Raw genomic sequence first — 115,343 nt, forward strand, 5'->3', positions numbered from 1 at the left:
TGACGATCTGAGCCTTCTGAAAGAATTCGCCGACAAGTCCCATTCTATTACTTTTCAGACGAATGATGATGGGAGACTCCGGATACACATTTTCATCCTTTATTTTGAAGAGATTGCCGACAAGAACGAGATCTTTGAGTCAATTCTGCGCAACAGGCCAGATCTTACCGCTCTTTTGGAGCAGTACAGGGAAGAGAACCCATCCCTTTTTGAAAGCAATGATGAAGTCGATAATCTTGATGATTCCGAGCGGGTTGAGCTAATGACATGGTTTGTGGAAACATGGTCGGCAGCAACAGGTGAAAGCAAGGAGAGCGTCGCGTCTGCGGTCTTATATGTGATGCGGCATGACTACAGGAATATGCTCCAAAAAATCCTTGACTTTAAACACAAACTTGAAGGAGATACAGAATAACCGAACGGCCAGCCGATGCAGTATCGGTTGGCCGCTTGAATTAGGTTGCAGTATCTGTCATCTGCTATCATGGGGAGAAAGGCATTAAATGACTAACCGTGTTTCTGATTACTGCGAAATAATAAGGATTTCAATAGCGTCTTAAGTTGTGAAGATGAGTTCGTTTTGGGATTGGGGGGGTTCATCGCAGCATCTGCGTTGCCGCACTCGTTATCATCAGTTTCGCTCTGCGTGGCAGCAATCGAAATACCAATATCGACTGGGTCGATTTTTCCGTTTCCGTTCCAGTCTATCATGTTGCATCTCCTCAAATCTTCATGAAGGTCATTTGCTTGTTTAGGATTCCCTGTTGGACATTTACTGCTTTATATCCCGCTTGTACCCAGGATTGACACTGCGTATGTGAACCGCCGGGGTTCCACCACATAGTATAGGTTCCAGCGCTTTTTGGAAGCGCAAACCCAAGGATTTTCTCCAGCTCCGAGAATGAAAGCGTGACGGTGTCGCTTGATTGTGTGCAGAGGTAGCGGTAGAGAGGTTCATATTTTCCGAGCGACGATTGAGCTTTCTGAACAGGAGTGTGTGATCGTTCGGGCTCTGCTGTCACGGTTAGCCCGCAGAGTCTTTGAAGCAATGCGAATTCCGATTCCGTCAGGCCTTCCGCATCCAGTCCCTGCTTCAGCCATAGGCCGCTGGTGCAGATCTCTGTTTCGGGGCTGTATTTCCCCGGCCATTTTTCTCCGGGCCTGAAATCGCTCGTATGGTTCAGGGTTGAAATGATCGCTTCTTCTAACCGCAGACGCTGACCTTTATCCGGAACGGGGAACGCCGTAAAGGTCAGATGGCCGCGCATATAATCGCTGACGCGCTGCTCCGTGTCGGCGTTCTTTATGGGATCAATATATTTGTAGTTTTCCGGTTTCGAAGTGTCCAAAGTCCATACGGGCAAATATGGATCGTGATGCGCGTTCAGCACGGCCTTTCCAATGTTTTTGCGAAAAATGCTGCCGTTGTGGTTTTCCCGCACAAAGTGGTCTGTCAGCCGCCGTATGAGCCTGTTTGGGGAAGTATGCGTACCGACGCGAACGATTCTGTCCATGCCGTGGTAGAGTTCGCCCGCTTCGTAGACAATATAGATACCATTGTCAAACGGGAGCGACTGGATTTGTTCCCATGTATATCGCGGCAACTTTTGAAACAGCGCATGGAGACGCACGCATAGAGAAACCTCACCGCTGCTGGTGACCCAATTCGTCTGCACCCATTGGGAATCCGGTTGCCGGGCGGATTCCTTGGTATGTAGCTGCGATTTCAAAAAGGCCATCCGCTCACCCATACGCATTCCTGCCAACGGTAGACTGCAATGCGGCAGATGGTTCTGGATATCCCGGCAATAATGACTGCCAGCGAGAAGGATAAAGTCGTCATCTTCTATGCTACACTTATGTGCAAGCATCGTAAGAACCGCGTGCGCCCATTCGAGCTGCTGTTTGCGGGGCATATCATTCAGCGTTTGATCGTATGGCGCCATCACCTTGTTCTCCGACACGAGGCCATATTTTGCGGAAAGAATGAAAACCTTATCAGCGTTCGCCCTGGCATATTGATACGATAGGGAAAAGAGCGCGCTTGCGGAGTAAAGCTCACGCGCCGCGCATGGGTACGGCTTCTTTTCCTTGCTGCAGGATATCAGCGCAATTGTCATTGTCTTTGGTCTCCAGTCACAAGTGATTTACATATGTCAAAAATAAGCAGTAGTAAGGCCGGGTAAAACTTCTGATGGATCTCACTCATCTGATCCATGCAGTCCCTCATAAACGACACCGCCCGGCTCCCAGTCGCGCATTGTCAGTTCACGGGCGAATACCTTTGGCTCCTCATAGGGGAACCAGACATCGATGTAATCGCTCATCGCATCCTCATAGTCCTAAACCGCTCCTGCCACTCTGTCTTCATACAACCACTTCAAACGCCAAAAGCGCAGCCGAAACAAACGCCGCTTTGTCCCTCCATTCGGGGCGGCAGTTTATAACTACTTTTGCATCCCCATATGTGGCAGTTCCTTCTACATAAACCGCATTTTTGTTTGCTCCACGGAGAACATTGCGATTGCCTGAGTCCTTCACATTCTCAAACAGGTCAGCAAATGGAAAAAACCAGTCGAAGCCGGTAATCATGAGAATGTGTGAAGGCCTGTATATTTCCAACTCGTGCTTCAAAATCTCTTTGCAGGTGGCAAGCTGAATTTGTTGAATCTTTGGACTCGGATTCCCACTATTTTTAGGGGATACCTTGTAAAGATTTGACCATGCTATGCTTTCCATCCAAATATCATTACTCTGTACGTTCCCCGGTAACTGCGACCAAATTGCTTTTGCATAGTCCCAGTACGGCTTTTTGTCGATGCAATATCGTTTTGTCAAGTCTGATTTGTCCTGATCGTGGGTGCTGTACAGTGTTCCGCCTATCGACTCGACCCAATTCCAGCGCTTACGGTCGTCAAACTCCGCCTGCGCCGCTCCTCCAAACGCGGTTTCTGATGCCGTATTCAGTGTACCCCAACCGTTTGTCGAGCGACCAATCAGCATGAAGCGCCGTGTTCCTTTGCTATATAATTCACCGCACATGGATACAAAGTGAGCGCAGCTGTCAAACTCCGGGAATGTGTAAAAATCATTGTATAGTCGTCTGTATAACTCCTTCATGGATGCTCCTTCCTTCATTACAAGTCTACATTCCACATAGAGTTCGCAATGAAATGCAAAATCACTCTTTTTCGGACAATTACTTTTTGCGCCCGATGTAAATGAAGCCTGATTTACTTCTTGGTCGGATTGATTTTGCCTTTTGTAGCTATGGCCACCACGGTGCCGCCCACCATCACGGCAACGCTAAGCACAGCCTTCCCCGAGTTCTTTAGGACTTGAGCTCTTTTGCCAATACAGCTTTCACACAATTTGCTTCTATAACTATCCGGCAGCGGCTTGCCGCACTTTTTACACGTTTTCATGTTCCTCTCCTATCAAGGCTGCATCTGCCACACAGGGTAGCGCCATTATTTTTTCTTCGATTTCAGGGATCGCTTTTGACCAGTAGTTCTCCGGCGACTCGTCAAGCAGGTCAAGCCTCTCTACAAATCCGGGCTTGTCAAGATATACGTTGCGGATGAAGCCGGCATAGTATTGGAGACTTTGCCTTGCGGCATCCGTTTCTCCCAGTTCCTGAAAAGCCATGGCAGCAGAAAGAGAAACCATGTTCACGGCGCAGAGGCTCTCTCGGATTTCGTCCATTCGAGCGCTGATTTTTTCAGGCTTGGAGCCGGATACCAGCTTCCCCCAGAAGGTTTCCGGCTGCTCTTTGATAAAAGCGACATTGGCGTTTTGGCTTTGCATCAGCAGATTTCTGCTGTCTTCCGCATCAAAGACAAGCATGAGTAGTGCCTGTGAGCGAATCTGGGGGTTGTGGATCTGCATCGCCTGTAATAGTTTCTGCTGACAGCTGTATGCCGTAGCAAGGCGGTCGTATTCCTGCCCCTGCCGCACTTCCTCAACAGCCGCCTGCACAAGCTGAATCTGCTCTGCGATTTGCGCCATTTGCATCTGGGCTGCGTAACTTGTCATGGCCTGTGCGAGTTCCGGCGATAAATTGACTTTCTCCAGCGAAATAGTTGATACAACCTTCTTCGTTTTGGGATGGATAATATTTGCCGTCAAGGTGCCGTTTTTCTTGGTCATGAGCTTCAGTGCTCCGCTGGCGAGCTGCGATTTCTGCTCGCCCGTCAGAATGGCCTGAAGCGCCACATCCGGCACGCTTGCTTTTACCGCACTGATAAAGGCAGGAGCCGAATAGAGCATTTGCTCAATTTTTGAAAAACCCGCCTTTGCCATCTTCATTAACGGTTTAGCGATATCCGGAATATCAACAAAGTAAGTTCCGATATCACAGGAATATTCCTCGCCCATAACCTCATAATCCTTTGGCTCAATGATAATTGGATTATCCATGAGTACTCACCTCCATATAAAAGCATTGTAAATTGTGCGAACTAAGGATTGGTGGATAATGAAATGGCGCTTCTGACTATTGTTCCGTTTTCTTCATCCACCAGCCATGTCCGTCACGGTAGCCGTTGCGCTCCATAAACGGAGTAACCAGCTCTATGTATGGCGGTTTGAACTCGCATTGCAGCAGCTCCGCGACCTTTTTTACAAGCTCCTCCTGCAATGCCCACCATGCTTCAAAGCGGGCTTTCATTTCGGGAGAGCTGTCATCATCTTCACACTCGTGCATGATCCAGCCAGCCTTATTCCACGCGCCTGCAAGTGCCGCAGCCAAAGCAGATTCGGTATAGTCATCTCCAAGCATATCCCGATATTCTTCGATGGATATACCGGGAAGCGGCTCACAAGTCATCACGACAGCATCCTCTGGGATCTCACACGAGCTTTCCTCGTCATCTGCATCGTCATCATCGGCGACATATTCTCTGATGATTTTCTTGACTTTCTCCAGCGGATATGGCGCATTTTCCGCGCTGTGATACTCAATGCTCTCGATTCTGGCAATCGCTTCATGATTATCTGTTCCTGCGGGGACGACCACACGATCTCCCTCGCAGAGCTCGTCATTGTCGGTCAGATAGCAATAGGTTTTCCCGTATTCCTCAAACTGCACATTACAGAATATTAAATCCGACTGTCTGCGTCGCGGCTTATTGTATAGCCGTGTGTCGAACAGTTCGCCAACTCCATAAAAGGAAATGAACTCGTAGATGTCATTGATAAAATCTGCCCAATCACCGGGAAGGCCGTCCCTGTCAAATGTGCCGGTAACTACTCTGTAATTCCCGAGCTTTGTATGGATTTCAATTTCGTAGTCCCGTGTCTCCATCGGATTTACAATCACATCGGGAGGATTACCCTTTATGCACGAAAGGGCGGAAACGCTAATAGCGTCCAGAAATCCAGAGACACCTTCCTCCACATAGTATTGGTTGGTAATGACGCAGCCGGAACCAACGCACATGATATGCTCCAGCGTTTCCGTCTTGCGGTCGATGCTGAGCTGCTCGGTATAATCCCAAGTCGCATATTCCCATGTAACATCGGGTGGGATGACGCCGGGCTTGATTTTTGTGATTCGGTGATACCTTACGACGATGCTGTCCAGCCTGTCCGGGTTGCCGTCAAAGAGCCACAGCTCCTGATTATCCAAGTTGTCCCGTATCAGGTTGGAAAGTGACTCGTCCTCGGTGGCGTCTTCAATCAGAGCGCCGCTATAGCAGAAGCTTTCGCCATCCGTGTTGGTGATGGTAAGCTCCCACGATCCGGCATCACACACGATGGTTTCTTCCTGCCTGTCGCGGTAGTATTGAACCGTTCTTTCGAGGAGCCACTGGGCGGTTTTCGCGTCTATTTTGGCGACGCTTCTTTTTTGTGACTGTCTCAGCATATCGGCATCATCGAAAAAGAAACGGGAAACAAATACCCTGCCGTCGGCGTGGATGGAAACGCTCTGCCTTGCTTCCTCGCCCGTATCTGCCGGGCGGCTAAAAAAGCATTCCTCACAGCGGAGCAGCATTTTTGACGGTGTTCCAGTGAACCGGGGAACCATGGGATTCTCTTGCGTGGACATATATGCTGCTCCTTTCCTGCGCTTTCGCTTGCGGGCACTGGCCTGATTGCCATCACTTGTTCAGGTATTGCCTTGTTAGCAAATCCATCGACTGTTTTGTCGGTTCAAGCCCATGTTCAAATGCATCCGCATAGATGCGCGGAACTTTCTTCAGGCGGAAGTTCATATCATCAAGGTTGAATGTATCCAAATCCATGTCGTCGACCCCAAGCCACTGCCGGTAATGCTCGTATTTCTTCCCGGCCCTCTTTTTGAAAGCGCGGGTAAGCTCCTCTAACCCTCCAGTTCCGCCGCAATCTTCAATGATCCCATAACCCTCGCCGTCAAGAACGCGAGGCAATTCCTTTCCGGGTAGCTCCTTGTCCTCAATGATCTGTTCAAGAACGAGCTTAACTACCCAGCCGTCGCCGTAATCGTACTGGAGCGTCAGCTCATCGTCGACCCATGCAATAATGTGCGGCAACTTCTCGGTCGCGGCGTTCAGCGCATCTTCATTCTCAAACGCTGCCGTCATTTCATTCTGGACTTCAAAACGCTTCACTTCATTCTTGTTCCTGAAGGAAATGAAATCATTCAGCTCGGACTCTGAAAGCCGGTCTTTCATATGACGGTAATAGTTCTGACCCAACGGCACCTCAAAGCAAAACAGATGGCTTGCCTGCATCTCAAACATCGTCATAACGATATAGCCAAGGCGCGCCATCGAAATATTGTTCATCACCTGAAAGCGCCGCCAAATCTTTGGGGAATAGTCATCAAGCTCTGCATAAAACTGATAAATCGGCTGTGACGCCATGTTGAGGACTCCTCTCGACATTTTCTTTTGGTTAATTCGGAGAAATGTACCCTACGCTTTACTCTTGCGACACTGGGACAACCTCTCACACTCTCCGACAAGCCATGTGAAGTTTGTCCGCCATGACGCCTTGAAGTCCGTCCCTTTGTTTTTCCAGATTGCTTCCGGGCCTGACATGCGCGTGAGGTCTAATCCAAACATCCCGTCAATTGGTTTTAGTATCTGAGCTGTCTTATTCAATCCGGTTTGATAGCAGTTGTTCTCGTTATCGGATTCAAGAAGGACAGCACAGAAATTCTCCATAGCACGAACCTTCAAAATAAGGGAGAGCTTGTTTTCAAACACTTCCGGTGTCAGGTTATTAAACCTGCACACCAGAATGTATCTTTTCTCAGCGTAACTACGCAGTTTTGGAGAATACAGCATGGGCAGAAAAGCTTCCGCTCGGATAATATTGTCCCCGTCAATAACGCAGAACACGATGCTTTTGCCCTCGTATGGGTAGACATAGAGATTCGTATCTATTTCTGCTGCCTTGCAGAGAATGGAATCCACATTGCCCACTGGAATATAGAAATCCTGCTTTTTATTTTCAGTCTTGATTTGATGGATGCTTGTATCGCTGCCGGCTTTGTGATCGTCTCTCACCAAATCATAGAGATATAGTCCACCTGGTACATTTGTCTGCGCCGAGGCGCCATTTAGAAGCCTCGGATGTAGTTCTTTTCCATCTCGATTGAACCCGTACACATAGGAATTTGGCTTATCTTTGCCGCCCTCACCACCCATCGTGACAAGGCAGTAGCAGTGGTTTTCAATAGCGCGGCATTGATTATACTTGTACCACTTATCGTAGACGACATTACCGCCAGTGCAGTTGATCAGCATGTCAACGCCCTGCACGCCATACATCCTGCTAAAAAGGGCGTGGTTGCAGTCATAGCATATTGTGAGTCCAATGGAATATCCGCGAAATCGAATGGGCGTGAACAGCATTTTTGCGACAGTCTGATAGCCTTCAAACTCGAAGGGAGAGCAGGATGTCATAGTGTGTTTCATATAGATGGCGCACAGCGTTTCTTCTTCTGAGGCAGCCGCGTTTGCAAACACGCTATAAATCGTACCGAACCTATCCATGCTGCAAACGACAACTGCAAGACCCATTTTGCGGCTGAAGTCCACGCAGGCATCATAGACCTTGTTTATTTCCGCTTTGTCGGCTATGTCTGCCCGTTCAAGTTGAGCATGAAAAGGAACCCACCCAAATTCGGGGAAGACCAGCACATCAGGCTTGCTTCGCTTGATAACTGACATTGCCTCTGCAAAGGACGATTTGTTCTGAAACCGTTCTGTTTGAAGATACATCGCAATTTTCAGATTAACGCTCTCATCTGATTTCGCACTTTCAGCAGCAGAAACAGCAACTGGCAGATGGAGCAGCGACTCAAGCCTTGAAAGCGCATCGGGACGTTCAAAGTCAATCTGACCGTGCATGATACGTACAAGCCGGTAGCCGTGCTTTGCCGCTTCAATATCCCGCGTACTGTCGTAATAGGCGCGCACCTCGTCCCTGTTTGCGGGATTGCCGTCTTTTGCCTGAATGTCAGAACAGGCTTTGATCCACAAAGCGCGGTCATAGCAGAGTGAGACGTTTTTATATGCCTCCAACGCTATTTTCCTCGCTTCTGAAAAGTGTTGGCGCTCATCGTACTCAATGATAAGCTTTTGGCTCTCACAGACAAAGTCGCAGCGAAGAACGACATTCTTCTTCGCAAAGGTTGTATCCCCTCTATAGGCCGATAGTGCCTTGTATAGCGTTGAGTATATCCCCTCAATTATCTCGGGCGTTTTTAGCCAGTAGAACGTCTTTTCGCATACAATATCGCCGGCATATAGGCGATTGAGCATTAGTTGAAGGGCGTTCTTTTGCTCAACGACTCCCTTGAAAGGTATGACCGTTTTCGCGCAAGCTGTCGCTTTAGATGCTCTCTGCGTTGCAACCTCTTTATGGGCAATGCCTAAGTCGCCGTTCTCAGGCGGAACCGGTTTTTTCGCTTTTGTATGCTCAACGCTTCCGGTGTAAAACACTTCGAATCCCAATCGCTCAAAGAATCTGACGGTTTCCATCCCACCGGCGTAATTTTCCTTGGACAGTTCAATACCAGATGCAACTTTATAAGCCATCCCGCGGATATGCTTCGCGGGCAGTTTTTTTCCATCAATCACAAGAAATGTTGAGCGAGGAGCCGGATACTCTGGATTCTCCTCAAGAAAAAACCGCACGGCTCTCAACACGTCGTCCTTTGTTACTGATTTCCAATCTGCTTTTACCATGTGCTCATTCCTTATTCAAAATGATATTCTTTGCTCTCCGCCGCCAAACGCAACCTCTATCTGCTTATATTGCTTACAATTTTTGGAGTATCCTCTATCGACTGCGGCGCCATGACCTTCATGTGGCGTTCAACAGTCTTTACGACTCCGGCGGATGTAGTGCCGTCTGCTTTGGGAACAACTACTGAGTCACCCTTCTTTATGGTGCTGTCCTCCGTCCAATAATACCTTTCATCGTCTATCTCGACAACACGACAGAAAATAAAGACGTGAAGGTCATCATCCGGGTAAGACTCCGCGCTTGCTGCGGCGTTCGCTTTCTATTCCGGCGCTGTTTTGATTTCTACATCGGTAATGGTCGAAAAATCAGCCTCATCGTCCTCGTATTGATGATTTTTAATGAGTCAAGCGCTTTTTCATAATCAGATTCAAGCTCGAACCACTGCGGGTCAAGCCCGAATTCAGAGTCGTCTTCGCAATACTCTCTCCATTTATATTTCATACGATAGAGCGCCTCATGATACGCATCACGAGTCTTGTAGTCTTGGGGATCAACACCGTAATCGCTGCCTTCTTCACAGTTGAGGCGCCAAGCATATCGATTGTTCAGCGGCATATACGCGCCAACAGATGAGGAACTGTTTTCATTAAAGGTACCCATTGCAACTCCGGCTACAGCATACGGATCAATTTGTTTTTCTGGCAACGCTTATTTGCTATATAGTCAAAGATCGCAGCGGCCACAAGATTAATGAGTGTGGTTCAGGGCATTTTGTGCTCCTTTTTTTGCTGTGCTTTTTTGCCATGAGAACCACCTCCTTCTGCATCGATGAAGGATTGTTTACTCCACGCCAAGTGCCTTGTATACCGCATCTTCTGCGCTGCTATAAAAAATGAGACTAAAGCATCCGACAAGTTCTGCTGGTACTGCTCCCAGATCTCCGGCCGATGTGATCGGCAGAAGCACCCTTTTTGCTCCGCTGTCGAGACAAACCTGCAAAGAATTTGCCAATTCATCCACCTTGATCATTGTCCCTGCAATACTGATTTCTCCCAGCACAGCGAGACTGCTGAGTACCGGTTTCCCAAGCGAGATGGAACTAAACGCAATCAGCGTGGGCAGCGCAAGCCTGTCAGTCATGCCAATGCCCTGAAGGTCTTGATAGTTGATGATGTAATCCCTTGTCGTGGTGCTGATTGAACCGCTGATACGATTTCCGTTTGCTTTGAGATAGCTGAACGCCGTATTTGCCGCTTCCCGGCATTTGCTGTCAGACCCGAGGCCGGTACGTTCAAACTTGCCATTGCCGGGGAGCATCTGGCTCTCCAAGCGGAAGACACCAAGCATGCCGGATTTGCCCTGGCTGACGGTATAGACCTGACCGGGGTTGCACATTCCCTCCGGTATCAGCTTTCCGCCGCCCTGTTCCGGTACGGATACATAGCGCTCTTCAAAGCTCTCATTGTCAATATAAGAGAAGTTCACATCATAGAACTCCATGCCGCCCAATTTCTTGAGCTGTTCCTTGACGCGGCGGCGCATTTCCAACGCATAGCGGAGGATTTCCTCCATGTCATCCTTGCTGTACTCGCCGTCCGGGTACAACAGCTTAACCAGACCACCGACCATTTTGCGCACGGCAATCGTATCTCGCTGGTTGAGGTTCTTCCCAAGATGAAAGTATTTGTCCAATTCGTCGCCGTGCTGTTCCTTACGAAGCTCCCGGATAAACTCTGCAAGATAATCGGTTATAAAGCCGTAATCGTCGGTAAAATGCTCCGGCCGGAACTTGGGGATCTCCCAGCCAGGGATATAGCAATGCATGCGGTCAAGGAAAGCCGTGTCTTTACCCATTTCAGGTGGAAACGGATCGAATAGACTCGATGTTTTCAGCAGCACATCCACGCTCTGATTGATATTCCCGATAAAAACCATGGATGCGGATGCGGCTTTTTCCTCCTTGCCGCGGGCGAATGAACCGGAGGCCATGTAATCCTTCATGATTTGGATTCCGTCTTTGTCTTTGAAGTTGATCCCTGCGACTTCGTCAAACGCGACGCAGTCCCACAGTCCGACAAGTCCGACAGTTTTCCGGCCCATATTATAAAAGAGGTTGGCGACCGTGGTCTGTCCGCCAGAAATGAGAATGCTGTTCGGAGATATCTCCTTGTATATGTGAGACTTGCCCGTACTCCTCGGGCCGAGTTCACAGAGGTTGAAATTGTTTTCCACCAATGGTAGCATACGACCGAGCAACAGCCACTTTTCACGGTAACTGAGCTTGTCCGGTTCCATTCCGATGGAGCGCATCATTACGTCCAGCCACTCGTCCTTTGTGAATGCCTTGCGCCCCTGCTTCAGTTCTTCAATATCAACATGGGGCATCTGAATGGGCGTCAACTTGCGGATGTGGATAGGAGATGCTTTTTTATCCTCCTCGATAAACTCATAATCCAATTGGACGATGCTCCATATACCGCCGCAGAGCAGGCGGTCATATTTTGTGGGATATTCCTCGGAAATAGGAATATTCTTTATTCCAAGATTGGAGAACTCCGCTTCATAGCTGTCTGTTTTGATGTTCAGGTTGACTGTGATTTTGTCAATAACAGTGTATGCACCACGCTGCCGAAGCACAGACAGTATTTTCTGAGCCTCATCTGGGCGCACATAGTTATCGGACAGAATCTTTTTCACATTGGCAACACCGGATTCGATCACATCGGGATCGTCGGAACTGCAATACTGTCCCAACAGAAATTCAAGCACATAAACAGGGACGTTGGCACCCTCCTTAATGGACTTTGTCAGGTCTTTCCGGACAATGCGTCCATCAAAACACTGGCGGAGTTTATCCTTGATTACCTCACGGGTGCTGCTTACAGAATTAAACTCGTCCATGGTTCTGCCTCCATCCCTTAAAAACCAAAATCAAAATCGTCCACGGCAAAGGCAATGTCGATCTGGAACTCCTCTTTGATCGGCATCTGCAAACCGCTTTCGTCCGCGATAGTAAGATAGTAGCTGTCCTGATTGGAGTATTTCAGCGGTTTAAGCGTGAAGCTGCAGCGGAATGCGCGCTCCTGGGCGTTATCGCTGACCTTATCCGCAATGATCTTTGAAGTGTCACTAATCTGCTTTCCGCTGGCATCCACAAAGTACATCAGATAGGTCGCCGCCTCACGGTTGTCACCCACGGCCTCTCTCTGGTAGAAATTCAGAGAGAAAATCATATTTACAATCTTCCGATTGGCAGAGAGCAGGCTCACCGTCACCGGCTTGGTATCATACTTTGCTTTATTTTTTTGATATGTCTTATAGTCATTACGCAGGAAGTGATAATCAATAACCGGGACCACCAACTCCTGTAGGCTTGTTCCTCCATGCACATAGTTGAGCCCGCCGCCATTCATCTTGATACGGATGTTTTCACGGGGTGCAAACCCATCAAACTCTGTCGTGCAGTCAAGGAACTTCACCGGCATCAGGTAATCCGGGGTAGTACCGTGCTGCAAAATAGCATAGCGTCTGCCGTACTCTGCATCTTGCCCCTTGAAGCTGGTCTTGTCCACTTTGCTGTCCTCTTGGAGTGGGCTGTATGTATAGAGAAAACCATGATCGGCAGTTATGAAAATGTGAGTGCCACCAAAGTCGTTGACAATGATTCGTACGAGGTTCTTAATATCTGAAATGGCATCCTCGCAGGCGGGGAACACGCTGGTGTCAGAGGTATGTGCAGCCTCGTCTATCTTATCGTGATAGATGTAGACGACCTCCATGCCCTTGACCAAGGCGCTACGCTCGGCTCGTTTCATTCCGATGATATCTTTGAACTTCAGTGCCACGCTGTTGGGATTCGCGCCCTTGAGCAGTTTGTCACGATAACCGGCGTCGGTGGGCTGCCCATCCGCGAGAACAGCAACATTACCGTTGTCCTTTACTGTGATGCTGAGCTGATCATGCGGCAGCAGCGCCGCCATACCGAACTTGGTGATGGAAGGGAAAATGGAGCAGACGCTGGTGAGCTCGGCCTTGCATTGCGTCTCGCGACGCAGCTCGGTTGTCAGCGCCGCGCCCACCTCATAACGAAGCGCATCCGAAATAATGACAAATATACGGTTATCATCCGGATTTACCTTAGAGCGGTAGAAGTCCTCCTGTTTTGGAACCTCCAAAACAAAACCGAATTTTTCAAGGTTCTCTGCCGCGGCATTCGTCCAGTTCATGCCAAGATTTCCAAGGAACCATGTGTTATACAGCCCCTCCACCTTGTCCGCGACCTGTTTGATGAGGTCGTCCAGCCGGGTATCGGCGACGGACAGGCATTCGAGGAAGCTGGTGTGGAACAGCCGATACCATGTATCCATGCGGTAATAGTCCTTGCCATATTCCTCCCAGACTTTTTTTGCCTCGACAGTATGGAAGCCTGCGGCATGATCGAGGAAGAAGCCCTGCATACGTGCCACTTGAAGGATACAGTCAAAGTAGCATGCTGTCTTATCATACCAGACCATCGTGCGGCGCTTTTCCACAGCGGCGGTGATCACATCCACCTTGATGATATGGTCGCTGATTTCCGTCATGAGTTGAGAGAGGATGCACTTGTTGATACATGGGAAGCATTCCGTGTCGATCAGGTCTTCCGAGGACAGTTTGGAAAAGCGCTGATACAGGCGTGTTTCATCCTCGACTTGACGGGAGACGCGGTACAGATCGCTGTTATCCTCACTGTGCAGCCATTCGGAAATAAAGTCATAGCAATAGCTCTGGTGTGGTATGGAGATATAACTGTCCAACCCGGCCAGATAATCCGCTTTGATCGTACGTGTCGCCGCCGTCAGCAGGAGATGGCTGGCAAGTCTGCTCAGGCTTACATCGTCGCCCTCGTTATAGCCGGTGGCCTGTGCCACCATGACCCAGAAGGGATTCTGTGCGCCATAGGTCACGAAATTTTGATAGACCGTGTTTTCATCCTTGTTGAGTCCTGCTGCAATAACGGCGCGGATGATGCTGTTGGGCCTTAAATCCTTTGTCCCGCAGAGAATGGCCATGACCGCAAGCGAGAGCTGTCCGGCAGAGTTAATGTTTCCGGCCAGTGCCGCCACCTTTGCGCGGCGATCCTTTGCGCCCATGAACTTGCGATAAATCTTGACCTGTTTGCGGAGCGCCTGGGTCGCGGGCAGTCCCATTTCATCCATCCAGATGGAGTTGAGGTCGGCGCGGAACTCCTCTGCATACAGCTCGATGTTCAGGAGCCAGTTATCGTCCTGCCTGTCATAACTGATAGGATCATACACGAGATAGTTGCTGACTATGTCATCCATGGCAAGCAGCTTTTTTGTGTCAAAATTGTTCTTGCCGGTGAGAACCAGAAGTTTGGCATTGTTGAGCTCGATCTCATCCAGCTTATCCTCAAACTCCCGATCCTCATCATGCCAGAAGATAATGCGGCGGCTATAGAACTCCGGCAGCGGAGCCGCGAAGCGCCGGGTTAAGTCCTGTATAATTGTATCTAAATCCATACTTGGCATTTCGCAGCCTCCTTATCCAATCGGAAGAGTTCCTAAATATGCGAGAATCCCTGATGCTATTAAGCTTCCTGCCGCGCCCACGGCAAGGTCACGAAGCACACGGAGGGATTTTTTTATGAACCCTTCATCTTCTCTGTTTTCTACAGCCGCAATTGTCGCTTCAACTACCGCTTTGACATTTTCGGAATTATCTCCAAATGTCTTCTCAAACTGCGGAAAATCAAAATATTCTTTGATTTCATTCAGTATGAATCCCACTTGTTCATAGTCCAAGCGTTCGGAAACGGTCATTGTTTGTGTCGCTCCGGCTGAGTTGTTCAGGATCTGAACGCCCTTGGCGTTATCTCCCACAACAATTGTTGCGCCTTTTTCACCGGCTTCCTTAAGCGCAGCAAGCAATTCATTATGTCGGCGCAGTTCTTCTGCCTCACGTTCTTCTCGTGATTCTTCAATGGAACGCGCAATCTCAGCGTTTCTGCGTTCCATATCGTCAAATGCGGACTGTGCTAATCTGAACGATGTGTCAAGTTTTAGCCCTTGGAGCTTTGACATATCAAAATCTTCCATAATGCTACCTCACTTTATCGGTGCCAGAACATCCTTGAAGATCTCGTAATTGTGCTTTACGCCGTTGTCGAGGTCGATGGGGATCATCTGGTCGGCCAGATGATGGATCTTTTCCTCGTAGGTGCGAATCTCGGCATCCTGCGCCTGGAGCTTCTGGAGCTGCTTTGTTAGCTTCACCCGCTCTGATGTGGCGGCATTCGCCATGCGCTGCTCCAGATCGGCGATGGCCGTGCGGTAACGGGCCTGCTGCTCGAACACATAGTCCGTGCGGATACGGGCAATGGTGTCCGGCTGATAGCGGTGCATATAGATGAGCGCCTTGAAGCCGCCCTTTTTGCCGCTGTCGAACAGCCAATAGATGGGGCGCTTCTGATAGATCTTCAGGTGGTCGGCGTAGAAGTCGTTCAGGAAGTAATTGCGAATGACGTCCTTTGGCTGTCCGCTGCCGCCGAGGGCGTCGGCGATGAAGTGCAGGTTCTCGTCCAGCGTTTCCTTGCCGTAGACCACCTCGATGAAGCGCACAAACCTGGCGACGATATCGTCGTCAAAGTATTCGTCGTCGCAGATGGGGATGACATTGTCTCTATCAGGCAGGTACAGCGCGCTGGGATTCCACGGATGAACGCCAGAGGCTTTTGCATAATCGCTCAACAAATCAACTTTTGAGCCAAAATCCCAAGGTCCGCCTGCATAAAACAACCCTTCTTTATACAGCGAGTACCGTCCGAACATACAGCCCACGGCATAGGAAATGAGGGAGCGGATGTCGCGCTTCTTGTCGGCGAGGCGGACGGTCACATCTTTATCCTCCACTTCCGGAGTCAGCTCGTCTTGCAAGCCGTAGATGTCGATGAAGATGCGGTTGAGTTCTTCTTCGTTGGCTTTGAGTGTATCAAAACAAAGATTGCATTGATATTCCCACGCCTCATATGCATCTTTCAGATACCAGCTATCCGGTGCATTAACTTTGGAAACGCTATGTCTATACTCCACAAGCGGATGTTGTTTGAAATCCCATGAGGTCTCAAAGGAGTCCCAGTCACTTCTTGAAATATCAATACATTCTGCAACAGTTTTATCTATGGCTGCCTTGCGATTGTCGTCAATAATTACGGGGAGCTTTGTTATTACGCCATTATTATAGTGAATGCCTGGACAGCTGATATCTAAGAGCATCTGAAATACAACAGAATTCATGTTCCCAAGCAAATAGTTTAGATAAGTAGCATCTTTAAAGGGAATAGTAGGACCTGTTGCATCAAAAGTACTCCCGTTAGGATAGAACCGTGTAGAATACTTACCTGCCGTCAAATCTGACCAAGATATTCCTTGAATGAAAAATGAATCTATATTTTGCGGTCTCGAACGCAGTTTCCCTTTTGAATCTACAAACGTTCGAATATCCCGTCCGTTATTTTCCCAATTGATTACATATTCTCTATTACCGTACCATTTTCGATAGTTCCCGCCTTTGTTATGAGGATACCATTTATATCCGCGCTCGCCATTTAAGGCCATACGCTTCTTGTTGATTTCAAACCAATATCTAAGAAAATGTTCATTGTTACCAGTAATCGTCCCTTGCAACGCTTTTCCAAAAGAGCCAATAGTATTAGAACTCGAAAAAACTTTAAGAGTTTTTTTACTTATCCAATAGGCAAGGGGGAGTCCGGGAATAAGCTTAAACATAGAGCTATCCGCTGTGTAATAACCCATTCCGCCATTAAAGCGTGCCTCTTTTTCTTCAATGCTATCCACAAGTCCAAACCTGAAAAAGAGCTTTCGATAAACAGCAACATAACCACGGAAATAACCCTTGTTAATGACAAAAGCCGTCGTACCGAAATCTGCGCCAAATATCCCCCTCCCGAAGTGAACCATGTTAACAAAAGTATGTTCATCAATCAGTTTTTCTCGTAGCTTTTCAAAGCTCGACATGGTCATCCAAGCCGGAGTATTAATCATTGATGAGAAGCCATGTTCTGTGCACATTTCAATCGCACGTTCCATAAATATAGTGCACATATCGGATCTGCTGTCTGGATACACTTTTTTAGTAAAAACCATCAGTTTATCCGACACGCCGGTAGATCCCATATACGGCGGATTCGTTACCACCACATCATACTTCTGCACCAGCGTCCGAGCCTGCTCCACAAGCGGATACACGGTATTCGTAATCGTATCGCAGCGCTGCTGGGCGAACAGGTCGCCATAGCTGGACATCTCAAATATCTCATCAAGACGCTTTTCCAGTGCGTCCAGCTCCTCCAGTGTGATCTCCGGCTGCAAGATACTGCCGTATTCCTTGGCGTCCTTGAAGCACTCATACACCTTAAGTGCGATAGGCTTTTCCTCTCCGCAGAGGTCAAGAAAGCTCATGTCCGAGATGGGCTGTGATTCCATAATGGCGCTGACATGGGGCTGGATGCTGCGGGTGAAGAAGCGCCGGTCATACTGCCGCGCTTTCATCATCACAGCAAAATAGGCAAGCTGCGCCGCACGGTCGTCGATATCGAGACCGTAGAGGTTGTTTTCCACGATAGACTTGACTGCATCCCGTGCGCTATTGCCGTAGCTCTCATATATCTGCATCAGCACATCGAACATATATACAAGAATATGTCCGCTGCCCATACAGGGGTCCATGCAGCGAATGTCCTCGGGTTTCATATCCCTATATTTCTTTCGAATCTCCTTGAGCTGCACTTCGACTTCCGGTTCCTGTTCAGCCTCTGGCAGATAGTACTTCCATCCGAAAGCCTTTGCCATATCATCCTCGGACACCGGCCCCAAACGGCATTTTTCTAAATCGTTAAGGGTCATACCCTGCAATTCGCCGATAGTAGTATTGCTGAGTTGTGATGCGCGTTCGCGCTCCAGCCATAGCCGTCCCAGCGAGTTCTCCACCATGTATCGCACAATCCAGTCCGGGGTGAAAAGCTGGGTGGCGGCGGGGATGTTCTCCTTGCTGATCTTGATGTTCTTTTTAAGGTCAGCAAAGACCTTGTCCTTGGGCTCGGTGTTGTAATACTGATAGAGCCAGCCGATGATCTGCACGGCGTCTTTCCAGTCGTCCTCCGGGATGGTGGTCACCATCTGCTCCACGGCGCTGCCATCTCGCAGAAGGTTATCCGGGAACAGCATCTCGGTGTAGTCGTCAATGCGGGTGAACATACCAGGCAAAATGCTGATCAGTGCGTTGCATTGAGTGACGATGAGATACTTGAACAGCTCGTCGGTTTGATTTTTGTCTTTATAGGCATAGACCTTCTCCATGTCCAGTCCGGGCATGGTTTCCGGGTCGAGGTGGATCGCCTCGACCAGTATCTGGGGCTTGAAGCTGTTTTCCTCATTCGTAAAAACGCGGATATGGGTGGGGAGGTAGCCGTTGACCTCCATAAAGCGCAGGGCGATGAAGCGGTTGAACCATGTATAGGCCGCCTCCTCCATCGTCTGCTCATAGCCCATCCTTTTGACGCGGGCAACCAGCGCCTTGCGCTGTCGCTTCTCCGCGTCGGACAACAGATTCCCGTGAACGCTCTCTACGTCGGCATCAATGATCTCTTTTTCGGACACGCCGTATTGCAACGCCCTCTGGCTCACACGGGAGATCAGCTCCCGCCGCGCCCAGACCGCATATTTTTTGATCGCGTTTTTATCCATGATTGTCCTCCAAGTTGCTGTTAAACACTTATATATCCGTGCTTGCCCGCAGGGAAATCAGCGGAACCTCCAATTGTCCCTTAATGCATTTGCCGCTCAAGTTATAAGCTATTACTTTGCATTTATCAAAATGTGACTTTTTGCAGTGATAAAGCAGGGAATCCGCCTCCTGCCCCATAAGCGTATAGACTATGTTATGGTATGGCAGAATCACTCTGCTCTGCTCGTCGATATAGCAGTCTACTAAAAGCTTATTCCCGTCATAAAGAGCAAAGCTTTCTAAGACGAATGGCTTTTGACCTATATTGAATATCTCAATTCCACATTCTGACAAACTTGTCTTCGTGCGCAGTTCATTCTCCACAAGTTCAGCATCTGGAGTTCCAACCATTTGAAATGATAGCTTTGGCTTGGAACGAAGCACCGTGCTAAGTTCATTTAGGCCCCAGCCAATTATTACGCCGAGCAAAGTGAATAAGCCGCCAAATATTGTTGTGGTCATTTCTGACATAATCTTTTTCTCTCAGTTCAGGTTTATTCCGTCACAGTTCTTCATAAGCGATTTGAGTTGAGTGCGAATCTTTTCCACATATTCGTCGATGTCCGCCTCGCTCTCGAGCCGCTTGGCGGGGAATACCACCTGACGGTTGAAGGCTTTGATGAGCTTCTTTTTCGGAGGCTGCGGCGGAGTCTCGGTGTTGACCGGCTCCACAGGCGGCTTGGGCCTCGTCATGACCTCGATCTTCTCCACCATGGTGTCCTTGTACTGGATCATTGGTGGGATCAGGCCGTCGAGGAGCGCGAGGCTGGTCAGCGTCTGAATTTTTTGCTTTTGCTGGGTGTAGAAGGTGTCGGCGGTCGTGATGATGGTTTTCGTATCAACGCTGTCGGAACCGGCAGTATGAATCGCCGCAAGGCACTGACGAACGATCTCATTGAGCTCCTCGCGCTTTGCATCCAGAAGGCTGTTATGTCCCTCGCGGACGGTGGACATGAGCGTATTGAGCTCGGGGATCTTTTTATAATCGAACTGGCCGGCATTCATAAGCATCAGACGTATCTGATTGAGCGCCTTGTTTGCCGCTTCCTCTTTGGCGAGATAGTCCAGCTCATGGGCGAGGTCAGCTTCCAGCTTCACGGCAGCATCGAAGACCTGCACCTGATTTTTGAAGAAGCCCTCCACATTCTGCATGGCTTCCTTATTGCCGTCCAGCTTGTCTTCCAGCTTGACCACGCGGTCGATCAGCGCCACATTGTCCTTCTGCTGGGACAGCACATCCTCCACAAGAGAGGCTGCCTCCTGTACCAGCGCGAGATCCGGGTATTTGTGATCGACATAGCGCCCCAGCAGTTCGCTATAATGCTGCTTTTGCTCTCCGAATCGCTGCACGATGAACCCGACGAGTCCGTCCTCGTCGGCGGGGACATCCATCACATCGAAGTATTCGCGTAGGAACTCGCGCACCTCTTTCATTTTCGGCGCGGCGATGTTGATCCGCTTGGAGACGATGGTTTTGCCGACCTCGCTCTTTTTGCGGAGCATGTCGGGGAGCTTCTTGTCACCGGGCTGTATGGTGGTGCCGGCATATTTTACGGTGACCTTCTGGTTGTAGATGAGCTGCGCCATAACAGCGGCAATGTCGATTTCCTTCCACCCGTAGGGGATGCCCTGATAGCGGCTCTGCACATCGAACATGGAGGTGCTCAACTTCTTTTTATACTGCATCTCCAGATATTCTTCTATTTTCGCCGCAGCGTCCCGGTTTGGCTCCAGCCCGCCGATGGCCTGCTGCGCCGTGCCGTTCAGGATGGCATAAATGTCTTCATCCGTGTCGGCAAACTTCGTGATAAGGTCAAGGTCGCTGTAAACATGGGATACGAGGTACTCCAGCGCCTGATCGATGATATTTTTAGCCTTCGCCTTAAGAATCGCCGTTTCCCTTTTCTTCAGATCTTCTTCTGTGACGCTGACAGAACCCGCTTTTATTGGAATTCTTTCGCCATCTACATAAAATATAGCCTCACATATTGCGTTGCATAGTGCATCTGTTGCCACGTTTTCGTAATTTGTTGCTTCATCCTGCTGGTTACGAATAATATCCTGTACCGACTTCGGTAGCTGGGTAACATTTCGTTGCTTGACATATTTGCGAATTTTCATTGCACTTTCAAGTGAGTCGTAATATGGAGTGTCAGCTAACACGATAATCGCCTGTCCAGAAGATTCAGTCATGAGACGCAATTCAGCTTTCGCTGTGGGTTCAGTAGCTACAGTAAGAAATCGCAACCGCATACCGCCGGTAATCGCGCCGACGGTAAAGCCATCGACCATCTGGTCGAAAGCGAAATCGTACTTATTGTCAAAACGATATTTCTTTGTGGTGTATATATCTCCATAAATCATGTGAGCGATACGTTCCACTACAGAGGATGTATCAACGCTGGTTTCATTGTTGATGGCGCGCTGAATGTCCTGCTCTTCATCGGTGAGGAAGTTGTAAGCGTCGCCCGTCCTTCCGATATAGTTCTGGCTCATCAGACGATCCAGCGAGTTTCGCACCGACTCGCGGAGCGTGACCTTGTCCACCCGGATATCATCGGCCATCAGAATGACCAAATTGTCCAGCGTGGCTTTTATATCGTCGATATAACGCACAAGATACAGGAGCTTTAGCACGTCCACATCCTGTGTCTGTACGCCGTGACCGTTCTGCGCCGCAGTCGCGCAGCGCTCGATCACGCGGCGGATGGACCCGTCAAGGAAGGTATGCACGGTATCATAGAAGCGGAAGAAGGGTACAAGGGCATATTCGTCCTGCTCTTGCACTTTCTGTGCAGCTTCCTGAAAGCCGGAGAGCATGGAACGCTCGCCGCCCGAAAGGTGCTTGCCAGAGTTGCCGTGCTTGCGGATCTCGGCAAAAACCTTCTGCATGATAATAAACTGATAGGGCACGAACGGGAAGTTGGTCGCAAACTCATCCGGGCCGCCGAAGCCTTTGATGTCCAAGATAGAGTCGGTAAAAGTGAAAAGGTTACGCAGGATGGAATCGTTGTCGCCATAGACGGCTTCCAGCCGCGCTCTTGCTTCTGGCTTTTTCTCCAGAACGCGCTTCTGAATGACCTCATCGACGGAGGATGAGGATAGGCTCAGCCGGGTCTTAAAACGGGCCTGAATGCGTGAAAACTCATCGGCGCGAACCTTGATGATCTCGTCAATCGCTTCCTGCCCAGTAGACATGACCCAAACCTTGCCGTCGCACTCGCTGCCGATTTTTTCAGTAAGGGATTGCAGGTTGAGCAGCATGTCTGTATCCGTGCCGACATACTGGCCGACCTCGTCTATCATGAACAGGAGGCGGAAGTTCTTCGGCTTGGTGTTTATGTATTCCTTGATTTCATCTACGAGCTGTGCGATTGAAAACTCGGTGGAGGTCTTATCCTGGAACCAATACTTGGCGTCTTCTTCACTCAGATCAAGCACTTCCATCAGTGTTGGAATGATCGCCTTGCCCTTAAACGCAAATGCCTTGCGCTGGCTGACCCATGTTGAGCCGCTCTTTTCCTCGAACACGCGACGGAATTGATCGGTCTTACCGCATTGGTCGATATAGCTTTCCAGCCGGGCCACTTTCAAATTATCGCCATAGAAGCCCAGATGATTATAGAACATCTTCGCAAAGACACGCAGCACGGCGGTTTTGTCTTTGTTGATGGAACCTTCAATATCTATGTTGAATAGGATCGTTTCGGTCGGACCTTTTGTCACCTTATCTATGAGCATAAAGGTGGCAGGATCGTCCTCGAATTTCTTTCGGAATCGTTCAACGGTTTTTGTCCCGTTCACATCTTTGTTTTCAAGAAGATAGGACAGCATTTTCAGGAAGTGTGACTTACCACTTCCAAAAAAGCCGGAGATCCAAACACCGATGTCCGCTGTGCTGGCGTCGAATGCGTCACCATAATAATTAAAGAACGAAATGAAGTGCTTTTTCAATTCCTTGGTAATGACATATTCCCGGATTTCCTGCTCAATTACATCTGAGGCATCCTGGTCAACCTTAATTACACCATTGATGGGCCTGTTGATGTCTTCACGGAACATATTGCGAATCATCATAGTCGTATACCTCCTTATACTGCATCAAACGCACGATAGTATGAATTTGGCTCCAGTCTGCCAAAGAGCTTGAGCGAATGCTTATCAAACTCACCCGGATACATTACAAGGATTGGGATGTCAGAAAAATACGGCTGGAGGGCTTCGAGTATCATATGGACCCGCATAAAGGGGAAAACATCTCCGATGCCTGTTATCAGAAGCACATCACCGGGGATGTGAGGCGCATATTGCATCTTTTGCACAAACGCATCTTCGGTAGCTATGGAATGAAGCTGCTCTAATAGAAAGCTCTTTCCGGAATCAATCTCCATTTCACCGATGGCGTCTATGATGTCCATGTCCTCACATACGGAAATGAATATCTTGTATAGGTCGCATTCTACCAGATGGGCCGTGACGCTCTGATCCGCGACGATTTGACTGATAAAATGGCGAACGGCCATCTCATCCTCGGCGGCATAGCAAAAGATACGAATATTTACCTCGTTACTAAGTCCCTTCCCCTGAAGGAAATCCGGTTCCTCTATGAGAGTCCTGAGCTTATCTAAGCGTTCGTTTATATTACGCATACGCCCTCCTACGAAAAGCAGTTGAATGCCGGAAGCGCGGCATCTTCGTTATTTGAGCGAATCGCATTTTCCAGCGTTGGGTTCAGCCACACCGGATTAATATGGTCGGTCTTGGCATTGTCAAGATACTCATTTTCGACCAATATTCTTGTAAGCACTTGTTTCAGCTTCGTGATTGTGGTGTCGCTCCATGTTGCAACTGCGTCGTTCTGCTCCTGCAGCCGAATAAAATAGGTGTTCAAGTCTATCTTGCCAAATGAGGTGTCCATTAAACGGTACTTTTCCCCGATTACGGTAATCATAAAGTCCCAGACCAGACGGTTATACTTCATTAAAGCATAAAGGCACACTTGTTTCGCGGTTTCAACGGGTTGCGTGGCAATTGCCTCAACGAGAGAAGTGTCACCAAGCATATGCAGTCGCACTAAACAAGCCCGCGCCTGTCCGCGAACAGATTTCTCGGTTGGATATTGAAATGCGTTTCCGTTCACAATGTGATTCATGATATCCTCATCCGACAAACCTGCCATCATCAACTTTGCAGTTGTACGCATCTCATAAAAAAGGAATTGTTCTCTTGTGAGGGAAGCCTTGTAGGGACTGGAACTATCTACAGGCGTCCCGTTCTTGGGGTTATTCATAAAGTACCTCCGGCGCATTATTAAGGGTGATTCCTGGCAACACCGCATCGTCAATCACTTTAGCGGTAGCTTCTCGTTAGGCACCAATTCCATAATGTCGCCGAAGTCAACATTTAAGGTTTCACACACCTTGATGAGAACATCCATACTTACTTTTTCATGGTTCGACAACTTGGCAACCGTTGTGGAACTGAGGCCGGCGGCTTGCTGCAAGTCCTTCTTCTTCATGTCGCGGTCTATCAGGAGTTTCCAGAGCTTTTTGTAGCTTACAGTCATCTTCGCTCACCTCTCGACTTGATATAGATTACTATAGCAGAAAAACTTTATGTTTGCAATTAAGTCGGTCGCAAACATAAAGTTATTTTTTATGTGCATATAGCAGGCATCATACAAGACCATCTATTATCGAGTCGCCGGTAAAAGCGGTTGCGGCAATGCACAGAGCCATACTCATCCGCTAACCAGATCTCATATCCAAGCTGTCGTGATGCGCCGACCATCATTGTTCGCTCTGATTCTATTTGTTGTGTCTATGCCGCACATCATCGGCCACATATGCAATAAACTCCTCTGGTGTTGGGATGTCGCCCTCACAGGGTATGCTCTGCCAATATGCCTTGGTTTTCAGGTCTTCGCTGACAAGACCATTTATCATAGCAACTTTCATTTGTAGTCTGACCTCATCTACTGACGTGTGATTCTTAATGGCAATCTGCTCAACGGCTCTCTTTGCGGAATCTATCTTTCTTTTATCCACATCCGTATCTCCTTTAGCCCAAATTGAGTACCTTGAGTCCCTCTTTTCTTGCGTAGTTGACCGTGTACGCTGTTCCACCTTTATTTTCCGTTTGAAAACAGATACAGACGCTGCTGTTGTTTACAAGATGCCGGTTTCGCTTAAACATATAGCCGGGGCCATATTGCTCAGATGTATATACGAACTTATCACAGCGTTTTTTTATTTCTTCATAGATAGCGATGTCTTTTGCATCCCATCCATGTGTTTGGTTTTTGCATGGAAGGACGAGGATTAGCTTAATCTGCGGATAGCTTTCCCGCAGTTCCAGTACGGTCTGAGCCGCCAATGTATCAAATCCAAGCGCGCCTCCCGTACCGAAAAAGGCATATCCCTGCTCAATGAGTTTAACAATTTCACATCTCAACCGTCTGGCAATTTGTGTGTATTGCTCGGACGGTATTTTTCTATGTCCAGTGAAACAACAAGTTCTATCACGCACTCTGAACCCTCTCAATCGCTCACCATATACGACAAACGCCCATTAGCCGCGTCATATTATCTTGTTATTATACTTATGCTCAAAATATTAGTCAATAGCTCAATGGCGCATACAGAAAGGATGAGCACGTCAGACTATAATTTAGACATTAAAACAAGGAGGTGGGGCCGTTGAGTAAAGAAGTTGGATTTCAAAACCGTGACCGTTTTATCGAGCTCGGCCTTACCATCGCTGCACTCAGAAAAATGCAAGGTATGTCACAGGAGCAGTTGGCAGAGAAAGCAAAAATTAGCCGTTCCCATTTGAGTTCCATTGAGGCACCGAATATCGTTAGGCCATTCTCTCTCGAGGTCTTGTATAATATCGCCGATGCGTTGGATATCAATCCGGCCGACCTACTAAACGCTACGCTCCCATCAAGCAGGAAATAATCGACAGAGAAGGTTTGGGTACTGAGCACGGTCTTTCTCCCATAATGTGTACTTCTGTTTTTCCTCTGTTGTTATCGTTTTCTGTTAGAGTTGGTCCTTCAAGGAGGTTCACCATGAACCCACCCTCAGTCCAGTGGAAAAGCATAGAAGCCCCTTGGCGGAATGATATGCTTTTTCCCGGCGTTATGGATTCAAGTTTTTGACCACATATAAATTGGAGCTGTAGCTTCCGTTCTCACGGTAGCGCGGCTCCTTTTTTATGAAGCCACGCCTTGTGAGATCGTCCAGCGCCCGCTTGACGGTGCTGCTGGAGAGGTGCAGGTCTGCGGCGATAGTTTTTATCCCCGGCCAGCAAGTACCGGAGGCATTGGTGCGGTCACGCAGGTACATATACACAGCCTTTGCCCTGTGAGGAATGTCCTCGGCATAGATGGTTCCGAAGTAGCTCATACCTTGCCCTCCTGGTGCTGGATTCCTTTCTGGCCTCGCCGGATGGATTCGCACAAGCTGAAATCAGACTGCCGCTGGCTCATGCCGCCTTTGGCGCTCTTGTCGCTGATCGGAGCATCCTCGGCGACCTTCCCGGCGTAACAGCGGTTCAGTATCTTTTGTTCCAGCTCATCCTTATCCGCATAAGCGACCTTGCGCTCGACCTTCTCCGGCACCTCATAGACCGTGTCGAAGGTAATGCCCCAATCGAGGAACAGTCGCAGTCTGGTTTCCATCGGATGTGTGCCGGTCTTCATGACAATGAATTGTCCCTTTGGCAATGACTTCAGCTCGTCGGGCATCATCAAGGGACGCTCCATCATCTGCAGACTCTGGCTGGGATCGTTCTTTCCTCTGGAGATGCTGCCGGACATGACGGTACGACTGCCCAGCGCTTTCGAAAGCACCTCGGCCGTCTGACTGTTGGGCGCAAAACCGCCGAAGATGGTGCATTGGCAGTTATCGACGATGATCTCCGAGCCCTCCTTACCATAGTTCTTTTGGAGCTGCCCGAAGCTCTGGATGATAGGCACCATGAGCAACCGGCGAGATCGGGAGGCGGAGAAAATGAGCTGCAGCGACTCAATGGGCGGGATCGTGCCCAGCTCGTCGCAGTAGAACACCACGCGGTTGTTAAGCTTGCCTCCATTATCGTCCGCCACAGAGAGGATCTCTCTGTAGAGTTGCTGGATCATGAGGCTGACCATGAAGTATTTCGTCAGGTCTTCCTCCGGCAGCACGATAAAGATGGCGCTTTTCGTGTTACAGAACTTCTCGGCGTCGATGGCGGTATCGAAGCAGAGAATCTGTTCCATCTCCGAATCGAGAAACGCATTCAGCCGGGACAGCACCGTGGACATGACCGAAGCCATAGCCTGCTCCGCCGAATTGAGTGCGGCGCCCGCGAACCACTTTGCCTTATGGTCAGCCGGGAGCTTCGCCATCAGGAGCTGGAACTGGCTCTTGCCCTTGACTCTGGACGGCTCCAAAAGCTCCTGCACCATCTTGAACACGGAAATAATGTGCCGTCGTTCCTCCGGGTTGTCATCGTCGGGGGCAAGGAACTCAGCAAGCAGAAGGATAACCGAGGTCAGCAAGCCCTCGGCGGCGTCATAGAAGAAAGCGTTTTGACCATAGTTAGCGCTGTCGCCGGAGGAGTTGATGATGGTCTTGCTGATGATCTTGGCGTACTTTTCAGCCTTGGCCTTCGCCGCGAGGTTGTGTTCGTCGGCACGGTACTCATCCATGTATTTGTTGACCAGATGGAGGAGGTTGTTTCCGTCCGACCTGGTGGGATTTCGCAGATCAATGACAGCGATGTTGTATCCGTAGTAGTCACGGGCGACCGCTCCGTAGTTTCGGAAAAGGTCTCCCTTGGTGTCGGTGCAAAGAAAACTCATTCCGGTGGCGCAGGCGTACTCCAAATTTGGGTAGAGAAAAAATGCAGTTTTGCCCACGCCGGATGCTCCGATCATGAGGGTATGGACGTCATCCGTATCCACCAGCGCCGTGATCTCGTTTTTCTTTCCGGTGCTGCCGAGGATGATGCCCTGATCCTTCGGAAGTTCCTTAGCCTTCCTCCACGCTTTAGGGCGGAACGGGATGCGCTTGTAGGTGTTTTGGATTTCTTTCTTTGTAGCGAACCGGGCCGTGCCGTGCTGCCCGTCGCCCACGGTCCGGCTCTTGATACCGTTGAGGGTATAGTAATGCGCCAACAGCGACAGACCGCCGATGACGGCGAACATAATAGCTGCGGCGGCAATCAGCATATATACTTTTTCCTGCATGATTTCACTCCATTCTCATAGTTATTTTTGATTCCGATTCGCAGGCGCAGACCAGCTCATCGTTCCAATCCTTTTCCGCAGAGCGGTCGATCTGGATGCTGCTGTGTCCATGCTCCAGCAGGATGTTGGTCAGCCGCTCGGTCGCCTTGATACCGGCTTCGTCACTGTCGAGGCACAGCGCGATTTCATCAATCTGGGGATACTGCTCCAGCATCCAGAGCATAGCGTGTTCCGCCGTGCCGCAGAGGGAGACATAGCTGTGTTCCTGCCAGTCCTCCATGTGCAGAGAGATATACGAGAGCATATCTATCGGAGCCTCAAACACATAGAGCCTCTCAGATGTGCCGACCCAATGGAAGCTGTACCGGGGATCGCTGCTCTCGATGTTGCCACGGTAGCTCTTTCCCGCGGTATAGATGCTCCGCTTATGCCCGTGACGGGCAGCGCCATGTTCATCGTTTCCGACGAACACGGCGTTATGATAGGTTTTGGTTTTGTCGGCGGACGGTTCCGCGCTCTCGTAGACAAGTTTTTCTCTCACAAACGCAATCAGCACCTCACGGTCGATGCGGCGGTGCTGCAGCAGATAGGCATATACACGCCGCATATCCGTATGTGCCGGTGGCAGAGCGAAGGGCTTGCACTCCCGCACCGGCTCCGGCTGTACTCGCAAATAGCTCACGCCGGTTTCTCCGCCGAGGAGCATCGTCACGGCATCGGGAAAGCTAAGACCGTAGAACTGCTGAACGAAGTCGATGGCGAGCCCGCCTTTTTCAGAGGCATGGTCGAACCATCGGTTGCCGCGCACGGTGATGCTGTGATCCGAGGCGAGTCGTCTGTCCCGCCCGGACGGTATGAGCTTCTCGCCCTTGTGCCGGAGAAACTCCGGCAGGTCGACCGAGTTGGCGCGGAACTTCTGCTCATCGGTAAAATGAATGTACTGTGCGATGCCTCTCGCCTCCAATCGTTAATACATGATGTAGCTCTGCTCCTGTTCGTGATCGTCCTCCTTGTGACCCTGGGCGATCTTCTTCTGTTTGAGCTTACGCAGGAGCTTCTTGTCAAGCTGGATCTTGCCGTCTCGTCTTGGCGGGGTGTTCTCCTGAAATATGCGGCTCATGTGATGCAGAAGGCGCGTTGTCGCAATGAACGACGACGGGCTTCGCACCTCGTTCCAATGCTCCACAAAGAACCCAGCGTACTGGTTGCCCTGCTCGGCGGAGCAGGAGAACCATTGGAACGCCGCCTCCTTATCTCGCGGCACATCCTCACCGGCAAGATAAATCTTACCCAGCGCATACTGAGCGGCGGCGTTGCCTTGCTCTGCCGCTGCATGAAACCAACGAAGCGCCTCCGAAGTATTCTTGGGCATTTCCTCGTCAGTCATGTTGTACTTGCCGAGCTGATACATGGCGTAGCTGTTACCGGCTTCCGCTGCGGTGCGGAAATATTCGAGCGCTTTTGACACGCTCTTTTTTATGATGCCGCCATCCAAGACCATCTTACCCATGGCATAAGCGGCGTCGGGATTTCCATCCTCCGCCATGCGATGCAAAATCGCCGCTGTTTTCAAAACCTCCGGAGCATCTTTTTCATTTGTCTTGATCGTATGCAAGAGCGCCCGCACATCCTCCGGTGCTTTCGGCTCATCTCCGGTATCTTCCTCTAAAGAGAACACATGATCGACCAGCTTCGCAGCCTCCGAGACGACCATGTTCCGTACGGGCTTGAATTCCTTCTGCCGGGAGAGCGGCGGGATATCCTGCACATCGTCATGGTAGGTGCTGAGAATGTCTGTGCGGATGTCGAACCACAGGCGGTAGGCTTCCGCCACATCCTCATCCCGCGCCAACTCATCTACGATCTCATCGACGATGGCCTTGACCGGCGCTTGCAGATACCCATACTGCATCTTGCCCTTATGAGTCGCCAGCCTTTCGACGAGCTGCTCCGTCAGTTTTTCAATGCGCTCATTTTTGAGGACTCCGTTTGCCATACGGTCGATGAGCTCCTGATAGAGTCGCCGTGCGATTTCCTTGAGCGCATCACGCTGCCGGGTGTCTGCGGCATACAGTTCCTGAAGCTGTTCAGGGAATATGCTTCGGGCCAGCGCAAACTTGACCTGCGTGATACCCTGCTTGGTGAGAAAGCCCTCTGACGGATCTGTTGAGTACAGGATCATGTGTACATGCGGGTGGTGCGTCTGATCGTGGAAGGATGCATACCAGCGCAGATGCTCCGGCTTTATCTTGTAGCCTTTTGCGAGGTCGGCGGCGCAGGCGGAGAGCATCGTCTTCCAGCTCTCCGGAGATTCGTATCCCATAGCCTGTGCGTCCTCGCGGCGCAGAGATATAACCGGCGTCCAAATGATGCCGGGGTGTTCCGAGACCTCCTTCTGAACCTGTGACAACACCAGTTTGCAGTCGCTCCCATCGAACAGACCGTGAGCGCCGGTCTTGGATACGCCGGGTCGCGTGCCGATGTAGTCCACATAATTTTCTCGCTTTCCGATCTGGTCGAGGTTCTGCTCCAATGCGATCTCTATAAAATCCGAGGCGTTGGCTGCCGTTGGGCTTGCGATATAGTCTTCATACTCGAACCGCTTTTTGGTCAAAGGAAAATCCTGCACGATCTGACGGATGAACTGATCCTGTTTTTTCGTTGACAGTTTATGCTTATCCGCAGAGGGAGCGGGAGACGCTCCCTCGCGTGTCGCAATGTATCGCACAAGGTACGAGAGGTGTGCGGCATTACCGGCGCCGCTTTTGAAATGCGGTGAAATAAAAATAAGGCGAGGCATGATTACTCATCCTCATCCTCACCCTCGTCTTCATCTTTGATCAGCGCTTCGATATCCAGCTCATATTCAAGCGGTATCGGATCTATGTAGAGTTCCTCATATGTCAGCGTACCTTTGAGCCGCTTCACCTCGCCAATGGCCTTGCCGTGAATGTATTTGAGCTGCTCCGGATTTACTCGTATCAGTCCGGAGATGATGTTCCATGTCTTTGCTTCTTCGACTGCAAGCCGGAACATATTGCGACTCAGGTGCGAGGCGAATCCTTCGAGCAGACCGCGCAGCACTTGTGTCAGCACCGGCACGAGATATTCCGTGGCGTCCTTTGTCGAAATATATCCGGCGTAGAATCGAATTGCGTTCTCGACAAACTCAGACTGGCTCTGGCAGTTGTCCTTTTGATACATATCCTCGGCGAGCTTTTTGGTGTCCTGATTGAGCCAAAAGGCATATTTCTTCTTTTTCTGTTCTTCCATGCTGTCCTCCATTATTTCTTCGTATTATTTGTCCTTGTCACCCCTGAAAAGTGTGCAACGATGGGCGTTTCCGAGCCTCACAACCCCGCTCGGCTCAAAAATGGCGCTTTTCGACCCCTCTCCGAAAACTCCCCGACCCGCTCTGCGGGGCGGTGTTTTCCGCATCGGAGGGCGCTGTGCGACCCCGGTGCTTTATCCTGTACTAAAATCGCGAGCGCGAACACGCTCTCAAAGCTCTCGAACGTTGCCACAACAGGGCGGTCAAGCCCTGTCAGGCTTCCTTTCCCGCAGTCCTGTCCAAAAGCCGCACACAGGGTGACACAGGCAGCAACATGCGGTCACATGGCCGGTTCCGTTTTTGTTGGCGTATCATCTTTGCTGAACGGAACAGGCGAATGAATTGGTTTCGCCGCAGGCATTTTCGGAGCGGGTGCTTTCACCTGACGTTTGGACTTGGCAGCGGGAGCACTCTTGCTGTCGAGGTACTCACGCAGAGGCTCCGGTACCGATTTTTCGTACAGTTCGGCGAGATCTTTTTCCATGCGCTGCTGCGCTGTGGTGTTTTCCTTGTGCAACGAGAAATCCAGCGCCGACAGTTTTTCCTCATCAAAAGGAATTGTAATATTGGTTTTGCTCATACTCGTTTCCTCCAATCAAAATGTAATGAATCGCATAAATGGTTCTGCATCGGGTTCGTGTTCTGCAAACTGCTCGGGCTGTGCAAAGCGATTTTTGTAATATTCGATCTGTAAATTGGTTAGGGATGCGAAGTCACCTTCACCATTATCCCGGACAATGAAAAACGGCCCGCAGAGGATATCATCTCCGAGCCGTCTGTTCATTTCCATGCCGTTCAGTTTTCCTTCTTCGTTTACTACGATGATGGCACCGTCATCCATATAAACGCATTCTATGAGGCCGTCCACCTCTGCCTGCAGGCTGTTGAGATCCGAACCGATATCTTTTTCCTCGGGAGCCTTTCTTGGCTCGACGCGCAGGACGTGCAAGGTTTTGTTTTCTAATTCTTTCATGGTGTTGCCTCCGCTTCTGAAATGTAGTTGATGTATGGGATCTGCAGCCATGCCGTCCAGCTCCGTTCCGAGAGCTGCGTTTTGACCACACCGTACTTGGTACCCATTGCTTCGATGACCTCGCCGTTCCCGATGTAAACGCCGATATGGCCGCTGTGCCATACGGCGAGGCCCGGCGTATCCGGCATGGTGGACATATCTCCCTTGACTGTGGCGTTGTTGTACATTCCGTCCGCGCCAACATCCGGCATCCCGTTGATGCCATAGCTGATGCTCATGGTGGACGTGTCCAGCCATCCATAGCCCTTGATGAGTCCCACGCAGTCGGTTGTCCTGCGTCCCAGCCAGTTCTGCCGGATGAAATCCTCATAGTTGCCCACGCCGTCAGGATACTGTGCCAGTTTGGACGCGAAGAGCGAATCCGTAAGGACGGAACCATAGGTGCCCCAGACGTAGCCCCAGCCATTTTCCCATGCGTTCTCCGCATAGGTCACGAGGTCGAGATTGTTTTTCGTAGTGGGATCGGCGAAGGCGGAGACGTCCAGTTCGATGCTCACGCCGTCGCCTCGGGTATACCCACCGGAGAATGTATCTCCGCCGCTGTGCGTCCGGGAGTATACCTCATCCGCGTTCTTCCGCACCGCGTCGGTAATCTCTACGCCCATATTGGAATGGATGTTGGCGTATGCCGTTTCCAGCGAGACTGGCACGGCGACAGTATAGGTTTCCGAATGTTTCGTACCGTTATCATCGGTCCAGGTGCGGGTGCGTTCCTCATAGCTCACGAAGCAGTCCACGAACTGCTCAATACCAACGGCGCCGGGGTTTTCCTCGCCGAAATACAGAGAATAGAAAACGGCCTTGACCCGATTGGAGTCAAGGCCGCTTCCGCCTTCCGCCATGGCGTTGACTGACGCCACATTGCTGTCCACGATGGCGAGGCTGTTTTGCATATCCGTGATGTGCTGCCGGTATGTTTCCGGAACGGAGCCTGCGATCATGCCGCCGTAGTAGCAGAGGTCGAGCGCCGCCGCGTTATGATCCGCGCCGCCCGACATAAAGCTGCACACAACGACCAACAGGAGAATAAGCGGCGAGAGGATGGCGGCGATGATCCAGCCCACGGTTTTGCGGAGCTTTTTGCTGGTGAGGACGCTGGCTGCGATTTTCGCCGCCGCTGCCGCAGAGAGCGCCATCAGCGACCACCTGCCTTGCCGAACAGTTTTTCCTTATACGCCGGGGCGTGAACCACGAGGTTGTACCGCTCGTTGCCGCATTTGTAGAGGCAGACGCCCCGCTGGGGAAAGCGGATGAGATTGTACTCGGATTCTTCGAGCTGGAGCGTATCCATATAAAACTTCTTGTCGATGTTGCCGGCGTTGAACAGGAAGGCGTGGGTCGGGATGCTGAACAGCGGCTTTGTCAGCTCGGCTATGCCGGGGATGGCGAAGTCCTCGAGGTTCTGGCTGGCGAGAATGACGCTGGATTCTTTTTTGCGAACACGCTTCATGAAATTACGGATGTACTCGATTGCGGTCAGGTTTGTCAGGAACAGGTACAGCTCGTCGATGCTGGCAGCGGTGTTGCCCTCGGTCAGCAGCTTATCCGACATGAAGGACAGCACGTTGAACAGCAGGGCGTTCTTCACATTTTTACTGGCCTGCAGAAGTCCCTTTACGCCGAACACCACGAAACGGCTGGATGTCACATTGGTATGACCGTTGAAAAACTGGCTCTCCGCGCCCTGACACATGGAGTGGAGCCCCAGCAGGATGTCCTGAAGCAATTCCGCTGTGTAGAGCTGGAACTTCTGCGCGTCGTAGGTTTTGTATTCCGCCTCGATCAGCTCATAGAGATCGGAGAGGATGGGATAGTCCTCCGGCGTCAGCTTTGAGAAGTCGGTTCGATCGCTGATGCCCCATTTTTCATACACTTTTCCCAACATCAGTTCGATCACATCAATATGCTTATCATCAAAATCTTTGTAGCACCTGAAAAAATCTTTGAGGAAGGAAATGTGCTGCGAGAGCTTGGTAGTCTGCCGGAAGGTCTGCGGCGCATCCTTGTCGTCCGCGCCGCTGCCGTCGTCCCATGTCTTTGGCTCCAGCGGGTTGATCATGTACTGTCCGCTCATGAGATCGACAAAGCACCCGCCAAGATTTTCCACGAGGTCGACGTATTCATGCTCCGGGTCCAGGCACAGGACATTCTTGCCGCTTTCCAGGATGTTGCACAGGAGCAGCTTCAAGAGATAGCTCTTGCCCTGGCCGCTGTTGCCGAGAATGAGGCAACAGGGATTGGTCTTATCGTCGTCGCGCTTGTCAAGGTCGACGAGGATATTACTGCCAAACTTATCGCGCCCGATGTAGAAGCCATGGGCGTCGGTCTTGCCGGAGTAGTTGAAGGGATAGAGGTTGGCGACCGAGCTGGCGGGCAGCACGCGCTCGAACTGAGCCCCGAACACGTTCCATCCACTGGGGCCGACGCAGAGGAAGCCCTGCTGCTGACGGAGCAGGAGCCTGTCCACATTGAGCTTGCTCCGTACCAGTTCCGTCAGCACGTCGGTCTGGAGCAGCTTCAGTTCATCATACTCGTGGGCAATGAGTTCGATATACACCGCGCAGTGGAGTAGCGGCTCGCGGTTGCGGTGCATGGCAGATACCAGCGCGGTCACGTCCTGCAGATTGCTTTCCGCGGTGACCGTCTGCTGGAGGTCGTTGGTATTGGAGCCTGCCATGCGGTTTTTGTTGGCCGCGTTGTGGATGATCGTTTTTTCCTCACTCGGCGTGACCATCCGGGTGTAGATGCGGAGCGTCACCCCGTCCTTTTCGCCCAGATGCCGCAGGATCGCCTGCTCGTCCGTAGTGGTGGGATATTCCCGCAGCGCCCATACGCACCGATAGGTGTTGCCGCAGAGGAAGTGATCCACATTGAATTTGATGATGCCCGGCGAGATCATGTCGAGGAACTCCTTGATCTGTGTTTCCTGCGCCGGGGCCGCGCTTTTTTTACTGTGTTTACCCAATTGGGTTACCTCCTGATCCTTATTCGCCGAGGATGATCCAGCGATCTCCGTCGTTGTCCTCGTATTTTTCTGTCGTGACATTCTGCTCATAGTAAACGCCGAGGAGCCGTTTGATGTCCACGCTCTCGCACAGACGCACGGTGAATCCCTGATCTTTGAGAGATTTTTCTATCGTCGTCAGGTGAGCGCGCGCATCCGTTTCCTCTTCTCTTTTCAGGCGCACGATGATAAGAAACTCACGGGCGGTTGCCATCTGCAGCTGGAGGCGGTCGAGACTGACTGCCTCCAGCTCCAGCAGCTTCCGCACAGCGGGCAGGTTCTCCGCGTTCGTCCGCGCTTTCAGGAAGCTCTTGTTTTCCTCAAAGTTCTCCCGGCTGTTGATGCAGAGCATCTCCACCTCCGTCTGGCCTTTGAGGACGGTCATCAGAGCGTAGATCCGCGCTGCCACACTGGCGTCGGACAGAACGCTAATGTTAGTCGGCTTGATCGAAAAAAAGACCAGCTCTCCATGGCTGGTCAGAAGGCTGTATTCGGAGATCCCGTCGATGCCGATGAGCTGGCGTGTGGACTGCCGCTCACGCTCGGCGTTCTTCTTTTTTCTGCTCACGTTTTTATCCTCCAGTAGTAGATCTGCTGCTTCCCGAAAAAGAAAGCGAAGGCGTTCACGATAAAATCGCGGATGCTGGTCTCGTCAAAGCGAATGGTGAGAAAAGCATATACCGCCGTTGCCACAACGGGAAGGAAAAAGCGGAGTTGGGCCAGCGCAAAGACAGAAAGCAGAAGCCCCACGCCGATGATGCCCACATCCCGCAGTTCCCACAGGAACAGCGTTGCCTTGGCCTTCAGGTTGTCAGGGTATAGATACAAATATTTCACCTCCAAAAGTTTTGGGGCCGCCTCCCGGCAGCCCCGCGCGGTCATTCTTGATTATGCGATGTTCGCGTCGTCCAGCGCTTTTTGGATCAGTCCCAGCACGAACTCCCGCTGGCTTATCTTCTTTCCGGTACGCTCCGACTCGCTGTCGAGGTAACGCTTGATCCGCTGGAACAGTTCCTCCTGGATCTGAAACGCCATGGTTCTGGTGCCTTCCATTTTTCGACCTTCTTTCTGACTGTAGTATTCGGTGATAAGTGCGGTGACGTATTGGCTGAGCGTCTGGCCCGACTGCTCCTGTTCTGTCCGCACTCTGGCGTGCAGGGACTCGGGGATCTGAGCGCAGAGATTTTTTGTCGCTTCCATGGTGACAGCTCCTTTCCTGATTTGCAAGCCAAGTATAGCGGGAGCGCGGCGCAATAGCTATGACCAGAACCAACGAAGAATATGGGCTAAGTGAAGCATATTACCCACTGCCCGCCGCTCTCAGTACGGCGGCGATGCCGCGCAGGACGAAGGTCACGCATGGGATTGCCACGCTGTTGCCCAGCGCCTTGTAACGGGCGCTGTCTGACGCACCTGGGATCTCCGTCCAGCCGTCCGGGAAACCCTGGAGTCGTTCACACTCCAGAGGAGTCAGGCGGCGGATGAGCTGCCGCTGTTCGGTATCCGGCTGGCAGATGAGATCGGTGGCGTCCTTGTGCTGGCGCGCGCTTTCCGTGCTGGCGACGTCCTGCTCCACGAACTGATCCACGCGCTGCCGGTTGAAGACTGCGTGATGGTCTAATCCCGAAGATTGAGTTATCCCGATGCTGTCAGGTAAGGGTAGGGCTATTTGTTGAGAATCAAGTATTTTCTCTTCCGTTGTCATCATAAAACCTCCAGATAATAGATTAAAAGCGGACTGACAGTTCAATTCTGCCAGGACCGCTTTTTTCGTATTCATACTAATTGTTGATTTAATTTTCCTTTAGGCATATATTGCGTTTAGAATGGCTTTCCCACTCATTGTTTTAAACATTTTACTCCCGATACTGTGAACGGAGTCATTCGACATATTATCTTCATAAGCATTAACAAGAAAGTCCGCCTCAACCAGTATTTGATAATCGATTCCCTGAATGTCGGTATAGGTATGATGATGCGCGATAAGCCAGTATACGCGGTCAATAACACCTGATTCGATGCCTACCCCCTCCAGAAGCTTTTTTGCTTCAGGCGGACCTTCAATCTGCTGATAGTTCCCAGCGGAGCTGTTGTACTTTTTCTCACTGTTTTTAATCCCAATGTCATGAGTAAGCGCCGCGATTTCAATAATCTCCTGCGTGCTTTCGTCTAATCCTTCCATCTCTCCGATTGCCTTGGCAAAACCGAATACCTTCAGAAAATGGTTGATTCGCCGAACATCCCCGGCGTAATACGCGATCATAGCATTTATTACTTGCCCAATATGGTTCATTTTACACCCCTTGCCCTCTGAGAGTTCCAGTTAAAGTGCCCTTCTGAACGGCCAAAACCTTTCAGAAGGGCGCTGATTCTGGCTATTCTACTGTGATAACAGAGACGGGACAGTTATCACGCGCTTTTGCTGCCGAGTCTTCCGCAGATTCAGGAATAGGGTCCGCGCAAACCTCCGCGTGCCCGTCATCAGCCATCCGAAATACCTCCGGACAGGTTGATGCACATAGCCCGCAGGAAATACAGCCTTCTCTGTCGATCGTCGCTTTCATATGCTGATATTCCTTTCTCTATCAGGCGTTCATGAACAGTTTGATGTCATCATCAACTGTTCCGACACCCGCGATACCAAATTTTTCAACCAATACCTTGGCCACATTGGGAGACAGGAAACCCGGCAGCGTGGGGCCGAGGTGGATGTTCTTCACGCCCAGGTACAGCAGAGCCAAGAGAACGATAACGGCCTTTTGTTCGTACCAGGCGATATTGAAGGCAATCGGCAGTTTATTGATGTCATCGAGTCCAAACACCTCTTTTAACTTCAGCGCAATCACCGCCAGAGAATAAGAATCGTTGCACTGTCCGGCGTCGAGAACTCTCGGAATACCGCCGATATCGCCCAGCTTCAGCTTATTATAACGGTATTTCGCGCAGCCCGCCGTAAGAATCACCGTGTCCTTCGGGAGCTTCTCGGCAAACTCGGTGTAGTATTCTCTGGACTTCATGCGTCCGTCACAACCTGCCATGACAAAGAACTTTTTGATCGCGCCGGATTTGACGGCATCGACGACCTTGTCGGCCAGAGCCATTACTTGATTGTGTGCAAAGCCGCCGACGATGCTTCCAGTTTCGATCTCATCTGGCGCGGGAAGGGTCTTGGCAAGCGCGATGATTTCTGAAAAATCCTTTTTCCCGTTCTCGTCGGCTTCGATGTGCTTGCAGCCGGGATAGCCCGTGGAACCCGTGGTATAGATTCTGCCCCGGACCTCTTCGCTTCTTGGCGGGACGATGCAGTTAGTGGTAAAGAGAATGGGGCCACGGAAGGATACAAATTCATCGAGCTGCTTCCACCAGGCGTTGCCGTAGTTGCCCGCGAAATTATCGTATTTTTTGAAAGCCGGGTAATAATGGGCGGGCAGCATCTCGCTGTGGGTATATACATCCACGCCGGTGCCTTTGGTTTGCTCCAAAAGCTGTTCCAGATCGGTCAGGTCGTGGCCGGAAATCAGGATCGCGGGATTTTTTCTGACGCCGATATTGACCTCGGTGATTTCAGGATTGCCGAACCGTGATGTGTTGGCCTCATCCAGTAGCGCCATAACTTTGACGCCGTATTCTCCGGTCTTCAGCGTCAGTGCCACCAGATCATCGGCGGAGAGGGAATCGTCCAGCGTTGCCGCCAGCGCCTCATAGATGAAGGCGTTGATTGCCGAATCTTCTTTTCCGATGTTTTTCGCGTGCTCGGCGTAGGCCGCCATGCCCTTAAGACCGTATGTGATCATCTCGCGGAGAGACCGCACGTCCTCGTTTGCGGTTGACAGCACACCGACGGTAGTGGCTTTTTCCAGCATAGACGCTCTGGAGCTCACCATGAAGGTCGCCGCATCGTGTAAACCCGCAGAAGCATTAGAATTTCTGAGTTCGTCTCTTACGGCGATCATTTTCATGATCTGCTTTTCAATAGAGCCGTCGTCAAAATTCGCGTTGGTGATGGTCATAAACAGGCTGCTGAGCACCTCATAATTTGTTTCGCCAAGGGTTTTGACGTCCAGCTTTCTTTTGACTACAATTTCTGAAATGCCCTTGAGGGTGTAAATCAGAAGATCCTGAAGCTTTGCTACTTCTTCGGTTTTTCCGCAGACGCCGCGCACCGCGCAGCCCTTTCCTCCGGCGGTTTCCTGACATTGATAACAAAACATACTCATTTTTGTTTCCTCCTTTAAAATTTAGTCTTCAACAGGTTCAAATTCGTCCTTGCCGACAAAACAGATCGGGCACTGCCAATCATCGGGCAAATCTTCAAATACCGTGCCGGGCCCGATGCCGCTGTCGGGATCGCCAAGCGCTGGATCATAGATATACCCGCAGGGAATACACCTGTACTTTTTCATCCGGTTTCCTCCTTCGCTTTCTCAGCTTTTCGGAGCGGGCGCCTTTACGACAATCAGCTCCAGCGTTTCGTCATGCACATTTTTGACATTCATTTTAGTTTGAAACGGGATTTTCAGCAGAGTTCCGGCCTCATACTCATGGATTTCCTGATCATCAAGTCCGATGGAGAGCCTTCCGCGAATGACGGTCATATACACGTTTGAATTGGATAAGTGCTCCGGCAGTCCCTCGCCCTGGTTGAACACCATGTGGAGGTAATGCAGGTTTTCGTCAAATATGACTTTTTCTATCGCTTTTTCATTGGTTTTGGACAGCTTATACTCTTTTTCTATCATTATGATACCCTCCTGTCAATCAAGAATTTTTCCGTCGGTTGAAATCGTCACTACCTGCCAGGGAATCATTTTGCCGCTGTTTTGAAGCGCCCGTTTTACCGCGTTTTCGATCCCGCCGCAGCAGGGAACTTCCATTCTGACTACCGTGACGCTTTTAATGTTGTTACTCCTAATGATCTCCGTGAGTTTGTCGCTGTAATCCCCTTCGTCAAGCTTGGGACAGCCGATCAGGGTCACTTTGTTCCTGACAAACCTGTTGTGAAAATCGCCGTAAGCATAGGCCGTACAGTCGGCGGCCACCAGCAGATTGGCGTCCGCGAAATACGGAGCGTTGACCGGCGCAAGTTTGATTTGGACTGGCCACTGTGACAACTGGCTTTTATTTTCGCTGATATTGGGCTGGACGGCCTCACACTCATTTTCCCGATGGATTGCTTTAGACTGCGTCCCCGGGCAGCCGCAAGCCAGCGTTTCTCCCTGTTTGCTCAGCTTGCTTTTCTTCACGGCGGCTTCGTCGTATTCCTTCGCTTCGCGTTCCTCAAAGCTGATCGCGTCCGTCGGGCAGGCCGGCAGGCAGTCGCCGAGACCGTCGCAATAATCGTCGCGGAGGAGCTTGGCCTTTCCGTTTACCATGCCGATTGCCCCTTCGTGGCAGGCTTTTGCGCACAGACCGCAGCCATTACATTTTTCTTCATCAATTCTAATAATCTTTCGAATCATGTTCCGTTCACCTCTTTTTCCGAGTGCGTTATTTCAGGTTATTATTGACTTTCTGCCTTAAGTTTACTATTCTTAAGTCAATAAGTCCGTTGGATTTCCAACGAAAGAGGATATTATGAAAAATTATTTGGATGTGCTGAAAACAGTACGATTATTCAAGGGCATTGAAGAATCAGATTTACTGCCACTTTTGTCATGCCTGACTGCAAAATCGGTTCATTACGAAAAAGGGCAAACCGTGTTTTTCAGCGGCGAAAGCATCGAAAAATTCGGCATCGTTCTATCGGGACAGGTTCAGGTTGTGCAGGATGACTATTACGGAAATAGAAGCATCCTTGGAAAAATTGACATTGGGAATCTGTTCGGGGAATCCTTTGCCTGCGCGGAAATAAAAACGCTTCCGGTCAGTGTGATCACGATGAGCGAAAGTGAGCTTCTCTTTATCGACTGTCACAGGCTTGCAGTCCCGTGCGCGAAGGCGTGCGGTTTTCACAGCAAGCTTATTCAGAACATGTTAAACATCGTATCAATGAAAAATATATCACTGACGCAGAAAATTGAATTCACCTCGAAACGAACCACCCGTGAAAAACTCCTGGCCTACCTTTCGGCTGAGGCCAAGAAATCGGGAAGCAGTCACTTTTGCATTCCATTCAACCGACAGGAACTCGCGGACTACCTTTCCGTCGAGCGTAGCGCCATGTCGGCTGAGCTTTCCAAGCTCAGGGACGATGGCGTTCTAAGGTTTTACAAAAATCAGTTTGAGCTGTTATAGCTGAATCGTGCGGTTATCAATTTCAATGATTCCCTCGTCCTTCATTTTTTTCAGTTCCCTGAACAGCGACGGTCGTTGAACGCCCAAGTAGTCTGCCAGTTCTTTTTTGCTGAACGGAAGGACGATTTTCGAAGAGCCTTGAATAATAGATTGTTGCTTGAGATAGTCCATTAAGTTCTCACGCAGCGTTTTTTGGGTCAGCATTTTAATCTTCCGATTCATACCTTGGGAATTCAGAGACAAGGATTTTATAAACCGCATGACAAAGTGATAGTCATGCAGGAATTCCATAACCGCTTCTCTCGTTATATGAAGCACGTCCCCATCTGTTACGCCATAAATATTTAACGGATAGTTGGTATTTTCTCCAAACAGCAAATTAGCTCCGATAATACTGTTTTTTTGAAATTCGAACATTGTAATCGCGGAACCATTTTCTGATAAGGAATACGCAACCAGCTTTCCCGATAAAACAACGTCGAGCACAGAACAGACTTCATGCTGATGGTGTACCGTCGCGCCCTTTGAGTAATGCCTGACAAAAATTTGGTTTTTCGCAATACATCTATCCAAAACGGCGGTATCCATTTCCGAAAGCAAGGGTATGCGCCGTATTTTCTCAATTATCATATAGACCGCTCCTTTTTGAATATTATAACAAAAAGAAACATGGGTGTCTATTTCAATTGAATAATACCCTTTATAATCTGATCAAACAGATTATAGATTAACTATTAAAAGTCAAGCCTAAAAATGCGGATGGCGGTGAAAAAGCAGATGGTTCAAAAAAGGGTATAGCAAAGCAGAGGGCTAATAAGCCCCCGGCAGGCTATCAAGGAAAGGTTAGGCAGGTAAACGGTAAGGCTTTCTGGATTTCTCCAAGGCGAAGATGAGCCGTACCAGCTTCTTGGCAGCGTGGGAAATGGCAACATTGTAGTGCTTGCCCTCGGCACGCTTCTTGGAAAGATAGGCGGCAAAGGTCGGGTTCCAAAGGCAGACGAACTTGGCGGCGTTAAAGATGGCGTATCGCAGATATCTGGAGCCGCGCTTTTCCATGTGGGCATAGCAATTTTTGAGCTGCCCGGATTGGTAGGTAGATGGTGAAAGTCCGGCGTAGGCCAGCAGCTTGTCGGGAGAATCGAAGCGGGAGAAGTCTCCGGCCTCAGCCAGGATCATGGCGCCCATCCGATAACCAATGCCGGGAATCGTGGTGATGGGAGAATGAAGCTCGTCCATCAGCACCTGGATTTTGGATTCGATTTCGTCAATCTCGGCATCCAGCTCCCGGATGAGGCGGATGGTGTGGCGCAGCTCCAGCGACTTCGCCGGCATAACAGAGCCGATGGAATCTCTGGCAGCGTCGCGGATCACCACGGCCATATCCCGTCCGTAGCGGCCCTTGGACGCGTCGTGCAGGAGTGTTTTCAGCCGAGTCAGATGTGCCTCGGCAATCTGCTTGGCTTCGGAGAACTCGTTGAGCAGAGCGTAGACGGAGGCCATGTGAAGCGACGGCACCAGCGTTTCCAGCTCCGGGAACAGAATACAGACCAGGCGGGAAACAGACTGCTTGAGCTTGGCGCGCTCCTTCACCTTGTCGAAACGGTATCTCGTCAGTGACTTTAACTCCTCGTTATGGTAAGCTGTGTCTGTGTAGGGCTTGAGGCCCACATCAGACATGAGCATAGCGGCAATCGTTCGTGCATCAACACGGTCGGTCTTCGTCTTTCTAAGACTGAGGCTTTTCCGATACAGGTTGGTGTGTAAGGGGTTCAAGACATAGGTGACCAGACCGTTGTCAAGAAGAAACCCGAGGATGTTGTAGCTGTAGTGTCCGGTTGCCTCAAGCCCTACTTTTATTTTGTCCTGCGGCGAGGTGCAATCCCGAATCTTTTGCAGCAGATGGCGAAAGCCCTCCATGCTGTTTGGGATGGTAAACACATCTGCGAGGACTTCTCCCTCCAAACTGATGATGAAGCAGTCGTGCTTGTCCTTGGCCACGTCGATTCCAACAGAAATCATAGCAAACCCTCCGGCGGTAAAATTTGTGATGCTGCATCCACAGGACACTTTGCTCTTGTAACCTTGTTCCACATCAACCGTCTGGCGGTATTTAACTGATTAACAATTCTGCAAAGGGCTGTGGTTGGAACCTACATTAAACCATCTCGTGGTAGGAGGTAACGCACCAATCCACAGCATCCCTTACAGTGTAGCACAGCCCTTGGAGAGGGGCTTCATAAACTACCACTCTATAATACAAGGAGGTGCGCCATGGACGATAAGCATTATAAGAAATACATTCAGATTGGTCTGAACATCCTGCATTATCGGAAAGAACAGGGGCTTACGCAGCTCCAGTTGGCCGAGATGACCGGGTACAGCCGAAACCAGATACAGCGCGTCGAAACCGCCGCAGCCGCGCCCAGTATTGCAATTCTATATGATATTTCGGAAGCGTTGAATGTGCCAATCGAAAAGCTGTTGGAGATCAGATAAAAGAATGTCCGTTTCGACGGACGTTTTTTTATTCCATAGACATTTCTGAAAACCGCTGCGATTGTTCTTTGCAAATATAGCCGCTTCCGTTACGGGATAGGGAAAAGCCGCGTTCTTCCAGAAGTTCAACGGCGTATTCCTCAAAGCCGAAGGTGCTTTGTGCAAGTTCCGGGATGGAGATACCTTGACTTTTCAGGTCTTTCTCGGCATATTCCCAAAGTCCGGACATCGGTACCAGATCATAGCGGTTCAGGTTTTCGGCGATGTCAAGTGCCGCCGAAAGCCTGCTGCAGTCCTCATATTCCAGCGCAGCGGCGTACAGCTCCAAAAAATTGTGCATTCCCTGACCGCGCTCATCCAGCACAAATCCAAGGTTTTGTCCGTCGTAGACCAGATCGGAAATGCGGTCATACTGCTGTGTCAAATCCCCGATCTCGGGCAGGATACACTTTGCCTCCAGCAGTGTGCATTCGTCGATGTGCTCTACGCCCAGCGTATCCAGCGCAATACGTATCTCGTCGGGTTTGCCGTCGTTCAACTCCTCATAATCCGGCAGCCGCAGCCACACGCCATCGGGAGCATGCCGCGATGCCAGCTTCAGCTTGACGCTCCAGTCGTTATCCACACAGGATGCGAGGTTGGCACCGTTATAGCACAAGTCCGGTTCTTCTATCGGATAGCAAACATAAGCGTTGTCGACAAACAGGCCGGGGTGCGCATCCTCATAATTGCGGCCAAGTCGGTTCAGATCGGTGAACGGATAGAGGCTTTCCGAAATCGTTGTTTCGCTGCGCAAATAAAACCGGCCGAGCTCCTCATAATTCCCGGCCGGGCAGCACACCTCATAATCTCCAAGGCGGAGCAGGTGGTTGATGGCGTCGGCGGCGGATTCGGGCGGCGATCTGAGCATGGCGGCACCGAGCACCAGAGCTTCCTTTTCCGAAAGCGTCGCGAGTCGTTCCTCCAGCCATGCTTTTTCCTGCGCTGTGGCAGGGAGCGTGTTCAGCCGTTCAATATAATTCATTTACAGCATCTCCATTCCGCCCTGCGCAGGCTTCTGAAAGATCGCCGTCATAGGCTGAAAATCATCGCGATCCATACGCCCGTAGGGGGTAATAACGGCGTTGTCATGCTCCAGCAGATCCCTGCCGTAGGCGGGAAGGTTCATATATTGCTGCAGCCGCTCCACGTCATTGTCGCCTACGATGCAGTTCAATTCGGAAATTGCGGCATCCTCCGAGCTGGAGATTTTGGTGTCCAGCATGTAGTGGTCCAGATTGTCCAGCAGTGCGGCAGCGCTTTGCAGGCTGTCACACTCCGTCGCGGCCAGCGCCGCCTTATAGCGGAGCATCTTTCTGTCCGTCATGCCGGACAGCCGCCCGGCGAATTCATTAACGGCTGCAATGCTGCCGGACGCCTCGATTGACCCCATCAACTGTGGAATCCGGCAGTCCAGACAGTGTCGCAGCGTCGTATCAGGCAGATTTGCCTGCGGCAATTTAAATATACTGCCATCCTCCGATTCCACCAAAATCTGATAGTCCGGCTGGTGGGGCGTGAGGTTGAGAGAGGGAAACGCCTCGTTCAGCTCTGTGTGCTGCACCACATAGCCCTGTTTAGTGAACACACCGCATTCGCCGATTCGGGCCTCCCGTCCAATCTTTTCAAAATCCAGCAGCTCGAACACCTTGTCCGGGAGCTGCTCCACCTCCGGCACAAAGCCGTTCTCGGCATAGAATCTGCCGAGCTGGGCATCGTTCAGCGCATCCGCCACAAGACAGCAGTCCACGCTGTAAGCAAGGTCGATGAGCCGCGACGTGGAAATGAGACCCTGCTTTTTATTGACCTCCATCTGAATAAGACCCTTTAAGGATATTTGCTGCTGCTCGTCCAGCTCTGAGAGCTTCTGCGCCAGGGCGTTGAGCTCATAGAGACCGGCGTCACCGGAGAGCAGCGGTGCCAATTCCTCAAAATCATAGTAATCATTGATCTGCAGATAGGGCGCTTCGCCCTCGTCCAGCCGCAGCTTGTCCAGCGCGTCCAGCAGCTCATAGGGCGAAGCGGGCAGATCCAGATCCGCATACGCCTCGCTATACGGCGTGTTGGCTCTGGCAAGGTACACATTAAGAATCTTACGCAAGGGTCATTCCTCCCATCTTCGGTCCTTCCGGTTCGTAGGCTTTCGGGTCCGCGCCGGGGACGTTCCACCCGTGCATGCTGCCGCACTCCATAGCCTGCCGCTGGGCCGCCGTCACGCCGAGGCGTTCGTTGTTGTAGTCGGCCAGTTCCTGATTTTTCTCTCTGCTTTCAGTGCTCCAGTCGCTTTTGTAGTAGCCGTTCTCGCCGCGCTTGATGCAGATGAGATCGCCGGTACCGGGCAGCGTGGAGAAGCACCGCTCCGGCAGTCCCTCCGCCAGTTTTTGGACGAAGCATTCCTGCTCGGTTCGGATGCTCCAACTGTCCTCGCTGCTCCAGAGATGGGCGTAGAGCTCGCTGTCACCGACCTTTATTTTTCTTTGCTCAAAACCCTCGCCGAAGCCGTCGCTGGCCTGCCCGGAGATGTACTCCTTCAGCGTGTACAGCTCCTTCGGTGTTAGCTCGCCCGTCACCTGACATTCCGCCACGCCCCAGAGCCTGCCGTTCCGCACCTCGGCGGTGAAATCACAGGACTTGACCTTCTGCTCCACGCTGTCGTTTTTATCGTAATAGTGCATGAGGCCGCGTTCCGTTTCGGTGGACAGCCGCTCCCGCATCAGCGCGGCGACAATGTGGTCAGCATAGCCTGCCGCCGTGTGGTTGTCCAGCTCCGTGGGTTCGTCCTCGGTGTCGCCCCATTCATTTTTCTCGTAGCAATCCACGGTCATGGGCATATACAGCTTGAGGAGATGCGTTTCGGGCGGCAGGACGGTGAAGCTGTCCTCGCCGATGACCAGCCCAAGGCCGCTGCCGTTGTCCCACTTCACATGGAATGTGCCGATGTCGTCAATGCAGTCCAGCGTCCCCAGCGTCCCCGGCTCAATGGGGTGGTACGGGTCTTTCATTTCCCGAAGGCGGATGCGGCTGCCATGCGGGTACTGCTCCCGCAGAAAATTGATCCATTCCTTTTGAAGTTTCATGTTCACATTCCTCCCATTGTCATAGTCGGGCCGGACAGCTCCAGCCCCGCGATGCTGAGCTGCAATCGCGCGTCCGCTTCCTGTACGGTGCTGTCTGCGGCGAATCGGGGATTGTCCCGCCAACCCTCGTCCAGATGCGTTTCCCCGTCCTGGGCGATTGCCAGATAGACGGTGGCGACGTCATCCTTAGTGACGCACAGGCGCTTGCTGTCGCAGGCAAGACCGTTGAAGCGGTCGATTGCCCCAGTGAGGGAATCGGTGTCATGCCGAGTTTCACCCTCGCAGGCGAAGTTCTCCACCACGAACCAGCGGTAGCTGTGGGGCAGATTCGGATTCTCTGCGTTTTTAAGTGCCTCGCGGCCACGCTGCGTCAGGCCGTAATCCTCCAGCGGACGCGGGTTTTCCTCGCCGAACAGATCGTAGAGGATATCGTCCGCGCCTTTTCGGACGGTGGGATCATCCGTCAGCACCTGGTACTGAAAGCCGGAGGAGGGCTTGTACGGTAGCTCGTCGCGGATGACCTGCAAAAATATGGCCGGATCGGTGTAGGCCAGCGTTTCACCGCTGGCAAAGCTGACCTTGCCGATGACGGAAGGCTCCTGCAGTAGCTCCTGCCGGCGCTTATCAAAGCAGGTCAGGTACGCCTGATAGTCTCCTGGCTTGGGATTGCAGCGCAGGCAGTAGCGGTAGTTCTCGGTTTCAGCCACATAGCTGTACTGGCCGGAATCCTTGCTTAGCTCCCCGCCGTGATCGTAACAGTAGTTGGACATGGAGGACAGGTCCTTCAGAACAGTTTTTCGCAGTTCATTCACCACGCCATTCAGCTCTGCTTTGAACTCCGGTAAGTTTAACGTCTCGTCGCCGCGGGGCCACCAGGTGTGCCAAAATTCTTTTCCGCCGTGGCCGAAGTCCATGCGGACATGACCGATGCAGCCAAGTTCCGCGTCTTTCTCCGGCGTCATGGCATAAAAAAGGCCCGCCTCTGATACAGAAGCGGGTCGAAGCGCATATTTTCTTGGATCATTGGGATAGTTGAGGCCGCGCACCTCGCAGAACTCTTTGAGGGAATACCGCTCTCCGAGAAAGTCCAATCGACCTTTCAGGGAGCGATAGCCAGATTTCGGGATCGTCACCGGCTCGTGGGTCAAAATGGTTCCGGCGTGGTTGACCGCCACCAGCGGCTCCACGGTCACCGGCTCGCTGGGATTCGTGTCGCTGCCGCGGAGGTCGTAGCAGTACCAGCCTTCCGGTATCGTGTCGGTCTGAATGCGGTTTTTGGTGAGCAGCGCCGGCTTGCCGAACAGCTCGACATACTCGAAGTCTTCATCGTAGGCGTTTACGCGCATGGGTTTCATCTCCTTCGTTTTTTATAGCTACACAACATACCACAGTGTGGCGGCAATAGCTATTGATTCTTGCACGGGCAGGGTACAAATGTTAGACTGAAGTCACAGACAAATTGGAATTTGCCAAGGTAGTAGAAAAGAGTGCTTAGAAATGAAGCCATGGTTTACGATAGAAAAAATTGATGACAGCACACATATTATAAGTGAATATCGCCATTGGGAAGAAACGCATTGCTATCTCCTTGAAGGCGATGGCCGCGCATTACTGATTGACACAGGGCGCGATATTTCAGCGGAGGTCAAAAAGCTGACAGACAAGCCCGTAACGGCGGTTGCGACGCACATTCACTGGGATCATATCGGTGGGCATAAATACTTCCCTGATTTTTATGCGCATGAGGCAGAACTGAATTGGCTGAACGGCGGATTCCTATTAAATATGGAAACGATTCGCGGAATGGTCAGTGACCGCTGTGATTTGCCGGAGGGATACAATGTCAGCACCTATGAGTTTTTTCAGGGAAACCCGACACGCGTCCTTCACGATGGTGATACGATAGATGTTGGTGGAAGAACAGTAACGGTACTCCACACGCCTGGGCATTCACCCGGTCATATGTGCTTTTGGGAAGCTGAAACCGGTTATCTTTTTACCGGAGATATTGTTTACAAGGACACGCTTTTTGCGTATTATCCGTCAACCGACCCGCAAGCTTATCTGAAAAGCCTTGAAAAGATTGCCGCACTGCCGGCAAAACGAATTTTTCCGGCACATCATACTTTGGATATACAGCCTGAAATACTCATTCGTATGCGTGACGCCTTTCGTCAGCTTGACACTGAAGGGAAATTGCATCACGGGAGCGGCACTTTTGATTATGATGACTGGGCTGTGTGGCTGTAATCTACGCCATTACAAATTTCGTTTTGCGAGCAGATTACCAAGGGAGGAAATACGCCTTGAATCATGATCTGAAATTCATAAAACGAGCGCCGCTGACCAACGGGGACTTATACCGCCGTCAGATGGCCATGCTGAAGAGCTTTCTCGAACACGGAGCCATCTCGCCGGAGCAGTACCGCACCAGTGCCGATGGCTTAACCCGAAAAATGCATTTACAGCCGAAGGAATGATCCTTCGGCTGTTTCTTTGCCCGTATTACTCCATATTCATCTGCTGCCCCATATTCTCGGCAGGGTCGCCCTGCATCAGCTCGTCCAAACGGAGCGTGCCCTGATAGGCCACATAGCCCCGATCATTGAATTGTCCCTGCTCGTTTTCCACGTGCTCCTTGCCGTATTTGGCGAAGTCGATGTAACCGACGAGATTTTCATCGTACTCATAATGGCCGGAATCCATGATCATGTACTTGCCGTATTCCTCCGGCGTACGTACCTTGGGAACGTAGTCGAACTGCTCCAACTCTTTCGCCAGATTGGCGATCTGGCCGGCCTGTTCCGGCTTCGTGAACAGAATGACCGCGCCCAGCTTCTCACGCTCGGCCTGATTCAGCGGCTGGATGGTACGGCACATCTCATTGAGATCGGTCAGGTTTTCGTTCTCAAAATCCAGCGCTGCGTCAACTTCTTCCGGAAGCTCGCTTTCCAGAAAGCGCAGGCACAGGTCGCCGTAGTTGTTGATGCCGACGCGAAGCATGGTGCGCTCGATCTGCGTCTGCGATACAGGCAAGTAGAGATAGGCAGCAGGGCTGTCAGGAGGCGCATAGCGTGAACTCATCTCCACCTCCATCAGGCAGTCCTCATAGCGGTACTGCGGAAAACTGTGGCCGTCATAGAGCTGCGACATTTCAAAGCCATTGTCATAAACCACGCCGTAGGGGGTGACCCGCCCGACCTCGCCGTCGAGCAATTCCAGCGCTACCGAGCGGAAGTCCCTGCCCTGCATTTCCTCCATGGACGCCCCGCCGCCCAGCGTCAGGTAGTGCCTGCGCCCAAGAGATTCCAGATTGTTAAAGTCCGTGACCACGGTGACCTCCTGACAGCAGAAGGTCAGGTTGATGAACTCGTCCACGCCATGGAGATCCAGCCGGGACGCCATACCCTGAAACTCTGTTTTCTCATAATCGTCGAAGCTGTCCAGCCGCTTGGCGAGGTAATCCAGTTCGTCGAGGTTTACATTGATTCTTTCCAGTTGTTTCAGTACCGGAAAACCGCCGCTGACTTCATCAATGTGGCAGTCACGCCTGACCGCATCACCGATCTCCAGCGGTCCCAACAGCGCAATGGTGTTGTCGTATTCCGCTCTCGGAATCGGGAAGGGCACTGTGACCACACCGGATTCCGGGTGATGCTGATTTGACAGTACTGCTTGAAATTGCATATCGCGTCCTCCTTATATTCTCATTTCAGAGTCCATTTTCACCACCGATATAGTAGAGACGATCACTGCCGTTTAGACGGGTGATGGAGTCTTCTGCCCAACGCTGGGTGCTGTGTTCTGTGAGCGACTTCCAATACTCAAGTTCTCTCATATCCACTGTGCTTTCCCGCCTTTCTCTGAACGATTTTTTGCATATCCGTGCGAAGGTAGCTCTCATCACGATTCCAGCAGATAAAGCCATGCCGGGGATAGGGACAGCTTTTACATCGCTCGAACAAAGTACAAACAGGACGTTCCTCCCGCACGGGCAAATTTTCCGGTGCAGACAGGGGCTGACGCCTGCGTCGGTTATATACATGCTCCACTGTGATTTCCTTCCTGAATGCAAAAAAGCACCGGAGTCTTCATGATGAAAACTTCGGCGCTTTTTATGATAATTTATTTTACATAGTTGGCTCTGTGAATGCAGATTCCTCCTGCGGCTGTGCTTGTGCAATCCGCTGCTGCAAATCAGGCACGAGATTTGTGATTTGCTCCTGTATTTTGCCAAGGCATTTTTCCCGGTCATAGGTGAGATTATAAAGATGAACCAGCGTATCCTGAACGCATCGATATATTTCTGTGAGGTGCTCCGGTGAGAAGAGCTGTTGTTTCCAAACAAGGCCGCTGCGCACGGCGAAGTCCTTCTTCGCCGCTTCGTAATGGTTCGACATATAATGTCCCTGGGATACGCCGGTCCGCTCATAGTCCCAATCCCATGTCACGAACTGAACGCCAAGACGGCTGGAATGACCGGCAAGGACAACACCGTTGAAATCGGCCAGCAGCCTGTACGTCTCGTCCAGCCCCTGCGCCTTGAGAAGCGGAGCCGCATCCATGAGCTTCATATACTCCGACACAGTTTCCGCAGTCTGGGTTACTTCGTGCAAAGCATCTTCGCGCTCCAAGCTTCCAATATCCGCGTCCCGGTATCTGACGCTGCCGGTTTCGCTGATCCGGCAGAGGGGAAGCCCGTCTGCCAATATGGGCAACAGTCCATTGTCAGGAACGGAAGTATCATAGCCGTCTCGCCGCAGCACGATACCGATCTCTGAAAGAAAACCGGCGCTCTTTTCCAAATTGTTCTGTTCCATAGTGCTCGCTCCTTATGATTTGTTTTAGAAAAGGAAAAGGCCGGCATTCGCAATGAATGCCGGCCTCATTGAAAATATAGCGACTCTGTTTTGGTCTGTATCATTTTGTGATACAGACCTCCGCAGACACAAAAAATTAACAAAATATTTTTTCAAAGACGCGTCTGCGCCGCTGCTTTTTGCCTCAAAAAAGGGTCAAAACAGCCCGCGATTTAGTTCAAGTCCCTACCAACGGGGTGGAACCACCAGAGTTATCTTTTTTTTGCACTTAAAAAATAAGCGTGAAAAAGCCCAGAAACCGCTGCGGTTTCTGGGCTTTCCGGCAAGTTATCTTTTTTACTTGCACAATATGGTTGCGGGGGCAGGACTCGAACCTACGACCTCCGGGTTATGAGCCCGACGAGCTACCAACTGCTCTACCCCGCGATATCAACTTGTGCGCTCTGAATACCGATTGGTGCCGGTGACCGGACTCGAACCGGTACGGTATTTCTACCAGAGGATTTTAAGTCCGCCGTGTCTACCATTCCACCACACCGGCAGATATCGGCAGGTATTAGAATACCACACATCGCATCTATCTGTCAAGTCCATTTTCTAAAAAGATGAGGAAAAATATTTTTCAGGCCATGCACGAATCCGTGCAATTTTTCGCTACCTCCTGCGTATACTGGTCAGGATATGGCTTTGAGAGGAGGAGCAGTATGCGTATGGACACTTCCCAGACGGGTGATGTGGGCGATGTGGATGATCTGATTTTTCAGGACAGTTGGTTGACCAGCGACCGATAAGAGGCGAGGCGCAGGGTGCGCCCCGCCTTTTTTCTGTTTCAATGCTTATTTCGTGATGGTTCCCCCGCCCACCACCGTCTCTCCGTCATACAGCACGACGGCCTGTCCCGGCGTGACAGCCCGCTGCGGCTCGTCAAAGGTCAGGCGCAGAGCGCCGTCTTCCAGCGGTTCCGCGGTGGCGGCGGATTCCCGCTGGCTGTATCGAGTCTTGGCGGTAACACGCAGAGGCCCGCTCAACGCGGGGACAGAAATCCAATTTATCTTTTCCGCCGTCAAAGTCTGCGTCCACAAGGCCGCGTCCGGGCCAAGGCGGATGGCCCCAGTGGCGGGATCCTTGTCCAATACGTACAGCGGCGGCTCAATGGACAGGCCCAGCCCCTTGTGCTGACCTCGCGTATAGCGGACAAAGCCCTTGTGCTGACCCAGCACTCTGCCATTCTCGTCTACAAAATTACCGGCAGGGGAGGGGTGGCCCGCCGTCCGCTCAATAAATGCGGCATAATCCCCGTCGGGCGCGAAGCAGATATCCTGACTGTCCCGCTTTTTGGCGTTGACCAGCCCGTTTTGCTCCGCAATCTCCCGCACCTGTGTTTTATGAAGCCCGCCCAGCGGGAACAAGGTATGGCTCAACTGTTCCTGTGTCAGCATGTAGAGGAAATAGCTCTGGTCTTTGCTGCGGTCCATGCCGCGCTTTAAAAGCCAGCGGCCTGTGTCCCCGTCCTGCTCAACACGGGCGTAATGTCCTGTGGCGAGAAAGTCGCCGTGAAGCGCCAGAGCCCGCTGGAGCAGCGCCCCGAACTTCACGGAGCGGTTGCACACCACACAGGGATTTGGCGTTCGACCCGCCTCGTACTCCGATACGAAATCAGCAATTACCGTATCCCGAAAAATCTGAGAAAAATCAAAAACATAAAAGGGGAATCCAAGCTTCGCTGCCACCGCCCGCGCGTCCTCAGCGTCCGCCAGAGAGCAGCAGGTCTTCTCCCGCCCCTCGCCCAAATCCTCATTGTGGAACAAACGCAGGTTCACACCGGATACCTCGTAGCCCGCCTGCTGCAAAAGCAGGGCGGATACCGAGCTGTCCACGCCGCCGCTCATGCCAAGGAAAACGCTTTTGCCCATGTTGTAACGACCTCCTTCGGCCCGAATTTTCTAATCTAAATCGTAAAAGCAAAGGGGACTTTTCGGCCCCCTTCTGCGCAATGCCCAAACTGCCCATCATCGATTGCGGATGGCAAACGCCTGCACAGGCAGTGCATCCGCCAACCCCAGCAGCATCCGATTGAACCCGCCTGTATAGTCAAACTTCGTATCGGATAAACCGCTGCGCTTTGCATGTTGGATGGGAAAGAGCATTGTAAACCGGGACCCAATGCCGATCTTGGACTCTGCCATCAGTCTTCCGCCGTGATCCTCCGCAATCCGCAGACACAGCGGTAAACCCAGACCCAGACCGTGGGGAGGGGGGTCTCGCAGCTCCTTGTGTGTATAGCGGTCAAAGAGAACCTTCAACTGCAGATCATCCATCCCACAGCCGGTATCGGCTACCTCCAGCAGAGCCTGTTCGTCCTGCCGCCTCAGCGACACGGTCACCGAGCCGCCGGCAGGGGTAAATTTAAAGGCATTGGACAGCAACTGAAAGAGCAGTTGGCGAATGGATTCCGGGTCCACCGCACAGATCAACTGGGGCAGGGCACACTCAAACTTCAGCGTTAGATTCAAGAGCCGCGCCAGCTGCTCCGCCTCATCGCAGATTTCCTGAATCAACCCCGCCAGATCGCACTCCTGACGAGGGAGAGGCGTCCGGGCATCCAGACGGGCAGCCGCAGTTAAACCGTTTACCAGCCGCAGCATTTGGTAGTAGTTTTGATCCAGCTGCGCCGCCTTCCGATCAAGTTCCGCGTCTTTTTCCCGGGCTTCTGCGGGAGCAAGCGCCGTGGCCGCCAGATACAGCCCGCTAAGCATTCCCCTCAGCTGCACAGCAATAGACGGGAACAAGCTGGCCAGCAGCTCCGCTTCCTCACGCTCATAGTTTTCCAAAGCGATTTCTCCTCTCATCGGCATACGCATTGCCACATTGCGCTTTTATGATAATCCTTAGGATTTGCAGGCAATCTCGCCGCAACCCCCGGTAAACTTTGGATTTTTCAGGCATAAAATACGATTTTTCTCCACATTTTTTCAGAATAACAAAAAAATCGCATAAAAACAAGAGATTTGTTACTTTTCAATAAAATTTTCTGCCCTCGCTCAAGTTTTTTACGACGAGGGCTGTTTATATCTGGTGGAAATCACCAAGGGGTACGCGAAAATGTACTACGCAATTTTACGTAACAGATGGTACACATTTTCGGAAACTATGCTATAATGATTACAATACTTGCCGGGCGTGGGCATCGCCGCGGTAAAATACGGGGATCGGATGGTACGGGATATGGCAATTAAGGTTGGGATCAACGGCTTCGGGCGCATTGGACGCGTTGCGCTGCGGATTATGATTGAACGGGGATGCAGCAGTTACCAAATCTGCGGCATCAACCTGCGCAATGCGGATCTGGAATACATGGCCTATCAGGTGAAATACGACTCGGTGTTTCGCACCTTTCAGGGATCGGTGGAATATGACGACCGGAATCTGATTATCAACGGTAAAAAGATTCGGGTCTATTCTGAGAGCGACGCAAATCTCATTCCGTGGGATGACTGCGGCGCAGAATACATCATTGAATCCACCGGCGTTTACAACACGGTGGAAAAAGCCTCCGCCCACTTCAAGGGCGGGGCAAAGAAGGTCATTCTCAGCGCCCCCGCCAAGGACGAGGGAACCCCCACTTTTGTCATGGGCGTGAACCATAAGAAGTACACACCGGACATGGACGTTGTTTCCAATGCCTCCTGCACCACCAACTGCCTGGCGCCCATGAGCAAGGTCGTAAACGATACCTTTGGCATCGAGCAGGCGCTCATGAGCACCATCCACTCCGCCACCGCCAAGCAGAAGGCCGTGGATTCCCGGGCCGGGCGGGACTGGCGGACGGGGCGCAGCGTGATGGGCAACATCATTCCCTCCTCTACCGGCGCGGCGAAGGCTGTTGGCATGGTCATTCCCGAATTGAAAGGGAAAATGACCGGTATGAGCTTCCGCGTTCCCACCAACGATGTGTCCGTGGTGGATTTGACGGCCCGGCTGAAGCAGCCCGCCAGCTACCATGACGTGTGCGTCGCCATTGAAAACGCTTCCCGCAACAGCATGAAAGGTATTATTAATTACACCACCGATCAGGTGGTTTCCTCCGACCTGACCGGGTTCCCCGAAACCTGCATCTTTGACGAAACAGCCGGCATCATGCTGGACAACAACTTTGTCAAACTGATCGCGTGGTACGACAACGAATGGGGCTATTCCAACAAATTGCTGGATCTGATGGCTCATATGTACGAGGTGGATCACCAGTAAAAGATACACAAACTGGCGCGTCTGGCATGTGCATTCATAGACCAAATACATAACCGGGAAGTCACGGCAGACGATCTGCCGTGACTTCCATCTTTATAGCAAAGCGAAAACACCCCGGCGCGGCCATAAGCCGCGCCGGGTTTCTATAACAGCTGCTTTTTAATAGGACTTTATCCGCTTGCGCCGTACCTTCTGCCGCGATTCTTTATGATTCTTCCGTGGTTTTTTCCCCTGCGGGTTTTTTCTTCCGGCGGCCGCCCCGATGGGTGCGGGCGATCTTCACGGCGGGCTTTTCCTCCGCCGCAGCGGCTGGAAGTTTCGGTGCAGTCTGGACTGTCGCGGGCGCAGGCTGTGGCTTCGGCGCGGGCTGAACCGCCACGGGCTTCTCTGCTTTCTCCAACTTCACGTCGGCAGGTTTCTTCTCAGCAGGCTTCGCCTTGGAAGCGTTTTCTTCCGCGCTCTTGGAGGGCCGCCGCCGTCCGCCCCGACTCTTTTTCACCGGTTTTTCCGCAGCAATCTCCGCCGGTTTTTCCGCGGTCTTTGACGAAACGGATGTGAACAGCTCCCGCAAGTGGGCAAATGCCGCAGCACCCTGCGCTTCGCCAAACTCCTGCTTCAGCGAAGCGCACAGCTCCTCGGCGTTGGTGGCCCGCATCAAATAGGACGCCTTTAGGCACGCGGCAATGGAGGGACGCAGCGCCACCTCTCGAAACGCGCCGGTGTACCGGGCGCGCAAGGCGCTCATGGCGGCCTCATATCCCTTGTCTTGACTGATGACATAAGCGCAGTCCGCCTCGCCGCGGCCCACCAAAACACCCAGTTCCGTGATGATCTGAAAATCAATGGAGTTTTTTCCACCCTTCACGCTTTCCAGATACTGGACGCTGGCCTTGCTGCCCTTGCACAGCTCCTTGATCTTGCTGAGCGCAAGACCGGTCTTTTGGTAAAAGACCAGTATGGAGTCGTCCGCCGTCAGCTGATCGGCGCCCTGCAATCCGGTGCCGATATTGTTGTCGCCGTCCACCAAAAAAATCATATTCATGAAGTAAAAACCTTTCTATGGAATCCCAGTTATGGGAACACTTTAAAATGACACATTTAGTGTATACCGAAAAGGCAGAAAAATCAACCGGACCGCAAAGCGGCCCGGTTGAAAACAGATTATTTTTTGCAATTTTTAAACTTTTTACGCTTCTCCAGTCTCAATCAGACCGTATCCGCCGTTTTTACGCTTATAGACAATGGCGAGCGCATCGTCCTCCTCGCTGCGGAAGACAAAGAAGGCGTGATCCAGCAGATTCATCTGCAAAATGGCCTCCTCCGGACTCATGGGCTTGACGGCAAAGCGCTTTGTACGGACGATATTAAACTCTTTTTCCTCCCGAACCTCAAACTCATCGGGAATGGAGTCAGAGGGGAACCCCTCATCCCGCAGGCGCTTGGCAAGGCGGGTCTTGTTCTTCAGGATCTGCCGCTCAATGTAGTCCACAGCAGCGTCAATCGCACTGCGCATATCGCCATCCGTCTCCTGCTTCTGCGCGCGGAACAGCGTATTGCCGCCGCGAATGGTGATCTCCACCGTGCACAAGTGATCCTTCTCCACGGAAAACGTCACAAACGCAGCCGCTTCCTCCCGGAAATAGCGGTCCAACTTGGACAGTTTTTTCTCGGTGTAGTCCTTTACAGAGTTGTTCAGGGGAACCTTCTTACATGCAAACGTACACTTCATGGATACCGCTCCTTTCGTGTGGTGAAAAGAGAGAGATCCTCTCTTTGATTCAGTATAGCACAGCCCGTCGAATTTGAAAAGAGGATTTTATCGGAGAAATGAGAAAACCCGGCGCGTCCTGCGGACACGCCGGGTTTTAAAACAATCAGGGGAGATAGTTCACGGGGTTGCGGGGCACACCGTTGTACCGGACCTCAAAGTGGCAGTGGTTGCCGGTAGAGTTGCCGGTAGAGCCCATACGGGCGATCTGCTGGCCCTTGTAAACGTGCTGTCCGACCGACGCCACCAGACTGGAGTTGTGGCCGTAAAGCGTCTCATAACCGTTGCCATGGTTAATCTTCACCAGATAGCCGTAGCCGCTCATCCATCCGGCGTAAGTCACCGTGCCGCCGTCGGCGGCGTAGATCGCGGTGCCGTACCGGTTGGCGATGTCAATGCCCTTATGGTTGGTGGACGCATAGCTGTAACTCAAATTCCGATAGCCGAACCGGGAGGTGATATTGCCGGAACAGGGCCAGCGGAAGGTTCCGGTGGGCAGCCAAGTGGGCCGCACTTTCGTACCCTGAAGCCGCTGCTCCGTGACGGGGTTTTTCAGCGTAACGGAGGACAAAATCACCCGCTCCTGCTCCTCGCCGTTCACATAGGTGACGTTGGCCAGCACATCCGCAGAGCCATTGGACCCGGCGGAGATGACCTTGTAGTCGCCCTTATAGAGGTTGGCGCTGTCGGTATACTCGATGTCATAGGGAATTGCATCCAGATACCGCTCCTGTTCCACCACGGTCATTGTGAGATAGGGAACAGAGGCGGACAGCGTCAGCACTTCGCCGATGGACAGCTTGTTGATGTCGTAGCCGGGGTTCAGCGCCAGCAGCTCGGCGGAGGTAAGTCCATGGCTGTTGGCAATTTCAGACCAAGTGTCACCGCTCTTGACCTCGTAGGTTACCTCGGCGGTCTTGGTGCTGTACAGCGTCTCAGCCAGATACCCCAGATTCATAACCTGATCGGTGGAAACATAGCCGGGCTTGATCTCCACATTCTCCGCAAACTCGCAGGAAATGGTATTCTCGTCGCTGATGCCGTCTTTCAGCTGCTTTAAAAGTTCGTCCAGCGCACCCTCATAGGGGGTGGCGCCGATCAGTTCGCCGTCTACATAAAGGGAATAGCCGTAAGTGACAAGGCCAATTTCCTCGGACAAGTCCTCTTCCAGCGCGGCGGCATCCACTACCTCAGACCGGGGCAGAAGCCCGGAGGAATATTGCAACAGCTTTTCATCAATGGTGTACTTCGTCCCGATGGCCCGGGAGGTAATCTTCTCCAACTGTGTCCGGGCGCTGTCGGCGGCGGAGGCGGACTCTACCGCCGCAATCTGTTCGCCGTTGTAGGTCACCGTGGTGCCCACGGTATAGATGGAAAAGAACAGGATCACCAGCGCCACCGTGCTGGTGGCGGCAAGGAAGGGCAGGGGTCTGATCTTCTTCTGCTCAAATTTCCCGCGAATCAGGCCAAAGCGGCTCGCGAGCTGCTGCCTTTGGCCCCGCTTGTGCTCGGTGAACCGCGTACCCAGCAGGGGAACCATATTCCGGGCAAACAGCAGCAATTGAACCGGCGCCCGGTCGGATTCGGGGAAACGGCGGGCTTTTTCCTCCCGCACCACATGGCGCACCCGGCGGCGCACCCGGCGGAACTTTCTTATCAGCGCGGTTTTCTTTTCAAGAAGCGTATCACGGAAGATCGCCAGCAGCGTATCCGGCGCACTCTCCTCCGCCCGCTTCGGCATCTTCAGCGAACGCGGCGCTGCCTGCGCCGGCGATATCGACGCCACAGACGGGGCCGCCGGTCCCTCAGCCGGAGCGCCCACCGAAGCAAGCTCTCTTTCCTCCACCTGAGTCGGCGCAGCCTGCGCGTTGGAAACTCTCCGGAGGACCGGTGCGGCCTGCGGCTCCTCCACCTGACGGCGGGAATCGGCAGACGACAGTCCGGCGGCGCGGCGCGCGGTGCGGTTGTGGGTTTTTGTGGAACGTTTACTCATAAAGACCTCACAGTCAAGTTTGAAAAGCGACGGAACAAAATAGTAACAGCAAAGTAACAATTTGTAACCTGCAATATCATACCTTGTTTTTATTCATCCGTCAAGCACTTTTTTGTCAGTAAAAAGGCCGCAGGCCCTTGGGGGCCACACCTTTCGCAACCACAGCATCTCGCGGCGGGAAAACAGGGGTTTCTAAATTTGCGAAAAGAAACGTAAAATCGGGTAAAAATTTGTCGTCTTTTTTACGTTTTTTTTGAAATTTCTAGTTGACCCGGTTTTTGAGACGTGTATAATGGGAGAGGTATGAAAATCGCGCAAAATTCGCTGTTTCAGCAATTTATTGGAGGAAAAAACATGTTTGAGTTCTTAATCAGCAAGCTGAAGGCCCATCCCCGCAAAATTGTGTTTACAGAGGGTACCGACGCCCGCATTCTGGAAGCGTCTGCCCGTCTGCTGTCCGGAACGTTTCTGACGCCCGTGCTGGTTGGCAACCCCGACGCTGTTGCCGCCGCGGCCGAGGACGTCGGCTTTAACATCCGCGGCGCTGAGGTCATTGATCCGGAGAACTTTTCCGAGATGGAGAAAATGGTCGCCTCTCTGGTAGAGTTGCGCAAGGGCAAGGTGGATGAGGCTCAGGCCCGCACGCTGCTTCGTCAGGGCAACTATTTCGGCACCATGCTGGTGAAGATGGGCTATGCGGACGCTCTGCTGGGCGGCGCCACCTATTCCACTGCTGACACGGTCCGCCCCGCTCTGCAGATCATTAAGACCAAGCCGGGCAGCAAGATTGTCTCCTCCTGCTTCATTCTGGTCCGTCCCTCCGCCACCGGTGACCGCGAGGTTCTGGCCATGGGCGACTGCGCCATCAACATCAAGCCCAACGAGGACGAGCTGGTGGAAATCGGTCTGGAAACTGCCGCCACCGCCCGCTTGTTCGGCGTGGACCCGAAGATGGCGTTCTTGAGCTATTCCACGCTGGGCTCCGGCAAGGGCGAGGATGTGGACAAGATGCGAAATGCCTGCGCCAAGGTCAAGGCCGCCGCTCCCGAGCTGTCCGTGGATGGCGAGATGCAGTTCGACGCCGCCGTCTCTCCCCGCGTGGCGCACACCAAGTGCCCTGAGTCTCAGGTGGCCGGTCACGCCAACACCTTCATCTTCCCCGACATCAATGCAGGCAACATCGGCTATAAGATCGCTCAGCGTCTGGGCAGCTTTGACGCCTACGGCCCCATTTTGCAGGGTCTGAACGCTCCCATTAACGACCTTTCCCGCGGCTGCAACGCGCAGGAGGTCTATTCCATGGCCATCATCACTGCCGCTCTGGCCGGCGTGAGTGAAGAGCAGTAATTTTTAAAAGCAGCGCCCCCCGCAGACACCGGTGTCTGCGGGGGGCTTTTTGTCGTTTCTTTCATGTTGTTTGACTTGCTCTATTTCACTTACTCAAAGAATCAAAAGCTCCTTGGGCGCCTTGGTAATGTCCACGCAGCCGTCCTCTGTCAGAATAACCACATCCTCAATCCGCACACCCAGCCGCCCGGGCAGATAGATTCCCGGCTCGGCGGAAATCACTGCCCCGGCAGGAAGTGGTTCCTCGTTTCGTGCAGAGGCGTTTGGCGCTTCGTGAATCTCCACGCCCACACCATGGCCAAAGCTGTGGCCGAAATAGTCGCCGTAGCCCGCGTCCTCAATGACCTTGCGGGCCGCGCCGTCCACGGTCTTCCCCGTGACGCCCGCCGCGGCGGCGGCGATGCCCGCCCGCTGGGCGGCGAGAACCGTTTCATACACCCGGCGCATCTCCTCCGTTACAAAACCGACCGCCACGGTGCGGGTCATATCGGAACAGTACCCATGATAGATACAGCCGAAATCCATGGTGACAAACTCGCCGGATTCAATGGTCTTCTCGCTGGGAACTCCATGGGGCAGACTGCCGTTGGGTCCGGACACTACGATGGGATCGAACGACATATCCTCTGCACCATAGTGCAGCATCAGATACTGAAGCCGGGCGGCAATCTCTTTTTCCGTCACACCGGGACGGATTTCCTTTAAAATGTCTTCCAGCGCCCGTTCGGCGATGCGCTGGGCGGCAATCATCGTTTCCTGCTCTTCGGCGTCCTTCACCCGGCGCAGCTCCGTGAGCAGCTGGGCAGCGGGGAGCAGTTCACAGCGCAGATTTTTGCGGTACAGCTCATAGTCCGCCACAGTCATATACGCGTCCTCAAAGCCCACGCGTTTTGCGTCCTGTTCTTCAAGCGCCTCGTTGATGAGGGTCATGTAGCCCCGGCCGGGCTTTGCCTCGTCGATCTTTGCGTTTTCCACACGCCGCGCTGCGGCCTCCGTATAGCGGGAATCCGTAAAATAGTAGTTTTTTGACCGGGTGACCAGCGCCACGCCGTCGGTGCCGGAGGAATGGAAGCCGGATGCATAAAACCGGTTGAACTCCCCGGTCAGCAGCATCGCGTCCAGCTTCTGGGACTCCAGCTCTTGAGCAATCTGATGAAAATGATTCATGAAACTCTTCCTTTCCTGCCTGCGGCTCAAAACCGCCGTTCCGCCCGCCTGCGGGCGGAACGCGGATGCGGATGGTCAGCCCTGCTTTTCAACCGCCGCTCTCACAAAACCGAAGAACAGGGGATGAGGCCGGTTGGGCCGGCTCTTAAACTCCGGGTGAAACTGAACGCCCACAAACCATGGATGATCCGGCAGCTCCACGATCTCCACCAGATTTCCGCTGGGGCTGAGGCCCGCCAGTTTGAGGCCCTTGGCCTCCATCTCCGCCCGGCACTCGTTGTTAAACTCAAACCGGTGGCGATGGCGCTCCGTGATCTCGGGCACGCCATACAGCTCGCTGCTGCGGGTCCCGTCAATCAGCACGCAGGGATACTTGCCCAGACGCATGGTGCCGCCCTTATCCGTGATATTCACCTGATCGGGCATCAGCGCGATGACGGGATAAGAGGTCGTCTCGGAAAACTCGGCGGAGTTCGCGTCCGCCCTGCCCAAAACGTGGCGGGCAAACTCGATCACCGCCATCTGCATGCCAAGGCAGATACCGAAATAGGGAATCGAATTCTCCCGGGCATACCGCACGGCGGCAATCATACCCTCGATGCCCCGGTCGCCAAAGCCGCCGGGCACCAGAATGCCGGAACAGCCGCCCAGCGCCTCTTTCAGGTTTTTCTCGTTCAGCGTCTCAGAATCCACCCACCGGATATCCACCACCGCGTCGTTGGCGATGCCCGCGTGATTCAAAGACTCCACCACGGAGAGGTACGCATCGTGCAGCTGGGTATATTTGCCCACAAGGGCAATCTCCACATGCTTTTTCGCGTTCTTCTCCCGTCGGACCATGGCGGCCCACTCCCGCAGGTCGGGCTGCGGGGTGATGAGGCCCAGACGGCGGCACACTACCTCGTCCAGTCCCTCTTTTTGCAGCAGCAGGGGAACTTCATACAGCGTCTCAGCGGTGGTGTTCTGAATCACGCAGTCGGGCTGAACATTGCAAAACAGGGCGATTTTCCGGCGCACATCGTCGCTGATCGGCTCGTCGCACCGGCACACCAGCACATCCGGCTGGATGCCAAGGCTCAACAGCTCCTTGACAGAATGCTGGGTGGGCTTGCTTTTCAGCTCGCCGCTGCCGGGAATCTGAACAATCAGCGGCACATGGATAAACACCACATCGCCATGGGGCCGCTCCGCCGCCACCTGACGGATGGCCTCCAGGAACGGCTGGGACTCGATATCGCCCACGGTGCCGCCAATCTCGCAGATAACCACATCCACTTCATCACCGGCCATGGCGTATACCCGGCTTTTGATCTCGTTGGTGATGTGAGGAATGATCTGGACCGTGGCGCCCAGATAGTCGCCCCGGCGCTCCCGGTTCAAAACGCTCCAATAGATTTTTCCGGAAGAGACGGAGGAATTGCCGGTGAGGTTTTCGTCCACAAACCGCTCGTAGTGTCCAAGGTCCAGATCCGTTTCCGCGCCGTCGTCGGTGACAAAGACCTCGCCGTGCTGATAGGGACTCATCGTTCCGGGGTCCACATTAATATAGGGATCGAATTTTTGGTTGCGCACCCGCAGGCCCCGCTGCTTTAAAAGACGTCCCAGAGACGCCGCGCAGATTCCCTTGCCAAGGCCCGACACCACACCGCCGGTCACAAATACGAATTTTGTCGCCATAACCATCCACCTTATCCTTTACATTTTCTCCGCCATGTCTCATTGTTCCCACCTGAAAAAATAAAAACACCGTGGATATTTTGCGGTGAAAAGCCCCCGGGTACAGGAGCTTTCAGCGCGATCCACGGTTTGCGGTGTTCGATTTTCAGGGGCGGGTCAACCTGCGTCTTCCCGCCGCAGATCGCTGCCCGCGGCGGCAAAGCGCACAGGCGCTCCTCTGCCGTAGGCTACTGAAAAAATACCTTATATTTATATCGCATTCCAGCCGGATTGTCAACGATACTACCTCAATTTGTTGTATTTTTTTGGATATGTGCGAAAGCGCGGACGCGCTTTTTTTGTTTTTATGGAAAATGACGGTTGACTTTAGCTATTTAAAGCTATATACTGGCAAAGAACTCAAGGATCAGGTCGGTAAACGACGGAAAGGAGCGTCCTATCATGCGTAAAAATCTGATTGTGGCTGCTTCCTTTTATTACTTTACCGAGGTCCGCTTTGCGGGCCGTAATTACCGTGCGCAGAAGCTGAAAGCACGCCTGAAAGACTGAGTTTCGCTCATTTTGTATGGGAAGCGGCTCCGTCCTTTGGACGGGGCCGCTTTTTATAATTTGAAAGCCGCTTTGGCCTTCAACGAACTTGTCTCTTAATGAAGGAAAGGAAGTTTTGTTATGAAAAAGAAACTGCTCAGTCTCGCCTTAACCTGCACCATGGCCCTGAGTCTGGCCGCCTGCGGGCAGACCGCTCCCGCCGCATCCGGCTCCGCCGTCGGTTCCTCCGCTGCGTCCACCTCCGGCGAGACTTATCACGTGGGAATCATTCAGCTGGTGCAGCACCCCGCTCTGGACGCCGCCACGCAAGGCTTTCAGGATGCGCTGACGGAGGCGCTGGGCGATGCGGTCCACTTCGACGTGCAAAACGCCGCTGGCGACTCCGCCACCTGTTCCACCATGGCCACGCAGATGGTTTCCTCCGGCGTGGACCTGATTCTGGCCAACGCCACCCCCGCGCTGCAGGCCGCAGCGGCCGCCACCAGTGAGATTCCTATTTTGGGAACCGCTGTCACGGAATACGGCGTGGCGCTGAGTATCAAGGACTTTGGCGGCACCGTGGGCGGCAATATCTCCGGCACCTCCGATCTGGCGCCGCTGGATCAGCAGGCCGCCATGTTTGCCGAGCTGCTGCCCGACGCGAAGAACATCGGCATTTTGTACTGCTCCGGCGAGGCCAACTCCGTTTATCAGGCGGATGTGGTAAAGACCGCGCTGGAGGCCGCAGGCGCAACTGTGAGCATTTATACTTTTGCCGACTCCAACGACGTTGCCGCCGTCACCACCACCGCCTGCAATGAAAACGATGCGCTTTACATCCCCACCGACAACACCGCCGCCAGCTGTACCGAGGCCATCAACAACGTGGCCCAGCCCGCGGGCGTGCCCATCATCGCGGGCGAAGAGGGCATCTGCAAGGGCTGCGGCATTGCCACCCTCTCCATTGATTATTACGAGCTGGGCCGCACCACCGGCGAGATGGCCGCCAAGATCCTCACTGGCGAGGCCGACATCGCCACCATGCCCATCGAATACTATGCGAATCCCGTCAAGGAATACGACGCGGATCGCACGGACGCGCTGGGTATCACCATCCCCAGCGATTACACCGCTATCGCGGCCTAAGCTGTCCTTACTTGCGGATTCTCGTCCGGGCGCGGAGGCCTTCGCGCCCGGACAGGGAATCGACAATGGAGGAATGGGGTGTCGACGCCTCATTCCCCTGTTGCCGAACAAAACCATTGAAAAGAGGAAAGAACGATGCAAATCGCGGCATATTTTGCCTCGCTGGACCCGATCAATCTCTTCAAGAGCCTGCCCGGCGGCGTGGCGCAGGGCGTTGTCTGGGGTGTGATGGCTCTAGGCGTCTACATCACGTTTCGCCTGCTGGACATTGCCGATCTGACGGTGGACGGCTCCTTTACCACCGGCGGGGCGGTAACCGCCATGCTGATTTTAGGCGGCTGCCCCGCTTGGGCGGCGATCCTCGCCGCCATTCTTGCGGGGATGCTGGCTGGGGTTTGCACCGGACTGCTCCACACGCGGCTGGGCATTCCGGCGATTCTCGCGGGGATTTTAACCCAGTTTGCGCTGTATTCCATTAATCTGCACATCATGGGCATGGCGGCCAACAAATCCGTAAACCCGGATAAATTTCCGGTGTTCATCTCCTCCCGCCATGTCCCCGCGGCCATCCTTACCGGAGTCCTTATCGCCGCTGTAATTGTTGCGGCGCTGTACTGGTACTTCGGCACGGAGCAGGGCAGCGCCCTCCGGGCCACCGGCTCTAACCCCGCCATGAGCCGGGCGCTGGGCATCAACATCGATTCCATGAAGGTTCTGGGGCTGGGCCTTTCCAACGCTCTGGTAGCGCTGGCCGGAGGTCTGATGACCCAGTATCAGGGCTTTGCCGATATTAACATGGGCCGGGGGAGCATCGTCATCGGCCTTGCCGCCGTCATCATCGGCGAGGTGGTCTGCGGCGCTGTTTTCCGCAAGGGCTCCAATTTCGCCGTGCGCCTGAGTTTTATAATCGTGGGCGGCATTCTCTACTACATGGTTATGACGGCGATTCTCTGGCTGAAGCTGAATTCCAACGACCTGAAGCTGTTCACCGCGGTGATCGTGGCGGTGTTTTTGGCGGTTCCCTATTTGCAGGCTCAGTCCAAAAGCTCTTTCAAGCTGGCGGGCAAGCGCGGCCGAGCCGCGGAAAAGGAGGATGGCGCCCATGCTTGACATTAATCACATTTCCAAAACGTTTAACCCCGGCACCATCAACGAAAAGAAAGCCTTGCAGGGGCTGAATCTCCACCTCAGCGAAGGGGACTTCGTCACCGTGATCGGCGGCAACGGCGCGGGAAAATCCACCATGCTCAACGCCGTGGCGGGTGTTTGGCCTGTGGATGAAGGAAACATTCTCATCGACGGGGCGGATGTGACCGGCCTGCCGGAGTTCCGGCGCGCACCCTATATTGGGCGGGTGTTTCAAGACCCCATGATGGGAACCGCTCCCAATATGCAGATTGAAGAAAATCTGGCTCTGGCTTACCGCCGGGGAAAGAAACGGGGGTTGCGCTGGGGCGTGACGAAAAAGGAGAGGGAATTTTATTATGAGCGGCTGCAAATTCTGGGCCTTGGCCTTGAGGACCGGATGACCGCCAAGGTGGGCCTGCTCTCCGGCGGACAGCGTCAGGCACTGACGCTGCTGATGGCCGCGCTGCAAAAGCCGAAGCTGCTGCTGTTGGACGAACACACGGCGGCGCTGGACCCCGCCACGGCGGCAAAAGTGCTGGAGCTTTCTGACCGGATTGTGCAGGAAAACGGGCTGACCGCGCTGATGATTACCCACAACATGACCGATGCCATCCGCCATGGTAACCGCATTGTCATGATGAACGAGGGCCGCATCATTCTGGATATCTCCGGCGAGGAAAAGAAAAAGCTGACCAAGGCAGACCTGCTGCAAAAGTTTGCGGAGGTGGCGGGTGTGCAGGAGGAGACGGACGCGGTTTTGCTATCGTAAGTGTCCTCCATATCAGAGACACCTCCTCTGGAGGCAAATGCTTTTTCCCTCATCTCCGGCTCATTCTGAAAGGTGTGCCAGCGAAACGTACCGCGCCCGCTTTTAGCGGGCGCGGCTTTTTCAGCGTTTCGTCTCTCTGGAAATGTAGCGCTCCTCGCATTCCTGCTGGGCTTTTACCAGCAAGTCCCGCGCTTGTCCAAAATTCTGCGCGTTAATTGATTCCAGCGCATCGGTACAGGTGTTGAACAGCAGAGAATACAATTTTTGATACTCCATCATATTCCTCCTAAAATATCTTACGTTTTCATTGTATAATGTAATGGTCTATATTGCAATGGACAAAACCTTTTATCATCAACAAAATAACTGATGGAGACATGTCTTATGATTAAATTAGATCTTTTAACCTTACTGGAGCAGCAGGGCAGAACAAAATACTGGCTCTATAAGCAATTGGGCATGAGTTATCAAAACTTCAACAAGATGGTGAATAACGAAACAAAATCCATCCGTTATGAAAATATCGAGGCATTGTGTCAGCTTTTGGACTGTACGCCCAACGACCTTTTCAAAATGGAGGATTAAACGTCAAAGCGTGGGCGATGAGGTGGTTGTTTTTAATCGGCTTTGGGAAACCATGCGTGCAAAGGGGCTTTCCACCTATCTGCTCCGCCAAAAATATGGCATTGAAAGCCGCACAATCCGGCGGTTAAAGCACAACGAAAATATTACCACCGATACTTTGAGAAAGCTGTGTGAAATTTTGGACTGTGGCTTAGACGAAATTGTCGAGTACATTCCTGAACGCAAAGAATAATCCTCGCGCGGACACGCAGTTGAGAAAATTCCCTCTTGACAAAAGGTTCTCGCCCGCATATAATGCAAAACAATCAAGTAAAACCTGTGAGACAGAGGAGTAGGCCCAAGGGCAACCCTTTAAGAGAGCCGCGGATGGTGAGATCGCGGCAGGGGACCCGGGACTGAATGGACTGTCGAGGGCAGAGCGAAAGCGAAAGCGAGTAGCGGCTGACGGGAACCGCACCCGTTACCAGCGCGGCGCGTATGGAAGTACGTGAAACGAGCGGGCGCTTTGCGTCAACTTGGGTGGTACCGCAGGACTGAGTCTTGTCCCAATGATGATTGGGGCAGGGCTTTTTTGTTTTGTTTGATGGAAAAGGAGTGGTTTGGATGAACAGGAATCGATGGCGGCGATGGCGTCTGCAAATATTTTCTTTCAGGACGAAACCGCGCTGCACTTCCCAAAATTTAAATGAAAAGATTGGAGATACTCTCTTATGAAAAAGTTTTTAACGTTTGCTCTGGCTGCCGCCATGACTTTGAGCCTTGCCGCCTGCGGCAATAACGGCGCATCCTCCTCTGGTTCCTCTTCCGCCACCGGAGATCCTTATAAGATCGGCCTTTTGCAATACGGGCAGCACGCTTCTCTGGACAACTGCCGCGAGGGCTTTTTGCAGGGCCTTGAGGAAGCGGGTCTTGTGGAGGGAACGGACTACGTGGTGGATTACCAGAACGCCGGATTTGACGACGCCATGGACACGCAGATCGCCAGCAAGTTCTCCTCCGACGGCGTGGATATGATGGTGGCCGTGGCCACGCCCTCCGCCGTGGCCTGCTATGCCGCTGCCGAGGAAAAGGATATCCCCGTGGTGTATGTGGCGGTCAACGACCCCGTCGCCGCCAACCTGTCTTCCGGCAACATCACCGGGACCTCCGACGCGCTTCCGGTAGAGGCTCAGCTTCAGCTGATTCGGGCCATGCAGCCCGAGGCCAAGACCATCGGCATCCTGTATACCACCAGCGAACCCAACTCCGTGTCCACCATTGCCGAGTATGAGGCCAAGGCCGGGGACTATGGCTTCACCATTGACGCGGTGGGCGTGACCACCCCGGCAGAGGTCCCTCAGGGCGCAGACACCCTGATCTCCCACAAGGTGGACTGCTTCTCCAATCTGACTGACAACAATGTGGTGGGCGTTCTCCCCGCCGTTTTGGAAAAGACCAACGAGGCCGGCATTCCCGTGTATGGCTCTGAGATCGAGCAGGTGAAGATCGGCTGCGCCGCCTCCGCCGGTATCGACTACATCCAGCTGGGCCGCCAGACCGGTGCTATGGCCGCCAAGGTTATCCGGGGCGAAGCCGTGTGTGCCGATATCCCCTTTGAGACGATTGCCTCTTACAGCACCTATATCAATTCCGACGTGCTGGACGCCATGGGCATCGCCGTTCCCGCCGACATTGCGGCAGCTGCCACAGAGGCTAACGCCGCTGCCTGAGCGTTTTTCCCCTGCCTGATTTCTATGGCGCCGCTCTCCGCCGAAAAAACGGCGGAGAGCCTCGCCCTGTTTCCATCTTTTTTGATCTGAAAGGAGGGACCGCCATGCTGGACCTGCTGGTCAGCACCCTGATTCAGGGATTGATTTACGCGCTGGTCTCTTTCGGCGTGTACATCACCTATTCCATTTTGGACTTTCCCGATCTGAGCGTGGACGGCAGCTTTCCTCTGGGGGCGGCGGTCACCGCCGTGCTGCTGACAAACGGCTGCAACCCGTATCTCACGCTGCTGGCGGCACTGTGTATGGGCGCACTGGCGGGACTTTTCACTGGCTTCATCCATGTGAAGCTTCACGTCCGGGACCTGCTGGCGGGCATCATCACCATGACCGCCCTGTTTTCCATCAATCTCCAGATCGCCGGGTCCAACCTGACGGTGGAGCGGGCGGTGGACACCATTTTTACCGCTGGGCCTACCATGGCCCTGTTCGGGGGACTGAGTCTCACCTATCGCAAGCTGATCGTCGCTCTCATTATCACGCTTCTTGTCAAACTGCTGCTGGACGCGTTCTTTGCCACAAAGGCGGGTCTGCTGCTCCGGGCCGTGGGTGACAACGCCTTTTTGGTCACGTCCCTTGCCAAGGACAAGGGCAACGTGAAGCTGGCGGGCCTTGTGATCTCCAACGCGCTGGTGGCGCTGGGCGGGGCGCTGGTGTGCCACGAAACCCGCAGCTTTTCCGCCACCATGGGCACCGGACAGGTGGTCTTCGGTCTGGCAACGGTGATCATCGGCGTGGCGCTGTTCCGCCGTCTCAGCTTTGTAAAGGGAACCACCGCCGTGGTGGTGGGCAGCATTCTCTATAAGCTGTGCATCGCCGTGGCGTTGGATTTGGGGCTGCCCCCCAACATGATGAAACTCATCACCGCCGTGCTGTTTTTACTGGTGCTGGTGGCGTCCGGACGGAAAGGGGAGGAGATCATCCATGCTTGAGATTCGAGGGGTCTCCAAGACCTACAACCCCGGCACCGTGACGGAACAGTGCCTGTTTGACAAGTTCTCCCTCTCCGTGGAAGACGGCCAATTCATTTCTATCGTGGGCAGCAACGGCTCCGGCAAAACGTCTTTGCTGAACATCATCTGCGGTTCAATTCCCATCGAGAGCGGAGACGTGCTGGTGGGTGGCGAGAGCATTTCCAAAAAGCGGGACTTCCAGCGCTATATTACCATGGGCCGGGTGTATCAAAACCCCTCCATGGGCACCTGCCCCAATCTGACCATGCTGGAAAATTTGTCCCTTGCGGACAACAAGGGGAAAACCTTTGGCTTCAGCCGAGGCGTGAACAAAAAACGCACAGACTATTATCGCAGCGAGCTGGAGAGCCTGGGCCTGGGGCTTGAGGATAAGCTGGGTGTAAAAATGGGGTCCCTTTCCGGCGGTCAGCGGCAGGCCGTGGCGCTGCTGATGGCCACGATGACACCGCTGAAATTTCTGATTCTGGACGAACACACGGCGGCTCTGGACCCCAAGACTGCGGAGGTCATCATGCAGCTCACCGATAAAGTGGTGCGGGAAAAGAAGCTCACCGCCATGATGGTGACCCACAATCTGCGCTACGCTGTGGAATACGGCGACCGGCTGCTGATGATGGACCGGGGCCATGTGGTGCTGGATCGGATCGGTGCGGAAAAGCAAAACACCTCGATGGACGATTTGTTGGCGCTGTTCAACAAAATCTCCATTGAGTGTGGGAATTGAGGAGGATACGATGAGCAATTATATTGGAGCCACCGGCGAGCAGGCCGAGGAAGACAAGCTGCTGCAAGCGTTTGCCGCCCTGACCCCGGCAGACGATCCCGCCTGCCCGGATGCCCGGGCGCTGGTGGAGCAGTGGCAGGCCCACATGGCCAAGTACCATGACGGATGCGACAACGAAAAGCTCCTTCGCATGGGACGGCTGTATGCGGCGGACGACCGTTTTGCGGAAATGCTGGACAGCTACGGCGACGGCACAGCACACTATATCGGCGAGGCGATTTTGAGTTATCTGGGCGAGTAACTCCAGCTTCCGGTTGAACTGAAGTTAAAAAGGCACGGGAACGGCTATGCCGCTCCCGTGCCTTTTTCTAATATATTTTTCCTTTTCGGAAACTCCGTCAAACCGCCGCAGGGGTACTGTGTCTCTTGCTCTTCAAATACTGATAAGCGAGAACCGCCGCAAACAGGGCCAGGCCCACCGCGTCGGTGACAATGCCGCTGTCAATCATCAGCAGCGCCGCCACAAAAGCGGCCACACGGAAGATCCAGTTGACTTTGGTAAAGAGGAAACCCTCTGCCGCCACGGCGATCAGGAACACACCCACGCAGGCGGTGATAACCACTTGAATGCCGGTGAACAGCGTCACGTTGTCCAGCATCAGCTGCTGGTTATACACGAACATGTAGGGGACGATGAATCCCGCCAGAGCCAGCTTTACCGACACCACGCCGGTCTTCATGGGACTGCCGCCGGACAGGCCCGCCGCCGCAAAGGAGGCAAGAGCAACGGGAGGCGTGAGGTTCGCGAACATGGCAAAGTAGAAGCAGAACATGTGGGCCGCAATATCGGGAACGCCCAGCTGAATCAGCGCGGGCGCCGCGATGGTGGCGGTGATAAGATAGGCCGGAATGGAGGGCAGGCCCATACCCAGAATCATGCAGGTAATCATGGTGAAAATCAGCGTCAGGAAGATGCTGCTCTGACCGATGCTGATGATGGTGGAGGCCACGTTCAGCGCGAAGCCGGTCAAACCGCATACGCCCACGATGATGCCCACGCAGGCGCAGGCAATTGCCACGGAGATGGTGGACTTGGCGCCGGCTACGAACGCGTCGCAGATGTCCTTGAGACTCATGCGGCTGATGGGCCGCAGCTGCGCCACCACAATGGTGACCGCAATGGTCCAGAACGCGCTGACAATCACGGTCTTACCGCTGAAAATCAGCATGTACAGCAAAAACACAATGGGAATCAACAGATGGCCCTGCTCCCGCATGACCTGACCCGCCTTGGGCAGCTGGTCCTTGGGAATGCCCACCAGATTGTCCCGGCTGGCCCGCAGCTGAACCTGAATGATGATGCCCAGATAGTAAATCAGCGCGGGAATCACGGCGGCCTTGATGATGACGGGATACTGCACGCCCAGCGTCTCCGCCATGACGAAGGCGGCGGCGCCCATAATCGGCGGCAGCAGCTGCCCGCCCACGGAGGCGGTGGCCTCCACGGCTCCGGCAAATTCCTTGGAGTAGCCGGTCTTTTTCATCAGAGGGATGGTAAAGGTGCCGGTGGTCACCACGTTGGCAACGGCAGAGCCGTTGATGGACCCCAAAAAGCCGGAGGCCAGCACGGCCACCTTGGCGGGGCCGCCCTTGGTGCTGCCCGCCAGAGAGTTGGCAATGTCATTAAAGAACTTGCCCATGCCGCACTTGTTCATAACCTCGCCAAAGATGATGAACAGGACAATATAGGTGGCGGAGACTTTAACGGTGGAGCCGTAAATACCCTCCGTACCAATGGTCAGGCACTGCACCACGCGCTCCCACGTATAGCCCCGGTGCATAAACACACCGGGGAAATACCGGCCAAAAATGCCGTAAATAATGAAAATGAGAGAAAGGATGGACAGCGCCGGTCCGCTGATTCGGCGGGAGCATTCCAGCACCAGCAGAATCAAAATACTTCCCACCACAATATCCAGCACAGAGGGCTGGAAGCCGGTGGAAATGAACACGTTGTACCGGGCAAAGACATAGACCGGCATACAGGCGGACAGGGCGATGCAGGCCCAGTCATACCAAGCGATGCGCGTCCGGCTGGATTTTTTAAACGCCGGATACATGGCAAAGCCAAGCACTAAAACCAAACCCACATGGATGGCGTGGTGCTTGATATTGACCATCTGCATGAAACGAACGCCGGAGGCGTAGGCCAGATGGTAAACGGTAAACAGGAAGCAGAGGACATAGACAATTTTGACCAGAGACTTTGCGTCAAAATTGCGGGTTCTGGATTCCTTTTCAAACTTTTCAAGGACTTCCGCGCCGCTGGCAACGGCTTCTTCCGATCCTTTTTTAATATTAGCCAATGGAAATACCTCCCTTTGTAATGATTCTTCCGGTGATGCGGCTGGCGTTGGGCAGCGTGCGGAAATCAAAAATCTCCGACCCGTTGAGAGTCAGGCCCTTCATATAGGTGGAGGAAGTCAGCCAGTGAAACTCCGGAAAATAGCTGTTGATGTCCTCCATCCAGACAAGGCCGTCCTCTATGCGGGTGGGAACGTCCATTTCCGCCGGAATGCCCGCGCCATAGCCCGCTACGGCGATGGCATCCAGATTGAAGCCGCCGTCGGGCAGAATGGTATAGTATTCATACCACGGAATGTGCTCGAAGGAGTGCTCGATCTCCAGCCGGAGCTGATCTCCGGGTTGGGCCGAAACCTCCAAAACCACCCGCTCGTTTTCCCGGTCATAGAGCTGAAAGCTGATCCGAGGCCCGCCGTCCCATGCCGCCAGCGCCATAAAGGCGCAGGAAAGCAGCAGAAACAGCGCGGCTTGTACGCAGTGCTTCATGGTCTTACTCTACCTCCCCGCGGCAAAAGGCCGGGGAATTTTCCTTGGAGGCGCGCCCGCCTTCAAGGGGAAGCCGGAGGACGGATGGAACCGCCCTCCGGCCAACGCAACCCCCGAAAAAGCCTTAGTTGAGGTAACCCTGCTCTTTCCAGAATGCCTCCGCGCCGGGATGCAGGGGCAGCTGGATGTCGCTGACGCCCACGTCCAGAGAGATGTTCTGGTTGGCGGCGTTGTGAGAAGCCTGGATGGTGCCGATGTTCTCAAAGATACCGGTCAGCATGTCGTGAACCATCTCGTCGGACAGGTCCTTGCGCACCATCATGATGTTGTACACGAAAACACCCTCGATGTCCGCGTCGTTGTTGTAAGTACCGGCGGGGATGGTGGCCTTGGCGTAGTAGGGATAGTCGTTGACCAGCTTGTCGCGGCCCTCGCCGTCGATGGGAACGATCACCATGTCATAGCTCACGCCCAGCTCCATCACCGTGGCGTTGGGAAGACCGGAGGTGACGAACACCGCGTCGCACTGGCCGTTCTTCATGTTGTCGATGGCCTCGCCGTAAGCCAGATAGTCGGGAGTAATATCGTTATAGGTGATACCGTAGGCCTCCAGAATCATGCGGGCGTTGATCTCAACGCCGGAGTTGGCCGCGCCAACGCCCACGCGCTTGCCCCGCAGGTCCTCGATGGTCTTGATGCCGGTGGAGGCGGTGGTGACCAGCTGCACGTAGTTGGGCCACAGGCGCATCAGCGCGCGCAGGTCTTCAGCGGGCGCGGTGCCGTCATAAGCGCCGGTGCCGGTGTAGGCCTGCATAACGGCATCCTGCATGGCGATGGCGATCTCAGCGTCGCCGTCCTGAATCAGCTGAATGTTCGCGCCGGAAGCGTTGGTGGCTTCCGCGCTGGTCTTATAACCCCAGTCGCCCAGAGCGGTGGCAAACGCGCCGCCGATGGGATAGTAGATGCCGGAAGTCGGGCCGGTGGCCACGGTGACAAACTCCTTGGCCCGGTCTGCCTGACTCAGCAGAGCCAGACTGCCATCCGCAGAGCCGGAAGCCGCCGCAGAACCAGAAGATGCAGAGGATGCGGAGCCGGAGGCGGCAGGCGCCGCGCCGCAGGCCGCCAGAGTCAGCGCCATACCCAGCGCCAGAACGAGAGACAATGCTCTTTTCATGTGATTTCCCCCTCATTTTTGTTTTTGCCCGCAGTCAGCACACCGTGCGCGCAGGCTTGATCGCCTTTAATTATGAACAAATTTTGAAGTGCGTCAATTCTTTCTGCGCGTTCTGTCCCGTATCTTGCGCGAACGGTCGTTTTTGCCCCGTAAACGGCAATCGTTTTTGCATAATCTAAACGCCTCTCCTGCAAATTTAGGGTAATATTTTGTAGAAAGTCGTTGAATTTTCATCGTTTAACTTTTAACATTGCATTTTTTCACAAATTGTTTATAATTAAGAATGTTGAATCATCCGCCAGGGCCTGTTCCGGGCGAATCAAAAGACCAACAGAAGGAGGACTTCATGTCTGACTCCATGCCGCTGTCACTGCTTCTGAACATCAGCATTCTACTGCTGGCCGCCACCGTTTTGGGAGAATTCCGCCCTTTGCGGCGGCTTTTAAGGCCCTATGATATGACCTTAAAGGGGCAGCTGGTGCTGGCGCTGCTGTTTGGAGCGATGGCCATTTTTTCCACCTGCTTTGGCTTTGAGACTCTCGACGCGATTATTAACACCCGCGTCATCAGCGTCACGGCGGCGGGGCTTTTGGGCGGACCGGTGTCCGGTCTGGGCGCCGGGCTGATCGGCGGGATTCACCGCTATTTTTACAACCCCACCAGCTTCACAGCTTTGGGCTGCTGCATAGGAACGATCTGCTTTGGCGCGGTGGGTGCGCTGGCCCACAAATACTGCGGGGGACTGCTGCGTAGGCGCAGCTTTCTCGTCTATATCACGGTGACGGGGGAATTGCTGCAAGCGGGGTGGCTGTTTTTGCTGGCTCGGCCCTTTTCCGCGGTGGTGGAGCTGGAATCCATGATTTTGTTTCCGAAAATTGTGATAAATTCCATTGGAATGGTCTTCTTTTTCAGCGTTTTTCTCCAGCTTCGGCGGGGACAGGCCGACGATCTCATCGAACACCAGAGCGCGGCGCTGTATATTGCCGACCGGTGCCTGCCCTATCTTCGGCAGGGGCTTTCTAATCGAGAAAATCTTCAGACGGCGGCAGATATCATTCGGCTTCACAGCGCCGGATACGTGGTGGTTCTCTCCGACCGGGAGCAGGTTCTGGCCACCAGCGGCCTTTCCTTGAAAGAACCGGCGCTGCCGGAGCCCATGCGCCAGTGCATGGAACAGGACGCTACGCAGGTTTTGGGAACGGATCGCGGGTTGTTTGACCGGGAGGGCAGTATCTCCACCCCCTTGAAAGCCAACGGAAAGGTCATCGGCGCGCTGGCGCTGGTGGTGGATCAGGGCGGTCTGCGGATTGCCCGCGCCGATATCCGTTTCGCGGAGAATCTGGCGCACCTTTTCTCCACCATTTTAGAGTTGAACACGCTGGATTATCAGATTCAGCTGCGGCGACAGGCGGAGTTCCGGGCCTTCCAGTCCCAGATTAATCCCCATTTTTTCTGCAACGCACTGAACACCATCTCCGCTCTCTGCCGCACGAACCCAGACAAGGCACGGAGTCTTCTGGTGGTTCTGGCCAACTATTACCGCCAGACCCTTTCCATCAACGAGGAATTCGTAACGCTGGAAGAGGAGCTGAACAACGTCCGCAATTATCTCACCATTGCCCAAGCTCGATTTGTGGACGCCATCCACTTTACTTTTATAAACACGGCGGACGGTTCTTCCTGCCGCCTGCCGCCGCTGATTGTCCAGCCGCTGGTAGAAAATGCCGTCCGCCACGGGGGTGTGGCCGTGGACAACCGGGTAGTGACGCTGCGGCTGGAGGGGGAAGGGGACTGGCTGACCGTGGCCGTGACCGATCAGGGCCACGGCTTTCCGGAAGATGTTTTGCGGGACCTGAACAACCCCAACAACCGGCGCTATACCGGTCTTTTCAATGTTTCCAAGCGGCTGGTCAGTATTTACGGGGCGGAGAGCCGCCTCCATGTGGACAGCACGCCCACCGGGTCCACGGTTTCCTTTCGCATCCCCGTGGTCCCGCCCACGGCCACACAGATACCACTGATGGCAGATGCGGCAGAGGTCCTCTGAACCGTTCTCCCAAAGCCCCGGCGAAAATTTGGCAAAGGAGTTTTCCTCAATGAAAATTGCAGTGATTGATGATGAAAAATACTCCCGGGAAGAGCTGATTCACCAAATCCGCCAATCCCAGCCCCTCGCCGATCTCCGCGAGGCCGCCAGCGGCGCGCAGGCAATGCAGCTGTTGGAACAGGAGCCGTTTGATCTGCTGTTTGTGGACATTCATCTGGGGGACATGATGGGAACCACCATCGCGTCTCTGGCCCGAAAACTGTCGCCCCATGTGCAGATCGTGTTTGCCACGGCCTATCCGGAATACGGCGTGAAGGCCTTTGAGCTGGGCGTGGACAATTACATCCTCAAACCCTTCGACCCTGAACGGGTGACGCAGGTGCTTGCCCAGTGCATGGAGAGCGCAAAGCACCACCACGGCGCGCCGCCCCCCGCGGAAACCACCGTGGGAAAAATTGCCGTCACCGTCAACCGCCACACGACCCTTTTGGACATGGAGCGCATCGTCTACATCGAAACCTCCGGCGCGGATCGCCACTGTATCCTCCACACTGTCGATAAATCCACCTACTCCACCACCGTCCCCCTTGGGACCTATGAAGCGCAGCTGTCGCCCCACGGTTTTTTCCGCATCCACAAAACCTGCCTTGTCCAGCTGAAGCTGATTCGGGATATCTTTCCTTGGTCCAACAGCGGCTTTGGCCTGCATATGCAGGGGTTTCCCGCCGTGCTGCCCATTGGTCGGGAGCGGGTGAAACGGCTGCGGGAACGGCTGCGGCTATGAGGTGAAAATCGGGCGGATAGGGACGGGTAGCTTTCAAAAATCTGATTGATTGTTTTTTCGGCTATCCTTGGTGAAAAGTCAAAAGAAAAGGGCGTGCCGTCTGCAAATGCAGACGGCACGCCCTTTGGACTGCTTGAACCAGCTGTTTTTTACTTTTGAACCATGTTCAGATACCGCGTGAACATCACAGCAGCGTTGGCCCGGGAGGCGGGATCGGCAGCATTCAGCTTGCCGCCATTGCCGGTGAGAATTTCGGCCTCCAGCGTCCAATTCATGGCGTCCTTGGCGTAGGCCGCCACGGCGGACCCATCGGAGAAATCCTTGAGCTTGTTTTTCGTGACTGCGGGAGAGCCCGCCGCGCGGTACAGCATCACCGCCAATTGCTGACGGGAGACAATCCCGCCTGCGTTGCTGCCGTCGGACACGTTGGCGGAAACTACCCATGCCTTTGCCGCCGCCATGCTGGGGGGCGCTTGACCCTCCACCCGAGAAAGAATCATCCACGATTGCTGGCGGTTCAGCTTCTCGCCGCCGGAGAACGTCGTTTCGCCGATGCCCTTCATGATGTTCTCCTTGCGCAGATACCACGCCGCGTCGGCGAAGTACGCGCCGCCGGGATCGCTCGTCAACACGGGCGCGGGATTTCCATTGCCGTCCAACACCCAGAAGTTTGCGCCCGCCGCCCTACCCTCCGGGCTTCTTGCCCAGCTATTCAGGGCATTGACAAGGATGGTGGTTGTGCCGGAAACATAGGGATTGGTGAAGGAAGTCTGCTGGGCTTCGCCCACGTAGTCGTTTACCGGCGTGATGTTTCCGCTGGCAGTGGCAAAGGTGCCGCAGCCCGTCAGCACGCCTGGCAAATTCTTGCCGTTAGAATAAGTGTAGAAATTTTCGCTTACCAAAGCGCCTTGTTTGTAATTGTCAGCTGACCCTACTGGAGGCTCAACATTGGAAACCGTATGTGTCTGAGAGTAGCAATAAGCGATGCTGCCCAAACCCGGCTCGGTGCCATAATAACCGTTTGAGCCGGCGCTGTTCCACCCTGCGATACCGCCAGACTGTTTGGATGCCAAGATGGATTCCACGTTATAGCAGTTGCGTATGGTGGCTTCGGTATTATTGAAACTGCCTACAATACCGCCTACATACGAAGTACCTGACACCTCCCCTGAGTTGCGGCAGTTTGCCATCCAGCTGTTGTCGCCGGTAAAGTTTCCCGCCAAGCCGCCAACACAATCAGTTTTACCTGTGACCGCGCAGGCATTGGTGCAGTTAACCATGCTGCTGCCAATATTGCGGGTTGTTAGTTGATTCGCGATGCCCACGATGCCGCCAACTTCGTAATTGCCTTTGACCACGCCGCTGGCAGAGCAGTTGGCTAGCCGACTCCCGGATGCCCATCCCGCGATGCCGCCGACGTAGTCATTTCCGATAACATCGCAGTTTGTCAGCGTGAGATTCTGAATAGTGGCACCCTCCGCATAGCCAAACAGGCCCTGATCGTCCTTGATAGGCGCGGCAATGGTGAGGTTGGAAATGGTTTTGCCGTTACCGTCAAAGTGGCCCCTGAAAGGCTTGGCGTTGCTGGGCTGGCCGTCCGACGCGGTATTGCCCGCGCCGATGGGCGTCCAGCTGGCGATGCCGGAAAGGTCAATGTCCTGCGTCAGCCGATAGGACCGCGTCGCCCACGCCGCGTCCCCGCCGTTCACCTTTTCCGCCAGCTCCATCAGCTGCGCGGCGGTGGAAATGTCATAGATGAGGCTTGGGCCGGTACTGGAGAAGGTCGCGGCAATGGTGTGGGTGGCGGTCACATTGGAAAACGTATGGCTGGTTTGCGCGCCCACGCTGGCGCCGTCCACCTTCACGTCCGCGATTTCATAGCCGCTGTCGGCCATGACGGTAAAGCTCTGGCTGCTGCCGTCAAATACGCTGACAGCGCCGCTGGGGGTGATGGTTCCGCCCGTCCCCGCGCTGGCGGTGATTGTGTAAATGTCTTTCAATTTTAACTGCACCGCGTTGCCCGCGCCGTTGATTATTTTATACTTGACAGAATCGTCGCTGTAGAAAAGGCTGTGATAATCCGCACCGCCGCTCTACGTGGTTATCGTAACGGGGCTATCCTTTGTGGGCGCGTCCTCCGTGGTCACGCCGATGGACGGGGTGACGGACGAGGACGAAGAGAACGTCCCGAGTGTGAGTGTTTTATCGCTCCGCAGATACACATTGTCTGTGATACCGCCGGAGACGGTACCATTATCAAAGGTGCAGCCTGACTGATTGTCCTTTATAACAGCCGTGCCGCCCACGGTGAGTGTATTATAGAAGAACACGCCGCCGCCCTTGTTGCCGGTACCGTCGCCGCAGACGAAGTTGCCGAAGATTTCACCGCCGGTCATCCTAAAGGAGGTTCCGGAATACACACCGCCTCCGCAGTTATTGTAGTCATTGGTTGCCGCCGTATTTCCGTAATTGGTGACATTCCCGGTAATTTTGCCGCCGGTCATGATGAAGGTTCCCGTATCGTTTTTTACGCCGCCGCCCCAGCCAATGGATTTGTTGCCGGTGATGCTGCCGCCCTCAAGACACAGCGTTGCACCGATGCCGTTCACAAGGATACCGCCGCCGCTTTGGCTGCCTGCTGTGCTGTTCCAGCCGCCGGTGATTTTGCCTTGTTGGGCAACATCGGTGCTGCTTTCGTCCTTGACGGTGAGACTGCCGGCGACGGTGACGACGTTGCCGTTCGCAATCCCCTGCGTCAAGGCGCGGTTGATGGTTTTGTCGTTCAGGTCAAGGGTGATGATTTTGCCGGCGGGGACGCTGATAGCGCCGCCGCGTTCAAAGCCCCCGCCGCTGCCGAAGCTGGTAGATCCGTTCCTGGACTTCGCCGTCCAGTTGGCATTGAGGGTGACAATGGTGTCAATGGTGTTGCTTGCACCCACCGCCTCGTTCCAGCCCTGGGCAAAGGTGTTGTATTTTTTGGGGGTACTATCCTCTCCCGCGCCGTCAAGGTCAACCGTCATGACCTCGGTCATGAGCTTTACCACCTGCTCACCGTAGACGCCGATATTCACGGCTGAAGCGAGGGCATAGCCGTTGCTGCTATCCACAAGGTCATAGTTGAAAAAGCCGCTGTAATCTGCACTATTACTGTCCGTGATGGCGACACCCAAGGAGTCGGCAGCTTGCTGCGTGGTGACCCCGATGGACGCGCCGCGTTAAGCCGGAGCAGGCGATGGTTGCATTTTCGGGCAGATAGACGTTGCTGTCCGTGGTTCCGGAAGCCACGATTTTCTGGTTGCCGCTGCGCCCACTGTGAGCTGACCAGCACCGGCACACAGCACCCCGCCGGCGCTGGCGGCACTGGTGACGGTATTTCCAAAAATCCTGCCGCCGGTCATGGTAAAGCCGCCGCAGTCGTTGGCGAGATAGACGCCCCCCGCGCCGCCGCCCGTGCCGCTCTCTGCGCCGACAGCCTTGTTTCCGGTGATGATGCCGCCGGTCATGGTGAGGAAGCCTACATTATTACCATAAGACCTCATAACATCCACCGCGCCGCCGTCATAGTTATATGCGCCGGTGATTTTGCCAGTTTTACTTGTGCTGCTGTCCATAATGGTCAGACTGCCGCCCTCGATGCGGATAACGCTGCCCCAAGCGGTTGCCGCCGTCAGACCTCGGTCAATCGTCTTGCCGTAGGGGACGAGGATACCGCCGCTACCTGAACTGCCGTTCCCAAAGCCCGCGCCGGTGCCGAAGCTGCCGCCCGCCGCCGTCCACTCGGCAAGAAGCTTGACAGTTACCTGGCCGCTTGCCTCAACCGCCGCGTTTCAGCCAGCTTCAAAGCTCTGGTATGTTGTCGGTGTTCCGTCATCAATTTTAACGGTCATAACATCTCCCGCCGCCAGCGCGGACACGGGCAGCAGGGTCAGCGTCATGCACACGGTGAGCAGGACGCTCAAAATTTTTTTCTTTATGCTTGCTTCCTCCTTAAATGTTAGATCATACGCCGCTTAAACCCGCATGGAAAACGGCTCCTTGCGCACGATGCACTTGAGCATCTGCCCAATGCCTGCCATGTTGTTCTGATAGCCCTCGTATTTCAGGTCTTTCGGCACGGAGATCAGAATCTCCATCTCCGGCCAGTATTGGTTGGCGGTTTTCAGCTTGAGGGTGTAAAACTGGGTGTCGTTTCCCGAGCCGGTGCTCACCAGCTTGGTCAGCGCGGAGGAGACGGACATGGCGAAGGTTTCGCCGGAGGTTTTGTCGTCGTCCAGCTTTTTCTTTTGCAGCCACAGCTCGTAGCCCGTCAAATCGTCATAAGAGAACACCAGCGGGTGCGTCCAGCTGTTGAAATCCCGCACGCCAATGGCCACCAGCCGGTTTTGCTCGTCCGCTTCCACCGTGAGGGAGTTGTCAAAGTTGAAGGAATGGGTGAAGTGGAGGGTGGCATACACCTTGGCCTGCTCCTCTCGAAAGGCCAGATGCTCGCGCACAAATTCCACTCCGGCGTTTTTCAGCAGCTCCTTCTGCATGGAGATTTTGTCGGCGCACTCCCGGCAGATTTCCTGTTTACCGCCAATCTTGGTTTTGAACAGACCCGTGACCTCGCCCCCGCAGAGAGGGCAGGGCGTTTTATCCTTTTTTCCGAACAGTCCCATACAATCTGCTCCCTTCAAATACCCAGCAGTTGTTTTTTCTTCTGGTCAAATTCCTCTTGGGTGATGACCCCCGCGTCCAGCAGGCTTTTGTACTTCAAAATGTCGTCCGCCGCCCGGTCGGGAGCCGCCGCACGGGGAATCGCCGCGCCTGCGGACGTGCCCATGGACATGCCCGGCTCGGCATAGACCTCTCCCGCTCCGGGAAAACCCACCGCCATCAGCGCAAGAGCCAGCTGCTCCATTTCCCCGGCGTTTTCCTGATACTCCCGCAGGTAGCTGTCCGGGTCCGGGTAGTCGTTGGAGAAGATGGGGCCGGACATGTCGCAGCGGATGACGTTCCAATAGGGGTGGTCCATCCACAGCTCCACGTTGAACTGCTTGAACGGCTCCGGAATGTCCATGGGAGGACGATAAGCGGGGCGGTGGTCGTCTTCGTCCCGGCGCATCCGCTCCATGGCCTCGGCGGTCCGTTTCGCCGCCGCCATCATTTGAATCTGCGGGGCCAGCGACATGAGCCGTTCCGGCACGGTGCTGGCATAGCGGACAAGCCCGTCGGCGCTGCCCGCGAACAGGGGGGCTGCATCCTCCTTGATGGTGAAAGATTTCAGCTGCGCCCCCTCGAAAATAGTTTTGTCCAGCTTGGCGCTCATGCAAAAGAGACGGTTGGCGGCGTCAAAAACGACCTTGGCATCCAAAAACCCAAAGTCCAGCTTGTGGGACGGGACAAAGCCGGCCGCCAAAGCCCGATTCTGCTCGTAAAAAGCCAGATATTCCCGAAAGCCCTGCATGGTCAGGCCGTCTTGAATCTCCTGCTCCATGTCTAGCTTGCTGGAGCATTTGTCGCAGATGTACTCGCCCTCAATTTTTGTGGGCAAAAACCAGGAGATTTTTCCGCCGCAAATGGGGCAGGGGGTCTTCTTTGTAAACAAACCCATAAAAACACTTCCTTTTTGAATTATCGCGTTCCGCCGCCGCTGCCGCCGCCGGAGAAGCCGCCGCCCCCGCCCAGAGACGAGAAGCCGCCTCCGCCGGAACTGCGCTGCGCCGACGATTCGGCGTTTTTCGCCGCCCGATAGGTGACCATGTTATAACGGTACGCCATGTAGTAGGTACGCTCGGCGGTCTGCATTTGGGCGTTCACGCCGGGGTAGAGCTTGCGAAGCTCCTTGAGTGCCTGCTGGCCGATGCCCAGCAGCGCGGCGTAGGTCAGGCGGTCCTGCCAGACAAGGGCCTCGTTTGTCCCCCGCTCGGCAATCAGGGAGAAGTCCAGCAGATACTTTTTGTAGCCCATGAGCTGCAAGAGGAGCGTCCGCCCCCGGTCGGTGAGGCCGGGGAGGGCGTTGACGCTCAGCGGGGATTTGTAGCAGCCGATCCCCGCAAGCGTCTCGCCGCCGTCCCGTTTGGCCTCCTGCACCACATCCAAAAGGGCGGCGTAGTTGGTTTTGCAGTAGCGCTCCAGCTCCTGCTCCTGCAACACGCCATCGCTCCCGGCGGCCAGTGTCAGCAGTTCGTAGAGTCGAATGGCGGCCACGCCCTTCGTTGGCGGCTTCACCAGCCGCAAGGAGACGCTTTTTTTCTCCCGGCCCAAAAATCCCGTGTCAATTTCCGTTTCCGGGGCAAGACAGCCGTCCGCCAGCAGCCGGGTCAACGTGGCGGCGATGAGGTTGCCGTCGTCGTCCGTCTGGAAAAAGCGGTCCGCCAGCACGAAGGACGCTTCCAGATTGCCGCCGATGGGGGCTTCCCGCCAATAATCCGCGCCTTTGTAGACCTTTTTCAGCTTGCGCTTGGGCGATTTCAGCCGAACCAGCACCACCGCCGCCGCGATGACGATTAGCCCCACGACCAGCAAAAACCCGACGCCCTCGTCGTCCTCGCCGGAATCCAAGCCGTAGTCGCTACCCTCCAAGGCCCGGGTTTTTACGTCCTCGAAGGAGCTGAGAACCGTTCTAGCGGGGGTCAGCACGCCCTTGTTCAGCTGGAGCATCACAATGACGCTGTTGTCTTCGGTGAGAGGAGCGTCGGTATAGGCCAGCACGCCTCCGTCCTGAAATCCGATTTGCCCCTTAAAGCCGAAGGCCCAGATTCCGGCATTGCCGCCGTTCAGCGGCGTGCCGTCCTGCGTTTGGATACGTACCGTTACGTCGGTGGGGCCGGTGTTCATGTTGCTTGGGACGAACTGGAAATTAAAGCCGTCAAAATCGTCGTAGCCGCCCACCAGTCCGCCCAATTCATATTCCACGGCATAGCGGTTCTCGCCGTATTCTGAAATGCCCCAGCAGACCTCATAGCCGCCGTCCACGGGATTCAGCCCGCAGGTGCGGGCCTTTTCCGCAAAGGACGCACCCGTGTCCCACGGGTCTTTCAGCGCGTAGGAGCCGGTTTCGTCGAAGACCTGCAAGTTTTCCAGCGTCACGTCCCCAAGATTCGTCACCGGGAAATAGCACTCGGTTCCCTCGTCAAAATCGCCGCTCCACGTCTGGGTAACGTAAGCGGAGCCGTCGGGCCGCAGCGTCACGTCCACGGCAATTTCCGTCACGCGATTGGAGGCAAGGACGGGAACCGTAAGGCCAAGGCACAAAGCCGCCGCGAAAAGCGCCTCAGGAATGCGTTTTTTTCCCATGTCCGTCACTTCATGCTGGGCATATCCGCCTTAGTCTCGTTGGCCTCCAGATAGTCCCGCTTGGCAAAACCCAGCATTCCCGCCACAAGAGAGGTGGGAAACATCCGAATGCGGCGGTTGAGCTTGGTGACGCTGTCGTTGTAGATCAGGCGGCTCTGGCGCACCATTCCCTCGTACTGGTTAACGCTGTCCATGGTCTTTTGATAGCTTGCGTCGGCCTTGAGCGTGGGATATTGCTCGGCCACCGCCATAATGCGGCTCATAGCCCCAATCAGCAGGTTTTCCTGCTCCGCCGCGTCTTTGGCCGAGCTGTCGGCGGTGACGGGCCGGCGGGCCTTGATGGTTTCGGAGAGGGTTTTATATTCGTGTTCGGCATAGCCCTTTGTCAAATCCAGCAGGGCGGAAAGCGCGTCCCACCGGCTGGAAAGCTGCACGCCGATCTGGCTCATGGCGTTGTTGATGTTCTCGTCCAGCATGGCCAGCGCCCGCTGGGTGGAGATGAACCACAAAACAAGGATGACGAGGATTGCGCCGGTCATAATAAATGGCAGCATAGGTTTTCCTCCTTTAAATTAAAAGAGCAGGCCTTACATAGAAATCGTCATTTCGCCGTTTTCCACGGTGAGCACGGCAAGGTCGCTGGTGTAGACGTTGCCGAAAAGATCGGTCAGCTCATATTCGTAATAGTAGGTTCCGTCGAACAAAACGGCTTCCTCCGCTATGATCGGGCCGCTAACCGTAAAGCCCTCGGCCACAAAGGAAGTGTCCTCGCCGGTATTCAGATCGGCGGCGTCAAACACAAAGTCCACCGTGTCGCCGTCCTGCAGCTTTCTCACGTCCCGGCTTGCCATACCGCTCTGCGCGTCCACGCCGTCCCAAGTGCCGATGACCTCGTACACGCCGCTATCCATATGGTAGAGCAGGCGCAGGTTGGTGTCCTCGCCGTTCACCTGCACGGGGACGGTGTAAAGGATATACTCATCGGTAAAGTTCAGCGCCACCATCATGCAAAGGCAGTCGTTAATGATGGTCCAAGTGTTGCGATAGTTATCCCAGAAGCGGGTTCCCATATCGTCCTGATTCACGTCGAAGTCGCTGCCCAAGTACCACAGCTCCCCATTTTCGTCGTCCTGATAGTAAAGGTTGAAGGCAACCGTGCTGATAATTTCCGCGCCACTGTTCATGGTCAGCAGGACGGATCCATCGTCCGTGAGTTCTGTGGTAAAGTCCACGGTAAAAGCCCCGGAATCCAGCGCCTGCGCGGCTTCCACTTCGTCCACCGCCGTCTGCTCTTCGATGGGAACCACCGCCCCGGTGGGATAGACGGGCTGGGTCAGCGTCACGCCGCTGGGAACTGTCCAGTCATACAATCCCTCTAAAAAGCGCAGGTATTCGCCGCTGGTAGCCGCCAGCGCGGCGTAGCTGTCCAGCTCTCCCTCACCAATGGCAAGAGGTACATAGACAGAAAGGCCGTGGCCCCGCTGCCGTCCCTCGCCAGCCACGGCGTAGGGGACTGCGTCCGCAAGGGCGGCAAGCACCGCGTCTCCCGTTTCGGAGAGCACACCCTCGGCGCAAAGAACCAGATCGCCCAAATCCACCATGTTGGTGTAGCCCTCAGAATCGTTGTTGCCGCCGTAGTTTTCCGCCTTCACGATGGCCTGCGTCAGCGGCTGGAGCTTATCTGTTTCAGCGGTAAAGCCCTTCATTTCCGCCGCCATCGCATCAAAGGCGGCAGTCAGCGTCGGAAGTTTGGAAAGATCCGTTACCGCCAAGGTTGCAAGGCTCTCTGTTCCGTCCGCCGCGCACTTGGCGTAAAAGCCGTCGCAGATGCGGCTACCCACGTCCAACCCGTCGGCGGTGGAATTATCCGCAACGTAGCTCAGCCAGTCGGTGTAGTCCCAGCCGGTCCCGGGTTCCAGCTCCTGAGAGGCCACCATGTACCTTGCGTAAGGCGTCAGCACCGCCGCCGTCTCCATGGTGGACATGAGGCAGGCATCAAAGCCCACCAGTTCAAACTGTACCCCGGCCATGGAAACGCCCTGCGCCAGTTCCTTGAGATCCAGCATGTCTCCGCCGTAGAGCTCGTCTACCGCGATGCCGGCCACGCTGCCGCCGCCGTGGTCCCACAACAATGCCATATACTTGTCGGCGGGATAGGTCTCCGCGCCCCACCGGAGGAAATCTCCCAGCGTTTCCGCCTCGCCCATGTTGGCAAGGCTCTGGCTGTCCACCAGTTCAATATCCCCGGAAACCACCTGCCAGCGCTGAAGCTCCGAGGGGTCGATGGCGTCGATGGCCCATTCCTCCGTGCCGCCGGTCTGGATAAGTACGTTCACGTTTTCCGACTGGGCGGCCTCCGCCATCTCCACCACGTTGATGGAGGCATAACCGCCGTAGGTTTCCAGATCAGTGCCGCAGAGATAGACCAGCACCGTCCATGTATCGCCGTCGGGATTGCTCAGGATCAGATCCGTCTGTCTGGCGCTCTTGGTATCCGGCGGGGAAGACGGCTCCGCCTCGTCGCCGCAGGCAGTGAGGGAAAGCGCCAGCGCGGCGCAGAGCAGGAGGGCGAAAACGCGTTCTTTCATAAGCCCTTGACTCCTTTTTGGGTTTTTAAAAGTTCCCCCGCCCGCACGGGGCGGACGGGGGAAGCATGTTGAATGGATGCAGCCTGTATGGGGAGCGATTACCACGCGGCAGAAACCTGACCGCTGGCATCCATGGTCAGAGTAATGGTGATGCCGGAGGTGCTGTTTTCGCTGAAATTCAGGCCTTGGAAGGTAACCTCTGTCGTTCCGTCACTCACCTTCAAATCCCACTGCAAGGTGTCAGAGGTGATGTTCAGATTCAATCTACCACTCTGATCTTTACCCAGGGTACCCAGAGAAGAACCCCAGTCATTGGAGTTGCTGGGAGAGAAGTAGATGGCGGTAATGTTCACACCGGTGTTGTTCGCAAAGGTGACAGGTACCGTGATGGAAGTGGGCTTGCTGGCCTCCGCCTTGGCGGCTGCAACGGCCTTGTCCAGATCGTTCATCAGACTGTCCAGCGCATCCAGCGCACTGTTGTACTCCTTGATCTGCGCCTCAGTGTACACGCCGGTGCCCTCGCCGAGAACCTTGCTCATGCTATCGAGGCTGGCGGTGATGCTGTTCATATTGCTGACAAAGGAGCTGTCGTTTTTCAACGCCGCAATCTTGTTTAGCTCATCCACCAGCGCATTGTAGCGGATAAGCGCTTTGTTGTAGCGGTCGGTGAGAGCCTTACTGGCTGCGGTGGTGTCCACTGCGGCGGAGGGCTTGGTGGTGCTGAGGATGGGCGTACCGTTGTCGATGTAGGCGTACAGGGAGCCGCCGGAGGTAAAGCTCTTGAAGTTGTAGCCGGAGAAGGTGGCGCTGCTGCCGTCCTTGTAGGTGATGAGGATATCGTAGGTATAATCCGTGCTGGACACGGGGACAAGGATGGTAACACTGGCGTCGGGCTTCACCGTGCCGGAGGTCAGGTTGTTGCCCCAATCCTTGTTCTGGGTGGAGGAGATGCGGATGTCCGTCACGTCCTGCTTGGTGCTGTTATAAAGATTCACCTTTTTGTCGGTGTACTGGTCGGCGGCGGCGGTGGTAACGGTGACCTTGCAGGTAGCGGTCTTGCCGCCGTCCGCAGTCTTAACGGTAATGGTGGCCGTACCCGCCTTCACGCCGGTGACCACGCCGCTGCTGTTTACCGTTGCCACAGCGCTGTTGCCGGAAGACCAGGTGACGCTCTGGTTAGTGGCGGTGGAGGGAGTGATGGTCCCGGTCAGCTGCAGCGTCTTGCCCACCTGAACCGTGGCGGTGGTCTGGTCCAGCTTCACGCTGGTAACGCTCTTTCCGGCGGTGGCGGCGGTGAAGGTAATCAGCGTGTTCTTGGGCGCGTTGCTATGCGCCCAAATGATAACTGTTGTGCCGTTGGCGCTCTTTTCCTCGCAGGCGTTGACCACATAGCTGGTGTTGGCATAGGGACGAATGGTATAGGCCCCGCCGCTCTGCTTGGCTAGCACCCATTTATAGGCGCTGGAGCTGGTGACCAGCTGTGCGCCGTTTTTCACGCTGGAAAGGCTGAGATACTTGCCGTCCTCCGCCTGAATATAGGCGTATCCGGTCTTGTTGGTAACGGTGAAGACCTGCTTGGGCGTGGTGTTGCGCAGTTCCAGCTTGCCGGAGGTAACGCGGATGGCGTTGGCCATGCAGCCCATGGTGTAAGTTCCGTCGGCCAAGGCGGCGGTCGTTGTGGGAGTAGTCGTGGCCGTGCCGCCGACAATGGCCATAGCCTTGTCATACTGCGTCTGGGTCACGGAGCCTTTATTCATCAGCTTGCTCAAAAGGTCATAGTCCTGATTCTTGATATTTGCCCCGATGGAGCCGAAGATGATGTCCACCGCCTCGCCCCGGGTGAAGGGGGAGATAGCCGTGTCGGAGTCCAGAATTCCCTTGCTCACAGCAAAGGTCAGGCTGTTGGACACGGTGAAATCCTTAATGCCAGAGGCGTCGCTATATCCAAGGCCACGCAGGGCAAAGGTGGTCATTTCCTTCATGTTGGCATAGCGGCCAAGGCCGAACTTGTTGTTGCCGATGCCCACGGTGTAGCCCTTTTCCTTGGCGTAGCCGATGTAAGAATAGTAGTAGTTGCCGCTGGGCACGTCGGTATAGGGCTGGGAACCGGTCCACGCCGCGGCTGCGGACTCCTCGCCCAGCATCCGGATCAGGAAAAGCAGGGCGTGTTCACGGGTGGCGCGGTTGTTGAGGCCGAAATTGGTGCCGGTGTCGTCATAACCCTTGAAAAGGCCCAGCGCGGAAAGGGCCTGCGCCTTTGTCTCCCGGGCCGAAGTGGAACCGGCGGCGCTTGCGGGAACCGTCAGCATCCCGAACACCAAAGTAACCGCCAGCAGGATTGATGCAATACGCTTTATTGTTTTCATAGATTTTCCTCCCTATTAAAAATCAACGGGCTTCCCATGGTTGATCAGGCAATGGCTGCGATGTACTCGCCGCTTTCATTGGTGGTCAGCAGAATCTCGGCTCCGGTGTTCACGTCGACATCAGTGAAGTCAATGCCTCTGAATTCGATGGTGTTGCCCTCGGCGTCCGCAGCCAGCAGGTCCCAAGTCAGGGTTTCGGCGGTGATATTCATCGTGGTAGAACCAACTTCGCCGTTAGCCAGAGGCTCAACCAGCAGATTGCCGCCCCAAGACTCATCGCCGGAAGGGGACATGGCCACGCCGTACAAATCCGCGCCGGTGTCGTTGCCCAGCTGCATGGTGATACTTACCACGGTCTGACCGGCATAGTTGTCAACCATGGCCTGCAAATTGGCGGTAAATTCCCGGTTGTCATCAATGACCCGCTGCAGCTGCACCAGCTTTTCGTCGCTGAGCTGCCCGCCCTGATTTAAAATGTCGGTCACGCTGTTGATCGAATCCGTCACCTGATTCACCATGGACGTAACCTCTTCCATCGCCATGAGATCATCAGACTGCTCCAGCTGCCCCAGAACGGCGTTGTAATCGTCTACCATTAGGTTGTAATCGTCAATCATGGCGGTCTGTTCGGCGGAGATCTCTCCACCGTCGGTCACGCTGGAGGAGGCGGAGGCAGGCTCCGAGGCGGGGGCGTCTCCGCCGCAGGCGGCGAGAGACAGGGCCAGCATAGCGGCCAGTGCAAGGGCAAACATTCTTTTCTTCATGTTAATTTCTCCTTTTCTCTGTTCAACTTCTCTGTCCGGGTTTGATTGTTCTCACGGAGGTTTTCCGTTGACAGGAGCATAACAAAAAAGAGGGCGTTTGGATCGTCCTTTGCGCGAACGGTAGCTAAAAGTGCCTGAACTGTCATTTCGTAAGGTTTTCAATTTGGCGGGCATATGCTATACTAAAAATAAATTTTTATGGCGAAAGGGGGGGAACTATGCGTCTTGCCATCTGCGACGACGAAGCGCGGGAGCTGGAGCGGCTTTGCGCTCTGCTTCAGGAATATGAAATCAGCCGGGGTGCAGAGCTCTCCGTCTGCTCCTTTCAAAGTGCTGTGGATCTTTTGAACGGCATGAAGGGCGGCGAATACGATCTGCTCCTGCTGGACGTGCTGATGCCGGGCTTTGGCGGTATTCAGGCCGCCCGGGAACTGCGGGAGCTGGACAAGTCCGTGCGTATTCTGTTTCTCACCGCCTCGCCGGAATATGCGGTGGAGAGCTACGCGGTGGGCGCGTATCACTACCTTTTAAAACCCGCCACAGCCAAAACACTTTTTCCGCTGCTGGACAAGGTGCGCGCGGAACTGAACGTGCAGGAGGAGGAATTCCTGTTGCTCAAGGGCCGGGAGGGCCTTCTCCGCGTCCCCTTTTCCCGGCTGGAGTATGTGGAGGTTATGAACAAGACGGTATCCTTCCATCTGGCCGACGGCAGCGTGCGGGAGCTGAACGCGTCCTTGTCCGATTTTGAAGCAGAGCTGCTGTCCCATCCTCAGTTTTTAAAGGTTCACCGCTCTTATCTCATTAATCTCCGCCAACTCCAGTCTGTCACCGCCAAGGGGGCCGTCACCAAAACGGGGCACACCGTGCCCATCGCCCGCACGCTGTACGCCGCCGTGAAGGATGCGTATCTGCAAATGCTGTTTCAGCCCCGCCCAACCGCACCGACCCCAGCCGCCGCGCCGGAAGCCGCACCGAAAGCCGTCCGAACGGATGGGCTGTGGCACATTCTGCTGGTGGATGACGAACCGGGCGATCTTTTCGTCTGGTCGGAGCATCTGCGGGAGCGGGGCTGCGTGGTGGAAACGGCCCAAACCGGCGCGGAAGCCCTCCAGCGCGCCGCCTCCAGCTTTTTTGACTGCGTGCTGCTGGACGTGTCTCTTCCCGGTGAGGACGGCTTTTCCCTGTGCCAGCGCCTGCGGGAGCAAATTGGCGCTCCGGTGATTTTTTTGAGCTGCCGCACCGATGCGGACAGTCAGGTCCGGGGCTTTTCCTCCGGCGGCGTGGACTACATCACAAAGGACAGCCCCGCAGACCTTTTCTGGGCCAAGGTGGAAACCCGCATCCGGCTTGCCCGTTCAGGCAGAACACAGCTTTCGTTTGCGCCCCTGCTCTTGGATCTTTCCCGGCGCAAAGCGACGCTTGACGGGGAGGAACTGATTTTGACCCCCACGGAATTCGACCTTCTCTGGCTGCTGGCGGAACACACGCCCAAGGTCTACACGCCGGAGGAGTTGTATCATGCGGTCTGGGGCTCCCGCCAGTGGGATGGGGGACAGACGGTGCAGGTTCACATGTCCCGGTTGCGGCGAAAGCTGGAAAAAGCGTATTCCCGCCACTATTTTCTGGAAACGGTCTGGGGGCAGGGTTACCTCTTCGTGCCGGAGGAGACAAAGACTTGACCGAAAAAGAAGGGAGCGGAAGTGTGAAGCGGACAAAGGGAGTTTGGAGCCTTTTGGCCCTGTGCGCCGCGCTATGCGGCCTGTTTGTCCTGCTCTTTTTCGCGGATAATAAATATGAGACGCCGCCGCCTTATGGCCGCGGCGGCGTGTTTGCGCTGAAGGAAGCCGATCTGGCTGGCAGCCGGGCGGTCTTTCTCATCGACGGGTGGCTGCTGCGCAACGACCGCGCGGAAGACCTGCCCACTTGGATCGGGGAATTTTCCAACCTCCAGCGGGGAAACGCATTGATCTCCCCCCACGGAACGGCCTTCTATACCCTAAAACTGCGCTACACCGGCGCTCCCATCACCGTAGCGGCGGCGTTTCCCGAGCTGTTTTCCGACTACACCGTCTCGCTGGACGGCACGGTCCTGGCCAGAGGGCAGGGAAACGGAGAGATCGTCTTTTCCCTGTCCCAAGGCGAGCATGTCTTAACGGTGGAAACCGTCTCCCGATTCGGCTATTACAGCGGCATGTACTACCCGCCCGCGCTGGGTACGCCCGACACGCTCTCGTCCATCCGCAACGCGCGGAGCCTTGCCTATGCGCTGGCGTTTCTTGTGCCGCTGGCGCTGGCTCTGTTTACCCTGCTGCTGTGGCGGTCGGGCGGAGCCATGAGCCGGTGGTTCGCGCTGCTGTGCTGTTTTTACGCGCTCTATGTGTCGTGGTATTTTGTGCAGCTGTTTCACCTGCCGGTTGCACCCTATTGGTTCTTGGCGGAAAATCTGGCGCTCTACGGCCTGTGCTTCTGCGTCGTACGCCTGACCGCTCTCGCCTCCGGCGGGGAGCGCGGGGGCGCAATTCGCTGCGCGGGGGCGGTCATGCTGGCGCTTCCCGCTATACTTCTGGCGCTGTGTCTGCTGATTCCCATCTTACCGTGGGCCGCAATTGCCCACGGGCTTTTCACCAATTTCTACTATGTTGTCACATTTGCCTACGCGCTTTATTTCACCGTGCGCGGCAGCTTGGGCCAAAGCTGGGAGCGCCGCTGGACGGCGGCAGGCTGCGCCGTGTTCGGCGCGGGGCTGGTGTGCAACCTCTTTTTCTCTAACCGCTTTGAGCCTATCCGCTTTTTCTGGCAGTTTGAGTGGTGCGGTCTTTTACTGGCGGCGCTGTTCGGCGGGATGATGGCGGCGCGCAACCGGCGTATCCTGCTGGAAAACGCGGCGCTGACACAGCGCTTGGAGCAGCTTGTGGAACAGCGCACGGAGGCGCTGGGCCGGGTGCTGGAAGAGCGCAAAGCCTTTTTCTCCGACATGGCCCACGACTTGAAAGCCCCCGTATTCGCCACCCAGTCCTTCATCGCCGCCATCCGGGAGGGCGGGATAGGCGTGGACAGCGAGCTTTCCCGCTATCTCGCTCTGGCGGAGGACAAGCAGCGGGAGATGGCCCGGCGGCTGCAGGGGCTCTCTGCCCTGAATGCGCTGGATCAAATCCGGGGCAGCCTTGAAAAAGTGTCCATCCGCGCGCTCTTTCAGGATGTTTACGCCACCCACCGGGGGGAGGCGGAGGTGGCAGGCGTCCACCTTGTGGTGGAGGAACCGGCGGAAGACGGCTGCATACTGGCCCAGACGGAAAAGCTGGAGCTTCTCTTTGAAAACCTGATCTACAACGCCCTGCGGGCCACGCCGGCTCAAGGGCGCATCACCCTTTCCGCCGCACTGGGAGAGGACACAATCACCATCACCGTATCCGACACCGGCTGCGGCATTTCACCGGAGGAACTGCCCTTCATTTTCCGGCGTTTTTACGTGGGTGCGCGAAACAAGGAGATTGGCACCGGACTGGGGCTTTACATTGTCAACACCATTGCAGAAGAACTGGGCGGAAGGATTTCCGCAACCTCAAAGCCGGGAGCGGGAACCGCTTTTCGGCTGGAGTTTCCCCTTTTTAAAGAGCACAAAGAGGCGGACAGCGGGCAATAAACCCGGCTGTCCGCCTTTTATTTCAAACAAATCCGCATTTCGCGCCGTTTCAGCTACCATTGAGGCAAAATACCCGCGCTTCCCAGCTTTCTTTGCTATACTTTTTCACAGAGGGAGGGATGACGTATGCAGCTTGGGGAGCTGGCGGCAGTGGTCCTGCAAACTTTTTTAATGGTCTTATTTGTGGCTGTTTTAACGCCTCTGCGTCTCCCGGAGAAAAGGACGGCAGTGATTTCGCTGGGTCTTGCGCTGGCGCTGTGCGCCTTGGCAGGCTTTCTTTTCGCATGGCGAGGACTTGTCTTCCTGACAACCTACGGCTTTTTATTTGTCAGTCCGCTGCTCTTTATCGCGTTCCGCCTGTTTTCCAGTGTCGGTGGAATCCGGTATCTCTTCGTGGTGCTGACGGCATTTTTGTTCCATCAAATGCTCCGTACGCTTCTGTCCGCTTTTCGCATTTGGGCCGGGGGCAGCTTTACGATGCTGTATTTGCTCTTGAATCTGCTGGTATTTGGGCTGCTGCTGACCGGAGGCATTGCCATTCGGCGTGATTTTCATAAAATTGTACTGGCCTATCGGTACGAATTCATTTGCCTGACTCCCATTTTTGCGCTGCTGCTGGGAATGTCGCTGCTTTTTTCTCCCGTGGGGCAGAAGCGGGGGAAGCTGGACCCGGATTTGCTGCTCATCACGCTGGGGCTTGACCTGCTGACAATACTGTTCTATCTCTATGTGGGCGTGAGCTTTCACAGCCTCGGCAAGCTCTGCGACGATACCCGGGAGGCCACCGCTCTGCGCTTGCAGATGCAGGAGACGCAGGAGCATATTGCCCTGCTGCGCACCGCGCAGGAACGGGCCGCCTTCTACCGCCACGATCTGCGTCACCACGTCACCCTCATCCGCGCCTTTTTGGATAACGGAGAAACAGACCAGCTGCGCAGCTATCTGGACGATATCCAAACGGAGCTGGACGGCGATACACCGGAGCGCTTCTGCCAAAATGAAGCGGCGAACCTTCTGCTGTTCTCCTTTATGGCTAAAGCGGCGGAAGCAGGCGTTCGGCTGCTTGCCGACGCGCAGATTCCGCACTCCCTGCCCATCGGAACTCCCGCGCTGTGCACCTTGCTGTCCAACGCGCTGGAAAACGCCGTCACCGCAGCGGCACAAACAGGGGTAGGCGCGGAAAAAGAGGTGCATCTGACGACGCGGCTGGAGGATGGAAAACTGCTGTTGCTGGTGGAAAACCCCTATATGGGAGAGGTGCGGCTGGAAAACGGTTTGCCCCGAAGCAATCGCCCCGGCCACGGCTTGGGCATTTCCAGTATGGAAAGCATCGTCAAAAAGTACGGCGGGCTTTCCTCCTACCAAGCAAGAGACGGACGTTTTACGGTGCGGATTGTGATCTGAGCGAACTAAAAACGATCAGGGAAGCGGCGCGTTATAACGCGCCGCTCCCTTGCTTGTTATTTCATTTTTCCCGCCGCAGCCAGAGCCGTCTCGCGGCTGGGGGAACGCCGCCGTTATCGGCGCAGCAGCCCGCGCAACGCCCGCAGCAGCTTTGCAAGACCTCCGGCGCCAGCGGAGGTTCCTGCGGCGGACGCGGCAGATGCAGTGGCCGCGCTCACTGCCGCAGCAGAGCCGCCTCCCAGCAAAACCACCGCAACGACGGTCGCCGCCGGGGTGATGGAGGCGCTTGCCCGCTCCGGTTTTTCTTCGGCGCTTTGAACGACCGCGGCCGCCGGGGCCGCTTCCTCGTCAGATTCCTGCGTCCCGTCTGTCATCGCGGGCGGAATGGGTGCAGGCTCTGCCGGTTTTATCAAGGCGGCCAGCGTCTCTGGCAACGGCGCGGGCGTTGTCCCCGCGTGCTTTTCCACTGAGGAGTCTGCTTGGGCGGTCGGTTTTTCCTCCCGAAGCGACGTTTGTTCCACCGCTGGTACCTCTGCGGGAGGGGGAGCCGCCGGTTCCTGAACAACTGGATCTGGGGTTGGAACTGGAGCTGGAATCGGGGATTCCTCCGCCGGGGATGTTTCTTCCGAAAGGCCGGGGCGTTGACCGCCGCTTCCGGCGCTGTCTTCGCCGCTGTTGTTGGAGCCTGCGTTGCCCTTGTTGCCGCCGCCGCCGTTGTCATCCACGTCCGGCGTGGGAACATATTGATACGTGCCCGGCCAGACGGCAGGCTGTGTATAGCCGTCCAGTGCGCCGTCAAAGATCCGGATACGCACGTAAAAGCCCTCCAACACTCCGTCTGCAAGCTCTTTCATGGGGGATTGGTCTTCGGTAAAGCCGGTGGGTGCAGAAAAAGTTTTCTGCTTTGGCGCTTGGTTGACCGTCTCGTCGTCAAGAGCAAGCCTCTCTCCCGCCAGCCAGGTTTCACCGCCGTCCAGTGAGTATTCCCCCTGATAGGCCTCAGCCCCGCTGGGCTTTGTCATGGAGAAGCAAAGGCCCTGTCCCTCCCGTTCCAGCTGGAACTGCGAGGCGGTCTGCTCCACCACGGTGACGACAAGATTGAGCGCTGTTTCCACCCGCTTTGGCGTATAGGTATAGCTGCTCTGATTGATGGTGGCTGTTGCAAAGGGCGGCGGCGTACAAACGGCGGCATTCGCCGCGGTCGTTTCACCCGGCGCATCCGTGCGGATTTCCGTCAAATCCCATGTCACCGCACAGCGCACTGCGTCCACTGGGAACGGATAGCCGGTAGACGCGTCGATCTGCGACTCCAGTTCCAGCGTTTCGGGCAGAAGCGCCCGAAGCTCCGCTTCGCTGGCCCCCTGTCTGACGGTAACGCAGTATTGATTTGGACCGCGAAAGCTGACCCGCATGGAGCCGGGATAGCGCAGCGGATAGACGGTAAAGCCCTCCGGCAGGGGCTGCGGCATTCCGTCTGCTCGCTCCAGCAGGGCGGCGGCGGTGTCTCCCTCGTAAGGCCCGCCCATAATATGAAGCCGCACATAGAACCGATCAATTGTGCCGTCCAAAAAGCTCTTGTACGGTTCGTCCTCAGGTGCAAAGCAGGTACGGCTTAAAGTTCCGCCGCCCAACTTGACCCAGTCCCTGCTCTCCGCCATCTCCGGATTCTCCGCACAGGGGTGAAAATAAGTAACGCCGTCTAACGAGTAGTAGGGAAGCGCGGACTGCGCCTGCAAATCCCGCAGATCGTCTATTCCCGACAGCACACCCATCAGAACCTGTCCCTGTCCGGCCCGCTCCTCCGACAGAGAAAAGCACAGGTCTGCGGCGCTGGGTTTGTTCGCGTCCGGTTCCAGAATGGATGGCTGATTTTGTCCCGGGGGCGTTTCGGTCCGTTCTTCATCCGGCGGCGTTTCAGACGAGTCTGCATCCGGCGGCGTTTCGGGCAGCCCTTTATCTGGCAGCGTTTCGCCGCTGGGGTCCTCGGTCTGAACCGAAGGCGGCTCCGGGGATGGCTCGACGCCCTCGGCATAGACAGGAAGGGCCAGTGTGATGGCCAGCAGCAGCGTCAGCACCGCCGCCAGCATTCGTTTTCTCCCTCTAATCGTTCTTCGCCTCCTTCGGCTTATCCTCTCTTAGATCATACCGTAGGCGCAAAGCCCCGCGGCAGAAACTGTACAGATTTTGTCAAACATTTGCTTGTTGATAATTGTACCATACGGAACGGCGTTTGAAAATGCCCAGCCGAAAAAGGGTGGCCGTGATTTTTACAATTTCGTTTGAATCCCCATTTTAAGCACCTGTTCTGCTATAATTAAAAAAAAGGAGTGACGGGCTATGCTGGAGACGCTTGGGATTGTAAATTATGGGCTGCTGCTGCTATTCGGGGTCTTTTTAAGTCTCCATTTCGCGGGCGTGGAGCAGAGCGGTTCCACTTGGCTCCGGACGCTTCTGCTGGCGGTTTTCTGCATCGCGGCCCAGTTGGTCAGCTGGATTCTTCTGGGGCTGGACGCCACTTTCAAGCTCTATCCTCTGATCGTCCATCTGCCGCTGACGCTCTATCTCATGTTTGTTTGCAAGCGTCCGCCTCTGCTTTCGCTGGTCAGCGTCTTCACTGCCTACCTCTGCTGTCAGTTTTCCAACTGGTTCGGTACGCTGGCGCTTTACCTTTTCGACAGCAAGTTCGCCTACTACGCGGCAAACGCCCTTCTGCTCATTCCGCTCTACGTCGTGCTGCGGCGCTTTGCCGCACCCGCCCTTTGCCAGCTGATGAGTTTGTCCAGACGATCTCTGCTTTTCTTTGGCATCGTTCCCATAGGCTACTATCTCTTTGACTACGCCGCCACGGTCTATACCGAGGCGCTGTACAGCGGGGCGCGGGTGGTTGTGGAGTTTATGCCCAGCATGGTGTGCCTGTGCTATGTGGCCTTTGCCGTTCTCTACTGCGGAGAGCTGTGCCGCCGGGGCGACAGCGAACAGGAGAAGCGGCTTTTATCCTTGCAGCTTAAAGCGTCCCGCCAGCACATGGACGAGCTGAAGCTGGCGCAGGAGCAGGCGCGGTATTACCGTCATGACATCCGCCATCATCTGGCGCTCATCAGCGCCTATCTGGCGGCCGGAGAGACGGAGCAGCTGCGGGAATATCTGCTGGACGTGCAAAAGGATGTGGCGGCCATTACGCCCGTTCGCTACTGCGAAAATGAAACGGTCAATCTCATTCTATCCTCCTTCTCCGGGAAAGCAAAGGCTCGGGGTGTGCGCTTGGATGTGGACGCCGCGCTTCCGTCCGCCCTCCCCATCGGAGACACGGAACTGTGCGCTCTGCTGTCCAATGCGCTGGAAAATGCGCTCCCCGCCGCAGGGGCGGTGGAGGATGGGCGAGAAAAAGCAGTGCGCATGGAATGCCGCGCGCAGGCGGGCAAGCTGCTGCTTTTGGTGGAAAACCCCTATGCGGGAGAGGTTCGGCTGGAAAACGGACTGCCCGTAGCCCGTCGGGCCGGACACGGCTTCGGCGTGAAGAGCATGGCGTCCATCGTGGAGCGTCACGGCGGCTTATGTTCCTTTTCGGCGGAGAACGGGGTGTTCACTCTGCGCATCGTGCTGTGAGCTGCGGAGCAGTGGACAATCCTGCCCCGGTGCAAGAAAAAGGATCGCTTCGCAGGTATCACGCCTGCAAAGCGATCCTTCCCTTTATTCTATTCGCGGCCTCGCAAAGCCAATCTTTTGACGGGCGTTTTCAAAGCCCTGCGCGATCCTTATAAATTCCCGGACTCTATATAAGGCAATCCCGCACAATGACCGTAATAGACCAAAGCAGGCAAATCACCGCGGCTCTTTCAAACGTTCGCCGGAATTCCAATCCTGATAGCTCCTTGCCACAACACCGCTGAGAGCCAGCAGGGCAATCAGGTTGGGCAGAACCATCAGTCCGTTGAACATATCGCTCAGATTCCACACCAGATCCACCTTCAAGGCGGAGCCGATCACGATGAATACCACCACTACGCAGGCATAGACCTTCACCATTTTGTTGCCGAACAGGGCCTTTACGTTCGTCTCGCCGAAGTAGTACCAGCCCACGATGGTGGAAAAAGCGAAGAACAGCAGGCACACGGCAATGAAGATATTGCCGAAGGAACCCAGCGCCGCGTTGAAGGACGCCTGCGCCAGCTCAATGCTGGTAAGGCCGCTGTCCCACATACCGGAGGAGATGATGACAAGCGCGGTGAGAGTGAGAATGATGAAGGTGTCGATAAACACACCGATCATGGCCACCACACCCTGCTCGTGGGGATGATTCACCTTGGCGACCGCGTGGGCGTGGGGCGTGGAGCCCATACCGGCCTCGTTGGAAAAAAGGCCGCGAGCCACGCCGTACCGCATGGCTTTTTGCACGGTGACGCCGATAATGCCTCCGGCGATGGACTGCGGTGCAAAGGCTGAGACGAAGATCAGGCGGAACGCTTCCATAAACGTGGAGTGGTTGATGCACAGCACCACCACGCACCCGATGATGTACAGGCCGGCCATAATGGGCACCACCTTTTCCGTGACGGAGGCGATGCGGCTGATGCCGCCCACAAAGATAAAGAACGCCACCGCCGCGATCACAACGCCCACCACCACGGGGGAAACGCCAAAGGCAGTTTTAAACGCCGTACCGATGGAGTTGGACTGGACCATGTTGCCCATCAGTCCCAGTGCCAGAATGATCGCAATGGAGAAGAAACCGGACAGAAACGCACCGACTTTCCCCTTGAATGCGGCGCGGATATAAAACGCGGGTCCGCCCACGGTGACGCCCTTTTCATCGGTGGTTTTATACTTCTGGGCCACGGTGGCTTCCGCATAGATGGTGGACATGCCAAAGAACGCGGAAACCCACATCCAGAAGATGGCCCCCGGACCGCCGGAGGCGATGGCGGAAGCCGCGCCCGCGATGTTGCCGGTGCCCACTTGGGCGGCGATTGCCGTGGCCAGTGCCTGGAAGGAACTCATGCCTTCCTTGTCGGCCTTTGCCCCGTTGAGGGACAGCCCGGCAAACATTCTCCGAAAGCCCTCGCCAAAGTGCGTAATCTGAACAAATTTCAGGCGAAACGTGAAGAATACGCCTGTACCGCACAGAGCAAACAACAAAATGTTTTTATCCCACAGTACCCCGTTGACATTTGCCACAATGGCGCTGATCGTGTCCATACTCGATTTCCCCTTTTCCTCTTTTACTTTTCGGGCGAAAAAAAGAGAGCTGTCCCCAAAAAAGGGCAGCTCTGAAGAAAGGGCAGAATACACCCGCGTCCGGGCGTTTATCCATATCCTCTGTCCTTTTGCCTGAGAGTTTCGGCGTTTTCACACCTTGCACCTTCGGCACCCATTTCTGAGATTCTCCAGAGTTCCATCACCAGCCTGTTCTGCGCGCGCAGTTCAGGGCAGCTTTCGGGGTTGATTCTCTTATTCACCTGATTGACCCCAGTATACGAAATATTTTTAAAGCAGTCAACAAAAATACCGCCGCTTTTTGTGCAAAATATCATACACTTTCGAATGTGCCCTATGACACAATTTCATGGAGCCTAAGTTTTTATCCTTTTTTTGCAAGTTGTTCCTGTCGTTGCTTGTTTTATATCTCCCGCGGCATCCGCAAAAGGGCGCATGAGCGCTGCGAAGTCCGCGGCCTTGTCTGCAAAAGGGCGATCCGTCCTCTTTCAGCCCGCTACCGGCGGACGAAAGAGTTATCCACACAGCAGATGGTTTAAGTAATCCTCTGCGGTCGTGCTGAAATAATGCAGCTTTTCTCCCCGATACTCACAGGTCAGCCCGCAGGAACGAACGGAATTGATGGAGCGTTTATTCTCCACACGGATTTTTGCTACAACCTTTTGGGCGCGCCATTCCAAAAACGCGGTGCCTAGGGCGGCGCGAATTGCGCTGCATCCATAGCCATTTCCCCAGAGGCCTTCTTCGCCGATGGCAAAGACAATTTCATAGCATCCCTTTGTGCCCTGTTCCTTCAGCTTGACAAAGCCGATTGCCGGTCCGGTATCTTCACAGATCAGGAAAAACCGACCGTAACGGTTGAATTGGAGAGAGAGGAGTGGTTCGGGAACCTCTCGCAGCATGGCGGACAACTCGTCGGCAATCTCCTCATCCTCATTGAGATATCGGGTAATATGGGGATTTTCCATCCAGCGGATCAACTGTGTCACGTCACATGTACGGATCTCCGGGCGCAAAAAAATAGAAGCGGCTTTCTTCATACGCTTACCTCACAGTAAAAATACTAAAAAGCCCTTCTATGCGTACTGCATGGACGGTTCTTTTTTATTAAGTTGTCTTGATTATAACATACGGCGCTATATCTGTCAAGGCATCCGGCTTTTCAGAAATTCGTGCCGCTGCTTTTTGAAGAGGAATCGCGGTGGTTCGTGTCGAATCGGCCGCTTTCCCGCTCACCCAGCACATACGGTAAAAGCCGCCCAGATATCCGCAGCTCACGGACAGGCAAAGTGTTTTCCTTTTTTAGCGTTGGAGTAAGCATATTCCATTTCTTACTGTTCCATTCTTCTTTCCCTCCTATCAAATTCCGATTATTCCTTGTTGTTTTTATCGCAGTATACATCTGTATAAAACGCAAGAACGCTTGCAAAGAACCTGCATCCTGTGTTTCAATACCAAGCTCTTCTTTTCCCCGCAGAATAGCGTCTGCTCTACAAGAAATAATATCTGCAAATGCGTTATGCGGAGGTAGATCATGACTTCATTGTGGGAACAAACCGCAACTTGCCCGAAATTCAGAAGTTTGAATGGAAATAAAAATACAAACATCCTGATTATCGGCGGTGGAATGGCAGGAATCTTATGTGCGTATATGCTGCATCAGGCAGGCGTGGATTACATGCTTGTGGAGGCGGAGACGATCTGCAATGGCATTACAAAAAACACAACTGCAAAAATCACTTCTCAGCACGGACTGATTTATGATAAACTGATCCATCAGTTTGGTGCGGAAAAGGCGAAACAATATCTGCGCGCAAACGAAGAGGCTCTGCAAAAATATCGTGAACTCAGCAGAGATATTGACTGCAGCTTTGAAGAAAAGGACGCCTATGTCTATTCACTGGATAATCGCAGCAAAATTGAGAAAGAAATAGCCGCGCTTGAAAAGCTGGGATTGCACCCCGAATTTTCAGAGCAGCTTCCGCTTTCTTTTGGCGTGGCGGGCGCCGCAAAAATCGAGCATCAAGCGCAGTTCAACCCGCTGAAATTCATCGCAGCCATTTCGTCGGACCTGCATATTTACGAGCATACGGCGGTGCGGGAGCTGGTCGGCACAACAGCGGTGACCGATTCCGGGAAAATCGCTGCAAAGAACGTGATTGTGGCAACTCATTTTCCATTCCTCAATAAACACGGCAGCTATTTTCTTAAAATGTATCAGCATCGTTCCTATGTGATCGCACTGGAGAACGCGCCGAATGTGAACGGCATGTATGTGGACGAGGCGCAGAAGGGAATGTCCTTTCGGAATTATGGAAATCTTCTGTTGGTCGGCGGCGGCGACCACCGCACGGGAAAAAAGGGCGGCAACTGGCGGGAACTGCGTGAGTTTGCCGCCCGGTATTACCCGAACGCGAAAGAAACATATCACTGGGCAACGCAGGACTGCATGACGCTGGACGGCATTCCCTATATCGGGCCTTACTCCGCCGGCACAAAGGATCTATATGTTGCCACGGGCTTTAACAAATGGGGGATGACTTCATCTATGGCTGCGGCGCGAATTTTATGCGACATGGTGCAGGGCAGAGAAAACCCTTGTGCCGAGGTGTTCTCCCCATCAAGAACCATTTTGCGCCCGCAGTTGGCTGTCAACGCATTTGAGGCCGTGGCCACGCTTTTAACGCCCACGTCAAAGCGCTGTCCCCATCTCGGCTGCGCACTGAAATGGAACCCGGTTGAGCATACGTGGGACTGTCCCTGCCATGGCTCGCGGTTCACCAAGGACGGCCGTCTGATTGACAACCCGGCGGCGGGAGATCTGAAAAAGTGAGGGATTTTAATGAGGAATCATTTGCAGGGGCAGACAAGCCCCTATCTCCTGCAACACGCCGAAACCCCGGTGGATTGGTATCCATGGGGGCAGGCGGCCTTTGAAAAGGCGGCAGCGGAAGATAAGCCTGTTTTTCTCAGCATTGGTTACAGCACCTGCCACTGGTGCCATGTGATGGCACACGAAAGTTTTGAGGATCAAGAAATTGCGGAAATCCTGAATCAATTCTTCGTGTCAATCAAGGTGGACAAGGAAGAGCGCCCCGACATCGACAGCATCTACATGGCTGTCTGTCAGGCGTTTACCGGCGGTGGCGGCTGGCCCACGAGCATTTTTATGACAGCCGGACAAAAGCCTTTTTTTGCCGGAACCTATTTCCCGAAAACGGCGCGGTACGGCTCCATAGGTCTTAAAGAGCTTCTCTTGGCGGTGCAGGACAAATGGCAGAATGACCGCAAGGCCCTGCTGCATTCGGCAAATGAGATCGTGGACATGATAAACAACCGCCAGCCGCACCCATCCGATACAGATGAAACATTGCCGGAACGGGCAGTGGAACTGTATCAACAGAGCTTTGATGAACGCTGGGGCGGATTTGGACCCGCGCCAAAATTTCCCACGCCTCACAATCTGCTGTTTTTGATGCAGCACGCGCAAAAGCACCACGACGGCAACGCCTTGCAAATGGCGGAGAAGACACTGCGTCAAATGTATCGCGGGGGAATCTTCGATCATATTGGCTACGGATTTTGCCGCTATTCCACGGATGCGTATTATCTCGTTCCTCATTTTGAAAAGATGCTGTACGACAACGCGCTTCTAATCCTCGCTTACTGCCGCGCATACGAGATGACGGGTCAGCCGCTTTATCGGCAGGTAGCAGAGAAAACCGCATCCTACCTTCTGTCCGAAATGACTTCAGCCGACGGGGGATTTTACAGCGCGCAGGACGCGGACAGCGACGGCGAGGAAGGAAAATACTACGTCTTCACGCCGGAGGAAATCCGGAATGTCCTTGGCGACGGTGGCGGGGCGGCATTCAGCGCGTACTACGGGATTACGGATCGCGGCAATTTTGAGGGAAAAAGCATTCCAAACCTTCTCCACGCAGCGGACTTCACGGACCAATTCGACAAACACCTGCCTGCGCTCCGCCATTACCGCAAAACCCGCACCGCACTCCACACGGATGATAAAATCCTGACCTCTTGGAATTCCCTGATGATTGCGGCGCTGTGTTTTCTGTACAGGATCAGCCAAAACAGCGCGTATTTACAGGCGGCGAAGCGAACGCGGCAATTCATCGAGAAAAATCTCTGCGATGGCGACGCGCTCCATGTGAGCTGGCGAAACGGACAACGAAATGAAAACGGCTTTTTGGATGATTATGCGTGCTATATTTTTGCACTGCTGTCCTTGTATGACGTTTCTTTTGACCGGGCATATCTTTTCCGTGCGGAAGAATTGACTCAAAAGGCAATCCGGACTTTTTTCGATCATAAGTCCGGCGGTTTTTATCTTTCCGGCAAGGAAAATGAAACATTAATTTTCCGTCCGAAGGAAAGCTATGACGGCGCTGTTCCCAGCGGCAATTCGCTGATGGCTTATAACCTCGTGCGGCTGAACCATCTGGATTTAGATGAAAAAACCAATGAAATTCTGCAAAAACAGCTTCATTTTATGTCGGGCGAAGCAAAAGAGTACCCCGCCGGATACGCCATGTTCTTGATGGCGCTGTCTGATTATCTTGAACCGCCGGAGATCATCACAGTTGCCCGGAGCCATGAAGACGACGACTTAAAAGAACTTCCTTTTGTCGTCTCTTCTTCCAGCATTGTCCGCATTTCAGATGCGGAGGATGGCAGGTATCCGCTGCTCAACGGTCAAACTGCTTTTTACGTCTGCCAGAATCACAGCTGTCTTCCTCCAGTCACGAAACAGGACTTTTATGAAAAGTATCGAGTAACGCGCGAAGGGGAGCCCTTGATTTGAAACCCGGAGAACGCACGATCAAGTAGCTTTGCATTCACAGCGGCAAGTTTTTGTGCGTGTGCAAACGGCCCCTCTGCACTTGTGAGAGCATCAAAAAAGAAGAACACCCCGTTGGGGTGTTCTTCTCGGTTGGTGCCGGTGGCCGGACTCGAACCGGCACGCTGTCGCCAGCGGTGGATTTTGAGTCCACTACGTCTACCAATTCCATCACACCGGCAGGTGCAACGGAAGTATTATACTATACTACTTTCAAGATTTCAAGGGGTTTCCGCAGAAAATCATATAGTTACAGCGTAACCGTAAAACAGGCCCAGCGTCCCGGCTCACTTTCTGCCGTAATTTTCCCCTTGTGGGCGGCAACAATCGTCTTTGCAATGGCAAGACCCAGCCCGTTGCCCTCTTTTTCCCGGCTGTGGGCCTCATCTGCCCGGTAAAACCGCTCAAAAATATGGGACAGGTCCTTCTGCTCAATTCCCGCGCCGGTATTGTGGACCCGCAGGACCTTTTTCTCGCCCTTTGCAAGAAGGGAAATGGTCACTGTTCCGCCGTCGTTGGCATATTTCATGGCGTTGTCGAGCAAAATGACCGTCATCTGCTTGAGCATTTCTTCGTCGCCGCTGTACCGAATTTCCGGCGTAATATCGGTTATCAGCGTTTTTCCGCTCTCAAATGCCATGCTTTCAAAGGGCAGCGTCACGCTGAGGAGCGCTCTGCTCAGGTCGAAGGGCTGCTTTTCAATCTGGTGGCCCGTCCGGTCCATCCGGGCCAGCGTCAGCAAATTCTTCACCAGCTGGTCTGTGCGTTGAACTTCGGACTGAATGTAGCCCAGCCAGCGGTTCTCTCCGATTTCTCCTGCCAACACCTCACTGTTGGCGGAGATCACGGCAAGAGGCGTCTTCAGCTCATGGCTGGCGTCCCAGACGAACTGCTTTTGCTTGTCAAAGGACTCCTGCACCGGCTTGGTCATCCGCCGAATCAGCACCACCGCCCCGGCGCTCATTAACAAATAGGCGGCAAGGCCCACCAGACTGGAGATCGTCAGGAGCTGCCGTGCGCTCTCGATTTCCATCTGTCCGTCCAACACGACCAACAGCGTTCCATAAGGCCGCTTTCCCATCATGAAGAACTGGTTGTCCACCCGGCCGGAATCCGCTCCCAGTTCCAAAACCTGCGCTACGCTCTCCGCGATCTGCTGATCGGAGTAAAGCTCCGGCCGATCACTGAACCAGCTGAGTACGCTGCCCGATTTGTCCAGCCGCACCGTGTAGAAATTGGACAGATTCGCCTGCGAAAGCATCTGCTGTGGGTGCTGAATCTTTCCGTTTTGAAGCGTTTGGTCTGCGGCGCCCCCGGCAGCCGCCGTGCCGTTTGGAGCAACAAATGGCTTTGTCTGCTCTCCGCTGGCGGCGCTCCCGTTTTCCACAACCGACTGGGAATTGCCCGCAGGCGGGGCAGGGGATACCGTGTTGAGAGAGACACCGGCTTCGCTTGCCCCGCCCTCATCATCCTCGGCATCATTTTCAGACGCGTCCTCGGCGTCGGACTCCACCCCACTGCCGTCGTCTGTGTTGGAATCGCTCTCGTCCGTCTCAGAGCCGCTCTGACGCTCTATTGCATAGTTCTCCACGTCTGAATCGCTCTCCACAGCGTCGTCGTTGTTTGCCTCGGCATCGTTTTTCGCCGAAGCCGCGACTTTCTCGTCCGGCGTTTCCTCTTTGGGAGCGTTGCTTTCCACCTCGGCGTTAGCGGCTTCATCATCCGCATCTTCCTCTTGGGAGACATCGCCCTTCGCAGCGTCGTCTGTCTCTTCGCTGGGCGGAGGAGCCAGCAGATTGTGAGTCTGCCCTCCCTGTGTCTGGAAGGTGGGTCGCTGTCCATCACCGGCAAGAAGCGTTTGCAGGGAAGTATGGGATTCCCGCTCAAGACGGTTCCAATTGGCATAGTTGATGGCAAAGACTGTTCCGCCAAAAGCCAGCAGCAGCACCAGCAGTACCAACAGCGTGAATTTCTGCCGCAGCTTTTGGATCATACCGTATCCTCCAGAGAATATCCAAGACCGCGGGCCGCCTTGATTTTAATTTGGGAGCCAACAAAGGTCAATTTCTTGCGGATAAAGGAGAGATAAACCTCCAAATTATTATACTCCGATTCGTTGTCAAAGCCCCATACCCGCTCAATCAGTGTTTCCTTGGATAAGATTTGACCCGGATTGCGAAACAGCAGCTCTAGTAGCTGCAATTCCTTGGCCCCCAGCTTCACGGACTGGCCCGTCTCCCGGCACAGGAGTTTTCCCTCCCGGCTTAAAAGCTGCGCGTCTCCGAAAACCATCTCCTCCATGGGCACGGACTCCCGCCGCCTGGTAATCGTCCGCAGACACGCCAACAGTTCCGCCATTTGAAACGGCTTGGGAAGATAGTAGTCCGCACCGCCATCCAAGCCACGAAGCCGGTCTTCCAGATCGCCCCGGGCCGTGAGCATCATCACCGGGGTCGTGACACCGGCGGCGCGCAATTCCTCTAAAATGGAAAAGCCGTTTTTTCCCGGCAGCATCACATCCAGCACAATGGCGTCATAAATTCCGGACATTCCGTTGTCCAGCCCCTCCGGTCCGGTATAGACTGGGTCCACCGTGAAATGCTCTCGCTTCAACACCTGACAGATGGCTGCGGAGAGACTTTTCTCGTCTTCCACCAGTAAAATACGCACACGAATCCCTCCCCAATCTTTCAATGATTTCATTTTACCAAAGTTGCTTGAAAAAGTCTTGAAAAGTACGAAAAAGTTCTTATAATTTGGAATTGCTTTTTCAATGATTTTTGTTTTATCCAGTAAAAGCAAACCGCAGAGACGGCTGTGCCGTCTCTGCGGTTTGTTTGGGATCACGTCGCAATTAAATAGGACTCGCTGGAGATTCCATCCAGTCCGGTCAGAACCGGGATAAACTCCGTATCCTTGCTGACGGCGGCCATTTTTGCTTTCAGCAGATCCAAAGCGCTGGGATCTCCTTCTGCATCGGCATAGACTCGATCCACCTGAGGGACGATACCCGCCAGAGACTGTCCGGAATCGCTGACCGCCGTCTCCCCAGCGGTAATCAAATTGGAAGGCAGCTGAATGGAGAGCTTCACGCCATACTGCGCCAAAGCCGTTTTCATCTGCGTCAGGAAGAAGGTTATTTCCTCCTGCAAGCTGTTTGGCAAACCGGTGGCCACCGCGCCATAGTCAATTTTATTCAGCTTTCCAACCGATGGGTAGCTGACGTCTGTCAGCAAAATTTCGTCAAACCCCGCCGCCGCGCAAGCGGAGGCCAGATCAATGAGATATTGCCGGGCCGCCGGCTTGGCAGGGTCCAGCCAGCGGTCGTTGTTCCCGTCATAGAAAATATATCCGCCGGTGTTTTTAAGGCCCATACCCTCCAAATCACCGCTGGAAGCAATGGGGTCCCGGAAGCAGGCAATCTTGGCAACCGTATAGACGCTGTCGTCCTTGAGCATGTCGCCCACGGCCGCGCCCGCGCCCTCCACAGTCTTCACGGCTGCCGCCGGGGCGGCTTGATTGTCCACATACACGAAGCCATCCGTATCCTTCACGGTGTAGACCGCCGCATGATACGTTCCGCCCGCGCTGGCCGCGGTCCACGCACTGCGCCAGTCGGTCAGCGGGCCAACGGGCAGCGCAACAGCCTGAAACGCGGTCTGCTCCGGTTCTTCAATAATCAGATTCGCGTCGCCTGAACCATCTGCCGGGGCGCTCTGCGAGCTGTCCGGCTGCTTCTCCGAAAACTGTGGCAGATCCAGACGGGGACGACCGGAATCATCATAGACCACATATTTTTGCATCCGGATTACCACCAGCGCCCCTATGATCACCAGCACCAGCAGCACTGCCACCACGATTTTCCATTTGGAACCCTTTCCGTGATAGCTGCTGTATCCTTTCGGACCTGCCATAGCGTCCCTCCTCCGAAGTTTTCCCGGCTCAGCCCTCGATGCCGTCCATCAGAGCCACGCGGCGGGCATGTCGTCCGCCCTCAAACTCGGTATTCAGGAAAATCTTCACCATTTCCGAAGCCAGCTTCGGCCCCGTGAACCCGGCGCCTAAAGCCAGCATATTGGCGTTGTTGTGCTGGCGGCAGAGCTGGGCCTCCAGCGTGTCCGCGCAGTGGGCGCAGCGGATACCCTTCACCTTGTTGGCGGCAATGGAAATGCCAATGCCGGTGGTGCAGATCACAATTCCTTTTTCGCACTCCCCAGAGGCCACAGCACGGGCCGCCGCCTCGCCGAACACGGGATAGTCGCAGCTCTCCGTGGAGAAGCAGCCGCAGTCCTTGCAGTCGTAGCCCGCCTCCTCCAGCTGGCGCTTGATGGTTTCTTTCAATTCAAATCCGCCGTGGTCGCAGCCCAACGTGATCTTCATGATAAAGCCCTCTCATTCATTGGTTTTGCGGCGGGGTTTTCCCCGTTCCGCCTTTAAAATACAGGCGTCCATTCTCCACCCCGACAGGCTGTTCCCGCCGAAACGGCGCAAAGATCCCAATTTGCTTTTATTTTACTCTTGTTGCGGGGAATTTGCAAGATTTCTATTTACAGGGCGTGCCAAATAGGGCACTGCTTTTCAAACGTGCAAAACCGGGTGAAACCGCAGTCGCGCAGCAGCGCCTGCCCATCCCGAATGCCCTTGCCCACATCCTCCGGGCGGTGGGCGTCGCTGCCCAGCGTAATCAGTTCGCCGCCGAGACTGCGGTAGAGCTTCAGCCATTTTTCGCCGGGGAGGGGCTGGTTGCCCCGGTTTGTGTTGACCTCAATCCCACATCCGTTTTCAATCAGCGTTCGTAAAATTGTCTCGATCTCCGCGCCAAAGCCGTCCATGCTGACGCCAAAGCCCCGCTTGTCGTTCATGTACCGCAGCGGCAGGGTCATGTGCCCCAGCACGGTAAATTTTCCCCAGCGGGCCATTTGCAGCATCGTCTCCAGATAATCTTCCAGCTCGGCGTAGCAGGTCTTCTCATCCGGCTCTTGAATCCACGCCAGATCCTGCGAATCAAATTTGGGAGACAGCATGTGGACCGAACCGATGATAAAATCCATCTCCGGCATTCCCCGAAGCAACTGCTCCACCAAGATTGGGTCCACCGGCTGATCCCCCAGCTCCAGCCCGAGACGAAGCTTCACCGCGCCGTCCCACTTGGCAACCGCGTCGGCATACTCCGCCGTCTGGGCCGACCAGTCAAATGTCTTGCGCAGAATGGTGGTGCGCGGCTCTACGGGTTCAAAATGGTCGGTAAAGCAAATTTCATCCAGTCCTGCCGCGGCGGCCGCAGCCGCCATTTCCAGCATGGATACATGTCCGTCCGGGGAGACGCGGGAATGGGTATGGTAATCGGCAAGATACATGGGTTTCCTCACTTTTTAAATTTCTTGAAAAATTTCTTGCGGTCCTCGTAATTGTTATCGCCAACGGCTTCCGCAAATTTCATGAGGGCCTCTTTCTGTGCCTTGCTTAAGTTCCGGGGTGTCTCGATGTAGACGGTAACATACTGATCGCCCCGCCCGCGTCCGTTCAGCGCCGGAATTCCCTTTCCCTTGAGCCGGAAGGTGGTGCCGGTCTGGGTTCCCTCCGGGAGGGTGTATTTCACCTTGCCGTCAATGGTGGGAATCTCCAGCTCCGCGCCCAGAACGGCCTGAGAAAAGGTGATAGGCGCCTCGCACAAAACGCTGCTGCCTTCCCGGCGGAACAGCTCGTGCGGTTTCACCGTGATGGTAATCAGCAGGTCGCCGGCAGGGCCGCCGTTTTTGCCCGCGTGGCCCTGACCCCGGATAGAAATGGTCTGTCCATCGTCGATTCCGGCGGGAATTTTCGCCTCAATGGTGTGGCGGCGGCGAAGCATACCGGTTCCGTAGCAGTCCTTGCAGGGCTGATGGATGATGCGTCCCTTGCCGCCGCAGCGGGAGCAGGGACCGGTGGACGCAAAGACGCCCAAGGGCGTTTGCTTGCGGACCTGCACCGTTCCCGTTCCGTGGCAGTCGGGGCAGACTTCCGGGGTCGTCCCCGGCTCACAGCCGCTGCCCTTGCAGGTTTCGCAGGCTTCGTACCGATCCACTGTGATGGATTTTTCGCAGCCGAAAGCCGCCTCTTCAAAGGTGATGGCCACGGACTGGCGGATGCTCTCGCCCCGGGCAGGCGCATTGGGATTTGACCGGCGCTGTCCGCCGCCGAAGCCGCCGCCGAAAAAGCTGCCGAAGAGATCGCCTAAATCGCCAAAGTCGAAGCCGTCCGCGCCGCCATAGCCGCCCGCGCCGAAATTCGGGTCCACGCCCGCGTGTCCGTATTGATCATACCGGGCTTTCTTGTCCGAATCGGACAGGATCTCGTATGCCTCGTTGATCTCCTTAAACCGAGCCTCCGCCGCCTTGTCGCCGGGGTTGAGGTCCGGATGGTTCGCCTTGGCCAGCTTCCGATAGGCTTTTTTGATCTCATCATCCGATGCGCCGCGGGAAACGCCCAAGACTTCATAATAGTCGCGTTTTTGTTCTGCCATACATTCACCACTTCTGTCAGTGGGGAGGGAAACCGCCCTTGCCGCGCTTTTCCGGGCAAAAACGTCCGTCCCCTGAATCTTGATCTAAAACGTTCCAAATGGGGCGGGGAAACTCCCCGTCCCATTGGAACTTCAGCGCATCTTACTGGTTCTTATTTTTATCATCGTCATCGACGACCTTATAGTCTGCGTCATAATACTGGCCCTGCTGGCCGTCGGCATTTCCGCCCATGTCGGGGCCTGCGCCGGGCTGACCCTGCTGGGGACCGGCCTGCTGATAGAGCTTCTCGCTGACAGCGTAGAACGCCTGCGTCAACTCCTCGGTGGCGGACTTGATGGCGGCGGTGTCGGTGCCCTTGAGCACTTCCTTCAGTTTGTCGATCCCGGACTGCACCTTGGTCTTGTCGTCAGCGGGAATCTTGTCGCCCATTTCGCCCAGCGTCTTTTCAGACTGGTAAACCATCTGGTCGGCCTGGTTGCGGATTTCCACTTCCTCTTTCATCTTGCTGTCCTGCGCGGCATACTGCTCCGCTTCCTTCACGGCGCGCTCAATGTCGTCCTTGCTCATGTTGGTGGAAGAGGTGATGGTGATGTGCTGCTCCTTGCCGGTACCCAAATCCTTGGCAGAGACGTTGACGATGCCGTTGGCGTCGATATCAAAGGTGACCTCGATCTGAGGCACGCCGCGGCGAGCCGGGGCAATGCCGTCCAGATGGAAACGGCCCAGAGACTTATTCGCCGCGGCCATCTCACGCTCGCCCTGCAGGACATTGACCTCAACAGAGGTCTGGTTGTCTGCGGCGGTTGAGAACACTTGGCTCTTCTTCACAGGGATGGTGGTGTTGCGGTCGATCAGCTTGGTGAATACGCCGCCCATCGTCTCAATGCCCAGAGACAGGGGCGTCACGTCCAGCAGCAGAAGGCCCTTCACATCACCGGTGAGAACGCCCGCCTGCAGCGCAGCGCCCATAGCGACGCACTCGTCGGGGTTGATGCCCTTGAAGGGCTCGGAGCCGGTGAAGTTCTTCACGGCCTCCTGTACGGCGGGAATACGGCTGGAGCCGCCCACCAGCAGGACCTTGTGCAGGTCGGAGGGCTTCAAGCCCGCGTCGGACATGGCCTGACGTACGGGACCCATGGTGGCGTCCACCAGATGGCTGGTCAGCTCGTTGAACTTGGCGCGGGTCAGCGTCACGTCCAGATGCTTGGGGCCATTGGCGTCGGCGGTGATATAGGGCAGATTGATGTTGGAGGTCGTCACGCCGGAAAGCTCGATCTTGGCCTTTTCTCCGGCTTCCTTCAGCCGCTGCATGGCAACCTTGTCGGTGGAGAGGTCCACGCCGTCGGTCCGCTTGAATTCGCTGACCAGATACTTCATGACGCACTCGTCAAAGTCGTCGCCGCCCAGACGGTTGTTACCTGCGGTGGCCAAAACTTCAATCACGCCGTCGTCGATCTCCAGAATGGAGACGTCGAAGGTGCCGCCGCCCAGATCGTAAACCATGATCTTCTGGGACTGCTCCTTATCCACGCCGTAGGCAAGCGCAGCGGCAGTGGGCTCGTTGATGATCCGCTTCACGTCAAGGCCGGCGATCTTGCCGGCGTCCTTGGTGGCCTGCCGCTGTGCGTCCGTAAAGTAGGCGGGAACAGTGATGACGGCTTCAGAGACGCTCTGGCCCAGATACGCTTCTGCATCCGCCTTCAGCTTTTGCAGAATCATGGCAGAGATCTCCTGCGGGGTATAGTTCTTCCCGTCGATGCTCACCTTGTGATCGCTGCCCATCTCGCGCTTGAT

The 115,343-nt window shown here is 54.2% G+C and carries 104 protein-coding genes, 3 tRNA genes, 1 pseudogene, 1 riboswitch and 1 other annotated feature (1 of these 110 cut by a window edge); of the genes and pseudogenes, 25 read left to right on the top strand and 83 right to left on the bottom strand.

What is annotated here, in order from left to right; genetic code table 11:
* Positions 1-415: hypothetical protein (locus ON16_RS15755; protein ID WP_040660325.1), on the top strand; the 415-nt coding region annotated here is incomplete at its 5' end.
* A 92-nt stretch (positions 416-507) separates the two neighbouring features.
* Here the strand turns inward: ON16_RS15755 and ON16_RS05975 are convergent.
* The 21 genes from ON16_RS05975 to ON16_RS06075 all read right to left on the bottom strand — a co-directional run bounded on the left by ON16_RS05975 (position 508) and on the right by ON16_RS06075 (position 25,512).
* Complete coding sequence (locus ON16_RS05975; RefSeq protein WP_040660327.1) at positions 508-711, bottom strand: hypothetical protein; 204 nt, start codon at positions 709-711, stop codon at positions 508-510.
* Positions 712-722: 11 nt separating this feature from the next.
* Positions 723-2,120 (bottom strand): DUF6884 domain-containing protein, encoded by a 1,398-nt coding sequence (locus tag ON16_RS14950; RefSeq protein WP_051131572.1) that lies wholly within the window; start codon positions 2,118-2,120, stop codon positions 723-725.
* Between the two features lie 81 nt (positions 2,121-2,201).
* Positions 2,202-2,327 carry a hypothetical protein gene (locus tag ON16_RS16240; protein WP_274531947.1) on the bottom strand — a complete coding sequence of 42 codons (126 nt, stop codon included), beginning with the start codon at positions 2,325-2,327 and terminating at the stop codon, positions 2,202-2,204.
* Between the two features lie 40 nt (positions 2,328-2,367).
* Positions 2,368-3,120 carry a hypothetical protein gene (locus ON16_RS05990; protein ID WP_040660328.1) on the bottom strand — a complete coding sequence of 251 codons (753 nt, stop codon included), beginning with the start codon at positions 3,118-3,120 and terminating at the stop codon, positions 2,368-2,370.
* Positions 3,121-3,233: 113 nt separating this feature from the next.
* Complete coding sequence (locus tag ON16_RS05995) at positions 3,234-3,425, bottom strand: hypothetical protein (RefSeq protein WP_040660330.1); 192 nt, start codon at positions 3,423-3,425, stop codon at positions 3,234-3,236.
* Positions 3,412-4,419, bottom strand: coding sequence for a hypothetical protein (locus ON16_RS06000; protein ID WP_051131573.1), 1,008 nt, complete (start codon positions 4,417-4,419; stop codon positions 3,412-3,414). Before ON16_RS06000 ends, ON16_RS05995 begins: the two co-directional genes overlap by 14 nt.
* Before the next feature lie 76 nt (positions 4,420-4,495).
* Positions 4,496-6,049 carry a hypothetical protein gene (locus tag ON16_RS06005; RefSeq protein WP_051131574.1) on the bottom strand — a complete coding sequence of 518 codons (1,554 nt, stop codon included), beginning with the start codon at positions 6,047-6,049 and terminating at the stop codon, positions 4,496-4,498.
* A 52-nt stretch (positions 6,050-6,101) separates the two neighbouring features.
* Positions 6,102-6,845, bottom strand: a complete 744-nt coding sequence (locus tag ON16_RS06010; RefSeq protein ID WP_040660332.1) for a plasmid pRiA4b ORF-3 family protein — start codon at positions 6,843-6,845, stop codon at positions 6,102-6,104.
* Between the two features lie 51 nt (positions 6,846-6,896).
* Positions 6,897-9,179, bottom strand: coding sequence for a nitrilase-related carbon-nitrogen hydrolase (locus ON16_RS06015; RefSeq protein WP_051131575.1), 2,283 nt, complete (start codon positions 9,177-9,179; stop codon positions 6,897-6,899).
* Positions 9,180-9,522: 343 nt separating this feature from the next.
* The gene (locus ON16_RS06020) at positions 9,523-9,885 is read right to left on the bottom strand and encodes a hypothetical protein (protein ID WP_144032060.1); all 363 of its coding nucleotides are present in this window, start codon (positions 9,883-9,885) and stop codon (positions 9,523-9,525) included.
* Between the two features lie 135 nt (positions 9,886-10,020).
* Complete coding sequence (gene brxL, locus ON16_RS06025) at positions 10,021-12,081, bottom strand: protease Lon-related BREX system protein BrxL (protein WP_040660336.1); 2,061 nt, start codon at positions 12,079-12,081, stop codon at positions 10,021-10,023.
* 17 nt (positions 12,082-12,098) lie between these two features.
* Entirely contained in the window at positions 12,099-14,711 is a 2,613-nt protein-coding gene (gene pglZ / locus ON16_RS06030; RefSeq protein WP_369384297.1) for a BREX-1 system phosphatase PglZ type A, read from the bottom strand.
* 12 nt (positions 14,712-14,723) lie between these two features.
* Positions 14,724-15,278 (bottom strand): hypothetical protein, encoded by a 555-nt coding sequence (locus ON16_RS06035; protein ID WP_040660338.1) that lies wholly within the window; start codon positions 15,276-15,278, stop codon positions 14,724-14,726.
* A gap of 9 nt (positions 15,279-15,287) precedes the next feature.
* Positions 15,288-18,944, bottom strand: a complete 3,657-nt coding sequence (pglX, locus tag ON16_RS06040) for a BREX-1 system adenine-specific DNA-methyltransferase PglX (protein ID WP_040660340.1) — start codon at positions 18,942-18,944, stop codon at positions 15,288-15,290.
* Positions 18,945-18,972: 28 nt separating this feature from the next.
* Entirely contained in the window at positions 18,973-19,455 is a 483-nt protein-coding gene (locus ON16_RS06045) for a hypothetical protein (RefSeq protein WP_040660342.1), read from the bottom strand.
* Positions 19,456-19,467: 12 nt separating this feature from the next.
* Positions 19,468-23,061 (bottom strand): BREX system P-loop protein BrxC, encoded by a 3,594-nt coding sequence (brxC, locus tag ON16_RS06050; protein WP_040660344.1) that lies wholly within the window; start codon positions 23,059-23,061, stop codon positions 19,468-19,470.
* A 14-nt stretch (positions 23,062-23,075) separates the two neighbouring features.
* A complete protein-coding gene (locus ON16_RS06055; RefSeq protein ID WP_040660346.1) occupies positions 23,076-23,633 on the bottom strand; it encodes a DUF1788 domain-containing protein in 558 nt (185 codons plus the stop codon).
* Between the two features lie 8 nt (positions 23,634-23,641).
* Entirely contained in the window at positions 23,642-24,274 is a 633-nt protein-coding gene (locus ON16_RS06060; protein ID WP_040660348.1) for a DUF1819 family protein, read from the bottom strand.
* Positions 24,275-24,328: 54 nt separating this feature from the next.
* The gene (locus tag ON16_RS06065; RefSeq protein WP_040660349.1) at positions 24,329-24,550 is read right to left on the bottom strand and encodes a helix-turn-helix domain-containing protein; all 222 of its coding nucleotides are present in this window, start codon (positions 24,548-24,550) and stop codon (positions 24,329-24,331) included.
* Between the two features lie 241 nt (positions 24,551-24,791).
* Positions 24,792-25,031 (bottom strand): hypothetical protein, encoded by a 240-nt coding sequence (locus tag ON16_RS06070; protein ID WP_040660351.1) that lies wholly within the window; start codon positions 25,029-25,031, stop codon positions 24,792-24,794.
* Positions 25,032-25,044: 13 nt separating this feature from the next.
* Positions 25,045-25,512, bottom strand: coding sequence for an SLOG family protein (locus tag ON16_RS06075; protein WP_040660353.1), 468 nt, complete (start codon positions 25,510-25,512; stop codon positions 25,045-25,047).
* A 170-nt stretch (positions 25,513-25,682) separates the two neighbouring features.
* On the opposite strand from ON16_RS06075, the gene ON16_RS06080 reads away from it, so the two are divergent.
* Entirely contained in the window at positions 25,683-25,943 is a 261-nt protein-coding gene (locus ON16_RS06080; protein WP_040660354.1) for a helix-turn-helix domain-containing protein, read from the top strand.
* 183 nt (positions 25,944-26,126) lie between these two features.
* Here ON16_RS06080 and ON16_RS06085 read toward each other — a convergent pair whose 3' ends face one another.
* From ON16_RS06085 to ON16_RS06170, 19 genes and pseudogenes are all read right to left on the bottom strand, one after another.
* Positions 26,127-26,393: a helix-turn-helix domain-containing protein gene (locus ON16_RS06085; RefSeq protein ID WP_040660355.1), complete on the bottom strand. Its 267-nt coding sequence runs from the start codon at positions 26,391-26,393 to the stop codon at positions 26,127-26,129.
* Positions 26,390-28,219 (bottom strand): VirD4-like conjugal transfer protein, CD1115 family, encoded by a 1,830-nt coding sequence (locus ON16_RS06090; RefSeq protein ID WP_040660357.1) that lies wholly within the window; start codon positions 28,217-28,219, stop codon positions 26,390-26,392. Before ON16_RS06090 ends, ON16_RS06085 begins: the two co-directional genes overlap by 4 nt.
* A gap of 4 nt (positions 28,220-28,223) precedes the next feature.
* A complete protein-coding gene (locus tag ON16_RS06095; RefSeq protein ID WP_243441779.1) occupies positions 28,224-29,183 on the bottom strand; it encodes a DUF3991 and toprim domain-containing protein in 960 nt (319 codons plus the stop codon).
* Positions 29,184-29,186: 3 nt separating this feature from the next.
* Positions 29,187-31,019 carry a MobP3 family relaxase gene (gene mobP3 / locus ON16_RS06100; RefSeq protein WP_040660360.1) on the bottom strand — a complete coding sequence of 611 codons (1,833 nt, stop codon included), beginning with the start codon at positions 31,017-31,019 and terminating at the stop codon, positions 29,187-29,189.
* A gap of 2 nt (positions 31,020-31,021) precedes the next feature.
* Positions 31,022-31,492: a hypothetical protein gene (locus ON16_RS06105; protein ID WP_051131576.1), complete on the bottom strand. Its 471-nt coding sequence runs from the start codon at positions 31,490-31,492 to the stop codon at positions 31,022-31,024.
* Positions 31,493-31,830: 338 nt separating this feature from the next.
* Positions 31,831-32,130, bottom strand: a complete 300-nt coding sequence (locus ON16_RS06110) for a DUF6103 family protein (RefSeq protein WP_051131577.1) — start codon at positions 32,128-32,130, stop codon at positions 31,831-31,833.
* 15 nt (positions 32,131-32,145) lie between these two features.
* Positions 32,146-32,523 (bottom strand): DUF3846 domain-containing protein, encoded by a 378-nt coding sequence (locus ON16_RS06115; protein ID WP_040660361.1) that lies wholly within the window; start codon positions 32,521-32,523, stop codon positions 32,146-32,148.
* Positions 32,520-33,719: a hypothetical protein gene (locus tag ON16_RS06120; protein ID WP_040660363.1), complete on the bottom strand. Its 1,200-nt coding sequence runs from the start codon at positions 33,717-33,719 to the stop codon at positions 32,520-32,522. Before ON16_RS06120 ends, ON16_RS06115 begins: the two co-directional genes overlap by 4 nt.
* On the bottom strand, positions 33,719-35,482 hold the full coding sequence (locus ON16_RS06125) for a VirB4 family type IV secretion system protein (RefSeq protein WP_243441794.1): 1,764 nt from the start codon (positions 35,480-35,482) through the stop codon (positions 33,719-33,721). The genes ON16_RS06120 and ON16_RS06125 overlap by 1 nt, the downstream gene beginning before the upstream one ends.
* Before the next feature lie 85 nt (positions 35,483-35,567).
* Positions 35,568-36,155, bottom strand: coding sequence for a hypothetical protein (locus tag ON16_RS06130; protein ID WP_040660367.1), 588 nt, complete (start codon positions 36,153-36,155; stop codon positions 35,568-35,570).
* Entirely contained in the window at positions 36,152-36,415 is a 264-nt protein-coding gene (locus ON16_RS06135; RefSeq protein ID WP_040660978.1) for a hypothetical protein, read from the bottom strand. Before ON16_RS06135 ends, ON16_RS06130 begins: the two co-directional genes overlap by 4 nt.
* A gap of 60 nt (positions 36,416-36,475) precedes the next feature.
* A complete protein-coding gene (locus ON16_RS06140) occupies positions 36,476-36,787 on the bottom strand; it encodes a hypothetical protein (protein ID WP_040660368.1) in 312 nt (103 codons plus the stop codon).
* A 100-nt stretch (positions 36,788-36,887) separates the two neighbouring features.
* Positions 36,888-37,205 (bottom strand): annotated as a pseudogene (locus ON16_RS06145) (DNA cytosine methyltransferase); the annotation flags it as partial.
* A gap of 186 nt (positions 37,206-37,391) precedes the next feature.
* The gene (locus tag ON16_RS06150; RefSeq protein ID WP_040660371.1) at positions 37,392-37,880 is read right to left on the bottom strand and encodes an HD domain-containing protein; all 489 of its coding nucleotides are present in this window, start codon (positions 37,878-37,880) and stop codon (positions 37,392-37,394) included.
* A gap of 82 nt (positions 37,881-37,962) precedes the next feature.
* The gene (locus tag ON16_RS15300) at positions 37,963-38,151 is read right to left on the bottom strand and encodes a ferredoxin (RefSeq protein WP_081579608.1); all 189 of its coding nucleotides are present in this window, start codon (positions 38,149-38,151) and stop codon (positions 37,963-37,965) included.
* A 21-nt stretch (positions 38,152-38,172) separates the two neighbouring features.
* Entirely contained in the window at positions 38,173-39,804 is a 1,632-nt protein-coding gene (gene hcp / locus ON16_RS06155) for a hydroxylamine reductase (protein ID WP_040660373.1), read from the bottom strand.
* A gap of 21 nt (positions 39,805-39,825) precedes the next feature.
* The gene (gene rd / locus ON16_RS06160) at positions 39,826-39,990 is read right to left on the bottom strand and encodes a rubredoxin (RefSeq protein ID WP_040660375.1); all 165 of its coding nucleotides are present in this window, start codon (positions 39,988-39,990) and stop codon (positions 39,826-39,828) included.
* 21 nt (positions 39,991-40,011) lie between these two features.
* A complete protein-coding gene (locus ON16_RS06165; RefSeq protein ID WP_040660376.1) occupies positions 40,012-40,326 on the bottom strand; it encodes a cupin domain-containing protein in 315 nt (104 codons plus the stop codon).
* 15 nt (positions 40,327-40,341) lie between these two features.
* Positions 40,342-41,046 (bottom strand): 4Fe-4S binding protein, encoded by a 705-nt coding sequence (locus tag ON16_RS06170; RefSeq protein ID WP_040660378.1) that lies wholly within the window; start codon positions 41,044-41,046, stop codon positions 40,342-40,344.
* 115 nt (positions 41,047-41,161) lie between these two features.
* On the opposite strand from ON16_RS06170, the gene ON16_RS06175 reads away from it, so the two are divergent.
* Positions 41,162-41,821, top strand: coding sequence for a Crp/Fnr family transcriptional regulator (locus tag ON16_RS06175; protein WP_040660380.1), 660 nt, complete (start codon positions 41,162-41,164; stop codon positions 41,819-41,821).
* On the opposite strand, the gene ON16_RS06180 is transcribed toward ON16_RS06175, so the two are convergent.
* Together ON16_RS06180 and ON16_RS06185 are read right to left on the bottom strand one after the other, a co-directional pair.
* A complete protein-coding gene (locus ON16_RS06180; protein WP_040660382.1) occupies positions 41,816-42,451 on the bottom strand; it encodes a Crp/Fnr family transcriptional regulator in 636 nt (211 codons plus the stop codon). The genes ON16_RS06175 and ON16_RS06180 overlap by 6 nt on opposite strands.
* A gap of 213 nt (positions 42,452-42,664) precedes the next feature.
* Positions 42,665-43,840, bottom strand: coding sequence for an IS110 family RNA-guided transposase (locus ON16_RS06185; RefSeq protein ID WP_040660384.1), 1,176 nt, complete (start codon positions 43,838-43,840; stop codon positions 42,665-42,667).
* Between the two features lie 252 nt (positions 43,841-44,092).
* Between ON16_RS06185 and ON16_RS06190 the strand changes: the two genes are divergently transcribed.
* The gene (locus ON16_RS06190; RefSeq protein ID WP_040660386.1) at positions 44,093-44,317 is read left to right on the top strand and encodes a helix-turn-helix domain-containing protein; all 225 of its coding nucleotides are present in this window, start codon (positions 44,093-44,095) and stop codon (positions 44,315-44,317) included.
* Positions 44,318-44,345: 28 nt separating this feature from the next.
* Here the strand turns inward: ON16_RS06190 and ON16_RS06195 are convergent, their stop codons facing one another.
* Genes ON16_RS06195 through ON16_RS06210 form a run of 4 tightly spaced genes read right to left on the bottom strand, consistent with a single transcriptional unit; the run spans position 44,346 to position 48,779 of the window.
* A complete protein-coding gene (locus ON16_RS06195) occupies positions 44,346-45,341 on the bottom strand; it encodes a hypothetical protein (RefSeq protein WP_040660388.1) in 996 nt (331 codons plus the stop codon).
* On the bottom strand, positions 45,342-46,457 hold the full coding sequence (locus ON16_RS06200; protein ID WP_040660390.1) for an antirestriction protein ArdA: 1,116 nt from the start codon (positions 46,455-46,457) through the stop codon (positions 45,342-45,344). It lies immediately after the preceding gene.
* A complete protein-coding gene (locus ON16_RS06205) occupies positions 46,450-47,433 on the bottom strand; it encodes a DUF4314 domain-containing protein (protein WP_040660392.1) in 984 nt (327 codons plus the stop codon). Before ON16_RS06205 ends, ON16_RS06200 begins: the two co-directional genes overlap by 8 nt.
* Before the next feature lie 2 nt (positions 47,434-47,435).
* Positions 47,436-48,779, bottom strand: coding sequence for an LPD28 domain-containing protein (locus ON16_RS06210; RefSeq protein ID WP_158441607.1), 1,344 nt, complete (start codon positions 48,777-48,779; stop codon positions 47,436-47,438).
* Between the two features lie 151 nt (positions 48,780-48,930).
* On the opposite strand from ON16_RS06210, the gene ON16_RS06215 reads away from it, so the two are divergent.
* Positions 48,931-49,683, top strand: a complete 753-nt coding sequence (locus ON16_RS06215; RefSeq protein ID WP_040660394.1) for an MBL fold metallo-hydrolase — start codon at positions 48,931-48,933, stop codon at positions 49,681-49,683.
* A gap of 56 nt (positions 49,684-49,739) precedes the next feature.
* Positions 49,740-49,913, top strand: coding sequence for a hypothetical protein (locus tag ON16_RS15760; RefSeq protein WP_158441608.1), 174 nt, complete (start codon positions 49,740-49,742; stop codon positions 49,911-49,913).
* Positions 49,914-49,938: 25 nt separating this feature from the next.
* On the opposite strand, the gene ON16_RS06220 is transcribed toward ON16_RS15760, so the two are convergent.
* The 6 genes from ON16_RS06220 to ON16_RS06250 all read right to left on the bottom strand — a co-directional run bounded on the left by ON16_RS06220 (position 49,939) and on the right by ON16_RS06250 (position 55,084).
* Positions 49,939-51,120, bottom strand: coding sequence for an antirestriction protein ArdA (locus ON16_RS06220; RefSeq protein WP_040660396.1), 1,182 nt, complete (start codon positions 51,118-51,120; stop codon positions 49,939-49,941).
* Positions 51,121-51,563: 443 nt separating this feature from the next.
* Positions 51,564-52,253 carry a hypothetical protein gene (locus ON16_RS06230; RefSeq protein WP_051131578.1) on the bottom strand — a complete coding sequence of 230 codons (690 nt, stop codon included), beginning with the start codon at positions 52,251-52,253 and terminating at the stop codon, positions 51,564-51,566.
* Between the two features lie 350 nt (positions 52,254-52,603).
* Positions 52,604-52,679, bottom strand: a tRNA-Met gene (locus tag ON16_RS06235).
* Between the two features lie 29 nt (positions 52,680-52,708).
* A tRNA-Leu gene (locus ON16_RS06240) sits at positions 52,709-52,794 on the bottom strand.
* A gap of 295 nt (positions 52,795-53,089) precedes the next feature.
* A complete protein-coding gene (mnmA, locus tag ON16_RS06245; protein ID WP_040660400.1) occupies positions 53,090-54,166 on the bottom strand; it encodes a tRNA 2-thiouridine(34) synthase MnmA in 1,077 nt (358 codons plus the stop codon).
* Between the two features lie 96 nt (positions 54,167-54,262).
* Positions 54,263-55,084, bottom strand: coding sequence for a sensor histidine kinase (locus ON16_RS06250; protein WP_040660402.1), 822 nt, complete (start codon positions 55,082-55,084; stop codon positions 54,263-54,265).
* Positions 55,085-55,478: 394 nt separating this feature from the next.
* Between ON16_RS06250 and gap the strand changes: the two genes are divergently transcribed.
* On the top strand, positions 55,479-56,501 hold the full coding sequence (gap, locus tag ON16_RS06255) for a type I glyceraldehyde-3-phosphate dehydrogenase (protein ID WP_040660984.1): 1,023 nt from the start codon (positions 55,479-55,481) through the stop codon (positions 56,499-56,501).
* 205 nt (positions 56,502-56,706) lie between these two features.
* On the opposite strand, the gene ON16_RS06260 is transcribed toward gap, so the two are convergent.
* The 3 genes from ON16_RS06260 to ON16_RS06270 all read right to left on the bottom strand — a co-directional run bounded on the left by ON16_RS06260 (position 56,707) and on the right by ON16_RS06270 (position 60,262).
* Entirely contained in the window at positions 56,707-57,543 is an 837-nt protein-coding gene (locus ON16_RS06260) for a PIN domain-containing protein (RefSeq protein WP_040660403.1), read from the bottom strand.
* 144 nt (positions 57,544-57,687) lie between these two features.
* Complete coding sequence (hpf, locus tag ON16_RS06265; protein WP_040660405.1) at positions 57,688-58,230, bottom strand: ribosome hibernation-promoting factor, HPF/YfiA family; 543 nt, start codon at positions 58,228-58,230, stop codon at positions 57,688-57,690.
* A gap of 145 nt (positions 58,231-58,375) precedes the next feature.
* A complete protein-coding gene (locus tag ON16_RS06270) occupies positions 58,376-60,262 on the bottom strand; it encodes a peptidoglycan DD-metalloendopeptidase family protein (protein WP_040660407.1) in 1,887 nt (628 codons plus the stop codon).
* Positions 60,263-60,616: 354 nt separating this feature from the next.
* On the opposite strand from ON16_RS06270, the gene pta reads away from it, so the two are divergent.
* The gene (pta, locus tag ON16_RS06275) at positions 60,617-61,609 is read left to right on the top strand and encodes a phosphate acetyltransferase (protein ID WP_040660986.1); all 993 of its coding nucleotides are present in this window, start codon (positions 60,617-60,619) and stop codon (positions 61,607-61,609) included.
* Between the two features lie 93 nt (positions 61,610-61,702).
* Here pta and ON16_RS06280 read toward each other — a convergent pair whose 3' ends face one another.
* Together ON16_RS06280 and pyrG are read right to left on the bottom strand one after the other, a co-directional pair.
* Positions 61,703-62,776 (bottom strand): aminopeptidase P family protein, encoded by a 1,074-nt coding sequence (locus ON16_RS06280; protein ID WP_040660408.1) that lies wholly within the window; start codon positions 62,774-62,776, stop codon positions 61,703-61,705.
* Between the two features lie 75 nt (positions 62,777-62,851).
* Complete coding sequence (gene pyrG, locus ON16_RS06285; protein WP_162829296.1) at positions 62,852-64,453, bottom strand: CTP synthase; 1,602 nt, start codon at positions 64,451-64,453, stop codon at positions 62,852-62,854.
* 669 nt (positions 64,454-65,122) lie between these two features.
* Here pyrG and ON16_RS06295 point away from each other — a divergent pair.
* The 3 genes from ON16_RS06295 (at position 65,123) to ON16_RS06305 (ending at position 68,024) form a co-directional block, all read left to right on the top strand.
* On the top strand, positions 65,123-66,127 hold the full coding sequence (locus ON16_RS06295) for an ABC transporter substrate-binding protein (RefSeq protein WP_040660414.1): 1,005 nt from the start codon (positions 65,123-65,125) through the stop codon (positions 66,125-66,127).
* Positions 66,128-66,262: 135 nt separating this feature from the next.
* A complete protein-coding gene (locus tag ON16_RS06300) occupies positions 66,263-67,237 on the top strand; it encodes an ABC transporter permease (protein ID WP_040660416.1) in 975 nt (324 codons plus the stop codon).
* Positions 67,230-68,024, top strand: a complete 795-nt coding sequence (locus tag ON16_RS06305) for an ABC transporter ATP-binding protein (protein ID WP_193372946.1) — start codon at positions 67,230-67,232, stop codon at positions 68,022-68,024. The genes ON16_RS06300 and ON16_RS06305 overlap by 8 nt, the downstream gene beginning before the upstream one ends.
* A gap of 120 nt (positions 68,025-68,144) precedes the next feature.
* Here ON16_RS06305 and ON16_RS15870 read toward each other — a convergent pair whose 3' ends face one another.
* Complete coding sequence (locus ON16_RS15870) at positions 68,145-68,300, bottom strand: hypothetical protein (protein ID WP_162471016.1); 156 nt, start codon at positions 68,298-68,300, stop codon at positions 68,145-68,147.
* 108 nt (positions 68,301-68,408) lie between these two features.
* Here ON16_RS15870 and ON16_RS06310 point away from each other — a divergent pair, with 108 nt between their 5' ends.
* From ON16_RS06310 to ON16_RS06335, 6 genes are all read left to right on the top strand, one after another.
* Positions 68,409-68,609 carry a helix-turn-helix domain-containing protein gene (locus tag ON16_RS06310; RefSeq protein WP_040660420.1) on the top strand — a complete coding sequence of 67 codons (201 nt, stop codon included), beginning with the start codon at positions 68,409-68,411 and terminating at the stop codon, positions 68,607-68,609.
* Between the two features lie 10 nt (positions 68,610-68,619).
* Positions 68,620-68,841: a helix-turn-helix domain-containing protein gene (locus ON16_RS06315; protein ID WP_243441780.1), complete on the top strand. Its 222-nt coding sequence runs from the start codon at positions 68,620-68,622 to the stop codon at positions 68,839-68,841.
* Positions 68,842-68,918: 77 nt separating this feature from the next.
* Positions 68,919-69,160: a binding site (T-box leader), on the top strand.
* 159 nt (positions 69,161-69,319) lie between these two features.
* Positions 69,320-70,318, top strand: coding sequence for an ABC transporter substrate-binding protein (locus ON16_RS06320; RefSeq protein WP_040660422.1), 999 nt, complete (start codon positions 69,320-69,322; stop codon positions 70,316-70,318).
* Positions 70,319-70,422: 104 nt separating this feature from the next.
* On the top strand, positions 70,423-71,307 hold the full coding sequence (locus ON16_RS06325; RefSeq protein WP_193372947.1) for an ABC transporter permease: 885 nt from the start codon (positions 70,423-70,425) through the stop codon (positions 71,305-71,307).
* Positions 71,300-72,073 carry an ABC transporter ATP-binding protein gene (locus ON16_RS06330; RefSeq protein ID WP_040660425.1) on the top strand — a complete coding sequence of 258 codons (774 nt, stop codon included), beginning with the start codon at positions 71,300-71,302 and terminating at the stop codon, positions 72,071-72,073. Before ON16_RS06325 ends, ON16_RS06330 begins: the two co-directional genes overlap by 8 nt.
* 10 nt (positions 72,074-72,083) lie before the next feature.
* Positions 72,084-72,374, top strand: coding sequence for a TipAS antibiotic-recognition domain-containing protein (locus ON16_RS06335; RefSeq protein WP_040660426.1), 291 nt, complete (start codon positions 72,084-72,086; stop codon positions 72,372-72,374).
* A gap of 97 nt (positions 72,375-72,471) precedes the next feature.
* On the opposite strand, the gene ON16_RS06340 is transcribed toward ON16_RS06335, so the two are convergent.
* The 3 genes from ON16_RS06340 to ON16_RS06350 all read right to left on the bottom strand — a co-directional run bounded on the left by ON16_RS06340 (position 72,472) and on the right by ON16_RS06350 (position 76,097).
* Positions 72,472-74,439 carry a TRAP transporter permease gene (locus ON16_RS06340; RefSeq protein WP_040660428.1) on the bottom strand — a complete coding sequence of 656 codons (1,968 nt, stop codon included), beginning with the start codon at positions 74,437-74,439 and terminating at the stop codon, positions 72,472-72,474.
* Positions 74,432-74,923 carry a DUF1850 domain-containing protein gene (locus ON16_RS06345; RefSeq protein WP_040660429.1) on the bottom strand — a complete coding sequence of 164 codons (492 nt, stop codon included), beginning with the start codon at positions 74,921-74,923 and terminating at the stop codon, positions 74,432-74,434. The genes ON16_RS06340 and ON16_RS06345 overlap by 8 nt, the downstream gene beginning before the upstream one ends.
* Before the next feature lie 124 nt (positions 74,924-75,047).
* The gene (locus ON16_RS06350) at positions 75,048-76,097 is read right to left on the bottom strand and encodes a TAXI family TRAP transporter solute-binding subunit (RefSeq protein WP_081579610.1); all 1,050 of its coding nucleotides are present in this window, start codon (positions 76,095-76,097) and stop codon (positions 75,048-75,050) included.
* A gap of 346 nt (positions 76,098-76,443) precedes the next feature.
* On the opposite strand from ON16_RS06350, the gene ON16_RS06355 reads away from it, so the two are divergent.
* Positions 76,444-78,144, top strand: coding sequence for a LytS/YhcK type 5TM receptor domain-containing protein (locus ON16_RS06355; RefSeq protein ID WP_040660431.1), 1,701 nt, complete (start codon positions 76,444-76,446; stop codon positions 78,142-78,144).
* A 49-nt stretch (positions 78,145-78,193) separates the two neighbouring features.
* The gene (locus ON16_RS06360) at positions 78,194-78,928 is read left to right on the top strand and encodes a LytR/AlgR family response regulator transcription factor (protein ID WP_040660433.1); all 735 of its coding nucleotides are present in this window, start codon (positions 78,194-78,196) and stop codon (positions 78,926-78,928) included.
* A gap of 149 nt (positions 78,929-79,077) precedes the next feature.
* Here the strand turns inward: ON16_RS06360 and ON16_RS14955 are convergent, their stop codons facing one another.
* From ON16_RS14955 to ON16_RS06410, 11 genes are all read right to left on the bottom strand, one after another.
* Positions 79,078-80,928: a GLUG motif-containing protein gene (locus tag ON16_RS14955; protein ID WP_144032061.1), complete on the bottom strand. Its 1,851-nt coding sequence runs from the start codon at positions 80,926-80,928 to the stop codon at positions 79,078-79,080.
* Positions 80,929-81,021: 93 nt separating this feature from the next.
* On the bottom strand, positions 81,022-82,098 hold the full coding sequence (locus ON16_RS06370; RefSeq protein ID WP_040660435.1) for a hypothetical protein: 1,077 nt from the start codon (positions 82,096-82,098) through the stop codon (positions 81,022-81,024).
* A 45-nt stretch (positions 82,099-82,143) separates the two neighbouring features.
* Positions 82,144-82,539, bottom strand: coding sequence for a hypothetical protein (locus ON16_RS06375; RefSeq protein ID WP_040660437.1), 396 nt, complete (start codon positions 82,537-82,539; stop codon positions 82,144-82,146).
* Between the two features lie 216 nt (positions 82,540-82,755).
* On the bottom strand, positions 82,756-82,887 hold the full coding sequence (locus tag ON16_RS16245; protein WP_274531948.1) for a hypothetical protein: 132 nt from the start codon (positions 82,885-82,887) through the stop codon (positions 82,756-82,758).
* A gap of 51 nt (positions 82,888-82,938) precedes the next feature.
* A complete protein-coding gene (locus ON16_RS06380; protein ID WP_040660439.1) occupies positions 82,939-83,586 on the bottom strand; it encodes a DUF4428 domain-containing protein in 648 nt (215 codons plus the stop codon).
* A 14-nt stretch (positions 83,587-83,600) separates the two neighbouring features.
* The gene (locus tag ON16_RS06385; RefSeq protein ID WP_040660441.1) at positions 83,601-84,521 is read right to left on the bottom strand and encodes a DUF4428 domain-containing protein; all 921 of its coding nucleotides are present in this window, start codon (positions 84,519-84,521) and stop codon (positions 83,601-83,603) included.
* Positions 84,522-84,541: 20 nt separating this feature from the next.
* Positions 84,542-86,206 carry a DUF2207 domain-containing protein gene (locus tag ON16_RS06390; RefSeq protein ID WP_040660997.1) on the bottom strand — a complete coding sequence of 555 codons (1,665 nt, stop codon included), beginning with the start codon at positions 86,204-86,206 and terminating at the stop codon, positions 84,542-84,544.
* A gap of 5 nt (positions 86,207-86,211) precedes the next feature.
* Positions 86,212-86,760 (bottom strand): LemA family protein, encoded by a 549-nt coding sequence (locus ON16_RS06395; protein ID WP_040660442.1) that lies wholly within the window; start codon positions 86,758-86,760, stop codon positions 86,212-86,214.
* Between the two features lie 33 nt (positions 86,761-86,793).
* Positions 86,794-88,794: a clostripain-related cysteine peptidase gene (locus ON16_RS06400; RefSeq protein WP_040660444.1), complete on the bottom strand. Its 2,001-nt coding sequence runs from the start codon at positions 88,792-88,794 to the stop codon at positions 86,794-86,796.
* Positions 88,795-88,892: 98 nt separating this feature from the next.
* Entirely contained in the window at positions 88,893-91,160 is a 2,268-nt protein-coding gene (locus ON16_RS14960; RefSeq protein ID WP_051131581.1) for an Ig-like domain-containing protein, read from the bottom strand.
* A gap of 44 nt (positions 91,161-91,204) precedes the next feature.
* Positions 91,205-91,924 (bottom strand): hypothetical protein, encoded by a 720-nt coding sequence (locus ON16_RS06410; protein ID WP_040660446.1) that lies wholly within the window; start codon positions 91,922-91,924, stop codon positions 91,205-91,207.
* Between the two features lie 218 nt (positions 91,925-92,142).
* On the opposite strand from ON16_RS06410, the gene ON16_RS14965 reads away from it, so the two are divergent.
* The 3 genes from ON16_RS14965 to ON16_RS14970 all read left to right on the top strand — a co-directional run bounded on the left by ON16_RS14965 (position 92,143) and on the right by ON16_RS14970 (position 96,971).
* Positions 92,143-93,603 carry a response regulator gene (locus ON16_RS14965; protein ID WP_051131582.1) on the top strand — a complete coding sequence of 487 codons (1,461 nt, stop codon included), beginning with the start codon at positions 92,143-92,145 and terminating at the stop codon, positions 93,601-93,603.
* The gene (locus tag ON16_RS06420) at positions 93,600-95,567 is read left to right on the top strand and encodes a sensor histidine kinase (protein ID WP_040660448.1); all 1,968 of its coding nucleotides are present in this window, start codon (positions 93,600-93,602) and stop codon (positions 95,565-95,567) included. Before ON16_RS14965 ends, ON16_RS06420 begins: the two co-directional genes overlap by 4 nt.
* 126 nt (positions 95,568-95,693) lie before the next feature.
* Entirely contained in the window at positions 95,694-96,971 is a 1,278-nt protein-coding gene (locus ON16_RS14970; protein ID WP_051131583.1) for a sensor histidine kinase, read from the top strand.
* Between the two features lie 113 nt (positions 96,972-97,084).
* Here the strand turns inward: ON16_RS14970 and ON16_RS06430 are convergent, their stop codons facing one another.
* On the bottom strand, positions 97,085-99,058 hold the full coding sequence (locus ON16_RS06430) for a hypothetical protein (RefSeq protein WP_040660450.1): 1,974 nt from the start codon (positions 99,056-99,058) through the stop codon (positions 97,085-97,087).
* Between the two features lie 250 nt (positions 99,059-99,308).
* Here ON16_RS06430 and ON16_RS06435 point away from each other — a divergent pair, with 250 nt between their 5' ends.
* Positions 99,309-100,577 (top strand): sensor histidine kinase, encoded by a 1,269-nt coding sequence (locus ON16_RS06435; protein WP_040660452.1) that lies wholly within the window; start codon positions 99,309-99,311, stop codon positions 100,575-100,577.
* A gap of 216 nt (positions 100,578-100,793) precedes the next feature.
* Here ON16_RS06435 and ON16_RS06440 read toward each other — a convergent pair whose 3' ends face one another.
* Together ON16_RS06440 and ON16_RS06445 are read right to left on the bottom strand one after the other, a co-directional pair.
* Positions 100,794-102,167 carry an alanine/glycine:cation symporter family protein gene (locus tag ON16_RS06440; protein WP_040660454.1) on the bottom strand — a complete coding sequence of 458 codons (1,374 nt, stop codon included), beginning with the start codon at positions 102,165-102,167 and terminating at the stop codon, positions 100,794-100,796.
* A 110-nt stretch (positions 102,168-102,277) separates the two neighbouring features.
* A riboswitch (glycine riboswitch) is annotated at positions 102,278-102,369 on the bottom strand.
* A 331-nt stretch (positions 102,370-102,700) separates the two neighbouring features.
* Positions 102,701-103,225, bottom strand: coding sequence for a GNAT family N-acetyltransferase (locus tag ON16_RS06445; RefSeq protein WP_040660456.1), 525 nt, complete (start codon positions 103,223-103,225; stop codon positions 102,701-102,703).
* Between the two features lie 494 nt (positions 103,226-103,719).
* Here ON16_RS06445 and ON16_RS06450 point away from each other — a divergent pair, with 494 nt between their 5' ends.
* Both ON16_RS06450 and ON16_RS06455 read left to right on the top strand, forming a co-directional pair.
* Entirely contained in the window at positions 103,720-105,018 is a 1,299-nt protein-coding gene (locus ON16_RS06450) for an FAD-dependent oxidoreductase (protein WP_040660458.1), read from the top strand.
* 9 nt (positions 105,019-105,027) lie between these two features.
* Positions 105,028-107,010 carry a thioredoxin domain-containing protein gene (locus ON16_RS06455; protein ID WP_051131584.1) on the top strand — a complete coding sequence of 661 codons (1,983 nt, stop codon included), beginning with the start codon at positions 105,028-105,030 and terminating at the stop codon, positions 107,008-107,010.
* A 130-nt stretch (positions 107,011-107,140) separates the two neighbouring features.
* Here ON16_RS06455 and ON16_RS06460 read toward each other — a convergent pair.
* The 8 genes from ON16_RS06460 to dnaK form a co-directional block, all read right to left on the bottom strand.
* Positions 107,141-107,227: transfer RNA gene (locus ON16_RS06460), tRNA-Leu, on the bottom strand.
* Positions 107,228-107,296: 69 nt separating this feature from the next.
* Entirely contained in the window at positions 107,297-109,039 is a 1,743-nt protein-coding gene (locus tag ON16_RS14975; protein ID WP_051131585.1) for a sensor histidine kinase, read from the bottom strand.
* On the bottom strand, positions 109,036-109,716 hold the full coding sequence (locus ON16_RS06470) for a response regulator transcription factor (RefSeq protein WP_040660459.1): 681 nt from the start codon (positions 109,714-109,716) through the stop codon (positions 109,036-109,038). The genes ON16_RS14975 and ON16_RS06470 overlap by 4 nt, the downstream gene beginning before the upstream one ends.
* Before the next feature lie 173 nt (positions 109,717-109,889).
* The gene (locus tag ON16_RS06475; RefSeq protein ID WP_040660461.1) at positions 109,890-110,960 is read right to left on the bottom strand and encodes a putative glycoside hydrolase; all 1,071 of its coding nucleotides are present in this window, start codon (positions 110,958-110,960) and stop codon (positions 109,890-109,892) included.
* 28 nt (positions 110,961-110,988) lie between these two features.
* Positions 110,989-111,426 (bottom strand): ribose 5-phosphate isomerase B, encoded by a 438-nt coding sequence (gene rpiB / locus ON16_RS06480; protein WP_040660463.1) that lies wholly within the window; start codon positions 111,424-111,426, stop codon positions 110,989-110,991.
* 167 nt (positions 111,427-111,593) lie between these two features.
* Positions 111,594-112,403: a histidinol-phosphatase HisJ family protein gene (locus tag ON16_RS06485; RefSeq protein ID WP_040660464.1), complete on the bottom strand. Its 810-nt coding sequence runs from the start codon at positions 112,401-112,403 to the stop codon at positions 111,594-111,596.
* 8 nt (positions 112,404-112,411) lie between these two features.
* Positions 112,412-113,548 (bottom strand): molecular chaperone DnaJ, encoded by a 1,137-nt coding sequence (gene dnaJ / locus ON16_RS06490; protein ID WP_040660466.1) that lies wholly within the window; start codon positions 113,546-113,548, stop codon positions 112,412-112,414.
* A 142-nt stretch (positions 113,549-113,690) separates the two neighbouring features.
* A protein-coding gene (dnaK, locus tag ON16_RS06495; protein WP_040660467.1) for a molecular chaperone DnaK crosses the window boundary here: on the bottom strand, positions 113,691-115,343 show its 3' portion. Its footprint extends 204 nt past the window's final position; 1,653 of the gene's 1,857 nt are visible here — the last part of the coding sequence; its start codon lies off the right edge, out of view; it ends in the stop codon at positions 113,691-113,693.

The sequence above is a fragment of the Oscillibacter ruminantium GH1 genome (assembly GCF_000307265.1).
Classification (GTDB): domain Bacteria; phylum Bacillota; class Clostridia; order Oscillospirales; family Oscillospiraceae; genus Oscillibacter; species Oscillibacter ruminantium.

What these genes read in the sequence shown, in the direction of transcription:
- ON16_RS05975 (WP_040660327.1), bottom strand. Translation starts at nt 711, where the DNA reads ATGATAGACTGGAACGGAAACGGAAAAATCGACCCAGTCGATATTGGT.
- ON16_RS14950 (WP_051131572.1), bottom strand. Translation starts at nt 2,120, where the DNA reads ATGACAATTGCGCTGATATCCTGCAGCAAGGAAAAGAAGCCGTACCCA.
- ON16_RS16240 (WP_274531947.1), bottom strand. Translation starts at nt 2,327, where the DNA reads ATGAGCGATTACATCGATGTCTGGTTCCCCTATGAGGAGCCAAAGGTA.
- ON16_RS05990 (WP_040660328.1), bottom strand. Translation starts at nt 3,120, where the DNA reads ATGAAGGAGTTATACAGACGACTATACAATGATTTTTACACATTCCCG.
- ON16_RS05995 (WP_040660330.1), bottom strand. Translation starts at nt 3,425, where the DNA reads ATGAAAACGTGTAAAAAGTGCGGCAAGCCGCTGCCGGATAGTTATAGA.
- ON16_RS06000 (WP_051131573.1), bottom strand. Translation starts at nt 4,419, where the DNA reads ATGGATAATCCAATTATCATTGAGCCAAAGGATTATGAGGTTATGGGC.
- ON16_RS06005 (WP_051131574.1), bottom strand. Translation starts at nt 6,049, where the DNA reads ATGTCCACGCAAGAGAATCCCATGGTTCCCCGGTTCACTGGAACACCG.
- ON16_RS06010 (WP_040660332.1), bottom strand. Translation starts at nt 6,845, where the DNA reads ATGGCGTCACAGCCGATTTATCAGTTTTATGCAGAGCTTGATGACTAT.
- ON16_RS06015 (WP_051131575.1), bottom strand. Translation starts at nt 9,179, where the DNA reads ATGGTAAAAGCAGATTGGAAATCAGTAACAAAGGACGACGTGTTGAGA.
- brxL (WP_040660336.1), bottom strand. Translation starts at nt 12,081, where the DNA reads ATGGACGAGTTTAATTCTGTAAGCAGCACCCGTGAGGTAATCAAGGAT.
- pglZ (WP_369384297.1), bottom strand. Translation starts at nt 14,711, where the DNA reads ATGCCAAGTATGGATTTAGATACAATTATACAGGACTTAACCCGGCGC.
- ON16_RS06035 (WP_040660338.1), bottom strand. Translation starts at nt 15,278, where the DNA reads ATGGAAGATTTTGATATGTCAAAGCTCCAAGGGCTAAAACTTGACACA.
- pglX (WP_040660340.1), bottom strand. Translation starts at nt 18,944, where the DNA reads ATGGATAAAAACGCGATCAAAAAATATGCGGTCTGGGCGCGGCGGGAG.
- ON16_RS06045 (WP_040660342.1), bottom strand. Translation starts at nt 19,455, where the DNA reads ATGTCAGAAATGACCACAACAATATTTGGCGGCTTATTCACTTTGCTC.
- brxC (WP_040660344.1), bottom strand. Translation starts at nt 23,061, where the DNA reads ATGATGATTCGCAATATGTTCCGTGAAGACATCAACAGGCCCATCAAT.
- ON16_RS06055 (WP_040660346.1), bottom strand. Translation starts at nt 23,633, where the DNA reads ATGCGTAATATAAACGAACGCTTAGATAAGCTCAGGACTCTCATAGAG.
- ON16_RS06060 (WP_040660348.1), bottom strand. Translation starts at nt 24,274, where the DNA reads ATGAATAACCCCAAGAACGGGACGCCTGTAGATAGTTCCAGTCCCTAC.
- ON16_RS06065 (WP_040660349.1), bottom strand. Translation starts at nt 24,550, where the DNA reads ATGACTGTAAGCTACAAAAAGCTCTGGAAACTCCTGATAGACCGCGAC.
- ON16_RS06085 (WP_040660355.1), bottom strand. Translation starts at nt 26,393, where the DNA reads ATGAGCTACTTCGGAACCATCTATGCCGAGGACATTCCTCACAGGGCA.
- ON16_RS06090 (WP_040660357.1), bottom strand. Translation starts at nt 28,219, where the DNA reads ATGCAGGAAAAAGTATATATGCTGATTGCCGCCGCAGCTATTATGTTC.
- mobP3 (WP_040660360.1), bottom strand. Translation starts at nt 31,019, where the DNA reads ATGCCTCGCCTTATTTTTATTTCACCGCATTTCAAAAGCGGCGCCGGT.
- ON16_RS06105 (WP_051131576.1), bottom strand. Translation starts at nt 31,492, where the DNA reads ATGGAAGAACAGAAAAAGAAGAAATATGCCTTTTGGCTCAATCAGGAC.
- ON16_RS06110 (WP_051131577.1), bottom strand. Translation starts at nt 32,130, where the DNA reads ATGAGCAAAACCAATATTACAATTCCTTTTGATGAGGAAAAACTGTCG.
- ON16_RS06115 (WP_040660361.1), bottom strand. Translation starts at nt 32,523, where the DNA reads ATGAAAGAATTAGAAAACAAAACCTTGCACGTCCTGCGCGTCGAGCCA.
- ON16_RS06120 (WP_040660363.1), bottom strand. Translation starts at nt 33,719, where the DNA reads ATGGCGCTCTCTGCGGCAGCGGCGGCGAAAATCGCAGCCAGCGTCCTC.
- ON16_RS06125 (WP_243441794.1), bottom strand. Translation starts at nt 35,482, where the DNA reads ATGATCTCGCCGGGCATCATCAAATTCAATGTGGATCACTTCCTCTGC.
- ON16_RS06140 (WP_040660368.1), bottom strand. Translation starts at nt 36,787, where the DNA reads ATGGAAGCGACAAAAAATCTCTGCGCTCAGATCCCCGAGTCCCTGCAC.
- ON16_RS06150 (WP_040660371.1), bottom strand. Translation starts at nt 37,880, where the DNA reads ATGAACCATATTGGGCAAGTAATAAATGCTATGATCGCGTATTACGCC.
- ON16_RS15300 (WP_081579608.1), bottom strand. Translation starts at nt 38,151, where the DNA reads ATGAAAGCGACGATCGACAGAGAAGGCTGTATTTCCTGCGGGCTATGT.
- hcp (WP_040660373.1), bottom strand. Translation starts at nt 39,804, where the DNA reads ATGAGTATGTTTTGTTATCAATGTCAGGAAACCGCCGGAGGAAAGGGC.
- rd (WP_040660375.1), bottom strand. Translation starts at nt 39,990, where the DNA reads ATGAAAAAGTACAGGTGTATTCCCTGCGGGTATATCTATGATCCAGCG.
- ON16_RS06165 (WP_040660376.1), bottom strand. Translation starts at nt 40,326, where the DNA reads ATGATAGAAAAAGAGTATAAGCTGTCCAAAACCAATGAAAAAGCGATA.
- ON16_RS06170 (WP_040660378.1), bottom strand. Translation starts at nt 41,046, where the DNA reads ATGATTCGAAAGATTATTAGAATTGATGAAGAAAAATGTAATGGCTGC.
- ON16_RS06175 (WP_040660380.1), top strand. Translation starts at nt 41,162, where the DNA reads ATGAAAAATTATTTGGATGTGCTGAAAACAGTACGATTATTCAAGGGC.
- ON16_RS06180 (WP_040660382.1), bottom strand. Translation starts at nt 42,451, where the DNA reads ATGATAATTGAGAAAATACGGCGCATACCCTTGCTTTCGGAAATGGAT.
- ON16_RS06185 (WP_040660384.1), bottom strand. Translation starts at nt 43,840, where the DNA reads ATGATTTCTGTTGGAATCGACGTGGCCAAGGACAAGCACGACTGCTTC.
- ON16_RS06190 (WP_040660386.1), top strand. Translation starts at nt 44,093, where the DNA reads ATGGACGATAAGCATTATAAGAAATACATTCAGATTGGTCTGAACATC.
- ON16_RS06195 (WP_040660388.1), bottom strand. Translation starts at nt 45,341, where the DNA reads ATGAATTATATTGAACGGCTGAACACGCTCCCTGCCACAGCGCAGGAA.
- ON16_RS06205 (WP_040660392.1), bottom strand. Translation starts at nt 47,433, where the DNA reads ATGAAACTTCAAAAGGAATGGATCAATTTTCTGCGGGAGCAGTACCCG.
- ON16_RS06210 (WP_158441607.1), bottom strand. Translation starts at nt 48,779, where the DNA reads ATGCGCGTAAACGCCTACGATGAAGACTTCGAGTATGTCGAGCTGTTC.
- ON16_RS06215 (WP_040660394.1), top strand. Translation starts at nt 48,931, where the DNA reads ATGAAGCCATGGTTTACGATAGAAAAAATTGATGACAGCACACATATT.
- ON16_RS06220 (WP_040660396.1), bottom strand. Translation starts at nt 51,120, where the DNA reads ATGCAATTTCAAGCAGTACTGTCAAATCAGCATCACCCGGAATCCGGT.
- ON16_RS06230 (WP_051131578.1), bottom strand. Translation starts at nt 52,253, where the DNA reads ATGGAACAGAACAATTTGGAAAAGAGCGCCGGTTTTCTTTCAGAGATC.
- mnmA (WP_040660400.1), bottom strand. Translation starts at nt 54,166, where the DNA reads ATGGGCAAAAGCGTTTTCCTTGGCATGAGCGGCGGCGTGGACAGCTCG.
- gap (WP_040660984.1), top strand. Translation starts at nt 55,479, where the DNA reads ATGGCAATTAAGGTTGGGATCAACGGCTTCGGGCGCATTGGACGCGTT.
- ON16_RS06260 (WP_040660403.1), bottom strand. Translation starts at nt 57,543, where the DNA reads ATGAATATGATTTTTTTGGTGGACGGCGACAACAATATCGGCACCGGA.
- hpf (WP_040660405.1), bottom strand. Translation starts at nt 58,230, where the DNA reads ATGAAGTGTACGTTTGCATGTAAGAAGGTTCCCCTGAACAACTCTGTA.
- ON16_RS06270 (WP_040660407.1), bottom strand. Translation starts at nt 60,262, where the DNA reads ATGAGTAAACGTTCCACAAAAACCCACAACCGCACCGCGCGCCGCGCC.
- pta (WP_040660986.1), top strand. Translation starts at nt 60,617, where the DNA reads ATGTTTGAGTTCTTAATCAGCAAGCTGAAGGCCCATCCCCGCAAAATT.
- ON16_RS06280 (WP_040660408.1), bottom strand. Translation starts at nt 62,776, where the DNA reads ATGAATCATTTTCATCAGATTGCTCAAGAGCTGGAGTCCCAGAAGCTG.
- pyrG (WP_162829296.1), bottom strand. Translation starts at nt 64,453, where the DNA reads ATGGCGACAAAATTCGTATTTGTGACCGGCGGTGTGGTGTCGGGCCTT.
- ON16_RS06295 (WP_040660414.1), top strand. Translation starts at nt 65,123, where the DNA reads ATGAAAAAGAAACTGCTCAGTCTCGCCTTAACCTGCACCATGGCCCTG.
- ON16_RS06300 (WP_040660416.1), top strand. Translation starts at nt 66,263, where the DNA reads ATGCAAATCGCGGCATATTTTGCCTCGCTGGACCCGATCAATCTCTTC.
- ON16_RS06305 (WP_193372946.1), top strand. Translation starts at nt 67,230, where the DNA reads ATGCTTGACATTAATCACATTTCCAAAACGTTTAACCCCGGCACCATC.
- ON16_RS15870 (WP_162471016.1), bottom strand. Translation starts at nt 68,300, where the DNA reads ATGGAGTATCAAAAATTGTATTCTCTGCTGTTCAACACCTGTACCGAT.
- ON16_RS06310 (WP_040660420.1), top strand. Translation starts at nt 68,409, where the DNA reads ATGATTAAATTAGATCTTTTAACCTTACTGGAGCAGCAGGGCAGAACA.
- ON16_RS06320 (WP_040660422.1), top strand. Translation starts at nt 69,320, where the DNA reads ATGAAAAAGTTTTTAACGTTTGCTCTGGCTGCCGCCATGACTTTGAGC.
- ON16_RS06325 (WP_193372947.1), top strand. Translation starts at nt 70,423, where the DNA reads ATGCTGGACCTGCTGGTCAGCACCCTGATTCAGGGATTGATTTACGCG.
- ON16_RS06330 (WP_040660425.1), top strand. Translation starts at nt 71,300, where the DNA reads ATGCTTGAGATTCGAGGGGTCTCCAAGACCTACAACCCCGGCACCGTG.
- ON16_RS06335 (WP_040660426.1), top strand. Translation starts at nt 72,084, where the DNA reads ATGAGCAATTATATTGGAGCCACCGGCGAGCAGGCCGAGGAAGACAAG.
- ON16_RS06345 (WP_040660429.1), bottom strand. Translation starts at nt 74,923, where the DNA reads ATGAAGCACTGCGTACAAGCCGCGCTGTTTCTGCTGCTTTCCTGCGCC.
- ON16_RS06350 (WP_081579610.1), bottom strand. Translation starts at nt 76,097, where the DNA reads ATGAAAAGAGCATTGTCTCTCGTTCTGGCGCTGGGTATGGCGCTGACT.
- ON16_RS06355 (WP_040660431.1), top strand. Translation starts at nt 76,444, where the DNA reads ATGTCTGACTCCATGCCGCTGTCACTGCTTCTGAACATCAGCATTCTA.
- ON16_RS06360 (WP_040660433.1), top strand. Translation starts at nt 78,194, where the DNA reads ATGAAAATTGCAGTGATTGATGATGAAAAATACTCCCGGGAAGAGCTG.
- ON16_RS06375 (WP_040660437.1), bottom strand. Translation starts at nt 82,539, where the DNA reads ATGGACAGCAGCACAAGTAAAACTGGCAAAATCACCGGCGCATATAAC.
- ON16_RS06380 (WP_040660439.1), bottom strand. Translation starts at nt 83,586, where the DNA reads ATGGGACTGTTCGGAAAAAAGGATAAAACGCCCTGCCCTCTCTGCGGG.
- ON16_RS06385 (WP_040660441.1), bottom strand. Translation starts at nt 84,521, where the DNA reads ATGGGTTTGTTTACAAAGAAGACCCCCTGCCCCATTTGCGGCGGAAAA.
- ON16_RS06390 (WP_040660997.1), bottom strand. Translation starts at nt 86,206, where the DNA reads ATGGGAAAAAAACGCATTCCTGAGGCGCTTTTCGCGGCGGCTTTGTGC.
- ON16_RS06395 (WP_040660442.1), bottom strand. Translation starts at nt 86,760, where the DNA reads ATGCTGCCATTTATTATGACCGGCGCAATCCTCGTCATCCTTGTTTTG.
- ON16_RS06400 (WP_040660444.1), bottom strand. Translation starts at nt 88,794, where the DNA reads ATGAAAGAACGCGTTTTCGCCCTCCTGCTCTGCGCCGCGCTGGCGCTT.
- ON16_RS14960 (WP_051131581.1), bottom strand. Translation starts at nt 91,160, where the DNA reads ATGAAAACAATAAAGCGTATTGCATCAATCCTGCTGGCGGTTACTTTG.
- ON16_RS06410 (WP_040660446.1), bottom strand. Translation starts at nt 91,924, where the DNA reads ATGAAGAAAAGAATGTTTGCCCTTGCACTGGCCGCTATGCTGGCCCTG.
- ON16_RS14965 (WP_051131582.1), top strand. Translation starts at nt 92,143, where the DNA reads ATGCGTCTTGCCATCTGCGACGACGAAGCGCGGGAGCTGGAGCGGCTT.
- ON16_RS14970 (WP_051131583.1), top strand. Translation starts at nt 95,694, where the DNA reads ATGCAGCTTGGGGAGCTGGCGGCAGTGGTCCTGCAAACTTTTTTAATG.
- ON16_RS06430 (WP_040660450.1), bottom strand. Translation starts at nt 99,058, where the DNA reads ATGCTGGCGGCGGTGCTGACGCTGCTGCTGGCCATCACACTGGCCCTT.
- ON16_RS06435 (WP_040660452.1), top strand. Translation starts at nt 99,309, where the DNA reads ATGCTGGAGACGCTTGGGATTGTAAATTATGGGCTGCTGCTGCTATTC.
- ON16_RS06440 (WP_040660454.1), bottom strand. Translation starts at nt 102,167, where the DNA reads ATGGACACGATCAGCGCCATTGTGGCAAATGTCAACGGGGTACTGTGG.
- ON16_RS06445 (WP_040660456.1), bottom strand. Translation starts at nt 103,225, where the DNA reads ATGAAGAAAGCCGCTTCTATTTTTTTGCGCCCGGAGATCCGTACATGT.
- ON16_RS06450 (WP_040660458.1), top strand. Translation starts at nt 103,720, where the DNA reads ATGACTTCATTGTGGGAACAAACCGCAACTTGCCCGAAATTCAGAAGT.
- ON16_RS06455 (WP_051131584.1), top strand. Translation starts at nt 105,028, where the DNA reads ATGAGGAATCATTTGCAGGGGCAGACAAGCCCCTATCTCCTGCAACAC.
- ON16_RS14975 (WP_051131585.1), bottom strand. Translation starts at nt 109,039, where the DNA reads ATGATCCAAAAGCTGCGGCAGAAATTCACGCTGTTGGTACTGCTGGTG.
- ON16_RS06475 (WP_040660461.1), bottom strand. Translation starts at nt 110,960, where the DNA reads ATGGCAGGTCCGAAAGGATACAGCAGCTATCACGGAAAGGGTTCCAAA.
- rpiB (WP_040660463.1), bottom strand. Translation starts at nt 111,426, where the DNA reads ATGAAGATCACGTTGGGCTGCGACCACGGCGGATTTGAATTGAAAGAA.
- ON16_RS06485 (WP_040660464.1), bottom strand. Translation starts at nt 112,403, where the DNA reads ATGTATCTTGCCGATTACCATACCCATTCCCGCGTCTCCCCGGACGGA.
- dnaJ (WP_040660466.1), bottom strand. Translation starts at nt 113,548, where the DNA reads ATGGCAGAACAAAAACGCGACTATTATGAAGTCTTGGGCGTTTCCCGC.